The sequence below is a fragment of the Streptococcus ovuberis genome (assembly GCF_012396585.1).
GTDB classification, from domain to species: domain Bacteria; phylum Bacillota; class Bacilli; order Lactobacillales; family Streptococcaceae; genus Streptococcus; species Streptococcus ovuberis.
Genome location: NZ_JAAXPR010000008.1, coordinates 1 through 84,052, shown reverse-complemented (window position 1 = coordinate 84,052; position 84,052 = coordinate 1). Strand labels below are relative to the sequence as shown.

The window sequence follows — 84,052 nt, the reverse complement described above, 5'->3', positions numbered from 1 at the left end:
CATATGATTCTTTCTAATGAGTGGTTTGATTGCTTTTCATTATAGGTCATATGGGGCTTTTTTCATACTCAAAAAGGCTCCATAATCTCCGAGGTGGATTTACCCACTACAGAAATTATAGAGCCTATTTTTTCAAATAAAAAAGCCTAACAGTCCAAAAGATTTGTGATATAATAAGGAATATGAGAATTGTATCAGGGAACTATGGAGGACGTCTGTTAAAGACTTTGGATGGCAAAACAACAAGGCCGACTTCTGATAAAGTGAGAGGTGCCATGTTCAACATGATTGGACCCTACTTTGATGGAGGAAGGGTGCTTGATCTTTATGCTGGTAGCGGTGGTTTGGCAATTGAGGCTGTATCGCGCGGTATCTCTCAGGCAGTTTTGGTTGAGAGGGATCGTAAAGCACAAGCTATTATCGAGGCCAACATTGCCATGACAAAGGAAACAGAGAAGTTTCAGCTTCTCAAGATGGAGGCCAATCAGGCCTTGCTAAATCTGGAAGGTTCGTTTGATTTGGTTTTTTTGGATCCTCCCTATGCCAAAGAAGAAATCGTAAAAACGATTGAACTCTTGGAGGAACGTCATCTCCTGACGGAAGACGTCATGGTCGTCTGTGAAACAGACAAGACGGTTGAGTTGCCTGAGGAGATTGTTGGTCTTGGTATCTGGAAGCAAAAGCAATACGGGATTTCCAAGGTAACCGTCTATATTCACTGATGGAGGTTCCATGCAGGTTTGGCTCGTTTATCTGTTGTTTTTAATAGTTCTGCTTGTTTTGATTTATCTGTTGTGGCGCCTCAATCGCTTGGAGGGGCTACTCAAGCATTATAAGTGCAAAAATCAAGAAGGTGTCGGTGCTTTATCTAGGACAAGAAATCCATTTTTCTTACTTCTGGCCTTGATTCAGTTGCTGTACACGCTACTGGATTGGAAGCAAAATGGTTTGGAGAGCACAGATGTTTACCGAGCCATCCTCTTGATTGGTCTACCTTTGTACCTTTATTTTACCCAAGACCGTGAGGATTAGAGAATGACTGTTTTAGATAATGTGACGCTTTTGTTTTTAGTGGTAGTCCTCTGTTATAGCTTTTATCTCATTCATGGACAGGTGACAGGGAAATTTCCTAAGCCTCGATTCAAATGGAGCAGTCTGCTTTTTTTGGTGATCGCTGGGGGTTATCTTGTAGATGGGGTAACTTCTGGTTTTAGCTGGAAGATAGTTGCTAGAATCGTTCTTAACGTTCTTTTTATGTATTTCATTTCAAGCAATCCGAAGGAAAGGAAATAAGCGGATGACCAGAAAAATAGGTCTTTTCACAGGCTCTTTTGATCCCGTGACTCTGGGGCACATGGATATTATTGAACGCGCCAGCCAGCTGTTTGACCAGCTTTTTGTCGGTGTTTTTTATAATCGCCATAAAAATGGCCTGGTTCCTATTGACCAGCGAGTAGAGTGGCTGGAGCAGTTGACAGAGCGCCTTGGGAATGTTGAAGTACTTGTTTCCACAGAGGAATTGGTCGTTGAGGTGGCAAGACGTCATCAAGTGACCCATCTGGTGCGTGGCCTGCGGGGAAGTCAGGATCTGGAGTATGAAGCGAGTTTTGATTTCTACAACCGTAACTTGGCGCCAGAGCTTGATACGGTCTACCTGCTTGCTAAGCCGGATTATAAGTATGTTAGTTCCAGTGGCGTAAGGGAGTTGTTGGCCTTTAAGGCGGATTTCTCTGCTTATGTCCCTGCCCTTGTTCAGAAAGAATTGGAGAGAAAAAGTGACCAGTAAACCCTTGACCAGTCGTCAAAAAGAGCGACGTATCATCATCAGTCTTGTTTTTTTGTTAATCGCCCTGTTTGCTACTTTTACCGTACCTTTGCCTTATTACATTGAAAGTCCTGGGGGAGCCGAGGATGTCCGCCATGTGTTAACAGTGGATGGGGAAGAAGATCAGGCAGAAGGGTCGTATAATTTTACCTATATCACGATGACACCAGCTACCTTGGCCAGTCTGGTCTATGCTTGGGTAACCCCATTTACAGATATTTACAGTGAGGCTGAAGTGACCGGTGGTGCCAGCAATGATGACTTTATGCGAATCAACAACTTCTATATGCAAAGTTCGCAGCACATGGCGGAGTATCAGGCCTTGACTCTGGCTGGCGAGGAGATTACTCTGGATTATTTGGGGGTATATGTCCTCCAGGTTATGGACCAGTCAACCTTCCAAGGGATTCTGCATATCGCAGATACGGTGACAGCTGTTAACGGGAAGACCTTCCAGTCGTCTACGGAGCTGATTGACTATGTCTCCAAGCAGGAATTGGATAGCACTGTTGAAGTGACCTTTGAATCCGATGGGCTGACCCGAACTGAAAAAGGCCAGATTATCAAGTTGGATAACGGCAAAAATGGAATAGGCATCGGCCTGACAGACCATACGGAGGTTTCCAGTTCCCATGATGTGGACTTTATGACAGCTGGTATCGGTGGACCATCTGCGGGGCTCATGTTTACCCTCAGCATCTACACCCAGCTAGCTGAGCCTGATTTGCGAGGCGGTCGCATGGTTGCAGGATCAGGAACCATTGAAAAGGACGGTCGGGTCGGTGATATTGGTGGCATTGATAAAAAGGTTGTTTCGGCGGCCAATAGCGGAGCAGAGATCTTTTTTGCACCGGATAATCCGATTGATAAGGAAATGTTGAAAGTTCGTCCTGACGCCAAAACCAACTATGAAGAAGCGTTAGCAGCAGCTAAAGCCATCAAGACAGACATGAAAATCGTTCCTGTTAAGACTGTTCAGGATGCCATTAATTACCTTAAAAACCATTAATTTACCAAAGATCAACTGATGTAAAAAGGGACAGAGTCATTGGGGAACCAAGGGTGATCTGTCCTTTTGTCTATTTAGATTAAAGTGTCTGACAATTCACCGAAAACAAAAGCTGTGCTCCTCATGAGCTGAAAATGTAGTATAATAAGAATTGAAAGACAGAAAGGGATATTATGAAGAAAGACATCACTCCGGAAATGTATAATTACAATAAGTTTCCAGGGCCAACATTTGAGAGAACCTTTGACCGTATTCAGGCCGAAGGCATTGATTTGCGGATAGTTGACAATTACAAGGAAGCTTTTGATCTGACAGCTTTTGAGCAACGCTTTACGACCTTTATGCTCAAGTTTGATTACATTGTCGGTGATTGGGGCAATGAACAGTTACGCCTTAAAGGCTTTTACAAGGATGATAGGACCAATAAACTTGACTTGAAAATTAGCCGTCTAGAAGATTATCTTTTGGAATATTGCAATTATGGTTGTGCTTATTTTGTACTGGAAAATCCAACTCCGCAGGAGCCGTTAAAGGAAGACGAGCAAGATCTAAAAATCAATCGTCGTCGTCGCAAGTCACGCTCAAATCGCCAAAATCAGTCTGTATCATCACGCACTGAGGAGCAATCTTATCAGGTTTCTGGCAAGTATCAGGCTAACCAACTAGCATCAGGAAACGTTAAGAAATCGAGGCGTCGGACCAACCAGACTAAGACGGAAAAGCGTAGTTTTGAGATTAAAAGAGAAAAAACCAGTTCAGAGAAGAAACCCGTCAAAAAGAACACCCCATCTACCAAACGTGAGTTTGTCATTCGTCAGAAATAAGAATGGCTCTCGAGACATAGAAAAACAATACTTTTTAGCGACATTATGCCCTAGTGCAGTCCTTGCTTTCCCGTCCAACGCGATATGTTTTAGCATTAGCTAAACATATGGGTAAATCAGCGATAAAGAACGGCTAAGCAGTGGAGATGGATAGGTGATAAAGGAATAAAATGGTTGCAGTTTAAAGCACGTGCCAGGGTGGTAGCTTGGCAAGGCGGCTATCTTTAGGGATTGAGAAGCAACTCAACACTCATCCGCTGCTATCATCGCTGTTTAGATTCTTAATCAACAGCAGAGCAAGGTCAAATTCATTGGGAGTATTGCCTGTCCGTTTGACCTCCTAAGAGCTAAAAGAGAATTAAATTAAAAGAAGGAAATTATGGAAATGAAACCATCTATTTATGGCTTGACTCGTCAGCAATTGTTGGACTGGGTCTTGGAACAAGGAGAACAGAAGTTTCGGGCAGACCAGATTTGGGATTGGCTCTATACCAAGCGGGTACAGCGTTTTGAGGAGATGTCTAATTTATCCAAGGCCTTGCTCGAACGCTTAGAAGACGCCTTTATACTCAATCCTTTAAAACAACGCATTGTTCAAGAATCAGCAGATGGGACAGTCAAGTATTTATTTGAGTTACCAGACGGTATGCTGATTGAGACGGTGTTGATGCGCCAACATTATGGCCTATCTGTCTGTGTCACTACCCAAGTTGGTTGCAATATTGGCTGTACGTTTTGTGCTTCAGGCTTGATTAAAAAGCAACGAGATTTGAATGCAGGTGAAATTGTGTCTCAGATCATGCTGGTCCAAAAATACTTTGATGACCGTGGGTTGGGAGAACGGGTTAGTCACGTGGTTGTCATGGGGATTGGTGAACCGTTTGACAATTATAAGAATGTCTTAAATTTTCTCAGGACGGTTAATGATGATAAGGGATTGGCTATCGGGGCCAGACATATTACTGTCTCAACCTCTGGATTGGCACATAAAATCAAGGAATTTGCTAATGAAGGCATCCAGGTCAATCTGGCCGTTTCCCTACATGCTCCGAACAATGACCTGCGTAGCTCTATCATGAAAATCAATAGAGCCTTTCCACTCGAAAAACTCTTTGAGGCGATTGATTACTATATTAAAACGACCAATCGTCGTGTGACCTTTGAGTATATCATGCTAAATCAAGTCAATGATGGTATTGAGCAGGCCGAAGAATTGGCTGCGCTGTTAAAGAATATCAAAAAACTTAGCTACGTCAATCTGATTCCATACAACCCAGTTACCGAGCATGACCAATATAGCCGTAGTCCTAGAGAGCGTGTGATGGCCTTCTACGATACCCTCAAGAAAAATGGCATCAATTGTGTCATCCGTCAGGAACACGGAACGGATATTGATGCAGCCTGTGGACAGTTGAGGTCCAACACCATGAAGAAGGATGCTGCTAAAGCAGCAGTGGCTCAAGCCTAATGTGGGCCAACGGATCTACCAAGCTCTTTGACAAGCATTTAGAGCCGACCCCGCTAGGGCGAAGACTCTTTTACCTATTGGCAGTAGCCTATATTTTGGTGTTGATAGCCATGTGTTTTACGCCTCAACAGCTCATGCCCCAGTACAAGGATGTCATGACGCCAGGTATCATACAAGTCGGCCGTGTCTATCTTCTTTTAATTCCTTTAAATAGCTTTGTCAATGCAGGACAGATTGATACTTGGAGCAACTTTTTCCTCATTTTACTGCAAAATATCGCCAATGTCTTACTTTTGATCCCCTTAGTCTTTTGTTGTTTGGTTCTTTTTCCAAAATGGCGGAGCCTTAAGAAGGCCTTGCTCTACAGTTTTTTCATCAGTTTGGGGATCGAGATGACTCAGATCATCTTAGATGTGACCATTGATGCGGGTAGGGTTTTTGAAATTGATGATCTTTGGACCAACAGTTTGGGAGGAGGAATCGCTTATTGCATCTACTCTACCATCTGCAAGGCGATCTTCAAAAAGGAAAGGAGTTGACATGAAACGATCAAAAAGGTTAATAAGTTCAACTCTCGCTCTGTATCTCTTGGTACTCATATGGTTGATACTGTTTAAATTGGCCTTAGGCCCATATGAATTACCCCGGATGCGGTCGCTCAACCTGATTCCTTTTGCGCAGTCCCAAAACTGGGATGGTAGCTTACACATCAAGGAAATTGTGGCCAATGTTTTGGTCTTTCTCCCATTTGGCTTGCTGGTTAAAAGGCATCAATCAGACTGGTCAGTGAGGTGGATTGTAGGACTGGGACTTGGTTTAAGTTTCTTGTTAGAAAGTTTGCAGTACCTTTTGGCAACGGGGGCCAGTGATCTGACGGATGTCTTGACTAATGGCTTTGGCGTTTTGATGGGTGTCGGTCTCTATGGAGTATTGACTTGGCTTTTGCCTCCTAAATACCTCTGGTTAATTGAGGGACTCGTGCTTGTAGGATGTCTGCTGGCTGTATTCCTTGTCATCTACTTAAAGTCTCAAGGAAACTGGATTTGGCACTATCTCTAGATAAAACTAGAAACCTCAGCAGTGTGTTTGATAAACCAATTGCTGAGGTTTTTGCGATTTAGAATCTCAGGACTAAGATGATAAAAAAGGCCGTGGTTAAAAAAGGAATGAAAGGAATACTGCTTCGAGTCTGCCGAAAGATGCAGTAGCTCATTCCTGCTAAGCTAGCCATTTGAAGAAGCCAGAGAAAGGCTTGAAGGGGAAGGACAAGGCTGAGGCTAGCCATAAATAGGAAGTCCCCTGATCCCATAGGGATTTTTCCGAGCTGAGCGAGACCAGCTAGGAGGATGCAAACAGCCGTTGTAATAGTCCATGGCAGCAAGAGGCTACTCAGACTAAAGGAGATGAGCCAAATCATCAAGGGGTAGGTCTGGGTTTTACAGTCGTAAATCGCTAGAACAAGGCCGGTGTAAGCTACTAAAACTTGTCCGATAGACAAGAACCCCTGGCTAGTAAAGAGGCAAAGCAGGCCACAGATTAGCTCGATTAGGCCGTACCAAGGGGTTACTTTGGTCTGGCAAAAACGACAACGAAACCGGTTAGCCAACTGGGAAAGGATAGGGATTAGATCCCGAAAAGCAAGCGGTTTCTTGCAATGGTTGCAGTGACTAGCAGGAAAAAGAATTGACGCCTCAGGGAAACGGTCAATGACTAGTCCAAAAAAGGAACCGAGACTTGCTCCTAAGGCAAAAAATAAGAAATCTTTCATACCTATTGATTCGAATTTATCTGAGGATATTTCTGAAATTTTGCAACTTTTCTCATCTCGATTTTAAACCTTTGCGAGGCTCCCTAGAAAGGGGTATAATAGAATTAATCAAAATTAAGAGGAGGAGACAATTGATGGAAAACACGAAAGAATTGTTAACGACAAAAGAGATTCTGAACCAGTCGGTTGCTGATCTTTCTAAGGCGCATAGTATCCTGCACCAAATTCACTGGTACATGCGTGGCCCAGGCTTCATGGTCTATCACCCTAAGATGGACGATTATATGGAAGAGTTGGATGGCTACCTTGATGAGTTAAGTGAGCGCTTGATTACCTTGGGTGGTGCTCCATTTTCAACTCTGAGGGAGTTTGACGAGCAGTCTAACTTGACAGAAGTCAAGGGGGACTACACACGCTCCATGACGGAGAATCTGGAACGTGTGGTTGAAGTGTTCCGCTATCTGGCAGATCATTTCCAAAAAGGGTTGGACATCACAGATCAAGAAGGCGACGATGTGACCAATGGCCTTTATGCGGCTGCTAAAGAATCAATTGAGAAGCACCTATGGATGCTACAAGCAGAACTAGGCCAAGCACCAAATGGATCAGTTTGATTGAAAGTGAGATTGACAGGAGGCTGGGACAAAAGTCCTAGTCTCTCCTTTTTTTATGGTTCACGAAGCAAGACGCAGTGGGTGAGATGACATTGGGCTGTCCAAGGTTGTCTCCTAGAAATTGAAAAGAGACAATACCGGCTTTGTCTGTTACCGCTGCAAAGTACCTCTACTCCCTAAGGCGCTGATGTGATCCGCTTTTACAGCCCTAACGTATGAGGGAAACCATCTTTCCCCAATCTCCAACCTCAAGCAGTCACATCCCTGACTGTTGCTCGCTTTCTCGTTTCTAGGCTCACATCTACAACAGTCACTCCCTTGACTGTTGCTCGCTTTCTCGTTTCTAGGCTCACATCTACAACAGTCACTCCCCTGACTGTTGTAGCCATGTACAGGTGGTTAAAAAGGTCTGGGGGATCTTTTTAATCGGGAAATGAAACTGGCGAAGCAAGTGTCAAAAACGGTCTGGTGGACTGTTTCAGCCCGAACCTCAAAATTAGGGAGATAAGGGGAATCGAACGCTAACGAATTATCAATGGCGTCTTATTCTCTTTTCGACCGTTTATCTATGCTTTGAAGAGAGCATTGTTGCGTTTTCTTTACTGGTCGGAAAAAGGCATGCTAAAGAACGTAAGTGGCAAAGAATAGCTCGCAATGCCAAAAAGAATCCTTTTCACACTGATGTGGGCCTAGTTTGGCTATATTAGGAGTTGTAGTCGGTCTATCTTTGCAAATGCATTTCCTACTGGGGTTATCATGTTTTGTTTTTGTCCGACAGTCAGACGCTTTCAAAAGGGCTATTGGCTATAAGGCATCTAGGTGTTTCATTTTAGGCTATAGAACTGTAAGTCTGGTCCTTAATCCGCCTTTTATTTGACAGCCATTGAACACTGTCATGCTGGTATGGTGAGAAATCGTTTGTCCATTAGCCTAGATAGCTTTTCGGAAAGAGGTTAGCAGGGGCGATTTCTAAAAGGGGGCTCTCTTTGCTTTGTTTAAATGCTGCCTCTGTGCTTTTGACAGTTATGTTCATCAATGAAGTGCCCTATTTCTATTGCTTTGCTTGGCATGCTCCAGATTCTTCCGACTGTGGATTGGTAGCCTAGCCAGAGGTAAGAAAGCTTAGCTAAAAGAGGAAAAGAAGAATCCTTTTTGCTGACCAAAGATCTGGAGGTGCTTGCTTGAAAATCACGCCTTATTTTGGTAGAATACAAGTATGAAGACCTATTATGATGTCCAACAACTGCTCAAGCGTTTTGGGATCTTGATTTATATGGGAAAGCGTCTCTATGATTTGGAGATGAGTCAGTTAGAACTGAAAAAAGTTTATGAGAATGGCCTTATCTCAGAGCAGGAATACCTTCAGGCAGAGCTGATCCTGCGGCTAGAGCACAGGCAGGAAATAGCCTATCGTAATAGAAAAAAGGAGAACCTCAGTGAATAGTTTTTGGATTTTAATCTTATCGTTAGCTCTGTTTGCAGCCTATATTGGCTACCGTTACTGGCGTTTGCGTCAGGCGGCGACCCTTCTTGAAAATGAAGATTTTGCTCAGATGATGCGCAGCGGGCAGTTGATTGACCTTAGGGAGGTAGGAGCTTTTCAGCGCAAGCATATTTTGGGTGCTCGAAATATCCCTTATTCTCAGTTGAAAAATAGCTTGAGCGCTTTGCGAAAAGATAAGCCTGTCCTGATTTATGAAAACCTTCGAGGCAGTGCAGTGACTAATGCCGCTTTTTTGCTTAAAAAGCATGGGTTTTCAGAAGTCTACATCCTCAGTTATGGTTTGGACAATTGGGATGGAAAAGTTAAAGAGAACAAGGTGTAATCACCCTAGGGGGCACCTAATTAGAAAATTTTTGGAGTGAGGCAAGATTGTGGTCTAAAGGAGGAGCGATTTTGTCCACTTTTTTTGTTTTCGGCAGTTGTTGAGCGATTTCCTGCTGAGCAGCACTGCCAAAATAGTGGTTAGTATTTCTAAAGGAGTGAAGCAGATGAGAAATGAAAAGCTGTGCTGGATTCAAACGAGAGAGCGTGAAAACATTTACAATGGATGGCTTTAGCAATTTACCAAAGTTTGTGCTATACTGATTAGTTGAAAGAATTTAAAAGTAAAAAGAGGACACATGACTAATTTAAGAACTGATATCCGTAACATTGCCATCATTGCCCACGTTGACCATGGGAAAACGACTTTAGTTGATGAGCTGCTTAAGCAGTCGCAGACCTTAGATGCGCGTGCAGAGTTGGCAGAGCGTGCTATGGATTCTAACGATATTGAAAAAGAACGTGGCATCACTATTTTAGCGAAAAACACAGCTGTTGCTTATAACGATGTTCGTATCAACATCATGGACACGCCGGGACACGCCGACTTTGGTGGTGAGGTTGAGCGGATCATGAAAATGGTTGATGGTGTTGTGCTTGTCGTGGATGCTTACGAGGGCACTATGCCACAGACTCGTTTTGTCTTGAAAAAAGCGCTTGAACAAGATTTGATTCCGATCGTGGTAGTCAACAAGATTGATAAACCATCAGCTCGTCCAGCAGAAGTCGTGGATGAGGTTCTAGAGCTCTTTATCGAATTAGGGGCAGATGATGATCAGTTAGATTTCCCTGTTGTTTATGCTTCAGCCATCAATGGGACAACGTCACTTTCTGATGATCCTGCTGATCAAGAAAAGACGATGAGCCATCTTTTTGATACGATCATCGACCATATTCCGGCACCAGTGGACAATTCGGACGAACCGCTTCAGTTCCAAGTGTCCCTTCTCGATTACAATGATTTTGTTGGCCGTATCGGTATTGGTCGTGTCTTTCGTGGGACAATCAAGGTCGGTGACCAAGTTACCTTATCAAAGCTTGATGGGACGACCAAAAACTTCCGCGTGACGAAACTCTTTGGTTTCTTTGGACTTGAACGTAAGGAGATTCAAGAAGCCAAGGCTGGTGATTTGATCGCTGTTTCTGGTATGGAAGATATCTTTGTAGGAGAAACAGTGACACCGACTGATGCAGTTGAGGCTCTGCCAGTCTTACGCATTGACGAACCAACCTTGCAAATGACTTTCTTGGTTAACAATTCACCATTTGCAGGTCGTGAAGGTAAATGGGTGACCTCACGGAAATTGGAAGAGCGCCTCTTAGCTGAGCTGCAAACAGACGTATCCCTGCGTGTTGAGAATACGGACTCTCCGGATAAGTGGATCGTGTCAGGGCGCGGCGAATTGCATTTGTCAATTTTGATTGAAACCATGCGTCGTGAAGGGTATGAACTTCAGGTCTCTCGTCCAGAAGTCATCGTCAAGGAGATTGACGGTGTTAAGTGTGAGCCATTTGAGCGAGTTCAAATCGATACACCAGAGGAGTACCAGGGAGCAGTGATTCAGTCCTTATCTGAACGTAAGGGGGATATGCTGGACATGCAGATGGTCGGTAACGGCCAAACCCGTTTGGTCTTCTTGGTGCCGGCACGCGGTTTGATTGGGTATTCGACAGAATTTTTATCAATGACACGTGGTTATGGCATTATGAACCATACCTTTGACCAATATTTGCCAGTTATCCCAGGAGAAATTGGTGGCCGTCATCGTGGAGCTTTGGTGTCTATTGATCAAGGGAAGGCGACGACTTACTCCATCATGCGGATTGAGGAACGTGGGACAATCTTTGTCAACCCGGGGACAGAAGTCTATGAAGGCATGATTATTGGAGAAAACTCCCGAGACAATGATTTGACCGTTAACATTACAACAGCTAAGGCAATGACCAACGTACGTTCAGCGACCAAGGACCAAACGGCAGTTATCAAGACGCCGCGTATCTTGACGCTTGAAGAATCGCTTGAATTCCTCAATGATGATGAGTACATGGAAGTCACACCTGAATCCATTCGCTTGCGCAAGCAAATCCTAGATAAGGCTGGACGCGACAAGGCCAACAAATATAAAAAATTGGCAGACTAAGTAAGACTATTGAGGGGGAGGGGTTATGTTTTATTTGATTTTGGCTATCTTGCTAATCTTGTTCTATGTATTTGCAGCCCCAAAAGCTATCAAAGGAACTCTAAATGTCATGCTCCTTGTTTTTGGCCTGGTCCTCTTGTTTGTGCTTGTTTTATTGGCGATAATCAGCCTGACTAAATCGTCAAAGGAATTCTGGGTTGGTAGCCTTTTGACCTTTTTAGGCCTTTGGGCCTTGGTAGATTTAGAACGGCTGTGATGGACGATGAGAAGGGAAAGGGTCTAGGAAAAGGGCTTCCTAACTCAAGAAAAAACAACAGTATTAACTAATATACTCCCATATAGTGGACAGCGAAAAAAAGATATTCACTGGAAACTATAAGGGGAGTTTTTGTATGCTAAAAACAAGATTTGATGGAATACTGTATCTATCAAATTATTGAATGAAGTAAGGATAAGAATCGTTTTTCAAAATGACATTAAACCAAAACCAAAAATAGATGATAGCATAGCAACAGGATCAATAAATTCACGGATGCTAATTTTAAAGAGTTAAACGCAGCTTTAAAAAACAAATTATGGGCATATCATCGTCGGCTTCAAGTCATTCTGCTGTGTTCGGAAGGGCCTATCCTTCCAAACACTTGGGGATTTGACTGGTTATGTGCCTCATACCGTCGAAAATGAGGTGGCTAACTATTTCAAATAACCTCTCTCTGCTATTATTAAAGAACCCCGTGGTGGCAGGCACCTTAGCCATTTAACGGCTGAATAAGAGTAGGCTTTTTTCAAGAAACTTTTAGACCGTTCACTGGATGCAGGCGAGATAGTAATCACAACGCTTCGCTTTGAGGCCATCAAGAAGAAATCGCATGTCACCCCATCTAGGCTCTCTTGAAGCGCCACGGTTGTGGTAAACTAACCCCACGTCCAGAACCTCCCAAGACAGCAGATGCTTAAACAATCGTTGCGTCTAAACGTAAAATCCTTATTCAAGAAGTAGAGGTTACTGATAGCTTCAAAAAATCCTTCAATCTTTACATTCCATATTGAAAGCAATTGCTAATCGCCTTTTCAAGTAAAACAAGGAAATGGCGCAATGCAAAAACAGAGATTTACAGTTATTGTGAATCTCTATTTTTGTGGGCGGAGAAAACGTTTAGCTCAGCATCTTTTAGACTCTTTCAAAATCAAAAATAGGAAGTATAGATGGTTTGTTTACTGGAACGTAGCCTGTCTATCCCTATCGCCACTACGTTTCCTAGCTCTATAGCGTGCTTCTCTAGTAGCCCTGTGGACGACTGAAGAGGGTTTTGGCTAATTGCGGCCTTTGGAAATCAAGCGATACTATTTTCTTTGAGAGTCAGTTGGTAATGTCCCTGATTTATCTATTTTTGAATTTTATTTAACGTTAGATGTCCGATAGAGAAAATAGCATACCAAATTCGAGTTTTTGAAGGGGATTGTCTATATTTTTTTTCGAGAGACTGGCTTATACTGAATATGTCAAGCGAAATAAGTTAGAAAGGAGTTACGAATGGGAACCTCACTTGTCTTCATGTTTTCAGTTTTTGTAGCTGGAATCTTGTCTTTCTTTTCTCCCTGTATCTTTCCGCTTTTGCCCGTCTATCTGGGGATTTTGCTGGATGAGAGCAAGGAGCGAACAGTTTCCTTCTTTGGTTTTTCTATTAACTGGTACAGCTTGCTCAAGACCTTAGCTTTTATGGCTGGTTTGTCTTCTGTTTTTCTGTTACTAGGTTTTGGTGCAGCCAGTCTGGGAAGTCTGTTCAACAGCCCAAATTTCAGAGTGGTCATGGGGCTGATCATTATTGTTCTTGGGCTCCACCAGATGGAATGGATTAACATTGCTAGCCTGCAAAAACAGAAACAGCTTCGCTTTAATTTCCAAACTAAAAATGGTTTCTTGTCAGCATTTTTCTTGGGCTTAACCTTTAGCTTTGGCTGGACCCCTTGTGTTGGCCCTGTGCTAGGCTCTGTTCTAGGATTGGCTGCTTCAGGCGGAGGCAGTTCGGTACAAGGGGGGCTTTTGCTTCTGGTTTATACACTGGGTTTGTCTTTGCCATTTCTACTCATCACTTTGTCAAGCTCTGCCCTTGTCAAACAGTTTAATAAACTAAAACCACACATGGTCACCATGAAAAAGGTCGGTGGGGCCTTGATTATCCTAATGGGAATTATCCTTGTTTTAGGAAAGGTCGATGCCATTACTGCATTTTTCGAAACAATTTTTAACTAACTATTTTACATAAAGGAGTACATATATCATGAAAAAATTACAAACAGTCGCTATCTTACTTGCTTGCGGTGCTTTCTTAGCAGCTTGCTCAACCCAGCCTAAATCTGATAATAAAAAGACAGACGAGTCCTCTATGATGGAGAAACAGGACAAGATGTCCGACGACAAAATGAAAAACGACAACATGTCAGATGATAACATGAAAGACGACAAGATGTCTGATGACAAGATGTCTGATGACAAAATGTCCGATGACAACATGAAAGATGATAAGATGTCAGACGACAAGATGTCTGATGACAACATGAAAGATGATAAGATGTCAGACGATAAGATGTCAGACGATAAAATGTCCGATGACAAGATGGAAGACGACAAGATGTCAGATGGAGAAAAGAATTAAGGGAGGACGTTTATGAAAAAACTCCAACTACTGACAATCGCTTTAGCTTGTACAGGCTTGTTAGCAGCCTGCTCTACGCAAACAAAAACAGATGATCAAAAGGCAGAAACAGCTAAAATGGCAGACAAACAAGATAATCAACAGATGAATGATGGCAAAGAAGCGTCCGATTCTAGTTTGATGGGTGTGGATGGAAAAACCTATACCTTGTCTGATTTTAAGGGGAAAAAAGTCTATCTCAAGTTTTGGGCTTCGTGGTGCCCTATCTGCTTAGCTGGATTAGAAGAAGTCGATGGCTTAGCTAAGGATGCACCGGCAGACACGGTCATTCTCTCAGTTGTTTCTCCTAATAAAAAAGGCGAACAATCAGAAGAAGAGTTTAAGAAATGGTACAAAGAACTTGGGCACAAGAACTTGCCAGTCCTCTTAGATCCGAGTGGAAAACTGATGGAAGAATACGGTGTTCGTGTTTATCCGACCTCGGCGTTCATTGGGAGCGATGGTGTTGTTGCAAAGGTGATGCCTGGTCATATGGAGAAAGCAGATATTGTTCAAACGCTTGAAACGATTAAATAATAAAGAAATGGAGGTCAGTGTATGCAACCTCAACTGAAATCATTTTTAGTAGGAGTGACTATTTTAGGGCTCATTGTCTTATCGGCTTTTATCTTTCTGAAGATGGGGTCAAAGACCGATAGTGAGAAGATGAGTACAGCTCCAACTGTCAAGCAAACAAGTACAGAACGTCAATTAAAGGATAAGTCTAAGGTGGCCCCTGAAAATCTAAAGGAAATTTATCTGGCAGGAGGGTGCTTTTGGGGAGTGGAAGCCTACTTTGAACGGGTAGATGGAGTGGTAGATGTCACGGTTGGCTATGCTAATGGTAAGAGTGATACCACCAACTACAAGTTAATTGGTCAGACAGGGCATGCAGAGACTGTTCACATTCAGTACGACAAGAGTGAAATCACTTTGCGTGACTTGCTCCTGCATTACTTCCGTATCATTGATCCAACAAGCAAAAACAAGCAAGGCAATGATGTCGGAAGTCAATATCGAACAGGTATCTACTATACAGATAAAGAGGATGAGCCGATCATCAAACAAGCCTTAGACGAACTAAGTCAGAAATTTGACAAGCCTATCGTGGTTGAGAATGTACCACTTGATCACTATGTCTTAGCAGAAGACTATCATCAAGATTACCTCAAGAAAAATCCAAATGGCTACTGTCATATCAATGTCAATGATGCGGTTTACCCTGTCATCGATGAAAGTAAATATAAAAAACCAAGTGATGAAGAAATTAAGAAAAAATTAACCAAGGAAGAATACGACGTCACCCAAAACAATGCTACAGAGAAAGCCTTCTCCAATCGTTATTGGGATCAGTTTGAGGATGGCATCTATGTGGATATTGTCACAGGAGAGCCTCTCTTTTCTTCCAAGGATAAGTTTGAATCAGGCTGTGGTTGGCCAAGTTTCTCTCGTCCGATAAGCCCAGATGTAGCTCGTTATAAGGAAGATACAAGTTACAATATGACACGGACGGAAGTACGGAGTCGCGTTGGGGATTCCCATCTAGGGCATGTCTTTACAGATGGACCAGAAGATAAGGGAGGTCTTCGCTACTGTATCAATAGCTTATCCATTAAATTCATCCCGAAAGCAGAAATGGAAGCCAAAGGATATGGGTATCTTCTAGCCTACGTTTAGGCTTTCTGCTATAATAAGGACAAAGCGAACAAAAGAAGGTGAAGACCATTTATTCTATACTGATAGTAGAAGACGAATACCTTGTTCGACAAGGTATTTGTTCTTTGATTGATTTTAAAAAATTTCAAATTGACCGTGTCGCTGAGGCAGAAGATGGTCGCAAGGCTTGGGAACTCTTCCAAGACCAGCCATTTGATATCGTCTTGACAGACATCAATATGCCCAAAATGAACGGAATTCAATTAGCACAATTGATTAAAGAAGAGCGCCCAGCCTGTCATCTTGTTTTTTTGACAGGCTATGATGAGTTTGACTATGCTCTTTCTGCACTCAAGCTGGGTGCAGATGACTATCTACTCAAGCCCTTTAGTAAGGCAGATGTGGAAGAGATTTTATCAAAAATCCAAGATAAGCTAGATCAAGATGTAAAAAAAGAAAAGCTGGAAAAGTACATCAGGCAAGAAGACTATTCGGACTTGCAGAAAAAGATTCGCGACCATTTAGGTGACAGCGATTTTTCGCTCAAGCATCTGGCAGATGACCTAGGCTTTAGCCCCAATTATCTTAGCGTTCTCATCAAGAAGGACGTGGGGATGAGTTTTCAGGATTATCTCAACCAAGAACGAATGCGGCAAGCGAAATTCTTATTGTTGACAACCGATTTAAAAATTTATGAAATTGCTGAAAAAGTTGGCTTTTGGGATATCAATTATTTCTCTCAACGCTTCAAGCAGACAGTTGGTGTGACACCGCGACAATTTCGGAAAGGGGAAGGTGAATGAGAAAACATTCCTTGGCAGTGCAATTATTTCTCTATAGTTTTTTAGTGATGATGGCTCTACTTGGGGTGGTCGGAACCTTCTATTACCAGACGAGTTCTACTGAAATTGGGCATCTGATCGAGCAGAAAACGCGCGATAGTTTGCAGCAGAGTGGCTCATTCATTACTTCCTATCTGAACAAGCTAAAGCAGACAACCAATAGTTTGGCAGGGAATCGGTTACTGAAAGAGTATATTGCTCATCCTGATGAAGATCACAAAGAGGCGTTGCTCTTTTTGATGAATAGCTTGCTTATGGGAGATGTTGATTTGGTCTCTGCCGTCTTAGTGACCAAAGAAGGTCAGGTGGTTTCGACAGATAGCCAGCTCACCATGAAAACTTCTAGTGATATGATGGCGGAATCTTGGTATCAAGCAGCCATTGACCAGAAAGCCATGCCTGTTTTGACCCCTGCTCATAAGGAATCTCTGACCCAAAAGGGAGAACAATGGGTTATTTCGATTACACGAGAGATTGAGGACAGCGAGGGCAACAATAAGGGAGTACTACGACTAGATATTGACTATAGTAGGTTAGAAAACTATTTGGATCAACTAACACTAGGCGATACAGGTTTCGCTTTTATTGTCAATTCTCAGAAAGAGTTTGTCTATCATCCAAAAAAAGAAGTCTATTCCTCTAAGGAAGAGATGGATGCGATGCAGCCATACTTGGCAGTGGAAAATGGCTATACCTCTTCTGAAAAAGAATTCGTCTATCAGATTGAAATTCCAGACAGTCAGTGGACCTTGGTTGGGGTATCGTCTCTTGATGAACTCCACATGGTTCGTCATCAAATCCTATACGCCTTCTTGGGATCAGGCTTGGTTGCCCTCTTGATTTCTGGCTTGGGTTCAGCTTTGGTCATTCGTATCTGGTTAAAACCGATTCGTGACTTGCAGGAGGTTATTTTGGCAGTTGGGCAGGGGCAGTCACACCTGCGTGCCAAGGAAGTGGGAACGGCTGAACTGTTAGATTTGTCGCGCTATTTCAATAAAATGCTGGATCAAATCGACGCTCTCATGGCTTCTGTCAAGCAACAAGAGCAGGATATTCGGGAGTATGAACTGGTGGCATTAGCCAGTCAAATCAACCCTCATTTCCTCTACAATACGCTAGATACAATTGTTTGGATGACAGAATTCAATGACCGCAAGCGCGTGGTGGAAATTACCAAAGCGTTGGCAAAATATTTTCGCATTGCTCTCAATAATGGCAATGAGCAAATTTGTCTTAAGGATGAGATGGAACATGTCCGTCAATATCTCTTTATTCAAAAGCAGCGCTATGGCAATAAGCTCAACTATGAACTCCATGAATTGCCAGTCTACGCAGACTATCAAGTACCCAAGTTAATTTTACAGCCGATTGTCGAAAATGCCATTTACCACGGTATCAAGGAAGTCGAGCGTGATGGACTGATTGAAGTTACTGTTAGTGAAACAACAGAGCACCTACGCATTGACATTCGCGATAACGGTAAAGGGATGGATAGTCAAAATAAGGCAACGGGGACAACAAAAACCGTCCATCAAGGCGGAGTTGGTCTTAAAAATGTCGATCAGCGCCTAGCTCTGCAATTTGGCACGGACTATCATATGGAAATTACCTCTGAAAAAGACCACTTTACACAGGTTAGCCTCTTTTTGCCGAAGCGAGTCAAAGAACTGTAATTTTTAAATGTTCAGCATGCTCTTTCTTTCCAATCATGTTCTAAAGGATAAAAAAAAGATCAAATTGAAATTTTAGAAGCTCTCCCTTTTACGTCCTGATTTTTAAGCTCAGGCTAAGATAAAAATGTTACTATCGCCATTTAATCAAGGCACAGTGGTTGAGGGGTTCAGGACGGGAAAACCTGAGAAGGGCACAGCAACTCACCCCTATGCGGAGGCGGGAGTGAATCGTCTGGTAGACTGTTTCACCCTCGATTCTAAGAACCTGTATTTATAATAGGAATACTAAGTTAATTAGGCTAGTTTTTGGCCAACTGAGGACAATTTTTGCGGGCATAATGGCCGTACTACCAGAACATCTGATAGTGAGTAAGCTAAAATTCGCCCATTCTAGTCAGTGTTTCTATTGTGAATACAGGTTCTAATATTTAGGGAAGTGTGGCGAAAAAGTATTCTGACGAATTAATGATTGTCTCCCCATCTCATCCACCATTACAGCGGCTAACAGAGCTCTCTGCACCTTCTTAAAAAGTGTCTCCAAGTGACGTGAGTTGTCGCAGTTACTGAACATGGGCGTCAGGAAAATTAAGTTGTCCTTGCTTAGCTGGGGATTGGTAGCTGATGACTCAACGCCTGATTGACAAGGAACGCCAAAAAGAGTCACAAGACATCGGAAAAGAACTGGACATTGGACTTGCGATGACGTTGACGATACCGGTTGATGGTTGGGATGACCACTTTGAAACCATCGAATACAGTCAGAAAATCCCTCAAAACTAAAACAGAGCTTCACAGGTGATATACTCCCCTTATAGTGGACAGTGAAAAAACAACATTTCACTACAACTATGAGGGGAGTTTTCCTATGTCCAAAAGAAGTCCAAAATCAGTAGAGGAAAAGCTAAACAGTGTACTGCAGTATTTAGAACAAGGGGTAGCCATTTTCTCCTTAGTAAAATCCTACGCCGTTAGTCAGACAACCCTCAAAAGTTGGATTAGCCGATACCAACGATTGGGGATAGAAGGATTAACAGAGAGCAGAACGTGGAAGCATTATGGTAAAGCGTTGAAAGAACGGGCTGTACAGGATGATCTAGCTGGTCTAGGAGGACTAGAGACGATTGTTGATCGTTACAATAGCTCTCACCGCAGTATTCTCAAACGTTGGATAAACCAGTATACGAGTAGTAAGGCATGACAAGCCACTAGTAAAGGATTAAGTTGTCTGAAACAAGGACGCAAGATCCCGTTTGAAGAACGTGTTGAAATTGTCACCTTCACCATTGCTAACGCGAAAAACGAGCCAGCTGCTGGTGAGACATATGGCGTGTCTGACCAGCAGGTTTATTCCTGGGGCGTAAATTGGAAAAGGATGGCAGTCAAAGGCTTCTTGACCGTCTTGGGAAAAGGCTTGAAAGCAAGCCTAATTTGACTGAGGAAGAGAAGATGAGTGCTGACATGGACGCCTACATCTTCTTTTGCAATCATGAACAGTTTCAAGAGTGCAACAACGGCCTTGCCCCTCTTGAAATGAGGAACAAGGCCGTTGCCTAATCTTTTATTAGTTCATTGTCCACTTGACAGGGAGCAGTTCAAATGTGACCCTCTGTTTTTCTATGCCGAGAAAATTTTGTATCAGGTTCTTTTAAAAGGGGGGTGCCTCTAATGCAACAAAGAGCTTCTATTGGTATTTCTTTTCGTTGCCATTATGGAAGGTGCTTTTTAGAGCATTTTCAAAGCTTTTTGAAGGAGCCGTTACGCAGACTTCCTCCAAGGTGAAGGGGTGATGGAAACGGAGTTCCTTGGCATGGAGCATGAGGCGTGGGGCTTTTAAAGGACTGTAGAGGGGGTCGCCTAAAATAGCGTGTCCGTGGTGGCTCAGGTGGACCCGGATCTGATGGGTGCGACCAGTCTGGAGTTGGCATTGGACAAGGCTGACCTGCTTGTTCTGGCCGAGAAGTGTCACCTGTGTATGGGCTGCTTGTCCCTTTTTAGGATCGACCAAGCGTTTTCGTCGATCGTGGCGGTCCCTGCCAATCTTATCCGTAATGCTCCAAGACTGGATGGGAATATTTCCCTGACAGAGGGCCAGATAGGTCCGTTTGATTTGCCGATCTTCTAGCAGGCGATTGAGGACAGGGAGGATAAAAGGATTTTTAGCCAATAAGATAGCGCCACTGGTTTCCATGTCCAAGCGGTGAACCACGTAACAAGTTTGTCCAACATAGGTTGAAACGTGATTAAGCAGGGCGATTTCCTGTGGTTCATTGGCATGGGTCTTCATGCCTTCGGGTTTGTTGACAATGATCAGGTGCTCGTCTTCGTAGAGTGCCTCTACTAGTTTGGCTTGACCACTTGGAAGGACTTTTGGGGGATAATCCTCCTCATCAAAGACAAGGGTCAAGATATCACCAGGCTTGACCAAGCTTTGCCAGTTAATCACTTGGTCATTGATTGTGACATGTTTTTTGGTTCGTAAAAAATGCCTGATTTTACGAGGGATCAAGAGATAATCTTCTAAGAGTTCTTTAACAGTCATACAAGGAAAGGCTTGTGGGATAAGGATTTGGAATTTCATAGTCCTATTTTACCATAAAAGAAGCTGGCTGATTTAAGGCGGCTAAGGAAAACGGCTAGTTTTCAAAAAAATTCCCGTTTCGTTCAAAAATTTTTGCCTTTATACTTATTTTTTGGTAAGGTTGGGATAAGACTTGTGGCAAAGAAGAGGAGTAAGAGATGACACTGAAGCAGGTGATTATTGAAAAGGGGCTAGAAGGACTATTTACCCAAGCGACTATTGGCATAGAAAAGGAAGGCCAGCGGGTTCTAGCTGACGGTAGGCTCAGCCAGACCAGACACCCAAAAGCGTTTGGGGACCGTTCTTTCCATCCTTATATCCAGACAGATTTTGCAGAATCACAGCTGGAGCTGGTTTCCCCTGTGTTTGACCATAGCCGTGAGGCCCTGCGTTTTTTGGGGGCCATCCATGAAGTGACCTTGCGCCAATTGCCAGAGGAAGAATACCTTTGGCCCTTGTCGATGCCAGCTCTCCTACCGGATGAGGCGACTATCGTAGAGGCGCAGATGGGGGAAGAAAATACTCGATATCGGGAATACTTGACAAAGAAATATGGCAAGTACAAGCAAATGGTCTCTGGGATTCACTATAATTTTGGGCTGAAACAAGCATTTTTACAGGCATTAGCGACGGAAGGGCAACCCCTTTCGGAAATTCAGAATCAGGTCTATATGGCCTTGGCTCGTCAATTTTTACGTTACCAATGGCTCTTGGTTTACCTCTTTGGGGCAACGCCTTTGGCGCCGAAGGCCTACTATCAAGGGAGTCAGGGGCTCGAGGAACCTGTCCGATCCATTCGGGCAAGCTCCTATGGCTATGTCAATGATCCCCATATCCGAGTGTCCTTTGACAGTCTCGAAGCCTATGTGACCAGCCTGCGTGCTCTAGTTGAGCAAGGGGATTTGATTGCGGAGAAAGAGCTTTATGAGAGCGTCCGCTTCCGGGGTAGCCAGTCCGTTCAGGACTTGCTGGATAAGGGGATTCAGTATGTCGAGTTTCGGATTTTTGACCTCAATCCCTTTGCACCTTATGGCCTAACAACAGATGACGCGCGTTTTATCCATCTCTTTTTGATGGGGCTCCTTTGGCTAGAGGAAACTGAAGTCGACATCCAACTAGGCAGACGTCTCAAAGAAGAGACCGCCCTTAGCCACCCTCTCAGCTCTGCTATTGACCTAGAGGAAGCAGAAGCCTTCTTTACCCTTTTGGAAGAAATGGCAGAGCAGCTCCATCTACCAGAAGCTGACAAGGCCTTGATTGCTGCTAAGCGGGCTCAGTTAGAAAAGCCAGAGCTGACGCTAGGAGGGCGCTTGTGGTTGAGCTATCAAGAAAAAGGCAAAGACATGGCTCGGCTTGGGATGGAACTTGCCCGATCTTATAAACAGGCAGTTCTAGAGCAACCTTTCGGACTACAAGCCTTTGCAACAATGGAGTTATCCACCCAAGCCTTCTTAGCTGATGCGATCCAACACGGCTTTGCAGTAGAAATCTTGGATGAACGTGACCAATTTGTGAAACTCAGCTACAAAGGCCATACCGAATATGTCAAAAACGGCAACATGACCAGCCATGATCGTTATATTTCTCCCTTGATTATGGAAAATAAAGTCGTGACTAAGAAAGTTCTGGCAGAGGCAGGATTTACGGTGCCAGCCAGTCTGCAGCTGACGGATCTCGATGAGGCAAGGCAGGTATTCTCTCAAGTGAAAGGGAAACCCATTGTTATCAAACCGAAATCAACTAATTATGGCCTTGGGATCAGTATTTTTGAGCAGGGAGTAATGGAGCAAGCAGATTTCCTTAAGGCAGTGGATTTGGCCCTCTTAGAGGATAAAGAAGTCATGGTTGAGGACTTTATGGTTGGAACGGAGTACAGATTCTTTGTTTTGGGAGATGAAACCAAAGCAGTGCTCTTGCGCGTGCCGGCCAATATCATCGGGGACGGTGTTTCCACAATCGCTGAACTTGTAACCGCAAAAAACGACAATCCTCTTCGAGGCGATGGGAAATCAACGCCGCTCAAAAAGATAGAGCTAGGCGAGTTGGAAAGATTGCAACTCAAAGCCCAAGGACTGACAGCAGAGAGTATCGTCCCAGAGGGGGAGGTCGTTTACCTCCGCGCTAATTCTAATATCAGCACAGGTGGAGACTCGATTGATATGACAGATCAGGTCCATCCCTCCTACAAGGAAATTGCAGTCGCCATTACCAAGGCCATGCAGGCTAAGGTTTGTGGGGTTGATTTGATTATTCCAGACATTAGCCAACCCGCTGACAGTTGTCCGACCAGCTACGGCATTATCGAAGCTAACTTCAACCCCATGATGATGATGCATATTTTTCCTGCTGTCGGCCAGTCACGTCGCCTGACCACCGATGTTCTTAAAATGCTTTTTCCAGAGTATAGGTGGGAATATGGGAATAAATGTTGAGACTGGCAATTTTGTCCAGTCTTCTTTTATTTCCAATCCTTCTCTAAGAATTATTTCCTAGTGAGGGAACGAATTCATTAAAAATACTTTAGACTAGTGTCACTCGGGGAATGTGGGTTAGGGCCAGAAACTGTTTCCGTTTTCTTTACGGTAAAAGTTAGGATAGTCAATCGTCTGACTTCTTGCTACAATAGAATGGATAAAGACTACCTTATCTAGGGCTGGAAAGGAGAGTAGGGTGGATAGTAAGCTATATGATGTGTTGAATTTGATGTCTCAAGACAGTTATCAAACCTCCCAGGACCTGGCGGATAAGCTCGAAATCAGTGAGAAAACCGTTCGCACACGGATCAAGGAGCTTAAGGAAATTCTGACCGCCTATGGCGCAACGATTGAATCCAAGCGCCATTTCGGCTATAAGCTGTTGATTCAAGATGAAGCGAGCTTTCTCCAAGTATCCCGTTTCGTGGAAGATAAAGATATTCCTGAGACTAGCGAGCAAAGGCAGGTAGCCCTTTTACAACTCCTCTTAAGGTCTGAAGACTATGTGAAATTGGAGGATATAGCAGAGCAATTCTATATTTCCCGTAATACCTTATCTGCTAACCTAAAACGCGTGGAGAGTATTTTAATGGCCTACGACCTTCTCTTGGATAGGCGGCCTAATTATGGGATTAAGGTTTTGGGGCAGGAATTTCATAAGCGGATTTGCTTGCTGAATACCCTCTACGATAGGCTGGCGGATAGAAGCCGTGAAGCTTGGTTGATGGAAACCATTCTAGATGGTAACCACTGCCACAAGGTGACCATGTCAGAGATAGCTCTTGAGAATGTGGTAAAATACATCAATATAACACTAGACCGTCTACAACAAGGCTTTACGATTGTCGATGGCGACGTTCCAGCGGATGTCATTAGTCCAGCAACGGAACGCATTGTCGCAGACTACAGCCGATTGATTGAGGCGAGGTTTGGCCAACAGTTGAATTTGCAGGAACGACAGTTTTTGGCTGTTATTTATGGAGCACATCTCTCTTCAGATTCTTACAGTCAATATGGTCCTAACTTTGTTATCACAGGGCAGATTGATGAGCTGGTCCATAAAATGCTGACGCGGGTTTATGAGACCTTTGCACTCGATTTCCGACAAAATTTAGAACTTCGGATGGCCTTGAATCAGCACTTGGTTCCAATGGCTATTCGATTGAAATTTAATATTGCCGCTCAAAATCCCTTGCTGGAGATGATTAAGCAGGAGTATCCCTACCCCTACACTCTCGCTGCGACAGCTTGCACTAGTCTTAAGGAATATTACCAATGCGATATTCCAGAGGATGAGGTGGCTTATATTGCCATTATTTTTGCGCTAGCAACGGAAAAACGCAATCGTAAGATTGAGAAGAAAACCATCGTTTTGGTTTGTGTATCGGGCAAGAGCAGTTCGCAGCTCTTCAAATTTAAGTATAAGCAGGCCTTCGGCGACTATCTGGATACAATCTATGAGTGTACGGTAGCGGAATTGGAAGAGTTTGATTTCCAAGGCAAACAGGTTGACTACATTTTTACGACCGTCCCGCTACCTAAAAAATACCCTGTTCCCATCTATGAAATCAATCTTTTCATTGACAGTAATGATATTTTGACCTATCGACAGATGTTTGAAAGTGGTGATAAGTCTACGATTTTAGATTATTACTCGACCAATCTTTTTATGCCTCGTCTGTCAGTTGAGACTCGCGAAGAGGCCATTCAACTCATGTGCCAACATATCGATCGCTTTGGACTCTTACCGGAAGGATTCGAAGAGGCAGTGCTGAAGCGTGAAGAGTTAGGACAGACCGACTTTGGCAATTTAGTTGCCCTTCCTCATCCCTACAAGGTTTTGACCGAGCAGAGCTTTGTCACTGTGGCCGTTCTTGACAAGCCAATCTTATGGAAAAACAACCCTGTCCAAGTTATTTTCTTATTATCAATCGGTTCTCAGGAAGATCCTCAATTGGAAACTTTTTATGAGAAAACCAGCAATCTCTTTTTTGATCAAGAGGCCATCCAAAAGCTGATTGCCAACCCAAGTTTTGAAACCTTGGTTCATATCCTCAGTTAAAATCTCAGCTTGCTGGGATTTTTTCTATTATCAAATGAGAGAGTTACCGTTTTCAAAACGGCAGAAGAAGGTGTGGAGTTTGTGACTGAGAGCGGGTATGATAGATTTATCAAAACGAAGAGGAAAGGAAGTCTATGGAAAACGAACAAACCCAAGTTATCATGGGGCTCATCGTCAATGGGGGCAATGCAAGAAGCCTGGCAATGAAGGCAATCTACGCCGCTAAAAAAGGCGACTTTGAGGAAGCACAAGCATATCTAGCTGAGTGTAATGCCTCTCTGGTCCAAGCCCATCACGCTCAGACTGAGCTTCTTACCAAGGAAGCCGCAGGCGAAAAAACAGAAGTCTCTCTCTTGATGGTACATGCCCAGGACCATCTCATGAACGCCATTACCGTCAAGGATATGGCCACTGAAATTGTTGATTTATATAAAAATAAATAGGAGAATAAATATGGTAAACATTACACTAGTGTGTGCTGGCGGTTTTTCTACTTCAATGCTTGTTACTAAGATGAAGGAGGCAGCAACTGCCAAAGGAATTGAAGCTAATATCATAGCTATGGCTGAGTCTGCATTTGAGAAGTATAAAGGGCAGACAGATGTTCTTCTTTTAGGACCTCAAATCAGCTTTTTGGAAGAAGAATTTAAAACAAAATATGCTGGTACTGATATGAAAATTAATGTAATTAGTCTGGCAGATTATGGGATGATGAATGGGGCGAATGTTCTTGAGACTGCATTAGCTTCGTTAATGTAAAAAGGAGTTTTTAAAATGAGTGAGAATAACCAATCATTTATATCTAGCTTGCAATTAAGAATGGGAAAATTTGCAACAGCTATGAATCGTAACATGTATGTTACTGCTATCCGTGATGCTATGCTAGCTTATGTGCCTTTCACCTTTATAGCATCGGTCTTCTTGATTTTTGCAGCCTTTCCTGTTGAAGGATTCAATAATTTTATTACAAATCTAATTGGTGTTGAGACAGCTGTTTGGCAAGGGAAACTACTTATCGTTTATAATGCTAGTCTGGCCATTGGTGGTCTTCTGGTTGCTATTACTACCGCTTATTCGATTTCAGACAAAATGAACTTAAATAAACTTCAGGTCGTCCTGACAGCCTTGGTTTCATTTTTGATTATGACACCTACTATTTTTTTGGAAGAGAGTGGTTTTGTACTTAAATTAGCATCTGTTAGTGCAGAATCAATGTTTGTTGGTATGCTAGTTTCTATTTTTACAGCAGTCATCTATAGAGCTATTGATCGAAAAGGCATTAAAATTAAGATGCCAGCTTCGGTTCCGCCAGCTGTTTCTGCCCCATTTGAATCAATGATTCCAAGTTTTCTTGTTGTAATCGTTTTCTGGATAATCCGTCTACTAGTGGATCTTACTGGTATGACTGCTGTCACACTTATTAATAGTACATTAGGATTACCTCTAACCATTCTTGGTGGATCGATTTTTGGTTCGATTCTTGTTAAGTTATTTGAAAATATTCTATGGTTCTTCGGTTTACATGGAGGCTCCATTGTACAAGGGGTTATGACACCAGTTTGGCAAATGCTTGAAGAGCAAAATCGAGTAGCCACATTAGCCGGACAAGTAGCACCTAACATTATTTCGAACTCCTTCTTTACCCATTTCATGAGTATCGGGCTTCAGGGGGCTGTGCTTGCAGCTCTTATATTCGCCAAAAGTAAGCAGTATAAGCAAGTCAGTCGTATTTCAGTTGCACCATATGTCTTTAACGTTGGTGAACCAGCCCTCTTTGGATTCCCCATCATGCTTAATTTTTCGTTGATTATTCCAGCGTTCTTATCCTCGGTCGTATCGGGAGTTATTGCCTATGTAGCTATGGCTTTGAATTTAGTTCCTGTACCAACAGGATTGGTTCAGCTACCGTGGACAACACCTGTTATTTTGAGTGGCTTTTTGGTAACCAATAGTTGGAGGGGAGCCGTATTGCAAATGATTCAGTTAGTGGTAGTAACTCTCTTCTATCTTCCGTTTATTAAAACAGTTGATAACAAACTCTACCAACAAGAACGTTCAGAATAGATGAGTTCGTTGCCTTTTTGAGGCAACGAATTTTTAAAGGAGACTAGAGTGAGGCAGTATGAAATTTTAGAATTACAGTTCACAGGATAGGAACCAAGTTCTTCTAAAGTTGATGTAGACGTAAGTGTCGAAGTAATTTGTAATGGTAAGAAAAAAATTGTTAAGGCTTTTATGCAGGTAATGGTAAATATAAGGTACCTTTTACTCCCAGAAAAAGGAAAATATAGACTTGAAATCATAGATATTTGGGAAATGACCAGAGAATGTGTTCAAGAGGGAGTTACTGGCTATATTCGTCTCTCATTACCAAGTCAAGAAGGTATAGCTGTTCTAGCAACGAAGTTATCAGAAGCTGATTGGATTGGAAAAAACTATTTTTGAATTTGAGGTGCGCATGACAAAAAAATATAATCAAAAAGAACATTTTCTAGAGGCTAAATGGATTACACGAAAAGATAATCCCATTGAAAAGGAATTCTCATTTTTTCAAGATAAGCCTAATATGACTTTTTCTAAAAACTTTATTTGGGACGGAGAAAGTAAAGCTAGTTTAGCAGTTTGTGGTCTTGGTTATTATACTGCTTATTTAAATGGACAGAGACTTGGAGATGCATTTTTAAATAGCGATGTTACAAACTATGACAAAGTAGTATATTATGATACTTATGATATTAGTCCTTATTTGAAAAGAGGGACTAATAAAATAATTATTGAACTAGCTAATGGCTGGTATAATCCGGCACCAGTTCACATTCTTGGAAAATATAATATTCGTAAACAGCTACCTATTGGAAAACCGTGTTTAATCTGTGACATACAAATAGGTGAACGTCATATTTATTCTGACTCTACCTGGGACTCTGGCTTTGGACATTTGTTACAAAACGATATCTATATTGGTGAAGTTTTTACAGATGAGAATTGGAATGAAGATTCTAATCCTCAGACGGTTGCTGTTCCTGGTCCAGCAGGTCAACTGGTTCCAAGTTTCATTCCTAAAATCAAACGACATGAAACAATAAGACCAGTGAATATCGAGAGGTTTGGAGAAAACTGGCTTGTGGATTTTGGTCAGATTCTTAGTGGCCAAATTGCTTTTGAAGTGAAACCAGATTATATTGGAACTATTTTGCTTCAATATGCTGAGGAAAAGTCAAGTAGTGGGGGAAAATTGGATTTCACCTCTACTATAAGTGGGCGATATGGTTTGAAAGATGATAATAAAAATATTGAGCCAGATAAGCCCATTATTCAAGAAGATCAAATAATCAAAACAAAAACGGGCGTCCTTCATTACAGTAACCAATACACTTATCATTCCTTTCGTTATGTTGTGGTAAAGACGGGAAGCGATAGTTTTCCTCTTCGAGAGATGATAGCCTATAGAGTTCACACATCTGTTGAAAATATCAGTCAATTTGAATGTTCGTCTGAGGTTTTAAATCAATTATGGATTGCAGGAAGAAATACGCGCCTTCATAATATTCATTCCTATTTTGAAGATTGTTCTAGAGAACGGTTAGGGTATGGAGGCGATATAGTAGCGTTATTGCAGACCCATCTTAATACTATTGATGCAGAAAAAATCTTTAAAAAAGTATTGATTGACTTTATAAATGACCAAAGACTTGACGGAGGAATCACACAAACAGCTCCTTATGTTGGTATCATGACTAATGGAACTTCCAATGGATCTGGAGCGTTGGGCTGGCAACTGGTTTTGCCAACCTTAGCACTAACAATTCTTGAAGAACATGGTGATAAAGACTTTATTGAACAGTATCAAGAAGCCTTAAAAAAACACCTGAATCACCTTATGTCTTTTGATTACGATTATGTCAAGATGTGTTGTCTAGGAGACTGGGGGTCTATTGATGAAACAGCTTCTGGATTTTTTATTAAATCACCTGACCAAGAATTTTGTTCTGCTGTCATGTATCTCTTGAACTTACAGACTTATCAAAAGTTGAGTCGGTATTTATCGGACTTGAAACCTTACCAAGAAGAACTTGGAAAAGTTATCGAAATTGTTAAACATTCCATCAAAAATGAGTTTTACGATGATGTTCAGCAACGATTCGCTTCTGGAAGTGCTTCTAGTATCATTTTTGCGCTGAGAACGGGCTTAGTTGATGATGAAGTTATCTGGTATGATAAATTGGTAGTAGCCATCAGGTCGCGAGATGGTATTTTCCCGTTTGGTATCTTTGGCATGTCTTGGGCTTATGAGGAATTTGCAAAACGTGGAGACAATCGGTTGATTTTTGATTGGTTGACTCGTCAAGCTACACCAAGTTACATGGATATGATAAGGTCTGGAAATCAAACCTTGTCTGAACATTTCTCAGGAGGAGAAACGTTCACAGGTTCAAAAAATCATGCCATGTTTTCATCATACTCTAGCTGGCTTATTCGAGAAGTTTTGGGGATAAAGGTTTCTGGTGGAAGGATAGAAATAGCACCTGCGTCGAATTTACCTTTAGAGTGGGTGAAGGGGTCCTACCAACTTCCTGAGGGGAGAGTGCAGCTGGAATGGACGCATAAGGATTTGTCGATATATTATTCTAAGGCTTTAAAGGATAGAATATCTATTGAAACGGATTTGAATATTATTGTTAACCTACTGGATTAGGATTTCTAACCTATATTTGAGGAGGAAAGGAAATGAAGAAAAAAATCTTTTTGATACTCATTAGTATAATTTTATTAACGGCCTGTCAAACACAGACTTCAGATAAGCAAAGTACAGTGGACAAAGAATCTGCGGTGTCTTTGGTTAGCAAGCAAGACTCTAATAATCCCGAGTTTAAGTACTATCACTTTAATGCTGAAGAGGCTGGTTATAGAAGTGATCGGTCAAATGTTTTGACGCCAACCTTTTATATATATGCTGGGCCAAAGACAGTAGACGAAGCTAATGCCTTAGTGGCTGAATTTGAAATGTCGGATGTTGTTGAAGAATGGGCTTCTAATGTTTATGTCATCCCACCTATAAATGGTAGCACCTACTCAAATGATGATATGGTAGCCTTTATTGATCTAATTTCTCAAGCTCCCGTCGCTAATATAAAATTGATTGGGATTGACGAAGGTGCAACGTTTGTCAATAATAAACTTGCGCCGAAATATGGTTACCTTATAGCTGGTATCTTAACGATTAATGGTAAAGTTGATGAAGGAGTAAGTCTAAGAGAACAAGTGCCAACTTACATTGTAAATTCAGACGAAGCAGTCAATTTATTGTATGGTCAGGATGATAAGAAAGTCAGTGATACTTATCAAGATCAATCGAATCCATTGCAAAAAGTAGTAGTGTCCAATTTAGAAAATGAACTTGCCAAAATATTTGAAGATGCCTGGTCAAAGATCTTGTCGCAGAATTACCGAATGCATAATGACATAACAGAATTTTATAATGCTAATGCTAAAGAAATTACATCAGGATATGGTTTAGAACCAGTTATTGATTTTGAGAAATTAGGTATTATATATAACCAAAATGAAGAAGTTCCCCTTAACGGTGAAGGTTCGTATACTTGGTATGAGTATGTTCCGAAAACAATCAAAGACGCATCTAAGGGTACGATCCCTTTGATTATTACATTGCATGGATTTGCTAATGACCCATGTCTTCAAGGAGATACTAGCGGTTGGGTTGAAGTGGCAGCGAAAGAGGACATTGTTATTGTGTCTCCAGAGTGGCAGGAGAAGGAATTAAACTTTGCCAAGGTAGATGGACTAGGTGAAGAGGGAGTATTGGAGCTGATTGACTATCTCAAGGAAACTTATCCACAAATTGATACAAGTCGTATTTATTTGACTGGTTTATCAGCAGGTGGTTCAAAGACTGCTCTTTGGGCTGCTAAGCACTCAGATGTATTTGCTGCGGGAGCTTCAGTTTCTGCTCCAGGAATTGACAAGGAGGAATTAACGCAGTTAGCAAGAGACTATAACGGGAACAAAATTCCATACCTCTATGTTGTTGGAGATCATGATTTCTTCCAAATGGTGCCAGTAGATGGGAGTAGTCCGTTTGGTATGCCAAATGTTTTCTTTGATGATCCCAATGTTTCAATGTTTGAGTTCATCCAAGCCTATCAGAGAATGAATGATTTGCCTGTATCATCTAAGCCAGATTTAAATTTAAATCCGTATTTTGGAGTTGCTTTATCTAACCAAGTAGAGGGAATTCTCGGAGATAAGGAAATTCTCTCAGGTTCTATGGTAGATGTAGATAATGAGAATCAAGAACTTATTCGATTGGTTACGATAAAAAATTTAGCTCATTGGAATTATAGACCAGAAGCTGCCTATATCTGGAATTTCTTTAAACAATATGAGAGAGATAGCGAGACAGGGCAACTGCTTTTTACCCAGCCATAGCGCTCTTGCTAATAAATAATTGGCTCATATGATAATCAAAGAAAACTAGACTTTGAAAAACGGCCGATAGTAGTTCCTAACATCGTCAACGCTACCCCAGAATTAGATAAGATTACAGAAATGTGCGATATTATCTGTTTAAATCGCTATTATGGGTGGTACATTGACCACGGTTATTTAGATGCAGCCATTCCGAAATTATGTGCTGAAATTGAGCGTTGGCATGAAAAATACCCAGATAAACCTATAATGTTTTCTGAATTTGGGGTTGACACGGTTTCTGGAATGCACTCCTTATACAAAAATCCCTATTCAGAAGAATTTCAAGTACAATTTTATCAAGAACATTTTGCTGTCTTGGATCGATATGAATACATTATTGGAGAGCATTTATGGAATTTTGCAGACTTTGCAACGGGAAATAATATTCGTCGCATAGATGGCAACCTAAAAGGCATCTTTACGAGGGATAGGCGTCCTAAGTCTGTCGCTTTTGAGATTCAAAAAAGATGGCTTGAAAAATAAAAACATCCCCTCACACCATTTCAAAGTGTGGGGGACTTTGCTCTAGTAGGAGGACTTACTCAAAATCGTAGAGGACGGTTGAGAGGTAACGTTCGCCGTTGTCTGGTGCGATGGCTAAGACTTTTTTGCCGGCACCTAATTTTTTAGCGACTTCAATGGCTGCATAAACAGCAGCAGAACCTGAAATGCCTAGCAGGAACCCTTCTTGGCCACCGATAGCTCGACCTGTAGCGATGGCGTTGTCAGAGCTGACGCGGACAATGCCGTCATAGGCTTGGGTGTCAAGGGTATCCGGAATGAAGCCTGCAGAGATGCCTTGAATCTTGTGAGGTCCAGGCTTTTCACCAGATAGGACAGCTGATTCGTCTGCTTCGACAGCATAGATTTGCACGTCAGGATTAGCTTCTTTGAGGACATGGGATACTCCAGAAATGGTTCCACCAGTTCCGACACCTGAGACAAAGGCATCCAGTCCCTTTGGTCCAAAGGCTTCCAGGATTTCTGGTCCAGTGGTGGCTTCGTGAACGGCAGGGTTGGCTTGGTTGATAAATTGCTGAGGCACGAAACCTTGTCTTTCTTCGGCGATTGCTTGTGCCTTGGCAATGGCGCCTTTCATTCCTTCTGCACCTGGCGTCAAGATGAGTTCAGCGCCGTAGGCTTGGATGATTTTGCGACGTTCGATAGACATGGTGTCTGGCATGACGATAATGACCTTGTAACCGAGAGCAGCACCTACCCAAGCAAGACCGATACCAGTGTTACCGGACGTTGGCTCAACGATGGTGTCTCCAGGCTTTAGGACGCCGCGCTCTTCAGCGTCTTTGATCATGTTGAGGGCGATGCGGTCTTTGACAGAAGAACCGGGGTTAAAGGCTTCTAACTTGACGTAAACATCAGCTGCACCTTCAGGAACGATGCGGTTGAGTTTAACAATGGGTGTTTTTCCGACAAGTTCGGTGATATTTTGATAAAGTGTCATAAGCTTTCCTTTCTGAATACCTAGTATCTCCAGTATAAGAAGTCTAGCAGACTTTGTAAAATATAAAAAAGCTATCGTGGGGATAGCTTTTTTAAATCAGAGGAACCTCAATTTCTCGGATATCGGAAATCTCTAGTTGAGCTTTGCCCTGAAAGAATTCGGTCAATTGATCAATGGTGTTTTGCGTTGCTTCCTTGTCTACAAAGATTTCGGTCGTTACTTGAGTGGTAAATTGAGGATCAATTTCATAGAGTTGGTTCTGCTTTAGAAAATTGGTAAAGTCTTGGTATTGGGGGTAACTTAAGACTAACCGAATCCCCTGTTGCTCTTTGATTTGGACACGACCGATCTCTTGAACAGCCTTGGATACACTGCCCGCGTAAGCTCTGATCAGCCCACCGGCTCCCAGTTTGATGCCACCAAAATAGCGGGTGACAACGGCGACAACGTTGGTGACTTCAAGCGCCTCTAAAACACCGAGCATAGGAACTCCTGCTGTCCCTGAAGGTTCGCCATCATCACTGCTGCGCTTGACTTGGCTGTTCTCTCCTAAGATAAAAGCAGAGCAGTTGTGGTTGGCCTTGTAGTGCTCTTTTTTGATGTGCTGGATAAAAGCACGGGCTTCTTCTTCTGTCTCCACCCGTTTGAGGTGGCAGATAAAGCGGGATTTTTTGATTTCTTCTTCGACGGAGCCGTCCTGTGTGATAGTCTTGTATTCCATAAGGTCATTGTACCAAGAAATGCTCCTTTTTTCAAAAAAAGAACGAATGAAAGAGTATGGAGAATTTAGATGATTACCGTGGGCGCCTTTTTGTAGAAGGACAGTTGCCAGAAAGTTTTGCCGCTTATGCAGAAACTTTGCCAGCTGTCAGAGAGGAAAAAGGACGCCAGTTTTGTGGCCGATGTGGCTCAGAAATGGACACAGTCAAGTGTTTATTGCCAATCGGAGCAACTTATTGTCGAGAGTGCTTGCTGCTGGGAAGAGTGAGAAGTGATCAAACTCTTTACCACATCCCGCAGACTCCCTTTGAACCTAAGGATTACCTGCTTTGGAAAGGCCAACTGACGGCTTGGCAGGAGAGGATTTCAAAAGGCTTATTAGAAGCTGTGGCTGGCGGACAAAGCGCTCTCGTTCATGCAGTGACAGGGGCTGGAAAGACCGAGATGATTTATCAAGTGGTTGCTGAAACGTTAGCTAAAGGACAGGCCGTCTGCATTGCGACACCCCGGATTGATGTTTGCATTGAGCTTTATCGCCGATTGAGTCAAGATTTTTCCTGCCCGATTGCTCTCTTGCATGGAGAGGGAGACCCCTATTTTAGGACACCCTTGGTCATTGCTACGACCCATCAGCTTTTGAAGTTTTACCAAGCCTTTGATCTGTTAATTATTGATGAGGTGGATGCCTTTCCTTTTGTGGATAATCCTATGTTATATCATGCAGTCAACCAGTCTCTGACCTTAAAAGGGTGCAAGTTAGTGCTTACAGCCACCTCAACCGAAGAACTAGACAGGCAGGTGCAAAAAGGAGAATTGATTCTGTTACGTCTTCCAAGACGCTTTCATGAAAATCCTCTAGTTGTCCCCAGAAAAGTATGGCTTTCAGGTTTTCAGAAGGCGATCGCTCAAAAGACATTGCCCCAAAAACTCTTGAAAGATATTAGAGAGCAGCGTCAGACAGGATTTCCTCTCCTGATTTTTGCACCAGAGATTACCATGGGACAAGCTTTAGCGAACTGTTTAGAATCCTATTTTCCAGCGGAGCAAGTCGGCTTTGTATCCAGTCAGACTGCTGAACGTTTGGAGGTGGTGACGGCCTTTCGTGAGCGTGAGGTAACGATTTTGGTGTCGACAACCATCTTGGAGCGGGGAGTGACCTTTCCCTGTGTGGATGTTTTTGTGGTGGAGGCCAACCACCGCTTGTATAGCAAGTCTAGTCTGGTCCAGATTGGTGGGCGCGTGGGACGCAGTTTGGAGAGGCCGACAGGCTTGCTCCACTTCTACCAGGACGGCACCAATCGGGCAATCGAAAAGGCCATTGCAGAGATTCAATTGATGAATAAGGAGAGTGGTCTAGGATGATGTGTTTGCTTTGTCAGCAAGTTTTTAAGCAAAATTGGTCTTTTGGAGAAATCCTAGGCTTATCCCCGAGGAAGGATGGTTTATGCCAAACCTGTCGAGAAAGTTTTCTCCTGATAGGCCAAACGCATTGCCCGCACTGTTGCAAACCAGGCCCAACTAATGAGATTTGTCACGATTGCCATTATTGGAAAGAGCAAGGAAAGACGGTTCAGCATATCAGCCTCTATGTTTATAATGAGGCCATGAAGGACTTTTTTAGTCGATTCAAATTTGGAGGTGATTATGTCCTAAAAGATGTTTTTGCGGCTGATCTTAGAAATGCTTTGAAGCCGTATCAAAAGACTCATCGGTTTTTGCCCGTTCCCTTAAGTCAACCTTCTTATCAAGACAGGGGGTTTAATCAGGTTACAGCTCTTCTGGAGGCGGCCCAGTTAAGGTATGAAGATATTTTTGAAAAAAAGCATACTGACAAGCAATCTAGTAAGACACGGGAGCAACGCTTGGCGACCAAACAAGTCTTCACAATGGTTAAAAGCCTTCCTTTAGATAAACCGGTTTTACTGATTGATGACATTTACACAACAGGAGCGACTCTACAGTTATTAAGGGAAATTTTGACCCAAACAGGAATCGAGCAAGTAACGACCTTCTCTTTAGCAAGATAAGGGGGACTCAGTTGTCGACCGGAAAAATGTTTTATTGCTAAAAATGATAAAAGAGACACCGAACCGGTCTTTGAGAATTAGGACTATTCCTATTTTAGACGCCCTTGAAAGGCTAATCCTGATGAAGTAAAACAAGTGAGAATACCAGCTGCCAAGGAATTACCTAGAGAAGGAAAATCGTTGCAAAAAAATCATGAAAGCGGTATAATAAACTTATAAAGAAAGGCGGAAACGCTTAGAAAAGAGGAACCTATATGATTAAGTACAACATCCGTGGCGAGAACATTGAGGTCACCGAAGCAATTCGTGATTATGTTGAACTCAAGGTCAGCAAGATTGAAAAATATTTTTCAGAAGATATTGACTTAACCGCAAAGGTTAACCTAAAAGTCTATCGGGAAAAGACAGCTAAAGTGGAGGTTACTATTCCACTTGGCAATGTAACTCTTAGAGCAGAAGATGTATCTCAGGATATGTACGGCTCTATTGATCTAGTTGTTGACAAAATCGAGCGTCAGATCCGCAAGAACAAAACAAAGATTGAGAAACGGCATCGTGAGAAGGTTTCTACTAGCCAGCTCTTTACGGACGCTCTGGTTGAGGAAGCATCAGCAGATTCACAGGTTGTCCGCACCAAACAGATTGACTTGAAACCGATGACTTTGGATGAAGCGATCCTTCAAATGGAATTGGTAGGCCATGACTTCTTTATTTATACGGATGTTGAAACCACCAGCACTCATGTCATCTATAAGCGTGAGGATGGGGATATCGGTCTCCTAGAAGCTAAGGTCTAAATGAATGAGTATAGAAAGCCCCCTATGGTTGCTTGTAACCATAGGGGAGTTTTAGTTTTTAGCGGTGGAGACTTGATCTGATAGCATAACCTGTTTGTCATTTTTTTTGAGAATCGGTTGGTTATAGTATTAATGGACTAGTTAAATAGGCTGGTGCAGTGGGCTTTTGTTCCACTGTTGGTTGAATATTTTTTGAGGGGATGGTGATGATTGGCAATCAGCCTAAATTGACTTCAGGGAAGAGAAAAGGCGTAACGGTTTTGGGTCTGGAGGTATGGTTTTCCTTATCTTTGTGATTGGTGGTTAACGGGCTTGTCATGGTCGTTCTCTCACTTTGCTTCGTCTTTCCTTGAAAATATTTCTCTTTCACGGTAAAATAGTAGAAAATACCAAGAGAAATTGAGAAAATATGAAAGAAATCACAACCTTTAAAAATCAAAAAGTCCTCGTTCTTGGCTTGGCCAAATCAGGAGAATCAGCGGCTCGCCTTTTGACAAGGCTGGGTGCTATCGTGACGGTGAACGATGGGAAGCCGTTCGAAGAAAACCGTTCAGCCCAAACCCTTTTAGAAGGGGGAATCAAGGTGATCTGTGGTGGCCATCCTTTGGAACTTTTGGAAGAGGAATTTGCTTGTGTTGTGAAAAACCCAGGAATTCCATACACTAATCCTATGGTGGCCAAAGCGCTTGACAAGGGAATCCCTGTCTTGACTGAGGTTGAATTGGCCTATCTAGTTTCAGAGGCGCCGATTGTGGGCATCACAGGGTCGAACGGCAAAACGACGACGACGACCATGATTGCAGACGTTTTAAATGCTGGTGGGCAGACAGCTCTACTGTGCGGTAATATTGGTTTTCCGGCTTCTAGTGTCGCTCAGGAAGCGACGGCTGAGGATGTCTTGGTGATGGAGTTATCAAGCTTTCAGCTGATGGGGGTCGACCAGTTTAGACCTAAAATAGCAGTCGTTACTAATTTGATGCCTAGCCATTTAGACTACCATGGTGATTTTGAAGCCTATGTTGCGGCAAAGTGGCATATTCAAGACCAGATGACAGCTCAGGATACTTTGATTCTAAACATGACTCAGGAATTGGCACGAAACTTGGCACAAAAGACCAAAGCTAGACTTATCTCTTTTTCTAGTCAAGAAAAGGTGGAAGGCGCCTATTTACAGGAAGGTGTGCTCTATTTCAAGGACGAGCCGATTATGCCAGCGGACAGTTTAGGTGTCCCTGGGTTACATAATGTAGAAAATGCCCTAGCGACGATTGCTGTTGCGAAGACCTTGGGGATTTCTAATCAGGCTATTGCAGAGACTCTTAGTCATTTTGGTGGGGTCAAGCATCGCCTTCAATATGTCGGTGAGATTAATCACGTTGCTTTTTACAATGATAGCAAATCAACCAATAGTCTAGCGACCCAAAAAGCTTTGTCAGGGTTTGATCCTCAAAAAGTTCTTCTGATTGCTGGTGGTTTGGACCGAGGCAATGAGTTTGATGATCTTGTTCCAGATTTGCGTGGCTTGAAACAGATGGTAATAGTAGGAGAATCTACGCCGCGTATGGTTAGAGCAGCACAGGCTGCGGGGGTGCCTTATAGCTTAGCCCAAGATGTTGCGGACGCAGCCAAGAAGGCCTTTGAACTAGCAAGTCCAGGAGATGTTGTCCTCCTCAGTCCAGCCAATGCTAGTTGGGATATGTATGCTAATTTTGAAGTACGGGGGGACAGTTTCCTGGCGGCTTATGAGGAGTTAAAGGCTGAAAATCAGTAAGAAAGTAAGAACATGAAAAAGATTGTATTGACCGGTGGTGGGACGGTAGGCCATGTCACCTTGAACCTTCTACTCATTCCGAAATTGATCGAAGACGGATGGGAAGTTCATTACATCGGAGATAAAACGGGGATTGAGTACCGTCAAATCGAAGCATTAAGCCTCCCAGTTACCTTTCACGGGATTTCGACGGGGAAATTGCGACGCTATTTTAGCTGGCAGAATCTAAAGGATGTCTTTAAAGTGGCCTGGGGGACGTTGCAGTCCTTTTTCCTCATGCTTAAAATCCGACCACAAGCTCTTTTCTCCAAAGGGGGCTTTGTGTCTGTGCCACCAGTTATAGCAGCTAAGTGGTCAGGAGTCCCTGTTTTCATTCATGAATCGGATTTATCCATGGGGTTGGCCAATAAAATTGCTTACCGTTTTGCGACTACCATGTATACGACCTTTGAACAGACGACCAAGGCCGATAAAACAAAACATGTTGGTGCGGTGACAAAAATTCAGGCAGAAACTGCACTACAAGCCCTGCCAAGTGCCCTGACAGCAGTCGCAGAGCAGATGGATCCCGCTTTGCCAACTGTGTTATTTGTTGGAGGATCTGCGGGTGCCAAAATCTTTAATGATTTCGTGACAGAGCATCGTGACCTCCTCCTAGCCTCGTATAATGTGATTAACTTGACCGGGAATCCGGACTTGAATGAACTGTCCCCGGGCTTTTATCGTGTGGATTATGTCACGGATCTGTACCAAGCCTTATTGCAATTGGCAGATGTTGTCATCACAAGAGGTGGAGCTAATACTATTTTTGAGTTGCTTGCTCTTCAAAAACGCCATGTGATTGTTCCACTTGGCAAGAAAGCCAGTCGTGGTGATCAACTAGAGAATGCAGCTTACTTTGAGTCTAAGGGATATGCTCCAAGCCTGAGTGAAGACGATTTGACTTTTGAGCGTTTAAAAGAGAAAATTGACCTCCTCTTATCACAAGGAGAGGACTATCGGGCAAGAATGGCTCAGTCTCAGGATTTACAATCCCTGGAAAGTTTTTATGCCCTTTTGATGGCGGATATCGCCAAACATACAAAGAGAGAAGGAAAACATGTCTGAAAAAGAGCACCCACAAGAAGTTGACCAAGAAACACCCACAGCTTCTGTGGAGGAGACCATTGATTTAGCTGAATGGCGGGTCAAAAATCAGGCCTATTTAGAAAAACGGGCACGCGAAAAAGAACAAGCCCAAAAAGCACAATCAGAAAAAAAATCAGCGCAGCTTGAGGCAAGTAAGGATACTTCCAAAGGACTATCTTCAACAAGGGAGAATGCTTCAGAAGTCGTAGAAAAGGAAGAGCTTGATTCGGTGTCTGAAGAGAGACTTGACCAAGAACTCACAGAGTCAGACTTGCCTTTGGAATTGGAGGAAAATCCTCGAGAAGCGGCGGAGGAAGATAGCGATTTAAGTTCTCCAGAGCTATTGCAAACAGAAGAGCTTGAGTCAGTTCCTAGTCCTATAAAGTCCAAGAAGTTGACCAGACCTAAAAATAAAAAAAAGAAAGCCTTTATCTATAAGACAGTTCTCTTTGGAATCTTCCTGTTCCTTATGCTAGTCGGTTGCCTGTACCTAGTCTCTCCACTATCAAAACTCAAACAGTTTGAGGTGTCAGGATTGACCAACACGACTAAGGAACAGGTCCTGTTAGCCACTAATATAGCAGAATCAGACTACACAGCAGGAGTGCTTCTTGATAAACAGACAATCGAAGAAACAATTGAGGATCAACTTGTTTGGGTGGATAAGGCGCAATTGACTTACCAGTTTCCAACAACCTTTAAAATTGCTGTCAAAGAGAAATATATCGTAGGTTATGTCAAGGATGGCGCTAATTACTATCCTGTACTATCGAGTGGGGAAACCATTGATACGGCTGTCACTGAAGAAACGTTGCCGACAGCTTACCTTCTTTTTAGGATGACAGACTTGGAGCTCGTTAGGCAGTTTGTGGTGAATTTAGCTGAAGAGAATATGTTGGAAGTTGCTCAGCACATTCAAGCGGTTGAATTGTCTCCGACGCAAGCGACCAACGATCTCTTGTCTTTAACGATGACAGAAGGGCATACGGTACTCGTTCCTTTGTCTGAGCTAGGAAAAAAACTAGCTTTTTATGAAGCGATTAGCCAAAAATTAACGGTCCTTAGTTATATTGATATGGAAGCCGGTATTTATACCTATGCCAAATAAATGTTTTAGCTTAAAAATATGCCAAAAAGCAATGTCGAGAGGATCGAGATTGCTTTTTACTACCTGGAGAAGATTTTACAGGATTTTTCGTAAAAAGGCTGGCAAAACAAGCTAGAGATCAACTCAAAAAAATCAGTTGAAAAAAATAAAAACATTAGTTTTTTCAAGCATTTGTGGTATAATAAAATTTGGATAGTTGTATTCTGAATGAATATTACCCAAAAAATTGAAAAACAGAGTTAAAAACCTAGGCAAAGGCCTAGGGCAGAGAGGATTGATGGAATGGTTAGAGGTGGCTTCTTCACAGGTTTAGATATTGGGTCAAGCTCTATCAAGGTTTTGGTAGCAGAGTTTGTTAATGGAGAAATGAATATCATCGGTGTAAGCAATGCCAAGAGTTCCGGTGTGAAAGATGGTATCATTATCAATATTGAAGTTGCAGCGGACGCGATTCGTAAGGCAATCAAAGAAGCGGAAGAAAAAGCAGGGATTGCCATTGATAAGGTAAGCGTTGGTCTGCCAGCCAACCTTTTGCAGTTTGAGCCGACTCAAGGGATGATTCCAGTGACTAGTAATTCACAGGAAATCACAGATAAAGATGTAGAAAATGTCATTAAATCGTCTTTGACAAAAAACATGACACCTGAGCGCGAGATCGTTGCATTTGTCCCTGAGGAGTTTATTGTGGACTCCTTTGCGGGAATTAAGGATCCGCGTGGAATGATGGGGATTCGTCTTGAAGTGAGAGGGTTGCTCTACACTGGGCCAAAAACGATTCTTCATAACCTCAGAAAGACAGTGGCCCAGGCAGGGCTTTCAGTCGAGAACATTGTTATTAGTCCCTTGGCGATCAGTCAGTCTGTCCTGAATGAAGGAGAACGTGAGTTCGGAGCGAGCATCATTGATTTGGGTGGTGGTCAGACGACAGTTGCCTGTGTCGGTGGTCAAAAACTTCAGTTCACAAATGTCTACCAAGAAGGTGGCGACTATGTGACCAAAGACATTTCGAAAGTTTTGACAACGTCCCAATCAATTGCAGAAAACCTGAAATTTACCTATGGAGTTGCTTATCCGGCATTGGCCAGCAATAAGGAAACCTTCCAAGTTGAGGTGATTGGTGAGAGTACTCCAAAAGAAATCACAGAAGCCTATCTGTCTGAGATTATCGCGGCCCGTCTGCAACATATCTTTGATCGTGTGAAGCAGGATTTGGACAGAACACGTCATTTAGATTTGCCAGGTGGCTTGGTGCTTATTGGTGGTGGTGCTACCTTGCCAGGAATCGTAGAGTTGGCTCAAGATGTGTTTAATCGGCCAGTTAAACTTTATGTACCAAACCAAATCGGTATCCGTAATCCAGCCTTTGCACATGTCATCAGTCTGGTAGAGTACGCCGGTCAAATGGATGAAATTGAGCAGATTGCTCAAGCGGCAGTTAATGGTGAGGAGTTGCTACGGTCTAAGCCAATTGATATCCCAAATTACGGCAAACAAACACAACCGTTACCAACCTATACAACTACAACTGAGGCAGACGAATCGCTTATTGCCAATGATGTTCCAAATTACGGTGTTCCAGCTGACGGTGGCAATCGCTCTAAATTAGGAGATCGTGTTCGTGGTCTCTTTGGTAGTATGTTTGAATAAGATTAAAGAAAAGGTGAACAGTTATGACATTTTCATTTGAAGCAGCCTATGCCCAAGGTGCTGTCATCAAAGTTATTGGTGTTGGAGGCGGTGGCGGTAATGCGATCAACCGCATGATTACTGAGGGAGTTGCTGGCGTTGAATTTATTGCAGCAAATACGGATGTACAGGCTCTCAGCACTTCAAAAGCAGAGACGGTTATTCAGTTGGGTCCTAAGTTGACACGTGGTCTCGGTGCTGGAGGTCAGCCTGAAGTTGGTCGTAAGGCAGCAGAAGAAAGTGAAGAAGTAATTAGAGAAGCCCTCTCAGGTTCTGATATGGTCTTCATCACAGCAGGTATGGGCGGTGGCTCTGGAACAGGTGCTGCTCCAGTTATTGCACGAATTGCCAAAGAATTGGGAGCTCTTACAGTTGCGGTTGTGACACGTCCGTTCGGCTTTGAAGGGGGCAAACGTGGGAACTTTGCGATTGAAGGGATTAACGAGCTACGTAACAATGTTGATACCCTTTTGATTATTTCAAACAATAACCTCTTGGAAATTGTTGATAAAAAGACCCCTCTTCTTCAAGCCTTGAGTGAAGCTGACAATGTTCTTCGCCAAGGTGTTCAAGGGATTTCAGATTTGATTACAAATCCAGGTCTGATCAATCTTGACTTTGCAGACGTGAAGACAGTAATGGAAAACAAGGGCAATGCTCTGATGGGGATTGGTATCGGTACTGGTGATGAGCGTGTCCAAGAAGCAGCCCGTAAGGCGATTTACTCACCATTACTTGAGACTACCATTGATGGCGCAGAAGATGTTATTGTGAACGTCACAGGTGGCCTTGATATGAGCTTGATTGAGGCGGAAGAGGCGTCTGAAATTGTTCATCAAGCAGCAGGTAAGGGTGTCAACATCTGGCTGGGAACATCGATCGATGAGAGCATGAAGGATGAAATTCGTGTCACTGTTGTGGCAACAGGTGTCCGTCAGGATCGTGCAACTGCTGTAACTGGCTTTGGACAAAGTGAGGCTTCAGCTAGCCGTCCAGCACCTAATGCTTATGACCGTAATTTTGATATGGTAGAACGTTTTGCACCGACGGGATCGACACCTCTAGCTGGATCAACCACTCGTCCGGAAGTCCCTAAGGGAGCAAGCTTTGGTGATTGGGATTTGCGCCGGAACAATATCGTTCGCCCACAAAGTGACCCTTCTGGTGTTTCCGTAGAGAAGTTTGCGCCAACAGACGACTTTGCAGACGACGAAGAGCTGGACACACCGCCGTTCTTCCGTAACCGCTAGTATGTCACTAAAAGAGAATACTGTTCAAGTTTTTGAGAAAGTTTCAAATGCCTGCCAGAAATCAGGAAGAACTGAGCAAGAAGTGAAGGTAATAGCTGTCACAAAATATGTTGACAGCTCTATTACTAGAAAGCTGGTAGAAGCTGGTGCTAGGCATCTAGGCGAAAACCGCGTAGAACCCTTTTTGGCTAAACGTGAAGCACTTAAGGATTTGCCGATTACATGGCATTTTATTGGCAGCCTTCAAAGGAGAAAGGTTAAAGATGTAATCAATTTTGTTGATTATTTTCATGGCCTTGATTCTCTAAAATTAGCTCAAGAGATAAATAAGCGGGCTGACCATCCGATTAACTGCTTTATTCAGGTCAATATTTCAGGCGAGGAAAGTAAGCATGGATTCTCAGAGACTGAATTAAGAGAAGCTTTGCCCCAATTGGCTCAGTTGAGTCAGCTGAACTTGGTAGGTCTTATGACCATGGCTCCTTTAGGTGCTGATGAAACGTTGATTGCATCCATTTTTTCAAAAACAGAAGCCCTAAGGCAAACAATCCAGCAAGAAGCCTGGTCCAATATGCCTATGACAGAGCTGAGCATGGGAATGAGTCAGGATTACCCTCTGGCGATTGAAGCTGGTGCGACCTTTGTGCGTATCGGTACTGCATTTTTCGAATAAATAAGGAAGAGGACCATGTCATTTTTACAAGATAAAATCAACAGCATTATGGCTTACTTTGACACAGAAGATATTGTTGAGGAAGAGATGGAAGACCTTCCAAGCTATGATGAGGAAGAACCGCAGCCAGTTCCTGTTTCTGACCCCAAGCGTTCAACGCATTTCCAAGAAGAAAGAAGACCAAGTATGCCTAATACGCGAAATTCAGTCCCTTCAACTTCAAGGGAAACTGTTACTTATGCGCGAAGTCACTCTGCTAGTGCTGAGACGACTGTTATTGATATTAAATTCCCAAGAAAATATGAGGAAGCGCGTGAAATTGTTAACTTGCTGTTGCAAGATGTTAGTGTTTTAATTGATTTTCAGCACATGACAGATTCCCAAGCACGTCGTTGCATTGACTATTTGGATGGTGCGCGTTTTGTCCTAAATGGGAACCTGAAAAAAATCTCCTCTACCATGTTTTTATTAACACCGGTCAACGTGGTGGTTAATATAGAAGACATGGGATTACGGGGTGAGGCTCAAGATGCTAGTTATGATTTTGACATGAAGCGCCGATAAGGAAGTAAATGGTACATTTGATTTTATTTATTGCTCAAGTTTTTACAAAAGTTCTGTATGTCTATAGTTTTATTCTGGTGGCGTATGCCTTGCTGTCCTGGTTTCCAGGCGCTTACCAGACCAAGCTAGGGCAGTTTATTATCCGCTTGGCTGATCCTTATGTGACCGTCTTTAGAAGACTCAACTTACACATCGGAATGGTAGATTTTTCTGTAATGGCAGCTATCTTGTCTTTACAGGCAATTGAATATTTTGGCTTAAAATTTCTTGGGCTTCTCCTCACATTATTTGTCTAAAATATGATAGAAAAATCACCAGTATTTCAGCATTTTCATCCAGAAGAGAAAGTTTTTGTGGAGCAAATGTTGGATAAAATTGAGCGAATCGTCTCTCATTACAGTATTGAAGTGACCGCCTTTCTCAATCCTAGAGAAGCCTTCATCGTTACGTCTTTAGCAAAGAGAGCTGGTTTGCAGGTCTTCTCTAGTGGTGAACACTATAAGACAGAATCAGTTCGTTTGATTTTGGCGCCAGATTATTATGTCTTGGATCTAGCTGATTTTGAACTGGCACTTTTAGAGTTGACGTATGCCCGTAAGTTTAACCAGTTGAGCCATTCTCAGATTTTAGGAAATTTAGTGAATCAGCTGGGAATAAAGCGTGGTCTGCTGGGGGATATTCTACTAACTGTAGATCGCACTCAGGTTATAGTGGATCAAAAGATGGCAGATTTTTTGATGCAACATGTCACAAAAATTTCTCGCGTGCCTGTCACTTGGAAATTAAGCTCCTTAGAGCATCTTATTGTTCCAGAAGAAACTAGCCAGACCTTCCAGATCTTATCCAGCAGTATGCGCTTGGACAAGATCATTGCTGTAGCTTATCAATTAACCAGGCCCATAGCTGTTAATCTAGTTGAACATGGTAAGGTCAAGGTAAATTATCAACCCATAACAGCGCCAGCCCATCAATTAACCGTTGGTGATTTGGTGAGTTGTCGCGGCTATGGCCGCTTTCGTCTGGAGGATCAAACTGGACAGACTAAACATGGCAAATATAAATTGACCCTAACAAAAATAGGAGGAAAATAATGGTACTTACCCCATTAGATATTAAGGATAAAAGTTTTAACGGAAAATTTCGTGGTTATAGTATTCAAGAGGTTGATGAATTCTTGGATATTGTGACGCGCGATTACGAAGAAATTCTCCGTCAAAATCAGGAAAATGAAACCAAAATCAAAATGCTGACGGAACGTTTGGCTTATTTTGATGAGATGAAAGAATCTCTCAGTCAGTCAGTCATCCTAGCTCAGGATACAGCTGAAAAATTGAAGGCGACTTCTGCAAGTGAGAGCCAAAATATTATTAAGCAAGCGGAGCACGATGCACAATTCTTATTGGAAACAGCAAAGGCTAAAGCCAATGAGATGTTGAGACAGGCAACTGATAATGCTAAGCGAGTTGCGGTTGAGACAGAGGAGTTGAAGAATAAGGCCCGCATTTTCCATCAGCGACTTAAGTCTACGATTGAAAGTCAGTTAGCGATTGTGGATTCTTCCGAATGGGAAGAAATCCTGCGTCCGACAGCGACTTATTTGCAGACAAGTGATGAGGCTTTCCGAGAAGTGGTTTCGTCAGCTCTGGAAGAAGAAGTCCATGTTTATGAAGAAGACTCTCTGGATATGACACGTCAGCTAAGCCCTGAAGATTTGGCTGAAATTGCTCGTCGTGCAGAGGAAGCAAACCAAGAACTGGAAGCCTATCAGGCAACCCAGAATTTAAACCGCCAAGAGATTACGGATGCTGTTAACCAAGCAGCAGCTGAAGCGGTTGACTTATATTAAAAATAAAGCAAAAACACAAGTTTTCAAGCATACGCAGAGCGAGCAGGGGATGGTGGAAGCCCTGAGGTCCCTGTTTGTGAATTTATCCTTTTGCAGGTTTCTGGCTGAACTGGTAAAATAACCAAATTAGGTCAGAAGGTTTGGCTAACCTTACTAGCCATACAAGGGACAGGTCTTTTTGACTTGTCTGAAAAAAGGTGGTACCACGAGCTTTCGTCCTTTGTGATGAAGGCTTTTTTTCTTTTTGATAGTGTCTAAAGTGGTCCGAGATGGTAAGTAAACTAGTTTGGAAGTCTGTTTCTGAGAATACTAAATTTCAGACTTCATTTGAGAGTTAAGAAGTCTTGAGAGGCTTGCCTACCAAGGCTAAACTACTGATATAGCTGACCACAACCAAACTATCTCCTAGTCAGATTGCCCTTTAGGGAACATCGACAATCGTGTAAAGTAACAGAAAGTGAGAACATTATGAAATTAAAAGAAACCCTTAACCTCGGTCAAACAGCCTTTCCGATGCGGGCTGGGTTGCCGACAAAAGAGCCTGAATGGCAAAAAGCTTGGGAAGAAGCCAAGCTCTACCAACGCCGTCAGGCGTTAAATGCAGGAAAACCTGCCTTCCATCTCCATGATGGTCCTCCCTATGCTAACGGGAATATCCACGTTGGCCATGCCCTCAATAAGATTTCCAAGGACATCATCGTTCGCAGTAAGTCCATGTCAGGTTTTTCTGCTCCGTATGTTCCAGGTTGGGACACGCATGGTCTGCCGATTGAGCAGGTCTTGTCCAAACAAGGCGTTAAACGCAAGGAGTTGGACCTTGCTACCTATCTCGAAATGTGTCGTGACTATGCCCTGTCGCAGGTGGACAAGCAACGAGATGACTTTAAGCGTCTGGGCGTATCTGCAGACTGGGACAATCCTTATGTGACCTTGACACCAGACTTTGAAGCGGCACAAATCCGTGTCTTTGGAGCTATGGCAGACAAGGGCTATATCTACCGCGGTGCTAAGCCTGTCTACTGGTCATGGTCATCTGAATCTGCTCTAGCAGAGGCAGAGATTGAATACCACGACATTGACTCGACCTCGCTTTACTATGCCAATAAGGTCAAGGACGGCAAAGGCGTGCTGGATACGGATACTTACATCGTGGTCTGGACAACGACCCCATTTACCATCACAGCCTCTCGTGGCTTGACGGTCGGACCTGACATGGACTATGTGGTGGTACAGCCAGCGGCTTCTTCTAAAAAGTACCTCCTTGCTGAAGCCTTGGTTGACAAATTGGCAGACAAGTTTGGCTGGGACAGCTTTGCTATTATCCAACAGCATAAGGGAGCAGAGCTGGAGTATATCGTGACCGAACACCCGTGGGATGCCCAAGTGGATGAGCTGGTGATTTTGGGCGACCATGTGACGACTGAGTCTGGTACAGGTGTCGTCCATACCGCACCGAGCTTTGGTGAGGATGACTACAATGTTGGTGTTAAGTACGGTCTTGAGGTCTATGTGACAGTTGACGAGCGTGGACTGATGAATGAGCTGGCGGGTCCTGATTTTGAAGGGCAATTTTATGACAAGGTCGTGCCGACGGTTGTGGAGAAGTTGGGTGACTTGCTTCTTGCCAAGGAAGTCATCAACCACTCTTACCCATTTGACTGGCGGACCAAGAAGCCGATTATCTGGCGCGCAGTACCGCAGTGGTTTGCTTCTGTGTCTAAATTCCGTCAGGACATCCTGGATAATATCGAGAAAACGACCTTCAACCCAAGTTGGGGTAAAACCCGCCTTTACAACATGATCCGTGACCGTGGGGATTGGGTGATTTCCCGTCAACGGGCTTGGGGTGTACCGCTGCCGATTTTCTACGCCGAAGATGGCACGCCAATCCTGAGCAAGGAAGTCACTGACCATGTGGCAGACCTCTTTGAAAAAGAAGGTTCGATTATCTGGTGGAAGCGTGACGCCAAAGACCTCCTGCCAGCAGGCTTTAGCCACCCAGGCTCACCGAATGGGGAATTTACCAAGGAAACCGACATCATGGACGTCTGGTTTGACTCTGGTAGCTCTTGGAATGGGGTGATGAATGCCCGTGACAATCTTGCTTATCCAGCGGATCTCTATCTTGAAGGCTCTGACCAGTACCGTGGTTGGTTCAACTCGTCTCTGATCACTTCTGTCGCTGTTAATGGGCATGCGCCGTACAAGAGTATTCTCTCTCAAGGATTTGTCCTTGATGGCAAGGGCGAGAAAATGTCCAAGTCCAAGGGCAATATCATCTCGCCAAACGATGTCGCTAAGCAATATGGGGCTGAGATTCTCCGCCTCTGGGTGACTTCGGTTGATACCTCAAACGATGTGCGGGTCTCTATGGACATTTTGGGGCAGGTTTCTGAAACCTACCGTAAAATCCGCAATACCCTGCGTTTCCTACTGGCTAATACCAGCGATTTCAACCCTGCGACAGATACAGTCGCCTTTGACGACCTTCGTAGCGTTGACCAGTACATGACCGTAGCCTTTAATGCGCTTGTGGCAACTATCCGTGCGGCCTATGACAGCTATGATTTTATGACCATCTATAAGAGCGTGGTCAACTTCATCACGGTTGAATTGTCCGCTTTCTATCTTGATTTTGCCAAAGACGTGGTCTATATCGAGGCTGAACATAGCACAGCGCGTCGCCAGATGCAGACTGTTTTCTACGATATCTTGGTGAAGCTGACCCAGCTGTTGACCCCAATTTTACCGCACACCGCAGAGGAAATCTGGTCTTACTTGGAGCATGAGACAGCAGACTTTGTTCAGTTGACCGACTTGCCAGAGGCGGTTGAATATGATAATAGCGCCGCTATTTTGGCAGCGTGGACCGACTTTATGGACTTCCGCACCAGAGCCCAGAAAGCCTTGGAAGAAGCCCGCAATGAGAAAATCATCGGTAAATCGCTAGAAGCCCACCTGACGGCTCAGGTGACAGCCAGTGAAAAAGCAGCGCTGGAAGCCTTCAACTGTGATCTAGCCCAGCTTCTCATCGTCTCCCAGCTAACCCTTGTAGAAGCTGCTGAGAGTAACTTTAGTGTCGAGCGTGCTGCAGGTGATGTCTGTCAGCGTTGCCGCCGCATTGACGAAACGACTAAAGAGCGTGCCTATGGGGTTACCATCTGTGACCACTGTGCCGCTATCATCGAAGCTGAATTTCCAGAAGCCGTCGCAGAAGGATTTGAAGGATAATAGGTATGTTAGCCAAAGAAGGTCTGGCCTTCTTTGGTTTTTAGCATGAATCAGGCCGATTGGATTCCCAATCGTCTAGAGCATGCTACAAATGAGAAAATGGGCGTTAGATGGGGTTCTTAGAGGTATAGTGATTAGCTTGACAGCCTATCCTTTATGCGATAGGTTTGGCCACAGCGAGGAGATGTCGTAATGGATAGCCTAAGGAGCTGACGCGCTTTGGAGTCAGGAATGGGTGATGAGTTAAAATTAGTAGTGTTAAGCTAAAAATAGTAAGAGCATCTGGCATCTAGTGTTTGCTATCTTCTTTATAAAGGGTGAGACGTTAGGATGAACAGTCCTAAAAGTTTGACCTCTCAGTTAAAAGATATAACTGGCTATAAGAATCAACTATTTTTAAAGTGGTTTAAAATATGGTAGGATATTAAGTATCCTTTAGGAGGGGGAAAAATGTCGAATAATTTATTGGTATTACAATCTGATTTTGGGTTGGTCGACGGAGCTGTTTCCGCTATGATTGGGGTTGCGCTTCAGGAGGATCCCAAGCTTGGCATTCATCATCTGACTCATGATATTACGCCTTATAATATCTTTGAAGCCAGCTACCGCCTTTTCCAAACGGTGGAATATTGGCCGGAAGGTACAACCTTTGTTTCGGTGGTTGATCCTGGTGTCGGATCGAAGCGTAAGAGTGTTGTGGCATTGACCGAACGTAACCAGTACATCGTTACCCCGGACAATGGGACGCTCAGCTATTTGAAAAAACAAGTGGGAATCAAGGCTGTTCGGGAAATCTCTGAAGTGGAAAATCGTCGCAAGAATACGGAACATTCTTATACTTTTCATGGACGAGATGTTTACGCTTATACGGGAGCTAAGCTCGCGAGTGGTCATATTTCTTTTGAAGAGGTTGGGCCAGAGCTTTCGGTGGCAGATATTGTTGAGATGCCGATTGTGGAAACGCTTGTGACAACAGACTCTGTTAAAGGCGCAATTGATATCTTGGATGTGCGCTTTGGGTCTTTGTGGACATCTATTCGCCGGTCTGAATTCTATACGTTGAACCCAGAATTTGGCGATCGTTTTGAGGTGACGATCTATAATAATGATATGTTGGTCTACCAGAATCAGGTCATCTATGGGAAGTCTTTTGCAGATGTTCGGATTGGACAGCCCATTATCTATATCAATTCGGTCTATTGCGTTGGTGTCGCGATTAACCAAGGTTCATTTGCCAAGGCGTATAACGTTTCTGTTGGAGCTAACTGGCAGATTGAATTTAAAAAAATTTAGGAGCTTTACATGAAACAATTATCCATTAAAACAGTAGTTGCCATTGGGATTGGAGCTGCCCTTTTCTTCTTAATTGGGCGTTTTATCAGTATTCCAACAGGCATTCCAAACACTAATATCCAATTACAGTATGCTGTCTTGGCACTCTTTGCGACCCTTTATGGTCCTTTGGCGGGTTTCTTGATTGCTTTTTTGGGCAATACCTTGATTGATTTATCATGGGGGACACCTTGGTGGGCTTGGATCTTAGCGGCTGGTGTTTTTGGCTTAATCCTAGGCTTGGTTGGTCAAAAATTGCGTATCGAATCAGGAATCTTTACTAAGAAAGATGCTGCCTGGACAATTTTAGGGACCTTAGTAGGTGTGGTGATTTCTTGGGGACTTGTTGCGCCTCTCGGAGATATTTTTATCCACAGTGAGCCTGCTTCTAAAGTCTTCACTCAAGGTTTGGTAGCTGGTCTGGCTAATGCTGTAACTGTTGCGGTTGCAGGAACAGCTCTTTTAAGCGTCTATGCCAAGACCCGTGTGCAAAAAGGGTCTCTCTCTAAAGCTTAAGGGTTATTGATAGAGACAGTTAGAAGATAGTCGTGAGGGCTGTCTTTTTCATTTTGCAGACAAGATATTTTCCCAAATCCGACTAAGACGGTATAATAATAGAGGTGAAAACATGTTTTTCATACAATAACCTGCATGCAACAGGGAAAAGGAGAAGTACATGTCAAAGGACATCAGAGTATTACTCTACTATAAATACGTCCATATCGAGAATGCCAAAGAATACGTGCAGACTCATTTGGACTTTTGTAAATCAATCGGTCTCAAGGGGCGGATTTTGATTTCGGAAGAGGGCATCAACGGTACGGTTTCTGGAGATTTTGAAACCACTCAGAAATACATGGACTGGGTGCACAGCGATGAGCGTTTTGCTGACCTCTGGTTCAAGATTGACCTCGAAGAGGAGCAAGCCTTTAAGAAGATGTTTGTTCGCTACCGCAAGGAAATTGTTCACTTGGGGCTGGAGGACAATGATTTTGACGCGGATATCAACCCACTTGAAACGACAGGGGCTTACCTGACACCGAAAGAGTTCAAAGAAGCTCTTTTGGATGAAAACACCGTTGTGCTCGATACCCGTAATGACTACGAGTATGACCTCGGTCACTTCCGTGGCGCCATTCGCCCAGACATCCGCAACTTCCGCGAGTTGCCACAGTGGGTGCGGGACAACAAGGAAAAATTCATGGACAAGCGTGTCGTGGTCTACTGTACCGGTGGTGTCCGCTGTGAGAAATTCTCAGGCTGGATGGTGCGTGAAGGCTACAAGGATGTCGGTCAGCTACACGGTGGTATCGCCACTTATGGGAAAGATCCAGAGGTACAAGGCGAGCTGTGGGATGGCAAGATGTATGTCTTTGACGAGCGCATTGCCGTAGACATTAACCATGTTGATCCAAAAATCATTGGAAAGGACTGGTTTGACGGCACACCGTGTGAACGTTATGTTAATTGTGCCAACCCATTCTGTAACCGTCACATGTTGACGTCTGAAGAGAACGAACACAAATATGTTCGTGGCTGTTCAGCAGAATGCCGTGCTCATGCCCGCAACCGCTACGTGGAAGAGCATGGATTGACCCATGAAGAATGGGCAGCAAGATTAGCGGAAATCGGAGAAACACTACCTGTTGTTGCTCCAGCTTAATCAGCGATGATGACCAGCCTCTTGGCTGGTTTTTTTGGTATAATAGACCTCATGGAGGTACTTCTATGGATATTATCAGTACGAATTGCTTATCTATTGAACAAGGCAAACGGGTAAAAGCTTTTCTAGCCCACTGCATGGCTCATGATAAGACTTATAAAGAGCCCTACTTATCCAATCAGCTTAATGTTAACCCTGACATGCCGGCCTTTTTCTTGGCTTACGAGGGGGATGACTTAATTGGTTTGCTGGCGGTCTATGCCGATACACCTGAAGTGGACCTGTCGCTCTTTGTTGCGCCAGAGCACCGCAGGAAAGGCATTGCCCGGGAACTTTATCAGAAGTTTTTAACGGAAACAGCTTCCTATGGTGTGACAGAGGTTTCCTTTATTGCGGAGCGTGCCTTTATCGAGGCAAATCCAGGTCTCCTGTCAGCTTGGGGAGTGGTCATTGATGACGATAGTGAGTACTTTTTGGGACGGCCGTGCTTGCCTATGGACATGGCAGAGCTGCCCCTTGAGGTGTCTCTCTCGCTGGCTAGACCAGAGGAGGTGAAGGACATTGCTGAGCTGAAAGCGCGCGTGTTTGAGACGCCGCTAGAGCTCAGTCTGACCTATGTGTCAGAAGCCTTGGCAGATCAGAACAGTCTCTTGTATGTTGCCCGCCTAGCTGATCAAGTGATTGGCACTTGTACGGTGGACATCAGTTCTAGCCTGACTTACCTTTACGGTCTTGCTGTTGATCTTGCCTATCGCGGTCAGGGCATCGGCAGTCAGCTGGTGAAAACCATCATCAACGACCGTTACCATGCAGGTGATACCGAGCTACAGATTGCCGTGGATATGGACAATGACGGTGCTAAAAAACTCTATGAACAACTGGGCTTTGTCACTCAGACAGAAGTGATTTATCTCTCCAGCAAGGATTAAGAGAGGGGATTGAGTGATGAAACTGATTTTTCTACACGGTGTGGGGCAAGATAGCCGAGCTTGGGAGCAGGTGATAACAGGGCTAAAGGGTTATCACTGTGTCAGCCTAAATTTATTTCATCATGGGAGATTACCTCATTTTTCTAGCCTACAAGAGCAGGTCAGACAGGCGGTTCGTGAGAGCGAGGAAGACGTTGTTGTGATTGGCCTGTCTTTGGGCGGTATGTTAGCACTGTCCTTATTGCAAGACCCAGATCCGCAGCTCCGAGCAGTCGTCAGCATTGCTGGTCAGTATCAATTCACCAAGAATTGGGCTTATAAGGGGCAGGTTGGCTTGCTTAAGCTCTTGCCACCATCTCTTTTGGAAAAACAAGGATTGGATAAGGATAATTTGCTGGCTTTTTATCGAGACTTGGCTCAGCTGGATATGACAGGTTTTCTACAAACAATGACCTTGCCAGTCCTCTTGCTCTGTGGGGAGCGCGATAAGATTAACCTTAGAACAGCCAAGCAACTGAAGAACTTGATGCCAAAAGCAGAGATTGCGGTGATAGCTGAAGCAGGTCACGAGGTCAACAAAGACCAGCCAGAACAGTTGGTCGAGCGCCTCAAGATGTTCTTGCAGACACTTTAATAACGGCAAGGAAAGGATTACCCAAACAGCTGTTCTTCAGTCATAGGCACTGTTGCAGTCTGTACAACTAGAGTAGCCCACAACTGCTGGCAACGAGGTCAATAAGCAACAGTCTCTTATTCTTGCTTGGCTATTTTACGAAACAATTTCAAACTGACTGTTCTCAAAAGAGGCTGGGCAAAAACTAGTTTCAGAATCGAAAAAACGAGCATTTCCGCAGTTGGAGATGCTCGTTTTCCATGTTACGGTTTATAATGATAAAGCTCTTTGTCAACTGTAGTGGGTTGACAAAGAGCCTTATTTTCAAGATAGAAATCACTGTGTGGTTTTATTTTGAAGTTAGTTTTTGCCCAGCCTCTTTTAAGATCCTTGCTATTAACGGATAATTGGAATGGACATTTCGATCAGAGTAGGGCAGACGAGGGTTTGAATTTTGGATTGATCAATCCTGTCTGTATCAATCTTGCGCTTAAGGAAAAAGGCGCGGATTTTTTCTACCTCATCCTGACGAATGGCGCGGTGCTTGTTGGTAATCAACAGCTCATAGTGAGTAGGAGCTTGGGTAAAAATCACATCTGTATTGCCTGCTGAGTATGTTTCAACCAACGTTGCATCGGTATTTTCCAACTGTTTGGTGACCAACTCAGCGTGACTGTTGGTAGTATTGATTAGTTTCATAGAAAACTCCTTTAAAATGAGAGAAAAGTCAATTGTCCTTTTGTTCCAACCATCGGTCAATTCCCCAGCGGTGGCTGTCACGCTTCAACTTGGTTTTCGCTTCTGCAATCGGAAACCAGCCGATTCGATTGAAATCTTCTAAGGGCTGTTGGACCTCTTTAAAATCAGAAACAACGTAAAGATAGGCAGGGTGGTAAAAATGCGTATCACGATGACGAGAGTAGAAGTATTCATCTGCTTGACCAAGAAATGCGCCGATAGAGGCAGTTGCCCCTAGTTCTTCCAGTAACTCTCTGGATAAGGCTTCATGATGGTTTTCATCTGTTTCAATTTCTCCACCTGGCAGAAACCAAGCCCCATTGGGCGCTTGAATCAAGACAAGTTCTGTTTCTGTTGCATCTGGAATGATGGCATAGACACCATAGCGAGATTGATAGTCAGCGCCAGTGATTTTTTGACCGAATACGGGATGTTGCATAGCGTTCTCCTTTTTACCATTATACCAAAAAATATATTTTTAGAATATTGTGGACTCAAAAAAACCATAAAAAGTTAAGACGGCCTATTGACAGCTCACCTTATTGAAGGCAGGTGACAAGTTCATGAGTACCAGGCCTAAAAAACACTAAAATCCTCCCCAAACAGATATGAGGAGGATTTGGTTTATTTCTCAGCCTTCTGGGCCTTAATCGTAATTTGACCGTTAGAAGTCATCACAGCCCTTAAGTCTTTTTCGGTAGGATTTTCTAAGTAAAAATCAGTGATAGCATCTTCGATATGGTCCTGGATCGTTCGACGCAGAGGTCTTGCTCCCATCTTAGGATCGTAGCCTAAGTCAACCAATTTTTCTTTAACCTTGTCAGTGACATGGAGACGGATACCGTTTATACTTAGGCGCTCGCTGACACCATCTAGCATCAGATCAACGATTTTGAGCAGATTTTCTTTGCTGAGGGCTTGGAATTCAATGATTCCATCAAAACGGTTCATAAATTCTGGACTGAAGAAGTCGCCCAAGTGAGACAAGACAGAGTTGGTACGGTTTTCTCTGGCTGCACCAAAACCGACGGAGGCCTCTACTTTGCCGGTGCCTGCGTTAGAGGTCATGATAATGATCGTATCTTTAAAGCTGACTGTTCGACCTTGACCATCTGTTAGACGCCCGTCGTCCAAGACTTGGAGGAACATGTGCATAACATCTGGGTGAGCTTTTTCTACTTCGTCTAGGAGGATGAGAGAATACGGATTTCGGCGGACTTTTTCCGTTAGCTGGCCAGCCTCTTCGTAGCCGACATAGCCTGGAGGAGCTCCGACCAGTTTAGCAGTGCTGTGTTTTTCCATATATTCTGACATGTCAAAGCGAATCATGGCATCAGCCGAACCGAAGAGCTCGATAGCTAATTGCTTAGACAATTCAGTCTTTCCGACCCCAGTTGGTCCGACAAATAGGAAAGAACCAATCGGACGATTAGGGGCTCCAAGGCCTACTCGATTTCGACGGATAGCTTTGGCAATTTTATCTACAGCATCATCCTGGCCGATGACATTGGCTTTGAGATCACTGGCAAGGTGGATCAATTGGCTTTGTTCTTTTTCTTTGAGGTCGCCAACTGGAATATTCGTCTTACGCTCAACGATGCTCTCGATTTCTTTCTCAGTGATGATTGGGGTATCTTGATCATCGAGACTGGTCTGTTGCATTTCCTTGTATTTAGCAATTTGATCGCGGAAATAAGCTGCTTTTTCGTAGTCTTCATCACGAGTGGCCTGGGCCTTAAGGTTTTCGGCTTCGATGAGGCGTTGGTCAATCTCTTTAGGATCCACGAAGTTCAGGGTTAGGTTCATTTTAGAGCCAGCTTCATCAAGCAGATCAATGGCCTTGTCAGGCAAGAAGCGGTCTTGGATATAGCGGTTGGAGAGATGGGCGGCTGACTCGATTGCTTCATCAGTATAGCGTACATGGTGATAATCTTCGTAGCGTTTTTGAATCCCTTTTAAGATGATAACTGTCTCTTCAACACTTGGCTCGTCTACACGAACAGGTTGCATCCGTCGTTCCAGAGCAGCATCTTTTTCGATAATGCGGTATTCATTGAGCGTAGTTGCCCCAACCAACTGCAATTCGCCTCTAGCGAGAGCCGGTTTAAGGATATTACCGGCATCCATGTTCCCATCACCAGCAGCACCAGCGCCTACAATTTCATGGATTTCGTCAATGAATAAGATAACATCCTGACGTTCACGGATTTCTTCCATGAGCTTTTGCATGCGCTCTTCAAACTGTCCACGAATCCCAGTCCCTTGGACGAGACTGACCACATCGAGTCGGATAACCTGTTTATTCTGGAGTTTGTGAGGAACATCAGCATCCACAATCTTCTGAGCAAGGCCTTCAACGACAGCTGTTTTACCGACGCCAGGTTCTCCGATTAAGACAGGATTGTTTTTTGTCCGACGATTGAGAATCTCAATCACGCGGGTAATTTCCTCGTCACGACCGATGACAGGGTCAATCCCCCCTCTACGTGCAATATCAGTGACATTGATGCCGAACTCATCTAAAAGTCCTTTTTTAGGCGGTTGTCCATTCTGGCCATTTCCACCTGATCGACCAGGGTGGGTTGGAGGGGTGTTGTTGCTCGGACGGCGATGGTTCTGCTGGAAGTTACTCAATTCATCAAAGAAATCCTCAAAGGGACTTCTTTGGCTATTTTGTGGATTGGAAATGCCTTTGAATAAGGCATTTTGAGGGTCTGTTTTCATGATTTGGTAACAGTTTTGACAGAGGTCTACTTGGTGTTGGCGACCATTGAGATTGCTATAGAGATGGATGGTGGCGTCGTTAATTTGACAATTATGACAAAGCATAGAACTACCTCTTTTCCTAGATTCACAAATGACTGACCAAAGGTCAAAGAAGGTCAAATGGTAATTTTATTATATCACTTCCAGACAGGAAAGCAACTGAAAAGATTGCTTGTTAGTGTCTTGAAGATGAAAGGATCCTTTCATCCTTCCAATCTAGATGAGGACTAATTAAGCAAATTTACTGAAGTTGAAAGAAAATTTCCTGTAACCTCTTAAAAAGTCCTCTTTTTATAGCCCAAGTCGCTGAAATTATGGTAAAATAGAGTATAGACTTTTAAGAGGAGAATAACTATGGAATCACATTTGGTGAGAATTATTAACCGTTTGGAGCTGATGGCTAAGGATGGTGGTAACTTAAAACGTAATTTTGAGCGCGAAGGAGTGGTTGTCGCTGAAGTGTCTTATAGCTATGATGAAGAGAACGGTTCTGTCTTCACGTTGCGTGATGTAGCGGCTCATGAGACGTTTACTTTCGATTCAATCGACCTAGTGGCTATGGAAATTTACGAGTTGCTCTATTAATAAAAAAGTAACGAAGAAAATGAGGCATCTGAGATTTCAGGTGTTTTCTTTTTTTAAGGTTTGGGAAAATCTAATACTTAACACTTGAATTATTATTCAAAAAGTGTATAATATTTCTATATTTAGAAAGGAATCGCTATGGATTTTTCGTTTTTACCTGAATTTTTGCCTTATTTTAATTATGGAGCTCTGGTGACTTTGATGGTCTCGGTCTGCGTGGTGTTCTTTGGAACCATCCTGGGTGTCTTACTGGCTTTTGCACAGAGGTCGCGTTTTTACCCTCTGGCTAGATTGAAGAGCATTCCATTACTAGCTAAATGGAATCCATTAGCTGTTCTGGCCAATACCTATATCTGGATTTTCCGTGGGACTCCCATGGTAGTCCAAATCATGATTTCCTTTATATTGATCAAAATTTCAGCTCCCATTGTGCCCTTTGGCAGTATCAGTATGGACTTGTCCCGGCTTGTCCCAGGGATCATCATTATCTCGATGAATAGCGGAGCTTATGTATCCGAGACAGTCCGAGCAGGTCTCAATGCAGTACCACCTGGTCAGATGGAAGCTGCTTATTCTTTAGGCATGCGTCCTTGGCCAACCATGCGCTATGTCATTATGCCACAGGCGATCAAAAATATTCTGCCTTCTTTGGGAAATGAGTTTATTACGATCATCAAAGATAGTTCGCTCTTATCTACTATTGGGGTTATGGAACTCTGGAATGGAGCGACTACGGTCTCTGTGACGACCTATCTGCCCCTTAGTCCTCTCTTGTTTGCAGCGCTCTATTATTTGTTTATGACCAGCCTGATGACTTGGGTTATTAAAGCTTTAGAAAATCACTTTAACAAAGGAGCCAAAAAAGAATGACTTCAGCCATTATTGAACTAAAAAATCTGCACAAATATTTTGGAAAGCAAGAGGTTTTAAAGGGAATCGATTTAACCATTGATCAAGGAGAAGTGGTGGTGATTATCGGTCCGTCAGGATCAGGTAAGTCGACCTTGTTAAGGACCATGAACCTCCTGGAAGATGCGACACAGGGACAGGTCATTTTTGAAGGTGTAGATATCACCGATCCGTCTAATGATCTCTTTAAAATGAGGGAAAAGATGGGCATGGTTTTCCAACAGTTCAACCTTTTCCCTAACATGTCTGTCATGGACAACATTACCTTATCCCCCATCAAAACCAAGGGGATGGATAAGTTAGAAGCACAAGCCAAAGCACATGATCTCTTGGAAAAGGTTGGCTTACCTGATAAGGCTCGTGCTTTTCCTCAGAGTTTATCTGGTGGGCAACAGCAACGGATTGCGATTGCTCGGGGGCTAGCCATGGATCCAGATGTTCTTCTCTTTGATGAGCCAACCTCAGCCCTTGACCCAGAGATGGTTGGCGAGGTGTTAGCGGTTATGCAAGACCTCGCCAAATCAGGAATGACCATGGTTATTGTGACTCATGAAATGGGATTTGCTCGGGAAGTTGCTGATCGGATTATCTTTATGGATGGTGGGGTGATTGTTGAAGAAGGAACACCTCAACAGATTTTTGAAGAGACTAAGGAAATACGGACGAAGGATTTTCTTTCGAAGGTTTTATAAGTGAGAAGAGCTAGCTGATTGGGCTAGGCTTTTCTTATTTTCCTTATTCTGATGGGGTATCGCTAGAAAATACGATACTTTTTTGTTATAATGTGTCAAAATGTGGGAGGTATATTGACGTGAGAATAATGGATGGCAAAGCTTTAGCAACAAAAATGCAGGCGGATTTAGCCCAAAAGACAGCACAATTAAAAGCAGAGCATGGTGTAAGGCCTGGTTTGCTTGTGATTTTGGTGGGAGAGGATTCTGCCAGTCAAGTCTATGTCCGTAACAAAGAACGTTCAGCTTTAGCAGCTGGCTTCAAGAGTCAAGTGGTGCGTTTGCCAGAGACAGTCACTGAGGCGGAGTTACTAAGGAAGATTGCTGCTTATAATCAGGATCCGGCTTGGCATGGAATTTTGGTCCAACTCCCCTTGCCCAAGCATATCAATGAGGAAAAGGTGCTACTGGCTATTTCTCCAGAAAAGGATGTCGACGGTTTTCACCCGACCAACATGGGGAAACTCTGGTCCGGTCATCCGGTTATGATTCCTTCAACACCAGCTGGGATTATGGAGTTGTTGAAGGCCTATGAGGTTGAGTTGGTTGGTAAGAGGGCCTTGGTGATTGGTCGTTCTAATATTGTTGGCAAGCCTATGGCCCAGTTGCTTATGGATGCCCATGCGACAGTGACGATAGGGCATTCTCGGACACAGGATTTAAAAGCTTTGGCGCGTCAGGCAGATATCTTAGTAGTAGCTATTGGCCAGGCTAAGTTTGTCACCAGAGATTTCGTCAAAGAAGGAGCAGTTGTTATTGATGTTGGGATGAATCGAGATGACAATGGCAAACTGTGCGGCGATGTGGACTTTGAATCTGTTTCAGAAGTGGCGAGTCTTATTACCCCTGTGCCGGGCGGTGTTGGACCGATGACGATTACCATGCTAATGGAGCAGACCTACCAAGCTGCGCTCAGGAGCATCCGCTAATGGCGATTGATCAACGTTTATTGGAAAAAGTAATCCGTCCCCGTCCTTTAGATAGTCATAAAGGAACCTTTGGCCGCGTCCTCTTGATTGGTGGACTCTATCCTTATGGAGGTGCCATTATCTTGGCAACCCTTGCTTGTGTCCATAGCGGGGCAGGTCTAGTGATGGTCGCGACAGATAAGGAAAATATCGTAGCGTTACATGCTCGGCTTCCAGAAGCCATGGCCTTTGATGTGAGGGATCGAGCCTTATTAGTGGAACAGATGCAATTAGCAGATGTTATTCTAATTGGTCCAGGCTTGGGAGAAGAGCTTTTAGCTCAACACTTGTTTAAAGAAGTCCTTTCCTACATAGGTTCTCATCAGATTCTCTTAGTAGATGGGTCAGGCCTCAACCTTTTAGCGAAGTCCTCTCAACAGCTTCCTGAGTGTCAGTCACTAATACTGACGCCTCACCAAAAAGAGTGGGAACGTTTATCAGGTGTTACCATTGAGCAACAGTCTGAAACTGCGCCTCAGAAGGCTTTGCAGAAATTTCCAGCGAGAACGATTTTGGTTGCGAAATCTCATCGGACAAGCGTTCATAGCCTAGGAAGAGAGAGCTTGACACTGGATGTTGGTGGGCCTCATCAAGCAACAGGTGGAATGGGAGATACGTTGGCTGGAATGATTGCAGGATTTGTTGCCCAATTTCAGGATGACCTGTTTGAGACGGTTGCTGTAGCGACTCATTTACACTCAGCAATCGCAGACCGGTTGGCTCAGGAAGCCTATGTGGTTTTACCTAGTCAGATCAGCCTAGAAGTAAGTAAGGCTATGAAGGACATTGAAAAGAAGAATTAAACTGATGAAAAACCTTGATTCTCAGCTGGAATTGTGCTATACTAAGTACAGTTTTGGAGAATTACTCAAGTGGCTTAAGAGGCCACCTTGGAAAGGTGGTAGGTCGTTTACGCGGCGCGTGGGTTCGAATCCCATGTTCTCCTTAATTTTAGCGAATGTGGAAAACTGGGCATAAGCTCAGTTTTTTTTGGGGAAAAATATCAGGAGGATAGTCTGAATTCATCTCTAAAAAGCGTCTGTCAAGTTTTTTTCTTGACAGATGCTTTTTTTGTGTTATAATAGTTAAAGTGAGTTGATAGCTCAGCTATTGACCTAAAGAATAAAAAGAAAAGAGAAAGCTTAAAATGGCAGTAAAAATCCGTTTGACTCGTATGGGTTCTAAAAAGAAACCTTTCTATCGTATTAACGTTGCAGATTCACGCGCACCACGTGATGGACGCTTCATCGAAACAGTTGGAACTTACAATCCTCTTGTGACTGAAAACCAAGTGACAATCAAGGAAGACCGTGTTCTTGAGTGGTTGGCTAATGGTGCACAGCCATCTGACACAGTGCGTAGCCTTTTGTCTAAAGCGGGTGTCTTGGCTAAATTCCACGACCAAAAGTTCTCAAAATAATTCAAATCAAGCAAAGCGAGAAAGCCTATGGACATGATTGAACATCTGATTATTGCAATTGTGAAACCTTTGATTTCACAGCCAGATAACTTGACGCTACGGATTGAGGATACCCCAGAGTTTTTAGAATACCATCTGGATCTTGATCCGAGTGATATTGGTCGCGTGATTGGTCGCAAAGGGCGGACCATCTCTGCCATAAGAACGATTGTTTATTCTGTGCCGACAGATGGTAAAAAAGTTCGCCTTGTGATTGATGAAAAATAGAACCTGACTGAAACGATTCCTAGCTAGGGATCGTTTTATATAACTCTAAGGTGTCATTTTAATGACTTTTTGATATAATCTAAGAAAAGGAGTTAATATGTTTGAAAAGAAAGCTAGGCAAAGTATCGTTGTTTACCTTCATTACCATAGAGATATCAAAAAAGTAGTCAGTTTTGGAGATGTGGCACACACATCTCGTAGAGGGCGTTATGTGGTGCTGTATTTAGATGAAGACCAAGTGGAAGAGGTAATGGCGAAATTATCCAAAGAAAAATATGTAAAGAAGGTCGTCCCCTCCTATATCAAAGATTTGGATCAAAACTTTGTTGGAAATTTATGGCGAGACACTTCTCAGCAGGATTCGGTCACATCGGTCACAGTGGAAATCAATTAGTTTTTTTGTAACAGAGTCGTTTTGCCCTCTTACAGTCTAGGCCTAGTTTTCTAATTTTGATTTAGGCAGATTAGAGTAGCGTCCTTTTGGGACGCTTTTATAACGCTAAATCTTGTTTAAATAGCAGCCTCCTGATAGCGTTAAGCGTGAATTGTGATTTCTAAGTTAGTATTCTGCACATGCGGAGAACAGACTTACCGTAGTATCCATATGAATTTTTAGAGGCGTGTTATTCTACAAAAATAAGCTAAACTAGATGTGCGATGAGAGTTATTTTCTTTTTGCTTTATGTAGGTAAAAAAGTTGAGAGAAGGTTGATGTTTAAGAGGTTTATAAAATGAATTTAAAATAAAAACGTTTACAGGAGCTAAGGCTGTTGACAATTTTCAGATAATTTCGTATATTAGTGATACTTGATTTTATATTAGATTCTAGGAGTAACATTTATGAAAAAGAAATCGTTAGCTTTAAGCCTATTGACCTTTGCCAGCGTTGCGTTTTTAGCAGCCTGTGGGGAAGTTGGTTCAAATAACTCAAGCTCTTCAGCAGAAGCACCTGCAGGCAATAGCATCGGTGAGACAGTTAAGGTCGGCTATAATTTTGAGTTGAGCGGTGCAGTCGCTTCTTATGGGATAACAGAGAAAAGCGGAGCAGATTTGGCCGTCGAAGAAATTAATGCTGCCGGTGGTATTGATGGTAAGCCATTAGAGGTTATCTCCAAGGACAACAAATCAGAGACTGCTGAGTCAGCAACTGTAGCGACTAGCCTTGTGACGGAAGGCGCCAATGTGGTTATCGGAGCTGCAACTTCAGGAGCTTCTGCAGCGGCGACAGCTAACTTGACCAAAGGTGGTGTTGCTATGATTAGTCCGTCTGGAACCCAGGATAGTCTTGTCTTTGCGGCAGACGGTAAAACGGTCAATGACTATTTCTTCCGTACAACCTTTGTTGATAGCTACCAAGGGAAGCTCTTAGCTACTTATGCAACAGATAGTTTGAAGGCTAAAAAAGTAGTTCTTTACTATGACAACTCCAGTGATTATGCTAAAGGGATTGCAGATGCCTTTAAAGAAGCTTACAGCGGAGAGATTATTGAGACCCTGACATTTGCGGCAGGTGACAAGGATTTCCAAGCGGCATTGACCAAAATCAAGGATAAGGACTTTGATGCTATTGTTATGCCAGGTTATTACGAAGAGACGGGAGCAATTGTGAAGCAGGCTCGTGATCTTGGCATCAAACAAGCTATTGCGGGTCCAGATGGTTTTGATAGCCCTGTTTTCCTCGAAAAAGCTGGCGCTGCAGCGACAGATGTTCACTATTTGTCTGCCTTCTCGACAGAAGGTTCTGAAAAAGCTAAGAAATTCTATGACGCATATCTTGCTAAGTATGGTGAAGAACCATCTATGTTCTCTGCTTTAGCCTATGATTCTGTTTATATGGCAGCTCAAGCCGCTAAAGGAGCTACTAGTTCGGTTGATATCAAAGACAACTTGGCAAAGCTTAGCGGTTTTGAAGGTGTAACTGGTACCATGTCGGTTGATGAAAATCACAATGTGATAAAATCTGCCTATGTCATCAGCTTTACCGATGGCAAGGTCTCTGGTGTTGACGTTTTGGAGGCTAAATAATTCGTCTCCAGTGAGAGAATCTCTTTGATAAATCAGCCCTTTGTGGCTGATTTATCTTTGAACCTGTCTAGAGAATACATCAGCATTGCCTAGTCAGGTTTCCTAATATTGATGGTACAGGGTGGAGGTATCCGTAGCAATTTTGCTGAGATAACGACACTCTTTTGCCTTGTTAGCTAGTTTTTATAGTTGAGCGTTTTTAGGGGAGGGGCATCCTTTTTTGGGGGATGAACGACCTAGACATGAGTGATTTGGAATGCTGCTGTCTTAGAGTTATTTCTGCCTCAAGTAAACCTAGATGCTCATTAGCTAATTGATTTTCGTTTTAATCTTTTTAGAAAGTTCGGTGTAATAATGATTCAACAATTGGTCAATGGGTTGATTTTAGGAAGTGTCTATGCCCTTTTAGCCCTAGGCTATACCATGGTATATGGCATTATCAAATTGATTAATTTTGCCCATGGCGATATTTATATGATGGGGGCTTTTATGGGCTATTTCCTAATCAATGCCTTCAAGCTCAATTTTTTTCTAGCCCTTATTTTAGCGATGGCAGGCTCTGCCATCTTAGGGGTGGCAATTGAATTTTTAGCCTATCGTCCTTTGAGGCAATCGACAAGGATTGCAGCTTTGATTACGGCGATTGGAGTCTCTTTTTTGCTCCAGTATGTGATGGTTTATTTTTTCAGTCCGAATACGCGTGCCTTCCCGCAAGCCATTGAGACAGTGAAATATGATTTGGGGCCTGTTTCTGTTACCAATATTCAATTGATTATCCTGGCTGTTTCCATTATCCTTATGGTGATGTTGCAGTTTGTCGTCAAGAAAACCAAGATGGGGAAAGCCATGCGTGCTGTTTCTGTTGATAGCGATGCGGCCCAATTGATGGGAATTAATGTCAATCGGACCATTAGCTTTACCTTTGCTCTAGGTTCAGCTCTCGCAGGTGCAGCAGGCGTCTTAATTGGTCTTTACTACAATTCTGTCGAACCCCTAATGGGGGTTACCCCAGGTCTTAAGGCCTTTGTCGCAGCTGTTTTAGGTGGTATTGGTATTATTCCTGGTGCTGCCCTAGGTGGCGTGGTTATTGGTATTTTAGAAACCTTGGCGATTGCTTTCAATCTTTCGGATTTTCGAGATGGTGTGGTTTATGCCATATTAATCGTGATTCTATTTGTACGTCCAGCAGGTCTTTTAGGCAAAAATGTGAAGGAGAAGGTATAGCATGAAAGAAAATCTAAAACTCAACCTGATTTGGTTGGTCGCCATTGTCGGGCTCTATGCCTTAATTAGCCTTCTGATTGGGACTGGAGCATTAAACCTTTACTATGTGCAGGTTCTGCAACAGATTGGGATCAATATTATCTTAGCTGTTGGTCTAAACTTGATTGTGGGATTTTCTGGCCAGTTTTCTCTTGGACATGCTGGTTTTATGGCGATTGGCGCCTATACCACAGCTATTTTAGGCTCAAAGATCCCGACTTATGGAGGCTTTTTCCTGACTGTTTTGGTGGGAATGTTGCTGGCTGGTGCTGTCGCGCTACTTGTTGGTATTCCGACCCTTCGTCTCAAGGGAGATTATTTAGCCATAGCAACTCTCGGGGTAGCGGAAATCATCCGAATTTTGATTGTCAATGGAGGCGATATGACCAATGGTCCAAGGGGGATTATGGGGATTCCACCTTTTACAACCTGGCAGTTGGTCTTCATTTTGACAGTTCTGGTGATTGTATTGGTCATGAATTTTTTGAGAAGTCCTATGGGACGTGAAACCTTAGCAGTTCGTGAAGATGAGATTGCAGCAGAATCGATGGGGGTCAACACTACCCAAATTAAGGTAATTGCTTTTGTTATAGGAGCTATGACAGCAGCGATTGCAGGAAGCTTGCAAGCGGGTTACATTGGAACAGTTGTGCCGAAAGACTTCGGCTTGATGACTTCTGTTAATGTACTGATTATAATTGTCTTAGGCGGCTTAGGATCAATGACAGGCTCAGTTGTGGCTGCTGTTGTGCTGGGCATTATTAATGTTCTTTTGCAAAATGTAGCCGATATCCGGATGATTCTTTATTCGCTTGCCTTGATTTTATTGATGATTTTCCGTCCAGGAGGACTTTTAGGAACAAAGGAATTGGCTCTGGCGCCATTGTTTAAGAAAAAGGAGGATCAGTAAATGGCCTTACTTGAAGTAAATCAATTAACCAAACACTTTGGTGGTTTGACGGCAGTTGGAGATGTGACGCTTGAACTTCATCGTGGCGAGCTAGTCGGTCTGATTGGGCCTAATGGGGCTGGTAAAACGACATTGTTTAATTTGTTGACGGGCGTCTATGAACCAAGTGAGGGAACGGTAACCTTGGACGGTAAGTTGCTAAATGGCAAAGCACCGTATAAGATTGCAGCGGCTGGTCTTGGCCGAACTTTTCAAAATATTCGTCTCTTTAAGAACTTGAGTGTCTTGGACAATGTTTTAATTGGAATGGGCAACCATCAATCATCGCATCTTTTGGCTTCTTTTCTTCGTTTGCCATTGTTCTATAAGTCAGAGGCAAGTTTAAAAGAAAAGGCCTTGGAGCTTTTAGCTATTTTCAATTTGGATAAGGATGCCCATGTTCTGGCAAAAAATCTTCCCTACGGGCAACAACGTCGTTTGGAAATTGTCAGAGCCCTAGCTACTGAGCCCAAAATTCTCTTTTTAGATGAACCAGCAGCTGGGATGAATCCGCAAGAAACGGCAGAGTTAACTGCCTTGATTCGCCAATTAAAAGAGCAATTTGATTTGACCATCATGCTGATTGAGCACGACATGAGTTTGGTTATGGAAGTGACAGAGCGCATCTATGTTCTGGAGTATGGTCGTTTGATTGCTCACGGGACACCCGAAGAAATCAAGAACAATAAACGGGTGATTGAAGCTTATCTAGGAGGTGAAGCCTAATGCCGATGTTAACAGTTGAGCAGTTGTCTGTTCACTATGGCGTGATTCAAGCGGTTAAAGAGGTCTCTTTTGAAGTCAATGAGGGAGAAGTGGTCTCCTTGATTGGAGCAAATGGTGCTGGTAAGACATCAATCTTACGAACCATTTCGGGTTTAGTTAGGCCATCTAGCGGTAGGATAACCTTTTTAGATCAAGAAATCCAAAAGGTTCCTGCTCAGAAAATTGTCGCCAGTGGCTTGTCACAAGTTCCAGAAGGTCGGCATGTTTTTTCTGGCCTGACGGTTTTGGAAAACCTTGAAATGGGTGCCTTTCTAAAGAAGGATAGGGAAGAAAATCAATTGAATATGAAGAAGGTTTTCGACCGTTTTCCGCGTCTAGAAGAGCGCAAACACCAGGACGCAGCTACCCTGTCTGGCGGTGAGCAGCAGATGTTAGCTATGGGGCGTGCCCTGATGTCAACACCCAAACTGTTATTACTTGATGAGCCATCAATGGGGCTAGCTCCTATCTTCATTCAAGAGATTTTTGATATCATTCAAGATATTCAACGCCAAGGAACAACAGTCCTTCTCATTGAGCAAAATGCCAATATGGCACTTTCAATTTCGAATCGGGGCTATGTGTTAGAAACGGGCTCTATTGTCTTGACAGGGACTGGTCAGGAACTCTTGGCATCGGATGAGGTCAGAAGGGCCTATCTGGGTGGTTGATAGCGAAAGGACTGCGGTCCTTTTTGTTTTCTAGAAAAATTTCAGCTTAGGAAGTGTATTTTTAACCTTATTTTGTTATGATAGGGAGAAGGAAGAATAAAGGAGTGAATGGTGAAAGAATCAAGGCGGGAAATACAGAAGGCTAGGCGTGAACGGGCGAAAAAGCGAGATCGGGTTATTTTGCTTAGTCTGCTAGGCCTTTTAACGACGATAGTCTTGGCCTTTATTATCACGGAAAGGGAGTCATTCAGCTTTCCTAAATGGACTCTCCCTAAACTAAATTGGTTCCTGGGGGGTGAGGCAAAGGAATCTTCTGAACAGCAGGAAGAGCAGGTCTCAGGGCTTTATGCACCTGGTCAACAGGTAGGATTGAAGGCTTCTGCTAGTCAGACTGCTAACGGAAAATCGCTTGAAGCCTTTAAAAACCGCCTAGCTCTAATCACTAAGGTGGGAAAAGAAAAGAAAAGCGGTCGCCTAATCTACCAACTCCAGTTCAGTGATGATCAAAAGCTTTCTCAGGTCTACGAAGAGGATTTGGAAGTTGTCGAAACCACTTTTACTTTAGGGCAAGAAGTTGAACTTCTAGATAGGGATGGAGCTGCTAGAGTGACTCAAATTAGCCAGGAGCCTTCTGGCTTTGTGTACCAGATCCTGCTAGAGACCGGAGAGGTCTTTGAGGAGCTGACGGATTCTCAGTTGGCCTTTGTCTATGATATTCCGCTCCAAGAATCCTATAGCCCTGCTGAGAATAATCGCTTGATTCAGGAAGCCATAGACCTATCGCAAGACTACACTTTTTCTGTCCTTCGGTTTCCCAAGGGGCGATTCAAAATCGGGTCGCACACGCCAGATCAGGAGTATATTATTCTGAGGTCTAACATTGAGTTGCGGGGCCAGGAAACGACTTTGGAGGTAAATGGCTCGGCACGATGGTACGGCCTAGCAACAGGTCAGACTGCTTTTGACGGGCTGTCGTATTTTCTGATGAATGGTCTCCATGTTGAAGCTAATGATCTAGAAAAAGGTAATCAATTCATCATTATGGCTAATCATGGTCACAGTTGGCAGATCAAGAACAACCGTTTTACTCAGGTTCATCAGATGTCTAGCCATGTATTTGACCTTGGGGGCATTCAATACGCCACTTTTGAGGATAATGTTTTTGAAGGTTATGCACCAGAGTTGACGACAGTTACAGAGTTTGGTGATCGAAATTTGCATAATTTTTATGCGGAGGCTATTCAGCTGGATGAGTCTAGCGTACAGACAGGATGGGATGGTGGCTTCATGACAGCTATTGATCCGAATTACCAATGGAGCTCTATCACTCCAATTATGAGTAGCCATATCACCATCACTAGGAACCAATTTTTGCCTTATTCCCATGAGGGGAAATTGATCGCCTACGGGGCGACGATCGGCCAACACTCTTCTTTAGTTGGACAAGTCTCTATCACCCACAATACTTTCAAAGAAACATTGACCAAGCGCTTCCAAGATCCTAAGAATCCTAATTGGGTATTAGAGCCGATTCATCTCAATTCTACTCAGAACAATGAGATTAGAGATAATGTCTTTGACTAGGGACAAACAAATCTGTCAGGTTTGTCTCAGCTCAAGTTTTTGGTTAGGCTTATAGAGAAAAAAACGCTAAACTAGTGATATAAAAAGAGAGAAGAGGTAAACATATGGGCTATAGTCCTCAAGCGCCTAGGCGCGTAGTTGTCGAAGTTTGGAATGCTATTACGCATGGGTTAGCAGCAGTTTTAAGTTTAATTGGCTTGGCAGTGCTGCTCTTTGGGGCACGTTCGGTAACACAAGTTGTCGCTTATAGTATTTACGGAATCAGCCTGTTTTTGCTATTTTTCTGCTCAACCATGTATCACAGTCTGAGCTTTACTAGAGCGAGAGAGATTTTTCAAAAATTGGATCATTCAGCCATCTATCTCTTGATTGCTGGGACATACACCCCTTATTTGTTACTGGCCATTGCTGATATCAGAGCTTATGTTTTGTTGGGCCTGGTTTGGTTACTGGCGGTGGCAGGAATCGTTTTTGAAATCATAGCTATTGGGAAATTTCCGAAGCTATCAACCTATCTCTATTTGGGGTTGGGATGGCTGTCTCTCCTGATTATTTTGCCCTTAATCCAGTTAGCTGGCTGGCCAGTTTTTTGGCTCTTGCTGGCTGGAGGAATCACCTATTCGTTAGGAACCATTTTTTATAAACAGAAGCATATTGACTGGATGCATATTATTTGGCACCTTTTTGTCATGGGCGGCGCAGGGTTTATGTTTGCTTCTATTATGATTTTGTAGGTCATATATCCTACTAAGGAAGGCTGGGGAACCAGTCTTTTTTTGAAACTGCGGTAAAATTAGTGAAAAAAACGCTAAGAACCTGTATTCATAAAGATGATTTGCGCATGTCTATTCCTTTTCGTTCCCTCAAACGAAAAAGCGTTCGTCTTTGTTTTCTTATGTCAAGGTTCTGACTTGAAATGATCTACTGGACAGTTTCCCTCCTTTTGCACAAGTTGATTAGGCCGGTTTTGGAGTCTATAGAGCTCACAAAACTGATAATCAGAAGTGGTTACCGCCTAAAACGAAAGTTCCTAACTAACTGTGCAGAGGAAATACTAAAAGCGATAAATCGCTAAACGTTTCGCCCAACCACTGCGTCAAGCTGCTTTTTCTAGATAGTTTCAAAAGAGCACACTTTTGCCCAGTCTCAACTCTAAGACCGAAGGGAGGAAAAAGGAGAGGGCAATGGGCAATAGCAACGATGAATACAGAGCTGATGGGAGTGAGTAGTCGGCGATTACTAAAGGTTACTGATTTAATGTCAAAGGATGCAATTCTTCACCTTCTGCATTAAGTTCATTTCTTAAAATGGCACAAGCTTATTTCATTTTTCTTTTCTTATTGATGTTTAGCTTTAAACGAGAAAAGGAAAGATGAAGCTGCTTTATTCCTATTCATTTATCCTTGAATAGGAGGAAGATGATGTAGCAAGGCTACTAATTCTAAATCAAATTTTCTAGAATGGGCAACTAACTAAGACTATAAACTTGCACAGGGCAAAGGTCCGATGATCGTGGAGGCTAGCTGAACTGAAAAAACTCCTGCCAAGAAGTTGGCAGGAGTATAAAAGACGCGTTGGGGCTAACGCGTCTTTCCCTTTTGATAGTGTCTGAAGAGGTGAAACCCCTTTAAGCCTAGAATCCCAAGAGGGATAGCTAGAGCAAAAGCTAGTAGGGAGTGGACATTCAGTGCCGATAAAATAAAGACAGCTAGGACGCTAGCCACGGCAAAAATAGCCACATTAACAAAAAACAAGAGGTCGTTGAGTTGTGTGCTGGTGTTGTCGTCTGTTTCGTAATCTTGATAAGAAGGAGCAGGCTTAGGATAGGCTTGCTCAATCGGAAATTCATCGTACTTATAATCTCTTAGTGCCATAATCTCTCCTTGAGGTTCCTTACTATCATATCATAAAATAGTTAAATTTATATTACAATTATGTAACAAAGCCTGTAATATCATCTTAAACCACTCATTTTAGGCTAGTAAATTGTGATTTTTTTCGCTATAATAGAGCTATGAAAAAGATTACGATAACAGCGACAGCAGAGAGTGTAGAACAGGCCAAAAACTTATTGGCCCTAGGTGTTGATAGGATTTATGTTGGTGAGTCTCAATTTGGCTTGCGGCTTCCTCGCCCTTTTCATGATGATGAATTGAGAGAAGTAGCAGACTTGGCTCATCAAGAAGGTAAAGCTATTACTGTAGCGGTCAATGCCTTGATGCATCAAGATATGATGGATCAAATCAAGCCTTATCTGGATTTTTTGGTAGAAATAGGGGCGGATTATTTAACGGTTGGAGATACGGGTGTTTTTTATGTTTTGAAAAGAGATGGGTACCCCTTTAAAGCCATCTATGATACTTCTGTCATGGCAACCAGCAGCCGTCAATTGAATTTCTGGGGGCAGCATGGGGCGACAGAAGCTGTCTTAGCCAGAGAAATCCCATCAGCAGAACTTTTTGAAATCGCTGATAATTTGGAGATTCCTGCGGAGATTTTGGTCTATGGCGCCTCAGTTATCCACCATTCTAAACGCCCTCTTTTGCAAAATTATTACCATTTTACAGGCATTGAGGACGGAATTGACAAGGATAGGGGCCTCTTTTTAGCTGAGCCTAAGAAACCAGATACCCATTACTCTATTTTTGAAGATGGTCATGGAACCCATATCTTTATGAATAATGACATTGATCTGATGAGCAAGCTGATAGAGTTAGTAGCGCATGGGTTTACCCATTGGAAATTAGATGGGATCTATTGTCCGGGGCAAGATTTTGTGGCGATTGTGGAGTGTTTTATGAAGGCGAAAACTGCGATTGAAGCTGGAACCTTTACCCAAGAAGAGGCACTCTTGTTGGATGAGGAAGTGCAGCGTCACCATCCTGCGGGAAGAGGCTTAGATACAGGCTTTTATGAGTTTGACCCTAATGCAGTTAAGTAGCACTAGTTTGTTGTTCTCTAGTATCACGGAACGCTGAGGGGGCAACTATTTGTGGATTAAGGCGTTAATGGAAGGGGATTGCGAGATTTCTTAAAAAGATATTTCTAGGATGAATGCAGTTGTCCTTGAAATCGGTATTTTGCGAGTTTGTGCTTGGCGTAGATAAATGCTTCACAAGTTGATCATTACAAGTTTTTCTAGACATGCCTTAACGCTTTTCTAAACTCTCAGTTCCTAAATAAAACAGGACCTTGAAAATATGTTACAATAACACTATGGAAAGAATGAATGAATTAGTGGTTCTGTTAAACCAGTATGCAGAAGCCTATTATACTAAGGATGCGCCTTTAGTATCAGATCAAGAGTATGATCATCTCTACCGCGAATTGGTAGCCTTGGAAGAAAGCAATCCCGAAGCGATTTTGCCAGATAGCCCTACGCATCGCGTTGGTGGGAAAATTTTATCAGGCTTTGAAAAATATACTCACGAGTATCCGCTTTATAGTTTGCAGGATGCTTTTTCACGTACAGAGCTAGAAGCTTTTGATCAAAGGGTTAAAAAAGCTTTTCCTGAAGCAACTTATCTGTGTGAATTAAAAATTGATGGTCTATCTATTTCATTGACCTATGTTGATGGTATTTTGACAGTTGGTGCGACCAGAGGAGATGGCTCGATTGGTGAAAATATCACTGAAAACCTTAAACGGGTAGCGGATATTCCGCTGCGTCTTCCTGAGCCAGTGAGTCTAACGGTGCGCGGAGAGTGCTACATGCCCAAGGCTTCTTTTGAACGGATTAACCGCCAGCGTCAAGAAGCAGGAGAAACGATTTTTGCTAACCCACGTAATGCGGCAGCAGGAACTTTGCGGCAATTGGATACAGGAATCGTTGCTGGTCGAGGGCTAGCGACCTATCTTTATCAGGAAGCTGGATCAAGTGAGCGCATCAGTCAAGAAGAAGTCCTACAAAATTTAGCTCATCTAGGTTTTTCTACCAATAGTGACTACGTTTTGGCCCAAGATTTGGATCAAGTCTGGGAGTTTATCACAAGAATTGATGAGAAACGGCACGAACTACCTTACGATATTGATGGTATTGTCATCAAGGTCAATCAGCTGGATTTGCAAGAGAAGCTAGGATTCACTGTGAGGGCACCACGTTGGGCGGTTGCCTATAAGTTTCCTGCTGAAGAGAAGGAGGCTCAAATCTTGTCAGTGGATTGGACGGTCGGTCGAACAGGGGTTGTGACACCAACAGCTAATCTGACTCCAGTGACATTAGCAGGAACCACGGTTAGCCGTGCAACGCTTCATAATGTGGACTATATCGCTGACAAGGACATCCGAATCGGAGATACGGTTATCGTCTACAAGGCAGGAGATATTATACCTGCTGTGCTCCAGGTTGTCCTGCGTGATAGGCAGGAGCAGTCACCCATGCTGATTCCTGAGACCTGTCCATCTTGTGAGGAACCTTTGATACATTATGAGGATGAGGTAGCCTTGAGGTGTATCAATCCTCTGTGCTCTGCTCAGATTAAGGAGCGCTTACGGCATTTTGCAAGCCGTGATGCTATGAATATTTCAGGGCTTGGTCCTTCTGTAGTGGATAAGCTCTTTGACCATCATCTTATTCAGGATGTGGCAGGACTTTATCGCCTAAGATTAGAAGACTTGCTCAAGCTTCCTAATATCAAGGAAAAATCAGCAACCAAGCTCCTAGACGCTATCGAGCAGTCAAAAGCCAATTCGGCAGAGAAAGTTCTCTTCGGTTTAGGGATTCGGCATGTGGGAAGCAAAGCTTCTAAATTAGTGCTTGAAACCTTTGGCGATTTAGAGAACCTAGCCCATGCTGAAGAGGAGGCTATCGCTGCAATTCCGGGTTTGGGCAAGGTAATTGCTCAAAGTTTGCGGACTTACTTTGAGGCGGATGGGGCTAAAGCCCTTTTAGCAGAGTTGAAAGAAGCTGGTGTCAATCTAGTCTTCAAAGGTTTGAGAGTGACTGATACAGCTCCTTTGGCTGGGCAGGTAGTCGTTTTGACTGGAAAACTAGAACGCCTGACCCGTAATGAAGCCAAGGAAAAATTAGAAGCTTTAGGAGCTAGTGTTACAGGGTCGGTTTCGAAAAAGACCAATTTAGTAGTGGCAGGAGCAGATGCGGGCAGTAAATTAGCAAAGGCACAAGCTTTAGGCATCCCAATTCAAGATGAGAAATGGCTAGAAAGTCTTTAGGAGATAGTATGACACAAGGACAGGTTTTGAAGGCAAGGTTGATTTATAATCCCACCTCAGGCCAAGAAATCATGAAGAAACATGTAGCAGAGGTGCTTCATGTTTTGGAGAACTCAGGATATGAAACATCTGCCTTTCAGACGACGGCAGATCCAGAGTCTGCCAAACAGGAAGCCCGACGAGCAGGTCTAGCTGGTTTTGATTTGGTGATTGCAGCTGGAGGAGACGGTACCATTAATGAGGTGGTCAATGGTATTGCTCCTCTGGAGAAACGCCCTAAGATGGCGATTATTCCAACAGGGACGACGAATGATTATGCTAGGGCGCTCAAGATCCCAAGAGGAAATCCGGTTGCGGCAGCTAAGATCATTGCTAAAAATCAGACCATCAAGATGGATATTGGCTTGGCTAGAGGAGAAGACTATTTCATCAATATCGCAGCGGCAGGAACACTGACCGAATTGACCTATAGTGTACCTAGTCAGTTAAAAACGGTTTTTGGCTACCTGGCTTATGTGGTCAAGGGAGCGGAGCTTTTGCCTAAAATCGAATACACTCCGGTCAAGGTAACTCATGACCAAGGGGTCTTTGAAGGGAAAATTTCCATGCTTTTTGCAGCTCTGACCAATACAATCGGTGGCTTTGAACAGATTGCACCCGATGCCAAATTGGATGATGGCAATTTTACCCTGATCATGGTCAAGACCAACAATCTATTTGAAATTTTGCACCTGATACGTTTGGTCTTGCAAGGGGGCAAGCACGTTGATCATTCTAAAGTAGAATACATCAAGACCAGTTACATCCATATCGAGCCACAGGTCAGTCCTGGGCAACGTCACATGATGATTAACCTAGATGGCGAGTACGGTGGAGATGCTCCGATTGAGCTGCGAAACCTTAGCAATCATATTGAATTTTTCTGTAACACGGATGAAATCTCAGATGAAGCTTTCACGCAGGATAGTTTTGAACGTGAGATTGAAGAAAATATCCAACGTTTTGAGCAAGAGGCAGAGGAGATTGATTCTTATTAAAGACAAGTGCTAAGCTTTGGTTTCAGCAGGAACCGAAGCTTATTTGAAGCTATAAAAAAATAGGGCGCCTGTTTCTACTTTTTTGTATTTGACCCCAAAACCCATCTCCCGCTGTTTAGCATCTGTAATCGGTGGAGACTGGAGTAAGCTTCCTTTTTTGATTGTGACGCCACTAAGGTCTGGGAGGAGAGGGTTTGGGAACAGAATTGACTTCGTTTTTACAGCTCTAAAACAGGAAACCGAGTGTTGTTCGACCGATCTGAAGTCTCAAACCGTTCAATCTAGTCTATTTGAGCTGTGCGGAGGTGGATGGAAAAAGAGACTTTTACGGAATCATCGATTGGTATCCTAACCTTGACTATTGTTGCTTATCTGGTAGCTATACGCGATACATATCGTACGAGAAACTATCATAAATGGTGGATCAAAGAGTTGATCAGAGGAGTGCTGACCTCTAACTACTGATTTTTACTCAAGAGAAAGAGTCAATTTCTCGTGAGCAAAACGCTTTCTTGTTTGCTTTTCATTGACAAAGTGAGAAAATAGGACTAAACTAAGGGAGTAAATTTTTATTTGGAGGCATAAATATGAACTTAGGGATTCTCGCGCTTGGTCTAGCAACACTTGGTGTAGGTATCGGGGTTGGGACCATGGTGAGCCGTTTCTTTACTGCTGCAGCCCGTCAGCCAGAGATGTATGACAAGCTATTTACAACGCTTTTTGTAGGGGTAGCATTTATTGAGGGGTCTTACTTTATCACTTTAGCGATGGCTTTTGTGTTGAAGTAATGCGCAAAACGCTAAGGAGGTATCTCGCTTGGAAACCCATACTCCCAAATTTGATTTTGGTCCGATTACCTTTGATTTGACGGTTTTAGCCATGACCATCTTGACAGTTGTACTGGTTTTTTCTTTCGTGTTATGGGCTAGTCGGACAATGACCTTGAAACCGAATGGAAAGCAAAATGTGCTGGAGTGGATCTATGAATTTGTCATTAAGGTCATTTCTCCAAACTTAGGTCAGACTTACGCCAAACAATACTCCCTTTTTTATTTCACACTCTTTACCTTCTTGGTACTTGCCAATAATTTAGGCTTGGTTGCTAAAATCGAAGGGCACCATGAGTTGAGTTACTGGATGTCACCGACGGCTAATATGTTTTATGCGTTAGCTCTTTCTTTGATGATTTCCCTCTATAACAACTATCAATCTCTAAAAATTAATGGAGCGAAGGGGTTCTTCAAGGAGTTTATCACACCTCCTGCCATGACTTTTTTTCATGTGATGGAAGAATTCACCAATATTCTTTCCTTGGGATTGCGGCTTTTTGGGAATATTTTTGCAGGGGAAGTGGTCATCGATTTGATTTTGAAGATGTCACAGATTAACATTTTGACAGGACCTTTGGGATTTGTGTTGAGTTTAGTCTGGATTGGTTTTTCAGTCTTTATTTCGTGTTTACAGGCCTATGTCTTTGTTTTGTTGTCCTCTATGTATTTAGGCAAGAAAATTAATCATCACGAGCAATAGAAATGGAAGGAATAATATGTTAACAATTGTAGGATCTTCTGCCTTGGGGACCATGATCGGGCATTTTATCATCGTGACAGGAGCCTTTACGTTGCTTTTTGTCCTTTTGCGTTTGTTTGCTTGGGAGAAGATTACTGGAATTTTTGAAAAAAGGGCCCAGTATATTACCGAAGAGATCGATCGCGCTGAAGAGGCTAAAAAAGAAGCGACAGCCCTTGTGCGACAACGTCAGGCAGAATTATCAGACGTTCGAAAGGTGGCAGATGGTATTTTGCTTGAAGCCAAGCAGACTGGGGAAGCTATGAAAAGTCGGCTGCTTGCAGATGCGGAAAAGCAGGTTGAACAGATGAAGGAAAAGGCTGAGAAAGACATCGCTCGAAAACAAGCAGAAGCGTTGGCGGCCATGCGCGAAGAAGTGTCTACGATGTCTTTAGAACTAGCTCAGCAAATCTTGATGAAAGAACTTGATCCGATGGCACAGAGTGACTTAATTGACCGCTATTTGGAAAAATTAGGAGAATAAGATGGATGCAAATCAATTTGATGCCGTACTGAAATATTCTCAGGATTTGGTTCGACAAGCGAGAAAGGAAGCAAACCTGGCAGAATTTTTTAAGGAGGTTCGTCAGGTTTTAAATGTTTTTGACCAGCAAAATCTGGAGAAATTCTTTGCTAACCAGACGATTGGTAAGCAAGATAAAATGAGTATTTTGCACTTGTTTCAAGAGGAACTTTCACCGATATTGGCTGCTTTTTTCGACCAAATTATCTTGAAACAGGAGTACGAATTACTCTATCCAAGTTTGGCTGAAGTAATCCAACATTCACAGACCGCTATGGGACAGTATGATATGAAGTTGTCTACAGTTGTTCCATTTACAGCTAGTCAAAAATTGAAACTAATTGAGAAAACGGAAAAACTCTTAGGCTTGAAAGTGCGTCAAGTCTATGAAGAGATTCGTCCAGAATTGATGGGAGGCTTTGTGGTCGAAGTCAATCACAAGGTGATTGATGCCAGTGTCCGTCATCAGTTACAAACAATCGAACATGAGATGAAATAGGAAGTGGTGCTGTTTTGGCTCTTAACACACAGGAAATTTCTGCTTTAATCAAGCAACAACTGGATGGCTTTAAGCCAAGTTTTGAAGTGACAGAAACAGGTGTTGTCACCTATGTCGGAGATGGGATTGCGCGTGCGCAAGGTCTAGAGAAAGCGATGAGTGGCGAGTTGCTACGCTTTGCTAATGGTTCTTTTGGGATGGCGCAAAACCTAGAAACGAATGATGTCGGTATTATTATTTTAGGCGATTTTACAGGTATTCGAGAGGGAGATACTGTCACTCGAACAGGGAAAATCATGGAGGTTCCTGTCGGAGAAGCCTTGATTGGTCGAGTGGTTAACCCTTTGGGGCAGCCGGTAGATGGACTTGGGGTAATCAAGACTAAAAGAACTCGCCCTGTGGAGGCAGCGGCGCCTGGCGTTATGCAACGGAAGTCTGTTAAAGAACCTTTTCAGACAGGGATAAAGGCGATTGATGCCCTGGTTCCAATTGGTCGTGGGCAGCGAGAGTTGATTATTGGAGACCGCCAGACTGGTAAGACGTCTATCGCTATTGATGCGATCCTAAACCAAAAGGAGCAGGATGTCATTTGTATCTATGTTGCCATTGGTCAGAAAGAATCAACTGTTCGAACTCAGGTTGAGACCTTACGACGCTATGGGGCATTGGACTATACTATTGTGGTGACGGCCTCAGCCTCACAACCGTCTCCGTTGCTCTTTTTGGCACCTTATGCGGGAGTGGCCATGGCCGAGGAATTCATGTATCAAGGTAAGCACGTCCTGATTGTTTACGATGACTTGTCTAAACAGGCAGTGGCCTACAGGGAATTATCGCTCTTGCTTCGTCGCCCACCGGGACGTGAGGCCTATCCAGGGGATGTGTTCTATCTCCATAGTCGCCTTTTGGAGCGGTCAGCCAAAGTGTCCGATGAGCTAGGAGGAGGTTCGATTACGGCCCTGCCCTTTATCGAAACCCAGGCCGGAGATATTTCAGCCTATATTGCAACCAATGTCATTTCCATCACGGATGGCCAAATTTTCCTCAAGGATAATCTGTTTAACTCAGGGATTCGGCCAGCGCTTGATGCGGGGTCATCTGTCTCTCGTGTCGGTGGCTCGGCTCAAATTAAGGCTATGAAGAAGGTGGCTGGGACCTTGCGGATTGATTTGGCTTCCTATAGGGAGTTGGAAGCCTTTACGCAGTTTGGTTCAGATCTAGATGCGGCAACCCAGGCTAAGTTGAATCGTGGACGCCGGACGGTTGAAGTGCTCAAACAACCCTTGCATCAGCCGATTCCTGTGGAGAAGCAAGTTGTTCTTCTCTATGCTCTGACACATGGTTTCCTTGATACGGTGCCTGTTCAAGATATTTTGACTTTTGAGAGTCAATTATATGATTACTTTGACCTGCACCATGATGATTTATTGAGCCATATTCGTGAGACCAAAGATTTGCCAGACGAAGCTGTCCTAGATGCTGCCATTCGCAGTTTTAAGGCGGAGGCTTCTTATAAATAGAACGACAGGAGTAAGGAATGGGAAATTCTCTCAATGAGATCAAATCTCGGATTGCATCCACCCAGAAAACCAGCCATATTACAGGTGCTATGCATATGGTAGCTGTTTCGCGTTTAGCTAGGTCGGAGACCCATGCCAAATCATTTCAAATCTATACTCAAAAAATTCGCCAGATTACAACGGACCTTATGCAGGCAGAGCTGATTAAGGGGACGACCAATCCCATGCTGATTGAACGGGAGATCAAAAAGACAGCTTACTTGATTATCACCTCTGATAAGGGGTTAGTAGGTAGTTACAATTCAACCATCCTCCGTTCTGTTATGGAGATGATCGATCAGGATCATGAGTCGCCAGACGAGTATGCGGTTCTATGTCTTGGTGGAATTGGAGCGGATTTTTTAAAGGTTCGTGGGATTACACCTATTTTTGAGCTAAGAGGCTTATCGGATCATCCGAGTTTTGAAGAGGTGCGGCAGATTATCATGACTGCTTTAGACATGTATCAAAACGAGCTCTTTGATGCTCTCTATGTCTGCTACACCCACCATATTAATAGTTTGACCAGCCAGGTACGAGTGGAGCAGATGTTGCCGATTGCCCATCTGGATCCGAACGAGGCAGATGGCTACACTAAGACCTTTGATTTGGAACCTGACCGTGATACCATTCTGGAACAGTTGTTACCACAGTATGCAGAATCTATGATTTATGGGGCGATTGTTGATGCTAAAACAGCTGAGAGTGCTGCCAGCATGACAGCTATGCAGGCAGCAACCGATAATGCCAAGCAGATTATTTCAGACTTGACCATTCAGTATAATCGTGCCCGCCAGGCTGGAATCACACAGGAAATCACTGAGATTGTTAGTGGCGCTAATGCCATTTCGTAAAAAGGAGAGAGGAAGAAGATGAGTTCAGGAAAAATTACGCAGGTGATTGGGCCTGTTGTAGATGTTTATTTTGAGCCAGAAGCGAAAATCCCTGATATCAATAATGCTCTAGTTGTTTATAAGACGGACGGTTCAAAGGAGAAAGTTGTCCTTGAAGTCGCCCTAGAACTTGGAGACGGTGTGGTGAGAACGATTGCCATGACGGCCACAGAAGGTTTGACTAGGGGACTTGAAGTGTTAGATACGGGCCGTCCTATTTCTGTACCAGTCGGGAAAGAAACCCTAGGCCGAGTATTTAATGTCTTGGGAGACACTATCGATTTGGAACCTGTTTTGGCCAGCGAGATCAAGCGTGAGCCCATTCATAAAAAAGCACCGACCTTTGATCAGTTGTCGACTTCAACTGAGATTTTGGAAACAGGTATCAAGGTGATTGATCTCTTGGCCCCCTATCTGAAAGGCGGTAAGGTTGGTCTCTTTGGAGGAGCAGGGGTCGGTAAGACCGTACTGATCCAAGAATTGATTCACAATATCGCCCAGGAGCATGGTGGCATTTCAGTTTTTACAGGTGTTGGTGAACGTACCCGTGAGGGGAATGACCTTTATTGGGAAATGAAGGAATCTGGTGTCATTGAAAAGACTGCTATGGTCTTTGGTCAGATGAATGAGCCACCAGGTGCTCGGATGCGGGTTGCTCTGACGGGTTTGACGCTGGCAGAATATTTCCGTGATGTGGAAGGTCAGGATGTGCTGCTCTTCATAGATAATATCTTCCGCTTTACTCAGGCGGGGTCAGAAGTCTCTGCGCTTCTAGGGCGGATGCCGTCTGCGGTTGGTTATCAACCGACTTTGGCTACAGAAATGGGGCAGTTGCAGGAACGCATTACGTCAACAGAGAGAGGATCGGTGACCTCGATTCAGGCCATCTATGTGCCAGCGGACGACTACACTGACCCAGCACCTGCGACGGCTTTTGCTCATTTGGATTCGACAACCAACTTGGAACGTAAACTCACCCAGTTAGGGATTTATCCTGCTGTGGATCCTTTGGCTTCAAGTTCTCGAGCTTTGGCACCTGAGATCGTTGGAGAGGAGCATTATCAAGTTGCAACCGAGGTTCAGCGTGTCTTGCAACGTTACCACGAACTGCAGGATATCATCGCTATTTTGGGGATGGATGAGTTGTCAGAGGAGGAAAAGACTCTTGTCGCAAGGGCGCGCCGGATCCAATTTTTCCTTTCCCAGAATTTCAATGTGGCTGAGCAGTTTACTGGAATTCCGGGTTCCTATGTTCCGGTTGAAGAAACGGTTCGTGGTTTCAAGGAAATCTTAGAGGGTAAACACGATCGTCTGCCAGAAGATGCTTTCCGAAATGTAGGGACAATCGAAGATGTGGTTAAAAAAGCCTCTCAGATGCAATTGTAGGAGGCTAGGTTGTGAAACAGATGACGGTTCAAATTGTGACTCCTGATGGGGTGCGGTATGATCACCATGCGACCTATGTTCAGTGTCGGACTAGCGTTGGGGAAATGGGAATTTATCCAGGTCATTCCAACCTGATTGCCCCTTTAGAGATTGCAGAAATCAAGGTACGTCGGATTGATGATGACAATCATGTCGATTGGATTGCTGTCAATGGTGGAATCATTGAGGTTGCGGACGATTTGATTACCATTGTGTCAGATTCGGCTGAACGCGAAAGAGACATTGATGTCTCCAGAGCAGAGCGTGCCAAACTGGTGGCAGAGCAGGAAATCCAACGTGCCCAGGCAGCCCATTCCATTGATCAAGAACGTCGCGCGCGGGTCGCTCTTCAGCGTGCCATCAACCGCATTCATGTGGGAAGGCATTGAAATAAGTATTATTTGTATGGAATTAATTTATTAGTTTAATTAGCTGTCAAATTAATAAAATAATTATTTGTTACTATGATTCTAAGTAAGTTATAACTAATCTGTTCTTTAAAAAACAAAAATGATTGTGTTAATATATTGATTTATACTAGTACTGTCTGCGGGTAGATATCTTATCAGTTTTATAGTGGATTGAGAAAGGAATAGGACAAGGCAAGTCAATGCAGATAGAACCTAGGTTCATCAAAGAGACTTAACGATGTCCTAACATTTATTCAATTCACTATAACTTTCTTATAATATTTTTAGAGTTTAAGAGATTATAAAATAGTCCTGATCGTTGTACGATCAGGACTATTTCGATCCTGAGACATCTATACTCTATTTGAATAGGCGCCTAATTTCTATGCAAAGAAATAGAATTATTATAACTCATTTATATCTTGACAGTCTTTTCAAAAAAGGAAAAATAAGTGCCTCATTGTCAACTGTAGTGGGTTGACCAATCTAACATCGAGAGAGGACAAGCTTTGTCTTCTCTTGTTTTATGTTTATCGCAATGAAAATGCGAGTTTTGAAGTTTTCAAAGTTCCGAAACCCA

The 84,052-nt window shown here is 43.3% G+C and carries 85 protein-coding genes and 1 tRNA gene; 77 read left to right on the top strand and 9 right to left on the bottom strand.

The genetic code is table 11. The annotated features are described in order from the left end of the window. The first annotated feature begins 182 nt into the window (after positions 1–182). From rsmD to HF992_RS05915, 8 genes are all read left to right on the top strand, one after another. Complete coding sequence (gene rsmD, locus HF992_RS05950; protein ID WP_168549143.1) at positions 183–722, top strand: 16S rRNA (guanine(966)-N(2))-methyltransferase RsmD; 540 nt, start codon at positions 183–185, stop codon at positions 720–722. Positions 723–732: 10 nt separating this feature from the next. Further along, positions 733–1,032 carry a hypothetical protein gene (locus HF992_RS05945; RefSeq protein WP_168549142.1) on the top strand — a complete coding sequence of 100 codons (300 nt, stop codon included), beginning with the start codon at positions 733–735 and terminating at the stop codon, positions 1,030–1,032. A 265-nt stretch (positions 1,033–1,297) separates the two neighbouring features. After that, entirely contained in the window at positions 1,298–1,786 is a 489-nt protein-coding gene (coaD, locus tag HF992_RS11990) for a pantetheine-phosphate adenylyltransferase (RefSeq protein ID WP_168549141.1), read from the top strand. Next, entirely contained in the window at positions 1,776–2,834 is a 1,059-nt protein-coding gene (locus HF992_RS05935) for a SepM family pheromone-processing serine protease (protein WP_343032955.1), read from the top strand. The genes coaD and HF992_RS05935 overlap by 11 nt, the downstream gene beginning before the upstream one ends. A 173-nt stretch (positions 2,835–3,007) precedes the next feature. Next, on the top strand, positions 3,008–3,658 hold the full coding sequence (locus HF992_RS05930; RefSeq protein ID WP_168549139.1) for a YutD family protein: 651 nt from the start codon (positions 3,008–3,010) through the stop codon (positions 3,656–3,658). 385 nt (positions 3,659–4,043) lie between these two features. Next, on the top strand, positions 4,044–5,126 hold the full coding sequence (gene rlmN / locus HF992_RS05925; protein ID WP_168549147.1) for a dual-specificity RNA methyltransferase RlmN: 1,083 nt from the start codon (positions 4,044–4,046) through the stop codon (positions 5,124–5,126). Next, positions 5,126–5,665 carry a VanZ family protein gene (locus HF992_RS05920; protein WP_168549138.1) on the top strand — a complete coding sequence of 180 codons (540 nt, stop codon included), beginning with the start codon at positions 5,126–5,128 and terminating at the stop codon, positions 5,663–5,665. Before rlmN ends, HF992_RS05920 begins: the two co-directional genes overlap by 1 nt. Before the next feature lies 1 nt (position 5,666). Further along, positions 5,667–6,185, top strand: a complete 519-nt coding sequence (locus HF992_RS05915; RefSeq protein WP_168549137.1) for a VanZ family protein — start codon at positions 5,667–5,669, stop codon at positions 6,183–6,185. 58 nt (positions 6,186–6,243) lie between these two features. On the opposite strand, the gene HF992_RS05910 is transcribed toward HF992_RS05915, so the two are convergent. Further along, entirely contained in the window at positions 6,244–6,894 is a 651-nt protein-coding gene (locus HF992_RS05910; protein ID WP_168549136.1) for a prepilin peptidase, read from the bottom strand. 134 nt (positions 6,895–7,028) lie between these two features. Between HF992_RS05910 and HF992_RS05905 the strand changes: the two genes are divergently transcribed. From HF992_RS05905 to HF992_RS05840, 14 genes are all read left to right on the top strand, one after another. Next, complete coding sequence (locus HF992_RS05905; RefSeq protein ID WP_168549135.1) at positions 7,029–7,508, top strand: Dps family protein; 480 nt, start codon at positions 7,029–7,031, stop codon at positions 7,506–7,508. A gap of 1,216 nt (positions 7,509–8,724) precedes the next feature. Then, positions 8,725–8,952, top strand: a complete 228-nt coding sequence (locus tag HF992_RS05900) for a YqgQ family protein (protein WP_168549134.1) — start codon at positions 8,725–8,727, stop codon at positions 8,950–8,952. Beyond that, a complete protein-coding gene (locus HF992_RS05895; protein ID WP_168549133.1) occupies positions 8,945–9,334 on the top strand; it encodes a rhodanese-like domain-containing protein in 390 nt (129 codons plus the stop codon). Before HF992_RS05900 ends, HF992_RS05895 begins: the two co-directional genes overlap by 8 nt. 298 nt (positions 9,335–9,632) lie before the next feature. Then, positions 9,633–11,474, top strand: coding sequence for a translational GTPase TypA (typA, locus tag HF992_RS05890; protein WP_168549132.1), 1,842 nt, complete (start codon positions 9,633–9,635; stop codon positions 11,472–11,474). A 25-nt stretch (positions 11,475–11,499) separates the two neighbouring features. After that, positions 11,500–11,730 carry a DUF3165 family protein gene (locus HF992_RS05885; protein ID WP_168549131.1) on the top strand — a complete coding sequence of 77 codons (231 nt, stop codon included), beginning with the start codon at positions 11,500–11,502 and terminating at the stop codon, positions 11,728–11,730. A 1,278-nt stretch (positions 11,731–13,008) separates the two neighbouring features. Beyond that, on the top strand, positions 13,009–13,728 hold the full coding sequence (gene ccdA2 / locus HF992_RS05880) for a thiol-disulfide oxidoreductase-associated membrane protein CcdA2 (protein WP_168549130.1): 720 nt from the start codon (positions 13,009–13,011) through the stop codon (positions 13,726–13,728). 28 nt (positions 13,729–13,756) lie between these two features. Next, positions 13,757–14,131 (top strand): midas domain-containing protein, encoded by a 375-nt coding sequence (locus HF992_RS05875; RefSeq protein ID WP_168549129.1) that lies wholly within the window; start codon positions 13,757–13,759, stop codon positions 14,129–14,131. A 12-nt stretch (positions 14,132–14,143) separates the two neighbouring features. Beyond that, positions 14,144–14,707 carry a redoxin family protein gene (locus HF992_RS05870; protein ID WP_168549128.1) on the top strand — a complete coding sequence of 188 codons (564 nt, stop codon included), beginning with the start codon at positions 14,144–14,146 and terminating at the stop codon, positions 14,705–14,707. 21 nt (positions 14,708–14,728) lie between these two features. Continuing rightward, a complete protein-coding gene (gene msrB, locus HF992_RS05865) occupies positions 14,729–15,847 on the top strand; it encodes a peptide-methionine (R)-S-oxide reductase MsrB (protein WP_168549127.1) in 1,119 nt (372 codons plus the stop codon). A 47-nt stretch (positions 15,848–15,894) separates the two neighbouring features. Beyond that, a complete protein-coding gene (locus tag HF992_RS05860) occupies positions 15,895–16,629 on the top strand; it encodes a response regulator (protein WP_168549146.1) in 735 nt (244 codons plus the stop codon). Then, positions 16,626–18,341 (top strand): cache domain-containing sensor histidine kinase, encoded by a 1,716-nt coding sequence (locus HF992_RS05855; protein WP_168549126.1) that lies wholly within the window; start codon positions 16,626–16,628, stop codon positions 18,339–18,341. Before HF992_RS05860 ends, HF992_RS05855 begins: the two co-directional genes overlap by 4 nt. 621 nt (positions 18,342–18,962) lie before the next feature. Then, entirely contained in the window at positions 18,963–19,121 is a 159-nt protein-coding gene (locus tag HF992_RS05850; protein WP_168549125.1) for a hypothetical protein, read from the top strand. 85 nt (positions 19,122–19,206) lie between these two features. Continuing rightward, positions 19,207–19,539: a helix-turn-helix domain-containing protein gene (locus HF992_RS05845; RefSeq protein ID WP_168549124.1), complete on the top strand. Its 333-nt coding sequence runs from the start codon at positions 19,207–19,209 to the stop codon at positions 19,537–19,539. Between the two features lie 164 nt (positions 19,540–19,703). After that, on the top strand, positions 19,704–19,895 hold the full coding sequence (locus HF992_RS05840; RefSeq protein WP_168549123.1) for a hypothetical protein: 192 nt from the start codon (positions 19,704–19,706) through the stop codon (positions 19,893–19,895). Positions 19,896–20,022: 127 nt separating this feature from the next. Here the strand turns inward: HF992_RS05840 and HF992_RS05835 are convergent, their stop codons facing one another. Then, entirely contained in the window at positions 20,023–20,919 is an 897-nt protein-coding gene (locus tag HF992_RS05835) for an RluA family pseudouridine synthase (RefSeq protein WP_168549122.1), read from the bottom strand. 158 nt (positions 20,920–21,077) lie between these two features. On the opposite strand from HF992_RS05835, the gene gshAB reads away from it, so the two are divergent. The 9 genes from gshAB to HF992_RS05790 all read left to right on the top strand — a co-directional run bounded on the left by gshAB (position 21,078) and on the right by HF992_RS05790 (position 32,427). Then, positions 21,078–23,351, top strand: coding sequence for a bifunctional glutamate--cysteine ligase GshA/glutathione synthetase GshB (gshAB, locus tag HF992_RS05830; RefSeq protein ID WP_168549121.1), 2,274 nt, complete (start codon positions 21,078–21,080; stop codon positions 23,349–23,351). 238 nt (positions 23,352–23,589) lie between these two features. Next, a complete protein-coding gene (locus HF992_RS12285) occupies positions 23,590–25,455 on the top strand; it encodes a PRD domain-containing protein (protein WP_168549120.1) in 1,866 nt (621 codons plus the stop codon). 134 nt (positions 25,456–25,589) lie between these two features. After that, positions 25,590–25,898, top strand: coding sequence for a PTS sugar transporter subunit IIA (locus tag HF992_RS05820; protein WP_168549119.1), 309 nt, complete (start codon positions 25,590–25,592; stop codon positions 25,896–25,898). A 10-nt stretch (positions 25,899–25,908) separates the two neighbouring features. Then, on the top strand, positions 25,909–26,214 hold the full coding sequence (locus HF992_RS05815; RefSeq protein WP_168549118.1) for a PTS sugar transporter subunit IIB: 306 nt from the start codon (positions 25,909–25,911) through the stop codon (positions 26,212–26,214). A gap of 15 nt (positions 26,215–26,229) precedes the next feature. Beyond that, positions 26,230–27,519, top strand: coding sequence for a PTS sugar transporter subunit IIC (locus HF992_RS05810; RefSeq protein WP_168549117.1), 1,290 nt, complete (start codon positions 26,230–26,232; stop codon positions 27,517–27,519). Between the two features lie 171 nt (positions 27,520–27,690). Next, entirely contained in the window at positions 27,691–27,900 is a 210-nt protein-coding gene (locus HF992_RS05805) for a DUF5605 domain-containing protein (protein ID WP_168549116.1), read from the top strand. 13 nt (positions 27,901–27,913) lie between these two features. Then, complete coding sequence (locus HF992_RS05800) at positions 27,914–30,151, top strand: family 78 glycoside hydrolase catalytic domain (protein ID WP_168549115.1); 2,238 nt, start codon at positions 27,914–27,916, stop codon at positions 30,149–30,151. A gap of 32 nt (positions 30,152–30,183) precedes the next feature. Then, positions 30,184–31,902 carry a prolyl oligopeptidase family serine peptidase gene (locus HF992_RS05795; protein ID WP_168549114.1) on the top strand — a complete coding sequence of 573 codons (1,719 nt, stop codon included), beginning with the start codon at positions 30,184–30,186 and terminating at the stop codon, positions 31,900–31,902. A 15-nt stretch (positions 31,903–31,917) separates the two neighbouring features. Further along, a complete protein-coding gene (locus HF992_RS05790; RefSeq protein WP_168549145.1) occupies positions 31,918–32,427 on the top strand; it encodes a glycoside hydrolase family 2 TIM barrel-domain containing protein in 510 nt (169 codons plus the stop codon). Positions 32,428–32,482: 55 nt separating this feature from the next. On the opposite strand, the gene cysK is transcribed toward HF992_RS05790, so the two are convergent. Both cysK and HF992_RS05780 read right to left on the bottom strand, forming a co-directional pair. After that, positions 32,483–33,406, bottom strand: a complete 924-nt coding sequence (gene cysK / locus HF992_RS05785) for a cysteine synthase A (RefSeq protein WP_168549113.1) — start codon at positions 33,404–33,406, stop codon at positions 32,483–32,485. Between the two features lie 91 nt (positions 33,407–33,497). Further along, on the bottom strand, positions 33,498–34,127 hold the full coding sequence (locus HF992_RS05780) for a YigZ family protein (RefSeq protein WP_168549112.1): 630 nt from the start codon (positions 34,125–34,127) through the stop codon (positions 33,498–33,500). Between the two features lie 56 nt (positions 34,128–34,183). Between HF992_RS05780 and HF992_RS05775 the strand changes: the two genes are divergently transcribed. Further along, a complete protein-coding gene (locus tag HF992_RS05775; RefSeq protein WP_168549111.1) occupies positions 34,184–35,488 on the top strand; it encodes an ATP-dependent helicase ComFA in 1,305 nt (434 codons plus the stop codon). An 80-nt stretch (positions 35,489–35,568) separates the two neighbouring features. Here the strand turns inward: HF992_RS05775 and HF992_RS12190 are convergent, their stop codons facing one another. Next, positions 35,569–35,703 carry a hypothetical protein gene (locus tag HF992_RS12190; protein WP_281346969.1) on the bottom strand — a complete coding sequence of 45 codons (135 nt, stop codon included), beginning with the start codon at positions 35,701–35,703 and terminating at the stop codon, positions 35,569–35,571. Between the two features lie 27 nt (positions 35,704–35,730). Here HF992_RS12190 and HF992_RS11985 point away from each other — a divergent pair, with 27 nt between their 5' ends. The 18 genes from HF992_RS11985 to HF992_RS05685 all read left to right on the top strand — a co-directional run bounded on the left by HF992_RS11985 (position 35,731) and on the right by HF992_RS05685 (position 54,765). Further along, complete coding sequence (locus HF992_RS11985) at positions 35,731–36,153, top strand: ComF family protein (protein WP_246201247.1); 423 nt, start codon at positions 35,731–35,733, stop codon at positions 36,151–36,153. A gap of 254 nt (positions 36,154–36,407) precedes the next feature. Beyond that, positions 36,408–36,950, top strand: a complete 543-nt coding sequence (gene hpf, locus HF992_RS05765; protein ID WP_168549109.1) for a ribosome hibernation-promoting factor, HPF/YfiA family — start codon at positions 36,408–36,410, stop codon at positions 36,948–36,950. Between the two features lie 409 nt (positions 36,951–37,359). Next, positions 37,360–38,721 carry a UDP-N-acetylmuramoyl-L-alanine--D-glutamate ligase gene (murD, locus tag HF992_RS05760; protein ID WP_168549108.1) on the top strand — a complete coding sequence of 454 codons (1,362 nt, stop codon included), beginning with the start codon at positions 37,360–37,362 and terminating at the stop codon, positions 38,719–38,721. Positions 38,722–38,733: 12 nt separating this feature from the next. Next, on the top strand, positions 38,734–39,828 hold the full coding sequence (locus HF992_RS05755) for a UDP-N-acetylglucosamine--N-acetylmuramyl-(pentapeptide) pyrophosphoryl-undecaprenol N-acetylglucosamine transferase (RefSeq protein WP_168549107.1): 1,095 nt from the start codon (positions 38,734–38,736) through the stop codon (positions 39,826–39,828). After that, a complete protein-coding gene (locus HF992_RS05750) occupies positions 39,821–40,957 on the top strand; it encodes a cell division protein FtsQ/DivIB (protein WP_168549106.1) in 1,137 nt (378 codons plus the stop codon). The genes HF992_RS05755 and HF992_RS05750 overlap by 8 nt, the downstream gene beginning before the upstream one ends. 282 nt (positions 40,958–41,239) lie before the next feature. Then, entirely contained in the window at positions 41,240–42,604 is a 1,365-nt protein-coding gene (gene ftsA / locus HF992_RS05745; protein WP_168549105.1) for a cell division protein FtsA, read from the top strand. A 23-nt stretch (positions 42,605–42,627) separates the two neighbouring features. Continuing rightward, positions 42,628–43,893, top strand: a complete 1,266-nt coding sequence (gene ftsZ / locus HF992_RS05740; RefSeq protein ID WP_168549104.1) for a cell division protein FtsZ — start codon at positions 42,628–42,630, stop codon at positions 43,891–43,893. A 1-nt stretch (position 43,894) separates the two neighbouring features. Further along, positions 43,895–44,566: a YggS family pyridoxal phosphate-dependent enzyme gene (locus HF992_RS05735; protein WP_168549103.1), complete on the top strand. Its 672-nt coding sequence runs from the start codon at positions 43,895–43,897 to the stop codon at positions 44,564–44,566. Positions 44,567–44,581: 15 nt separating this feature from the next. Then, positions 44,582–45,130, top strand: a complete 549-nt coding sequence (locus HF992_RS05730; RefSeq protein ID WP_168549102.1) for a cell division protein SepF — start codon at positions 44,582–44,584, stop codon at positions 45,128–45,130. A gap of 8 nt (positions 45,131–45,138) precedes the next feature. Beyond that, on the top strand, positions 45,139–45,426 hold the full coding sequence (locus tag HF992_RS05725) for a YggT family protein (RefSeq protein ID WP_168549101.1): 288 nt from the start codon (positions 45,139–45,141) through the stop codon (positions 45,424–45,426). Positions 45,427–45,429: 3 nt separating this feature from the next. Further along, the gene (locus HF992_RS05720; protein ID WP_168549100.1) at positions 45,430–46,221 is read left to right on the top strand and encodes a YlmH/Sll1252 family protein; all 792 of its coding nucleotides are present in this window, start codon (positions 45,430–45,432) and stop codon (positions 46,219–46,221) included. Then, positions 46,221–46,976 (top strand): DivIVA domain-containing protein, encoded by a 756-nt coding sequence (locus tag HF992_RS05715; protein WP_168549099.1) that lies wholly within the window; start codon positions 46,221–46,223, stop codon positions 46,974–46,976. The genes HF992_RS05720 and HF992_RS05715 overlap by 1 nt, the downstream gene beginning before the upstream one ends. Positions 46,977–47,444: 468 nt before the next feature. Beyond that, positions 47,445–50,207, top strand: coding sequence for an isoleucine--tRNA ligase (gene ileS, locus HF992_RS05710; protein WP_168549098.1), 2,763 nt, complete (start codon positions 47,445–47,447; stop codon positions 50,205–50,207). Between the two features lie 450 nt (positions 50,208–50,657). After that, positions 50,658–51,500 carry an SAM hydrolase/SAM-dependent halogenase family protein gene (locus HF992_RS05705; protein WP_168549097.1) on the top strand — a complete coding sequence of 281 codons (843 nt, stop codon included), beginning with the start codon at positions 50,658–50,660 and terminating at the stop codon, positions 51,498–51,500. 9 nt (positions 51,501–51,509) lie between these two features. Further along, on the top strand, positions 51,510–52,055 hold the full coding sequence (locus tag HF992_RS05700; protein WP_168549096.1) for an ECF-type riboflavin transporter substrate-binding protein: 546 nt from the start codon (positions 51,510–51,512) through the stop codon (positions 52,053–52,055). Positions 52,056–52,215: 160 nt separating this feature from the next. Further along, on the top strand, positions 52,216–53,202 hold the full coding sequence (gene trhO / locus HF992_RS05695) for an oxygen-dependent tRNA uridine(34) hydroxylase TrhO (protein ID WP_018368680.1): 987 nt from the start codon (positions 52,216–52,218) through the stop codon (positions 53,200–53,202). A 65-nt stretch (positions 53,203–53,267) separates the two neighbouring features. Further along, complete coding sequence (locus HF992_RS05690) at positions 53,268–54,131, top strand: GNAT family N-acetyltransferase (protein WP_168549095.1); 864 nt, start codon at positions 53,268–53,270, stop codon at positions 54,129–54,131. A gap of 16 nt (positions 54,132–54,147) precedes the next feature. Further along, positions 54,148–54,765 (top strand): alpha/beta fold hydrolase, encoded by a 618-nt coding sequence (locus tag HF992_RS05685; protein ID WP_168549094.1) that lies wholly within the window; start codon positions 54,148–54,150, stop codon positions 54,763–54,765. 375 nt (positions 54,766–55,140) lie between these two features. Here the strand turns inward: HF992_RS05685 and HF992_RS05680 are convergent, their stop codons facing one another. The 3 genes from HF992_RS05680 to HF992_RS05670 all read right to left on the bottom strand — a co-directional run bounded on the left by HF992_RS05680 (position 55,141) and on the right by HF992_RS05670 (position 58,311). After that, positions 55,141–55,443, bottom strand: coding sequence for a DUF1827 family protein (locus HF992_RS05680; protein WP_168549093.1), 303 nt, complete (start codon positions 55,441–55,443; stop codon positions 55,141–55,143). 28 nt (positions 55,444–55,471) lie between these two features. Continuing rightward, a complete protein-coding gene (locus HF992_RS05675; RefSeq protein ID WP_168549092.1) occupies positions 55,472–55,921 on the bottom strand; it encodes an NUDIX hydrolase in 450 nt (149 codons plus the stop codon). 185 nt (positions 55,922–56,106) lie between these two features. Then, the gene (locus HF992_RS05670; protein ID WP_168549091.1) at positions 56,107–58,311 is read right to left on the bottom strand and encodes an ATP-dependent Clp protease ATP-binding subunit; all 2,205 of its coding nucleotides are present in this window, start codon (positions 58,309–58,311) and stop codon (positions 56,107–56,109) included. Positions 58,312–58,602: 291 nt separating this feature from the next. Between HF992_RS05670 and HF992_RS05665 the strand changes: the two genes are divergently transcribed. The 16 genes from HF992_RS05665 (at position 58,603) to trhA (ending at position 71,119) form a co-directional block, all read left to right on the top strand. Then, positions 58,603–58,833 carry a DUF1797 family protein gene (locus HF992_RS05665; protein WP_168549090.1) on the top strand — a complete coding sequence of 77 codons (231 nt, stop codon included), beginning with the start codon at positions 58,603–58,605 and terminating at the stop codon, positions 58,831–58,833. A 138-nt stretch (positions 58,834–58,971) separates the two neighbouring features. Then, positions 58,972–59,703, top strand: coding sequence for an amino acid ABC transporter permease (locus tag HF992_RS05660; protein WP_168549089.1), 732 nt, complete (start codon positions 58,972–58,974; stop codon positions 59,701–59,703). Continuing rightward, the gene (locus tag HF992_RS05655) at positions 59,700–60,434 is read left to right on the top strand and encodes an amino acid ABC transporter ATP-binding protein (RefSeq protein ID WP_168549088.1); all 735 of its coding nucleotides are present in this window, start codon (positions 59,700–59,702) and stop codon (positions 60,432–60,434) included. The genes HF992_RS05660 and HF992_RS05655 overlap by 4 nt, the downstream gene beginning before the upstream one ends. Positions 60,435–60,553: 119 nt before the next feature. Then, positions 60,554–61,402: a bifunctional methylenetetrahydrofolate dehydrogenase/methenyltetrahydrofolate cyclohydrolase gene (locus HF992_RS05650; RefSeq protein ID WP_168549087.1), complete on the top strand. Its 849-nt coding sequence runs from the start codon at positions 60,554–60,556 to the stop codon at positions 61,400–61,402. Further along, entirely contained in the window at positions 61,402–62,244 is an 843-nt protein-coding gene (locus HF992_RS05645) for an NAD(P)H-hydrate dehydratase (protein ID WP_168549086.1), read from the top strand. Before HF992_RS05650 ends, HF992_RS05645 begins: the two co-directional genes overlap by 1 nt. A 55-nt stretch (positions 62,245–62,299) precedes the next feature. Beyond that, positions 62,300–62,387 (top strand) — tRNA-Ser (locus HF992_RS05640). Between the two features lie 201 nt (positions 62,388–62,588). After that, positions 62,589–62,861: a 30S ribosomal protein S16 gene (rpsP, locus tag HF992_RS05635; RefSeq protein WP_168549085.1), complete on the top strand. Its 273-nt coding sequence runs from the start codon at positions 62,589–62,591 to the stop codon at positions 62,859–62,861. Between the two features lie 27 nt (positions 62,862–62,888). Next, complete coding sequence (locus HF992_RS05630) at positions 62,889–63,128, top strand: KH domain-containing protein (protein ID WP_168549084.1); 240 nt, start codon at positions 62,889–62,891, stop codon at positions 63,126–63,128. A 97-nt stretch (positions 63,129–63,225) separates the two neighbouring features. Beyond that, positions 63,226–63,522, top strand: coding sequence for a DUF2129 domain-containing protein (locus HF992_RS05625; protein WP_168549083.1), 297 nt, complete (start codon positions 63,226–63,228; stop codon positions 63,520–63,522). A gap of 446 nt (positions 63,523–63,968) precedes the next feature. Next, positions 63,969–65,153 (top strand): ABC transporter substrate-binding protein, encoded by a 1,185-nt coding sequence (locus HF992_RS05620; RefSeq protein ID WP_168549082.1) that lies wholly within the window; start codon positions 63,969–63,971, stop codon positions 65,151–65,153. 354 nt (positions 65,154–65,507) lie between these two features. Beyond that, the gene (locus tag HF992_RS05615) at positions 65,508–66,377 is read left to right on the top strand and encodes a branched-chain amino acid ABC transporter permease (protein ID WP_168549081.1); all 870 of its coding nucleotides are present in this window, start codon (positions 65,508–65,510) and stop codon (positions 66,375–66,377) included. A 1-nt stretch (position 66,378) separates the two neighbouring features. Beyond that, a complete protein-coding gene (locus tag HF992_RS05610) occupies positions 66,379–67,326 on the top strand; it encodes a branched-chain amino acid ABC transporter permease (RefSeq protein ID WP_168549080.1) in 948 nt (315 codons plus the stop codon). Next, positions 67,327–68,091: an ABC transporter ATP-binding protein gene (locus tag HF992_RS05605; protein ID WP_168549079.1), complete on the top strand. Its 765-nt coding sequence runs from the start codon at positions 67,327–67,329 to the stop codon at positions 68,089–68,091. It begins immediately after the preceding gene. Then, a complete protein-coding gene (locus tag HF992_RS05600) occupies positions 68,091–68,801 on the top strand; it encodes an ABC transporter ATP-binding protein (protein ID WP_168549078.1) in 711 nt (236 codons plus the stop codon). Before HF992_RS05605 ends, HF992_RS05600 begins: the two co-directional genes overlap by 1 nt. A gap of 111 nt (positions 68,802–68,912) precedes the next feature. Further along, positions 68,913–70,385 (top strand): hypothetical protein, encoded by a 1,473-nt coding sequence (locus HF992_RS05595; RefSeq protein WP_168549077.1) that lies wholly within the window; start codon positions 68,913–68,915, stop codon positions 70,383–70,385. A 104-nt stretch (positions 70,386–70,489) separates the two neighbouring features. Continuing rightward, entirely contained in the window at positions 70,490–71,119 is a 630-nt protein-coding gene (gene trhA, locus HF992_RS05590; RefSeq protein WP_168549076.1) for a PAQR family membrane homeostasis protein TrhA, read from the top strand. Positions 71,120–71,965: 846 nt separating this feature from the next. Here the strand turns inward: trhA and HF992_RS05585 are convergent. Further along, a complete protein-coding gene (locus tag HF992_RS05585) occupies positions 71,966–72,259 on the bottom strand; it encodes a DUF3270 family protein (RefSeq protein ID WP_168549075.1) in 294 nt (97 codons plus the stop codon). A 140-nt stretch (positions 72,260–72,399) separates the two neighbouring features. Between HF992_RS05585 and HF992_RS05580 the strand changes: the two genes are divergently transcribed. The 11 genes from HF992_RS05580 (at position 72,400) to HF992_RS05530 (ending at position 83,451) form a co-directional block, all read left to right on the top strand. Continuing rightward, the gene (locus tag HF992_RS05580; RefSeq protein WP_168549074.1) at positions 72,400–73,326 is read left to right on the top strand and encodes a peptidase U32 family protein; all 927 of its coding nucleotides are present in this window, start codon (positions 72,400–72,402) and stop codon (positions 73,324–73,326) included. A 275-nt stretch (positions 73,327–73,601) separates the two neighbouring features. Further along, the gene (ligA, locus tag HF992_RS05575) at positions 73,602–75,557 is read left to right on the top strand and encodes an NAD-dependent DNA ligase LigA (RefSeq protein ID WP_246201246.1); all 1,956 of its coding nucleotides are present in this window, start codon (positions 73,602–73,604) and stop codon (positions 75,555–75,557) included. Positions 75,558–75,565: 8 nt separating this feature from the next. Then, a complete protein-coding gene (locus HF992_RS05570; RefSeq protein ID WP_168549073.1) occupies positions 75,566–76,594 on the top strand; it encodes a diacylglycerol kinase family lipid kinase in 1,029 nt (342 codons plus the stop codon). A gap of 587 nt (positions 76,595–77,181) precedes the next feature. Further along, entirely contained in the window at positions 77,182–77,382 is a 201-nt protein-coding gene (atpE, locus tag HF992_RS05565; protein WP_018373242.1) for an ATP synthase F0 subunit C, read from the top strand. A gap of 28 nt (positions 77,383–77,410) precedes the next feature. Then, positions 77,411–78,124 (top strand): F0F1 ATP synthase subunit A, encoded by a 714-nt coding sequence (atpB, locus tag HF992_RS05560; RefSeq protein ID WP_168549072.1) that lies wholly within the window; start codon positions 77,411–77,413, stop codon positions 78,122–78,124. 16 nt (positions 78,125–78,140) lie between these two features. Then, complete coding sequence (atpF, locus tag HF992_RS05555; RefSeq protein WP_168549071.1) at positions 78,141–78,647, top strand: F0F1 ATP synthase subunit B; 507 nt, start codon at positions 78,141–78,143, stop codon at positions 78,645–78,647. A 1-nt stretch (position 78,648) separates the two neighbouring features. Then, positions 78,649–79,185 carry a F0F1 ATP synthase subunit delta gene (locus HF992_RS05550; protein WP_168549070.1) on the top strand — a complete coding sequence of 179 codons (537 nt, stop codon included), beginning with the start codon at positions 78,649–78,651 and terminating at the stop codon, positions 79,183–79,185. A gap of 14 nt (positions 79,186–79,199) precedes the next feature. Continuing rightward, positions 79,200–80,705 (top strand): F0F1 ATP synthase subunit alpha, encoded by a 1,506-nt coding sequence (atpA, locus tag HF992_RS05545; protein WP_168549069.1) that lies wholly within the window; start codon positions 79,200–79,202, stop codon positions 80,703–80,705. A gap of 17 nt (positions 80,706–80,722) precedes the next feature. Beyond that, positions 80,723–81,598, top strand: coding sequence for a F0F1 ATP synthase subunit gamma (locus tag HF992_RS05540; protein WP_168549068.1), 876 nt, complete (start codon positions 80,723–80,725; stop codon positions 81,596–81,598). A gap of 18 nt (positions 81,599–81,616) precedes the next feature. Next, positions 81,617–83,023: a F0F1 ATP synthase subunit beta gene (gene atpD / locus HF992_RS05535; RefSeq protein WP_168549067.1), complete on the top strand. Its 1,407-nt coding sequence runs from the start codon at positions 81,617–81,619 to the stop codon at positions 83,021–83,023. A gap of 11 nt (positions 83,024–83,034) precedes the next feature. Beyond that, entirely contained in the window at positions 83,035–83,451 is a 417-nt protein-coding gene (locus tag HF992_RS05530) for a F0F1 ATP synthase subunit epsilon (protein ID WP_168549066.1), read from the top strand. The last annotated feature ends 601 nt before the right edge of the window (positions 83,452–84,052 follow it).

What these genes read in the sequence shown, in the direction of transcription:
- hpf (WP_168549109.1), top strand. Translation starts at nt 36,408, where the DNA reads ATGATTAAGTACAACATCCGTGGCGAGAACATTGAGGTCACCGAAGCA.
- HF992_RS05660 (WP_168549089.1), top strand. Translation starts at nt 58,972, where the DNA reads ATGGATTTTTCGTTTTTACCTGAATTTTTGCCTTATTTTAATTATGGA.
- HF992_RS05730 (WP_168549102.1), top strand. Translation starts at nt 44,582, where the DNA reads ATGTCATTTTTACAAGATAAAATCAACAGCATTATGGCTTACTTTGAC.
- coaD (WP_168549141.1), top strand. Translation starts at nt 1,298, where the DNA reads ATGACCAGAAAAATAGGTCTTTTCACAGGCTCTTTTGATCCCGTGACT.
- HF992_RS05735 (WP_168549103.1), top strand. Translation starts at nt 43,895, where the DNA reads ATGTCACTAAAAGAGAATACTGTTCAAGTTTTTGAGAAAGTTTCAAAT.
- trhA (WP_168549076.1), top strand. Translation starts at nt 70,490, where the DNA reads ATGGGCTATAGTCCTCAAGCGCCTAGGCGCGTAGTTGTCGAAGTTTGG.
- murD (WP_168549108.1), top strand. Translation starts at nt 37,360, where the DNA reads ATGAAAGAAATCACAACCTTTAAAAATCAAAAAGTCCTCGTTCTTGGC.
- HF992_RS05720 (WP_168549100.1), top strand. Translation starts at nt 45,430, where the DNA reads ATGATAGAAAAATCACCAGTATTTCAGCATTTTCATCCAGAAGAGAAA.
- HF992_RS05685 (WP_168549094.1), top strand. Translation starts at nt 54,148, where the DNA reads ATGAAACTGATTTTTCTACACGGTGTGGGGCAAGATAGCCGAGCTTGG.
- ftsA (WP_168549105.1), top strand. Translation starts at nt 41,240, where the DNA reads ATGGTTAGAGGTGGCTTCTTCACAGGTTTAGATATTGGGTCAAGCTCT.
- HF992_RS05570 (WP_168549073.1), top strand. Translation starts at nt 75,566, where the DNA reads ATGACACAAGGACAGGTTTTGAAGGCAAGGTTGATTTATAATCCCACC.
- HF992_RS05620 (WP_168549082.1), top strand. Translation starts at nt 63,969, where the DNA reads ATGAAAAAGAAATCGTTAGCTTTAAGCCTATTGACCTTTGCCAGCGTT.
- HF992_RS05580 (WP_168549074.1), top strand. Translation starts at nt 72,400, where the DNA reads ATGAAAAAGATTACGATAACAGCGACAGCAGAGAGTGTAGAACAGGCC.
- HF992_RS05625 (WP_168549083.1), top strand. Translation starts at nt 63,226, where the DNA reads ATGTTTGAAAAGAAAGCTAGGCAAAGTATCGTTGTTTACCTTCATTAC.
- HF992_RS05645 (WP_168549086.1), top strand. Translation starts at nt 61,402, where the DNA reads ATGGCGATTGATCAACGTTTATTGGAAAAAGTAATCCGTCCCCGTCCT.
- HF992_RS05930 (WP_168549139.1), top strand. Translation starts at nt 3,008, where the DNA reads ATGAAGAAAGACATCACTCCGGAAATGTATAATTACAATAAGTTTCCA.
- HF992_RS05630 (WP_168549084.1), top strand. Translation starts at nt 62,889, where the DNA reads ATGGACATGATTGAACATCTGATTATTGCAATTGTGAAACCTTTGATT.
- HF992_RS05670 (WP_168549091.1), bottom strand. Translation starts at nt 58,311, where the DNA reads ATGCTTTGTCATAATTGTCAAATTAACGACGCCACCATCCATCTCTAT.
- HF992_RS05905 (WP_168549135.1), top strand. Translation starts at nt 7,029, where the DNA reads ATGGAAAACACGAAAGAATTGTTAACGACAAAAGAGATTCTGAACCAG.
- HF992_RS05725 (WP_168549101.1), top strand. Translation starts at nt 45,139, where the DNA reads ATGGTACATTTGATTTTATTTATTGCTCAAGTTTTTACAAAAGTTCTG.
- HF992_RS05835 (WP_168549122.1), bottom strand. Translation starts at nt 20,919, where the DNA reads ATGAAATTCCAAATCCTTATCCCACAAGCCTTTCCTTGTATGACTGTT.
- HF992_RS05665 (WP_168549090.1), top strand. Translation starts at nt 58,603, where the DNA reads ATGGAATCACATTTGGTGAGAATTATTAACCGTTTGGAGCTGATGGCT.
- HF992_RS05900 (WP_168549134.1), top strand. Translation starts at nt 8,725, where the DNA reads ATGAAGACCTATTATGATGTCCAACAACTGCTCAAGCGTTTTGGGATC.
- HF992_RS05945 (WP_168549142.1), top strand. Translation starts at nt 733, where the DNA reads ATGCAGGTTTGGCTCGTTTATCTGTTGTTTTTAATAGTTCTGCTTGTT.
- cysK (WP_168549113.1), bottom strand. Translation starts at nt 33,406, where the DNA reads ATGACACTTTATCAAAATATCACCGAACTTGTCGGAAAAACACCCATT.
- HF992_RS05705 (WP_168549097.1), top strand. Translation starts at nt 50,658, where the DNA reads ATGTCGAATAATTTATTGGTATTACAATCTGATTTTGGGTTGGTCGAC.
- HF992_RS12190 (WP_281346969.1), bottom strand. Translation starts at nt 35,703, where the DNA reads ATGCTGAACCGTCTTTCCTTGCTCTTTCCAATAATGGCAATCGTGACA.
- rpsP (WP_168549085.1), top strand. Translation starts at nt 62,589, where the DNA reads ATGGCAGTAAAAATCCGTTTGACTCGTATGGGTTCTAAAAAGAAACCT.
- HF992_RS05680 (WP_168549093.1), bottom strand. Translation starts at nt 55,443, where the DNA reads ATGAAACTAATCAATACTACCAACAGTCACGCTGAGTTGGTCACCAAA.
- HF992_RS05920 (WP_168549138.1), top strand. Translation starts at nt 5,126, where the DNA reads ATGTGGGCCAACGGATCTACCAAGCTCTTTGACAAGCATTTAGAGCCG.
- HF992_RS05715 (WP_168549099.1), top strand. Translation starts at nt 46,221, where the DNA reads ATGGTACTTACCCCATTAGATATTAAGGATAAAAGTTTTAACGGAAAA.
- msrB (WP_168549127.1), top strand. Translation starts at nt 14,729, where the DNA reads ATGCAACCTCAACTGAAATCATTTTTAGTAGGAGTGACTATTTTAGGG.
- HF992_RS05610 (WP_168549080.1), top strand. Translation starts at nt 66,379, where the DNA reads ATGAAAGAAAATCTAAAACTCAACCTGATTTGGTTGGTCGCCATTGTC.
- HF992_RS05780 (WP_168549112.1), bottom strand. Translation starts at nt 34,127, where the DNA reads ATGGAATACAAGACTATCACACAGGACGGCTCCGTCGAAGAAGAAATC.
- HF992_RS05810 (WP_168549117.1), top strand. Translation starts at nt 26,230, where the DNA reads ATGAGTGAGAATAACCAATCATTTATATCTAGCTTGCAATTAAGAATG.
- HF992_RS05585 (WP_168549075.1), bottom strand. Translation starts at nt 72,259, where the DNA reads ATGGCACTAAGAGATTATAAGTACGATGAATTTCCGATTGAGCAAGCC.
- HF992_RS05815 (WP_168549118.1), top strand. Translation starts at nt 25,909, where the DNA reads ATGGTAAACATTACACTAGTGTGTGCTGGCGGTTTTTCTACTTCAATG.
- HF992_RS05845 (WP_168549124.1), top strand. Translation starts at nt 19,207, where the DNA reads ATGTCCAAAAGAAGTCCAAAATCAGTAGAGGAAAAGCTAAACAGTGTA.
- HF992_RS05885 (WP_168549131.1), top strand. Translation starts at nt 11,500, where the DNA reads ATGTTTTATTTGATTTTGGCTATCTTGCTAATCTTGTTCTATGTATTT.
- HF992_RS05850 (WP_168549125.1), top strand. Translation starts at nt 18,963, where the DNA reads ATGACTCAACGCCTGATTGACAAGGAACGCCAAAAAGAGTCACAAGAC.
- ligA (WP_246201246.1), top strand. Translation starts at nt 73,602, where the DNA reads ATGGAAAGAATGAATGAATTAGTGGTTCTGTTAAACCAGTATGCAGAA.
- HF992_RS05755 (WP_168549107.1), top strand. Translation starts at nt 38,734, where the DNA reads ATGAAAAAGATTGTATTGACCGGTGGTGGGACGGTAGGCCATGTCACC.
- atpD (WP_168549067.1), top strand. Translation starts at nt 81,617, where the DNA reads ATGAGTTCAGGAAAAATTACGCAGGTGATTGGGCCTGTTGTAGATGTT.
- HF992_RS05870 (WP_168549128.1), top strand. Translation starts at nt 14,144, where the DNA reads ATGAAAAAACTCCAACTACTGACAATCGCTTTAGCTTGTACAGGCTTG.
- HF992_RS05910 (WP_168549136.1), bottom strand. Translation starts at nt 6,894, where the DNA reads ATGAAAGATTTCTTATTTTTTGCCTTAGGAGCAAGTCTCGGTTCCTTT.
- gshAB (WP_168549121.1), top strand. Translation starts at nt 21,078, where the DNA reads ATGACACTGAAGCAGGTGATTATTGAAAAGGGGCTAGAAGGACTATTT.
- HF992_RS05795 (WP_168549114.1), top strand. Translation starts at nt 30,184, where the DNA reads ATGAAGAAAAAAATCTTTTTGATACTCATTAGTATAATTTTATTAACG.
- HF992_RS05600 (WP_168549078.1), top strand. Translation starts at nt 68,091, where the DNA reads ATGCCGATGTTAACAGTTGAGCAGTTGTCTGTTCACTATGGCGTGATT.
- HF992_RS05775 (WP_168549111.1), top strand. Translation starts at nt 34,184, where the DNA reads ATGGAGAATTTAGATGATTACCGTGGGCGCCTTTTTGTAGAAGGACAG.
- HF992_RS05540 (WP_168549068.1), top strand. Translation starts at nt 80,723, where the DNA reads ATGGGAAATTCTCTCAATGAGATCAAATCTCGGATTGCATCCACCCAG.
- rlmN (WP_168549147.1), top strand. Translation starts at nt 4,044, where the DNA reads ATGAAACCATCTATTTATGGCTTGACTCGTCAGCAATTGTTGGACTGG.
- atpF (WP_168549071.1), top strand. Translation starts at nt 78,141, where the DNA reads ATGTTAACAATTGTAGGATCTTCTGCCTTGGGGACCATGATCGGGCAT.
- HF992_RS05750 (WP_168549106.1), top strand. Translation starts at nt 39,821, where the DNA reads ATGTCTGAAAAAGAGCACCCACAAGAAGTTGACCAAGAAACACCCACA.
- ccdA2 (WP_168549130.1), top strand. Translation starts at nt 13,009, where the DNA reads ATGGGAACCTCACTTGTCTTCATGTTTTCAGTTTTTGTAGCTGGAATC.
- trhO (WP_018368680.1), top strand. Translation starts at nt 52,216, where the DNA reads ATGTCAAAGGACATCAGAGTATTACTCTACTATAAATACGTCCATATC.
- HF992_RS05805 (WP_168549116.1), top strand. Translation starts at nt 27,691, where the DNA reads ATGCAGGTAATGGTAAATATAAGGTACCTTTTACTCCCAGAAAAAGGA.
- typA (WP_168549132.1), top strand. Translation starts at nt 9,633, where the DNA reads ATGACTAATTTAAGAACTGATATCCGTAACATTGCCATCATTGCCCAC.
- HF992_RS05855 (WP_168549126.1), top strand. Translation starts at nt 16,626, where the DNA reads ATGAGAAAACATTCCTTGGCAGTGCAATTATTTCTCTATAGTTTTTTA.
- atpE (WP_018373242.1), top strand. Translation starts at nt 77,182, where the DNA reads ATGAACTTAGGGATTCTCGCGCTTGGTCTAGCAACACTTGGTGTAGGT.
- rsmD (WP_168549143.1), top strand. Translation starts at nt 183, where the DNA reads ATGAGAATTGTATCAGGGAACTATGGAGGACGTCTGTTAAAGACTTTG.
- HF992_RS05915 (WP_168549137.1), top strand. Translation starts at nt 5,667, where the DNA reads ATGAAACGATCAAAAAGGTTAATAAGTTCAACTCTCGCTCTGTATCTC.
- HF992_RS05615 (WP_168549081.1), top strand. Translation starts at nt 65,508, where the DNA reads ATGATTCAACAATTGGTCAATGGGTTGATTTTAGGAAGTGTCTATGCC.
- HF992_RS05820 (WP_168549119.1), top strand. Translation starts at nt 25,590, where the DNA reads ATGGAAAACGAACAAACCCAAGTTATCATGGGGCTCATCGTCAATGGG.
- HF992_RS05550 (WP_168549070.1), top strand. Translation starts at nt 78,649, where the DNA reads ATGGATGCAAATCAATTTGATGCCGTACTGAAATATTCTCAGGATTTG.
- HF992_RS11985 (WP_246201247.1), top strand. Translation starts at nt 35,731, where the DNA reads ATGAAGGACTTTTTTAGTCGATTCAAATTTGGAGGTGATTATGTCCTA.
- HF992_RS05675 (WP_168549092.1), bottom strand. Translation starts at nt 55,921, where the DNA reads ATGCAACATCCCGTATTCGGTCAAAAAATCACTGGCGCTGACTATCAA.
- HF992_RS05700 (WP_168549096.1), top strand. Translation starts at nt 51,510, where the DNA reads ATGAAACAATTATCCATTAAAACAGTAGTTGCCATTGGGATTGGAGCT.
- HF992_RS05690 (WP_168549095.1), top strand. Translation starts at nt 53,268, where the DNA reads ATGGATATTATCAGTACGAATTGCTTATCTATTGAACAAGGCAAACGG.
- HF992_RS05875 (WP_168549129.1), top strand. Translation starts at nt 13,757, where the DNA reads ATGAAAAAATTACAAACAGTCGCTATCTTACTTGCTTGCGGTGCTTTC.
- ftsZ (WP_168549104.1), top strand. Translation starts at nt 42,628, where the DNA reads ATGACATTTTCATTTGAAGCAGCCTATGCCCAAGGTGCTGTCATCAAA.
- HF992_RS05800 (WP_168549115.1), top strand. Translation starts at nt 27,914, where the DNA reads ATGACAAAAAAATATAATCAAAAAGAACATTTTCTAGAGGCTAAATGG.
- ileS (WP_168549098.1), top strand. Translation starts at nt 47,445, where the DNA reads ATGAAATTAAAAGAAACCCTTAACCTCGGTCAAACAGCCTTTCCGATG.
- HF992_RS05605 (WP_168549079.1), top strand. Translation starts at nt 67,327, where the DNA reads ATGGCCTTACTTGAAGTAAATCAATTAACCAAACACTTTGGTGGTTTG.
- HF992_RS05655 (WP_168549088.1), top strand. Translation starts at nt 59,700, where the DNA reads ATGACTTCAGCCATTATTGAACTAAAAAATCTGCACAAATATTTTGGA.